At 63.7% G+C, this 115343-nt stretch carries 92 protein-coding genes and 1 pseudogene (1 of these 93 running past the window's edge); 48 read left to right on the plus strand and 45 right to left on the minus strand.

All coding sequences use genetic code 11. The features are described 5' to 3' along the window. Positions 1-98: 98 nt before the first annotated feature. Together YP76_RS13460 and YP76_RS13465 are read left to right on the plus strand one after the other, a co-directional pair. The gene (locus YP76_RS13460; RefSeq protein WP_046764150.1) at positions 99-464 is read left to right on the plus strand and encodes an ArsR/SmtB family transcription factor; all 366 of its coding nucleotides are present in this window, start codon (positions 99-101) and stop codon (positions 462-464) included. Next, positions 442-969 carry an SRPBCC family protein gene (locus YP76_RS13465; protein ID WP_046764151.1) on the plus strand — a complete coding sequence of 176 codons (528 nt, stop codon included), beginning with the start codon at positions 442-444 and terminating at the stop codon, positions 967-969. The genes YP76_RS13460 and YP76_RS13465 overlap by 23 nt, the downstream gene beginning before the upstream one ends. Before the next feature lie 19 nt (positions 970-988). Here the strand turns inward: YP76_RS13465 and YP76_RS28685 are convergent, their stop codons facing one another. Then, positions 989-1330, minus strand: a complete 342-nt coding sequence (locus YP76_RS28685; RefSeq protein WP_232307543.1) for a hypothetical protein — start codon at positions 1328-1330, stop codon at positions 989-991. 600 nt (positions 1331-1930) lie between these two features. Between YP76_RS28685 and YP76_RS28265 the strand changes: the two genes are divergently transcribed. After that, on the plus strand, positions 1931-2458 hold the full coding sequence (locus tag YP76_RS28265) for a hypothetical protein (protein ID WP_198147491.1): 528 nt from the start codon (positions 1931-1933) through the stop codon (positions 2456-2458). Positions 2459-2480: 22 nt separating this feature from the next. Here the strand turns inward: YP76_RS28265 and YP76_RS13480 are convergent, their stop codons facing one another. Together YP76_RS13480 and YP76_RS13485 are read right to left on the minus strand one after the other, a co-directional pair. Next, complete coding sequence (locus YP76_RS13480; protein WP_046764154.1) at positions 2481-5444, minus strand: TonB-dependent receptor domain-containing protein; 2964 nt, start codon at positions 5442-5444, stop codon at positions 2481-2483. Between the two features lie 115 nt (positions 5445-5559). Then, positions 5560-6405, minus strand: a complete 846-nt coding sequence (locus YP76_RS13485) for a cupin domain-containing protein (protein ID WP_232307544.1) — start codon at positions 6403-6405, stop codon at positions 5560-5562. 208 nt (positions 6406-6613) lie between these two features. On the opposite strand from YP76_RS13485, the gene YP76_RS13490 reads away from it, so the two are divergent. Next, a complete protein-coding gene (locus tag YP76_RS13490; RefSeq protein ID WP_046764156.1) occupies positions 6614-7075 on the plus strand; it encodes a hypothetical protein in 462 nt (153 codons plus the stop codon). Here the strand turns inward: YP76_RS13490 and YP76_RS13495 are convergent. Continuing rightward, positions 7053-8372 carry an MFS transporter gene (locus YP76_RS13495; RefSeq protein WP_046764157.1) on the minus strand — a complete coding sequence of 440 codons (1320 nt, stop codon included), beginning with the start codon at positions 8370-8372 and terminating at the stop codon, positions 7053-7055. The genes YP76_RS13490 and YP76_RS13495 overlap by 23 nt on opposite strands. Positions 8373-8478: 106 nt before the next feature. On the opposite strand from YP76_RS13495, the gene YP76_RS13500 reads away from it, so the two are divergent. Genes YP76_RS13500 through YP76_RS13510 form a run of 3 tightly spaced genes read left to right on the plus strand, consistent with a single transcriptional unit; the run spans position 8479 to position 10950 of the window. Beyond that, a complete protein-coding gene (locus tag YP76_RS13500; RefSeq protein WP_046764158.1) occupies positions 8479-9399 on the plus strand; it encodes a cupin domain-containing protein in 921 nt (306 codons plus the stop codon). 57 nt (positions 9400-9456) lie between these two features. Continuing rightward, complete coding sequence (locus tag YP76_RS13505) at positions 9457-9885, plus strand: 3'-5' exonuclease family protein (RefSeq protein WP_046764159.1); 429 nt, start codon at positions 9457-9459, stop codon at positions 9883-9885. A gap of 54 nt (positions 9886-9939) precedes the next feature. Continuing rightward, positions 9940-10950 (plus strand): SMP-30/gluconolactonase/LRE family protein, encoded by a 1011-nt coding sequence (locus YP76_RS13510; RefSeq protein ID WP_046764160.1) that lies wholly within the window; start codon positions 9940-9942, stop codon positions 10948-10950. A gap of 67 nt (positions 10951-11017) precedes the next feature. Here the strand turns inward: YP76_RS13510 and YP76_RS13515 are convergent, their stop codons facing one another. Together YP76_RS13515 and YP76_RS13520 are read right to left on the minus strand one after the other, a co-directional pair. Further along, entirely contained in the window at positions 11018-11347 is a 330-nt protein-coding gene (locus YP76_RS13515) for a hypothetical protein (protein WP_046764161.1), read from the minus strand. 9 nt (positions 11348-11356) lie between these two features. Next, the gene (locus tag YP76_RS13520; RefSeq protein WP_232307545.1) at positions 11357-13246 is read right to left on the minus strand and encodes a pyrroloquinoline quinone-dependent dehydrogenase; all 1890 of its coding nucleotides are present in this window, start codon (positions 13244-13246) and stop codon (positions 11357-11359) included. Between the two features lie 181 nt (positions 13247-13427). On the opposite strand from YP76_RS13520, the gene YP76_RS13525 reads away from it, so the two are divergent. Beyond that, on the plus strand, positions 13428-14615 hold the full coding sequence (locus YP76_RS13525; RefSeq protein WP_046764163.1) for a CaiB/BaiF CoA transferase family protein: 1188 nt from the start codon (positions 13428-13430) through the stop codon (positions 14613-14615). Continuing rightward, the gene (locus tag YP76_RS13530; protein ID WP_046764164.1) at positions 14612-15394 is read left to right on the plus strand and encodes an enoyl-CoA hydratase; all 783 of its coding nucleotides are present in this window, start codon (positions 14612-14614) and stop codon (positions 15392-15394) included. The genes YP76_RS13525 and YP76_RS13530 overlap by 4 nt, the downstream gene beginning before the upstream one ends. 25 nt (positions 15395-15419) lie before the next feature. On the opposite strand, the gene YP76_RS13535 is transcribed toward YP76_RS13530, so the two are convergent. From YP76_RS13535 to YP76_RS13575, 9 genes are all read right to left on the minus strand, one after another. Beyond that, positions 15420-15896, minus strand: a complete 477-nt coding sequence (locus YP76_RS13535) for a c-type cytochrome (protein ID WP_046764165.1) — start codon at positions 15894-15896, stop codon at positions 15420-15422. Then, positions 15896-17965 (minus strand): outer membrane protein assembly factor BamB family protein, encoded by a 2070-nt coding sequence (locus tag YP76_RS13540; RefSeq protein WP_046764166.1) that lies wholly within the window; start codon positions 17963-17965, stop codon positions 15896-15898. Before YP76_RS13540 ends, YP76_RS13535 begins: the two co-directional genes overlap by 1 nt. 53 nt (positions 17966-18018) lie before the next feature. Then, positions 18019-19503 carry an NAD-dependent succinate-semialdehyde dehydrogenase gene (locus YP76_RS13545; RefSeq protein WP_046764167.1) on the minus strand — a complete coding sequence of 495 codons (1485 nt, stop codon included), beginning with the start codon at positions 19501-19503 and terminating at the stop codon, positions 18019-18021. A gap of 20 nt (positions 19504-19523) precedes the next feature. Beyond that, complete coding sequence (locus tag YP76_RS13550; RefSeq protein ID WP_046764168.1) at positions 19524-20759, minus strand: iron-containing alcohol dehydrogenase; 1236 nt, start codon at positions 20757-20759, stop codon at positions 19524-19526. Then, on the minus strand, positions 20756-21154 hold the full coding sequence (locus tag YP76_RS13555) for a c-type cytochrome (protein ID WP_052757428.1): 399 nt from the start codon (positions 21152-21154) through the stop codon (positions 20756-20758). Before YP76_RS13555 ends, YP76_RS13550 begins: the two co-directional genes overlap by 4 nt. Positions 21155-21239: 85 nt before the next feature. Next, positions 21240-22556 carry an MFS transporter gene (locus tag YP76_RS13560; RefSeq protein ID WP_046764170.1) on the minus strand — a complete coding sequence of 439 codons (1317 nt, stop codon included), beginning with the start codon at positions 22554-22556 and terminating at the stop codon, positions 21240-21242. After that, positions 22553-23920, minus strand: coding sequence for an amidohydrolase family protein (locus YP76_RS13565; protein WP_046764376.1), 1368 nt, complete (start codon positions 23918-23920; stop codon positions 22553-22555). The genes YP76_RS13560 and YP76_RS13565 overlap by 4 nt, the downstream gene beginning before the upstream one ends. Before the next feature lie 158 nt (positions 23921-24078). Beyond that, positions 24079-24786, minus strand: a complete 708-nt coding sequence (locus YP76_RS13570) for a GntR family transcriptional regulator (protein ID WP_046764377.1) — start codon at positions 24784-24786, stop codon at positions 24079-24081. Between the two features lie 186 nt (positions 24787-24972). After that, complete coding sequence (locus YP76_RS13575; protein WP_046764171.1) at positions 24973-26322, minus strand: cation:proton antiporter; 1350 nt, start codon at positions 26320-26322, stop codon at positions 24973-24975. 241 nt (positions 26323-26563) lie between these two features. On the opposite strand from YP76_RS13575, the gene YP76_RS13580 reads away from it, so the two are divergent. From YP76_RS13580 to YP76_RS13595, 4 genes are read left to right on the plus strand one after another with little or no spacing between them, the layout of a single operon-like run. Continuing rightward, the gene (locus YP76_RS13580; RefSeq protein ID WP_046764172.1) at positions 26564-28243 is read left to right on the plus strand and encodes a glycoside hydrolase family 43 protein; all 1680 of its coding nucleotides are present in this window, start codon (positions 26564-26566) and stop codon (positions 28241-28243) included. A gap of 16 nt (positions 28244-28259) precedes the next feature. Continuing rightward, a complete protein-coding gene (locus YP76_RS13585) occupies positions 28260-29834 on the plus strand; it encodes a glycoside hydrolase family 43 protein (protein WP_046764173.1) in 1575 nt (524 codons plus the stop codon). Beyond that, positions 29831-32176, plus strand: a complete 2346-nt coding sequence (locus tag YP76_RS13590) for a glycoside hydrolase family 95 protein (RefSeq protein WP_046764174.1) — start codon at positions 29831-29833, stop codon at positions 32174-32176. Before YP76_RS13585 ends, YP76_RS13590 begins: the two co-directional genes overlap by 4 nt. Then, positions 32173-34071 carry an NPCBM/NEW2 domain-containing protein gene (locus tag YP76_RS13595; RefSeq protein WP_046764175.1) on the plus strand — a complete coding sequence of 633 codons (1899 nt, stop codon included), beginning with the start codon at positions 32173-32175 and terminating at the stop codon, positions 34069-34071. The genes YP76_RS13590 and YP76_RS13595 overlap by 4 nt, the downstream gene beginning before the upstream one ends. On the opposite strand, the gene YP76_RS13600 is transcribed toward YP76_RS13595, so the two are convergent. The 3 genes from YP76_RS13600 to YP76_RS13610 form a co-directional block, all read right to left on the minus strand. Continuing rightward, entirely contained in the window at positions 33954-36050 is a 2097-nt protein-coding gene (locus tag YP76_RS13600) for a sialate O-acetylesterase (protein ID WP_332307420.1), read from the minus strand. The genes YP76_RS13595 and YP76_RS13600 overlap by 118 nt on opposite strands. Before the next feature lie 190 nt (positions 36051-36240). After that, positions 36241-37257, minus strand: a complete 1017-nt coding sequence (locus tag YP76_RS13605) for a cupin-like domain-containing protein (protein ID WP_046764176.1) — start codon at positions 37255-37257, stop codon at positions 36241-36243. A 3-nt stretch (positions 37258-37260) separates the two neighbouring features. Next, positions 37261-37944: a SapC family protein gene (locus YP76_RS13610; RefSeq protein ID WP_046764177.1), complete on the minus strand. Its 684-nt coding sequence runs from the start codon at positions 37942-37944 to the stop codon at positions 37261-37263. A 288-nt stretch (positions 37945-38232) separates the two neighbouring features. On the opposite strand from YP76_RS13610, the gene YP76_RS13615 reads away from it, so the two are divergent. The 7 genes from YP76_RS13615 (at position 38233) to YP76_RS13645 (ending at position 52722) form a co-directional block, all read left to right on the plus strand. Further along, on the plus strand, positions 38233-41121 hold the full coding sequence (locus tag YP76_RS13615; RefSeq protein ID WP_198147492.1) for a TonB-dependent receptor: 2889 nt from the start codon (positions 38233-38235) through the stop codon (positions 41119-41121). 61 nt (positions 41122-41182) lie between these two features. Next, positions 41183-42727, plus strand: coding sequence for a tryptophan halogenase family protein (locus YP76_RS13620; RefSeq protein ID WP_046764378.1), 1545 nt, complete (start codon positions 41183-41185; stop codon positions 42725-42727). Between the two features lie 101 nt (positions 42728-42828). Continuing rightward, complete coding sequence (locus YP76_RS13625; RefSeq protein WP_046764179.1) at positions 42829-43959, plus strand: glycoside hydrolase family 43 protein; 1131 nt, start codon at positions 42829-42831, stop codon at positions 43957-43959. Positions 43960-44058: 99 nt separating this feature from the next. Beyond that, the gene (locus tag YP76_RS13630) at positions 44059-46683 is read left to right on the plus strand and encodes a glycoside hydrolase family 3 C-terminal domain-containing protein (RefSeq protein WP_046764180.1); all 2625 of its coding nucleotides are present in this window, start codon (positions 44059-44061) and stop codon (positions 46681-46683) included. Positions 46684-46723: 40 nt separating this feature from the next. Continuing rightward, complete coding sequence (locus YP76_RS13635; protein WP_046764181.1) at positions 46724-48292, plus strand: alpha-N-arabinofuranosidase; 1569 nt, start codon at positions 46724-46726, stop codon at positions 48290-48292. A 25-nt stretch (positions 48293-48317) separates the two neighbouring features. Then, positions 48318-49286 carry an alpha/beta hydrolase gene (locus tag YP76_RS13640; RefSeq protein WP_084733164.1) on the plus strand — a complete coding sequence of 323 codons (969 nt, stop codon included), beginning with the start codon at positions 48318-48320 and terminating at the stop codon, positions 49284-49286. A gap of 106 nt (positions 49287-49392) precedes the next feature. Further along, the gene (locus YP76_RS13645) at positions 49393-52722 is read left to right on the plus strand and encodes a PAS-domain containing protein (protein WP_046764182.1); all 3330 of its coding nucleotides are present in this window, start codon (positions 49393-49395) and stop codon (positions 52720-52722) included. On the opposite strand, the gene YP76_RS13650 is transcribed toward YP76_RS13645, so the two are convergent. Then, positions 52712-53332, minus strand: a complete 621-nt coding sequence (locus tag YP76_RS13650; protein ID WP_046764183.1) for a LuxR C-terminal-related transcriptional regulator — start codon at positions 53330-53332, stop codon at positions 52712-52714. The genes YP76_RS13645 and YP76_RS13650 overlap by 11 nt on opposite strands. Next, positions 53329-55280: pseudogene (acs, locus tag YP76_RS13655) on the minus strand (acetate--CoA ligase). The gene YP76_RS13650 and the pseudogene acs overlap by 4 nt, the downstream one beginning before the upstream one ends. 179 nt (positions 55281-55459) lie before the next feature. On the opposite strand from acs, the gene YP76_RS13660 reads away from it, so the two are divergent. Together YP76_RS13660 and YP76_RS13665 are read left to right on the plus strand one after the other, a co-directional pair. Next, positions 55460-56902, plus strand: a complete 1443-nt coding sequence (locus YP76_RS13660; RefSeq protein WP_052757430.1) for a DcaP family trimeric outer membrane transporter — start codon at positions 55460-55462, stop codon at positions 56900-56902. Positions 56903-56916: 14 nt separating this feature from the next. Continuing rightward, on the plus strand, positions 56917-58665 hold the full coding sequence (locus YP76_RS13665) for an MFS transporter (protein WP_046764184.1): 1749 nt from the start codon (positions 56917-56919) through the stop codon (positions 58663-58665). Between the two features lie 62 nt (positions 58666-58727). Here YP76_RS13665 and YP76_RS13670 read toward each other — a convergent pair whose 3' ends face one another. After that, positions 58728-59669, minus strand: a complete 942-nt coding sequence (locus YP76_RS13670) for a LysR family transcriptional regulator (RefSeq protein WP_046764185.1) — start codon at positions 59667-59669, stop codon at positions 58728-58730. Between the two features lie 118 nt (positions 59670-59787). Here YP76_RS13670 and bdcA point away from each other — a divergent pair, with 118 nt between their 5' ends. Beyond that, positions 59788-60501, plus strand: a complete 714-nt coding sequence (gene bdcA / locus YP76_RS13675; RefSeq protein ID WP_046764186.1) for an SDR family oxidoreductase — start codon at positions 59788-59790, stop codon at positions 60499-60501. Positions 60502-60642: 141 nt separating this feature from the next. On the opposite strand, the gene YP76_RS13680 is transcribed toward bdcA, so the two are convergent. The 4 genes from YP76_RS13680 to YP76_RS13695 form a co-directional block, all read right to left on the minus strand. Further along, a complete protein-coding gene (locus YP76_RS13680; protein ID WP_046764187.1) occupies positions 60643-61056 on the minus strand; it encodes a RidA family protein in 414 nt (137 codons plus the stop codon). Between the two features lie 49 nt (positions 61057-61105). Beyond that, positions 61106-61513 carry a c-type cytochrome gene (locus YP76_RS13685; protein ID WP_046764188.1) on the minus strand — a complete coding sequence of 136 codons (408 nt, stop codon included), beginning with the start codon at positions 61511-61513 and terminating at the stop codon, positions 61106-61108. After that, positions 61510-63096: a flavin monoamine oxidase family protein gene (locus YP76_RS13690; RefSeq protein ID WP_046764189.1), complete on the minus strand. Its 1587-nt coding sequence runs from the start codon at positions 63094-63096 to the stop codon at positions 61510-61512. Before YP76_RS13690 ends, YP76_RS13685 begins: the two co-directional genes overlap by 4 nt. Positions 63097-63170: 74 nt before the next feature. Then, entirely contained in the window at positions 63171-63635 is a 465-nt protein-coding gene (locus tag YP76_RS13695; RefSeq protein WP_157035784.1) for a RidA family protein, read from the minus strand. Between the two features lie 285 nt (positions 63636-63920). Between YP76_RS13695 and YP76_RS13700 the strand changes: the two genes are divergently transcribed. From YP76_RS13700 to YP76_RS13710, 3 genes are read left to right on the plus strand one after another with little or no spacing between them, the layout of a single operon-like run. Then, positions 63921-65834 (plus strand): TonB-dependent receptor plug domain-containing protein, encoded by a 1914-nt coding sequence (locus YP76_RS13700; RefSeq protein ID WP_046764191.1) that lies wholly within the window; start codon positions 63921-63923, stop codon positions 65832-65834. Then, the gene (locus YP76_RS13705; protein ID WP_052757431.1) at positions 65822-66388 is read left to right on the plus strand and encodes a YfiR family protein; all 567 of its coding nucleotides are present in this window, start codon (positions 65822-65824) and stop codon (positions 66386-66388) included. Before YP76_RS13700 ends, YP76_RS13705 begins: the two co-directional genes overlap by 13 nt. Continuing rightward, positions 66385-68124: an ATP-binding protein gene (locus YP76_RS13710; protein WP_046764192.1), complete on the plus strand. Its 1740-nt coding sequence runs from the start codon at positions 66385-66387 to the stop codon at positions 68122-68124. The genes YP76_RS13705 and YP76_RS13710 overlap by 4 nt, the downstream gene beginning before the upstream one ends. Before the next feature lie 136 nt (positions 68125-68260). On the opposite strand, the gene YP76_RS13715 is transcribed toward YP76_RS13710, so the two are convergent. Next, complete coding sequence (locus tag YP76_RS13715) at positions 68261-68878, minus strand: TetR/AcrR family transcriptional regulator (RefSeq protein ID WP_046764193.1); 618 nt, start codon at positions 68876-68878, stop codon at positions 68261-68263. Between the two features lie 204 nt (positions 68879-69082). Here YP76_RS13715 and YP76_RS13720 point away from each other — a divergent pair, with 204 nt between their 5' ends. From YP76_RS13720 to YP76_RS13740, 5 genes are all read left to right on the plus strand, one after another. Then, positions 69083-71359, plus strand: coding sequence for a TonB-dependent receptor (locus YP76_RS13720; RefSeq protein ID WP_046764194.1), 2277 nt, complete (start codon positions 69083-69085; stop codon positions 71357-71359). 24 nt (positions 71360-71383) lie between these two features. Further along, positions 71384-72643 carry a spinster family MFS transporter gene (locus YP76_RS13725; RefSeq protein ID WP_046764195.1) on the plus strand — a complete coding sequence of 420 codons (1260 nt, stop codon included), beginning with the start codon at positions 71384-71386 and terminating at the stop codon, positions 72641-72643. A gap of 79 nt (positions 72644-72722) precedes the next feature. Then, complete coding sequence (locus YP76_RS13730) at positions 72723-73679, plus strand: chromate resistance protein ChrB domain-containing protein (RefSeq protein WP_084733165.1); 957 nt, start codon at positions 72723-72725, stop codon at positions 73677-73679. After that, positions 73676-75079 carry a chromate efflux transporter gene (gene chrA, locus YP76_RS13735; RefSeq protein ID WP_046764196.1) on the plus strand — a complete coding sequence of 468 codons (1404 nt, stop codon included), beginning with the start codon at positions 73676-73678 and terminating at the stop codon, positions 75077-75079. Before YP76_RS13730 ends, chrA begins: the two co-directional genes overlap by 4 nt. Positions 75080-75227: 148 nt before the next feature. Then, positions 75228-75647, plus strand: a complete 420-nt coding sequence (locus YP76_RS13740; protein ID WP_046764197.1) for a hypothetical protein — start codon at positions 75228-75230, stop codon at positions 75645-75647. A 29-nt stretch (positions 75648-75676) separates the two neighbouring features. Here the strand turns inward: YP76_RS13740 and YP76_RS13745 are convergent, their stop codons facing one another. The 6 genes from YP76_RS13745 to YP76_RS13770 all read right to left on the minus strand — a co-directional run bounded on the left by YP76_RS13745 (position 75677) and on the right by YP76_RS13770 (position 80700). Continuing rightward, on the minus strand, positions 75677-76555 hold the full coding sequence (locus YP76_RS13745; RefSeq protein WP_046764198.1) for an oxygenase MpaB family protein: 879 nt from the start codon (positions 76553-76555) through the stop codon (positions 75677-75679). A 2-nt stretch (positions 76556-76557) separates the two neighbouring features. Further along, on the minus strand, positions 76558-78063 hold the full coding sequence (locus YP76_RS13750) for a TIGR01777 family oxidoreductase (RefSeq protein ID WP_046764199.1): 1506 nt from the start codon (positions 78061-78063) through the stop codon (positions 76558-76560). Beyond that, positions 78060-78752: a DUF4166 domain-containing protein gene (locus YP76_RS13755; protein ID WP_232307546.1), complete on the minus strand. Its 693-nt coding sequence runs from the start codon at positions 78750-78752 to the stop codon at positions 78060-78062. Before YP76_RS13755 ends, YP76_RS13750 begins: the two co-directional genes overlap by 4 nt. A 63-nt stretch (positions 78753-78815) precedes the next feature. After that, the gene (locus YP76_RS13760; RefSeq protein ID WP_046764200.1) at positions 78816-79394 is read right to left on the minus strand and encodes a GbsR/MarR family transcriptional regulator; all 579 of its coding nucleotides are present in this window, start codon (positions 79392-79394) and stop codon (positions 78816-78818) included. A 61-nt stretch (positions 79395-79455) separates the two neighbouring features. Next, entirely contained in the window at positions 79456-79809 is a 354-nt protein-coding gene (locus YP76_RS13765; RefSeq protein WP_046764384.1) for a response regulator transcription factor, read from the minus strand. Positions 79810-79812: 3 nt separating this feature from the next. Continuing rightward, positions 79813-80700, minus strand: coding sequence for an iron-containing redox enzyme family protein (locus tag YP76_RS13770; protein WP_046764201.1), 888 nt, complete (start codon positions 80698-80700; stop codon positions 79813-79815). A gap of 179 nt (positions 80701-80879) precedes the next feature. Here YP76_RS13770 and YP76_RS13775 point away from each other — a divergent pair, with 179 nt between their 5' ends. The 4 genes from YP76_RS13775 (at position 80880) to YP76_RS13790 (ending at position 85251) form a co-directional block, all read left to right on the plus strand. Continuing rightward, complete coding sequence (locus tag YP76_RS13775; RefSeq protein WP_046764202.1) at positions 80880-81983, plus strand: endonuclease/exonuclease/phosphatase family protein; 1104 nt, start codon at positions 80880-80882, stop codon at positions 81981-81983. Between the two features lie 200 nt (positions 81984-82183). After that, positions 82184-83146, plus strand: coding sequence for a porin family protein (locus YP76_RS13780; protein ID WP_232307547.1), 963 nt, complete (start codon positions 82184-82186; stop codon positions 83144-83146). Positions 83147-83177: 31 nt separating this feature from the next. Further along, the gene (locus YP76_RS13785; RefSeq protein WP_046764204.1) at positions 83178-83978 is read left to right on the plus strand and encodes a YncE family protein; all 801 of its coding nucleotides are present in this window, start codon (positions 83178-83180) and stop codon (positions 83976-83978) included. A 295-nt stretch (positions 83979-84273) separates the two neighbouring features. Then, positions 84274-85251, plus strand: a complete 978-nt coding sequence (locus tag YP76_RS13790; RefSeq protein WP_232307548.1) for a transporter — start codon at positions 84274-84276, stop codon at positions 85249-85251. Between the two features lie 102 nt (positions 85252-85353). Here the strand turns inward: YP76_RS13790 and YP76_RS13795 are convergent, their stop codons facing one another. The 9 genes from YP76_RS13795 to hmgA all read right to left on the minus strand — a co-directional run bounded on the left by YP76_RS13795 (position 85354) and on the right by hmgA (position 95064). Continuing rightward, positions 85354-85827 carry a CYTH domain-containing protein gene (locus YP76_RS13795; protein WP_046764205.1) on the minus strand — a complete coding sequence of 158 codons (474 nt, stop codon included), beginning with the start codon at positions 85825-85827 and terminating at the stop codon, positions 85354-85356. A gap of 211 nt (positions 85828-86038) precedes the next feature. After that, positions 86039-86779, minus strand: coding sequence for a formate dehydrogenase accessory sulfurtransferase FdhD (fdhD, locus tag YP76_RS13800; protein ID WP_408640439.1), 741 nt, complete (start codon positions 86777-86779; stop codon positions 86039-86041). 53 nt (positions 86780-86832) lie between these two features. Next, a complete protein-coding gene (locus tag YP76_RS13805) occupies positions 86833-87069 on the minus strand; it encodes a formate dehydrogenase subunit delta (RefSeq protein ID WP_046764207.1) in 237 nt (78 codons plus the stop codon). 10 nt (positions 87070-87079) lie between these two features. After that, a complete protein-coding gene (gene fdhF, locus YP76_RS13810) occupies positions 87080-89941 on the minus strand; it encodes a formate dehydrogenase subunit alpha (RefSeq protein ID WP_046764208.1) in 2862 nt (953 codons plus the stop codon). Beyond that, positions 89938-91515: a formate dehydrogenase beta subunit gene (locus tag YP76_RS13815; RefSeq protein WP_046764209.1), complete on the minus strand. Its 1578-nt coding sequence runs from the start codon at positions 91513-91515 to the stop codon at positions 89938-89940. The genes fdhF and YP76_RS13815 overlap by 4 nt, the downstream gene beginning before the upstream one ends. Beyond that, positions 91512-91964 carry a formate dehydrogenase subunit gamma gene (locus YP76_RS13820; RefSeq protein ID WP_408640444.1) on the minus strand — a complete coding sequence of 151 codons (453 nt, stop codon included), beginning with the start codon at positions 91962-91964 and terminating at the stop codon, positions 91512-91514. The genes YP76_RS13815 and YP76_RS13820 overlap by 4 nt, the downstream gene beginning before the upstream one ends. A gap of 147 nt (positions 91965-92111) precedes the next feature. After that, on the minus strand, positions 92112-92480 hold the full coding sequence (locus YP76_RS13825; protein ID WP_046764386.1) for a Rieske (2Fe-2S) protein: 369 nt from the start codon (positions 92478-92480) through the stop codon (positions 92112-92114). Next, positions 92477-93778: a fumarylacetoacetase gene (fahA, locus tag YP76_RS13830; RefSeq protein WP_046764211.1), complete on the minus strand. Its 1302-nt coding sequence runs from the start codon at positions 93776-93778 to the stop codon at positions 92477-92479. The genes YP76_RS13825 and fahA overlap by 4 nt, the downstream gene beginning before the upstream one ends. Beyond that, positions 93775-95064, minus strand: coding sequence for a homogentisate 1,2-dioxygenase (hmgA, locus tag YP76_RS13835; RefSeq protein ID WP_046764387.1), 1290 nt, complete (start codon positions 95062-95064; stop codon positions 93775-93777). Before hmgA ends, fahA begins: the two co-directional genes overlap by 4 nt. 102 nt (positions 95065-95166) lie before the next feature. Here hmgA and YP76_RS13840 point away from each other — a divergent pair, with 102 nt between their 5' ends. Further along, positions 95167-95622 (plus strand): MarR family winged helix-turn-helix transcriptional regulator, encoded by a 456-nt coding sequence (locus tag YP76_RS13840; protein WP_046764212.1) that lies wholly within the window; start codon positions 95167-95169, stop codon positions 95620-95622. A 3-nt stretch (positions 95623-95625) separates the two neighbouring features. Here the strand turns inward: YP76_RS13840 and YP76_RS13845 are convergent, their stop codons facing one another. After that, on the minus strand, positions 95626-96519 hold the full coding sequence (locus YP76_RS13845) for a LysR family transcriptional regulator (RefSeq protein WP_046764388.1): 894 nt from the start codon (positions 96517-96519) through the stop codon (positions 95626-95628). 100 nt (positions 96520-96619) lie between these two features. On the opposite strand from YP76_RS13845, the gene YP76_RS13850 reads away from it, so the two are divergent. The 12 genes from YP76_RS13850 (at position 96620) to YP76_RS13905 (ending at position 113777) form a co-directional block, all read left to right on the plus strand. Beyond that, positions 96620-97228: a TetR/AcrR family transcriptional regulator gene (locus YP76_RS13850; protein ID WP_046764389.1), complete on the plus strand. Its 609-nt coding sequence runs from the start codon at positions 96620-96622 to the stop codon at positions 97226-97228. A gap of 365 nt (positions 97229-97593) precedes the next feature. Continuing rightward, a complete protein-coding gene (locus tag YP76_RS13855; RefSeq protein WP_046764213.1) occupies positions 97594-97956 on the plus strand; it encodes a hypothetical protein in 363 nt (120 codons plus the stop codon). Between the two features lie 83 nt (positions 97957-98039). Further along, the gene (locus YP76_RS13860) at positions 98040-99290 is read left to right on the plus strand and encodes an efflux RND transporter periplasmic adaptor subunit (protein ID WP_046764214.1); all 1251 of its coding nucleotides are present in this window, start codon (positions 98040-98042) and stop codon (positions 99288-99290) included. A gap of 206 nt (positions 99291-99496) precedes the next feature. Then, entirely contained in the window at positions 99497-102694 is a 3198-nt protein-coding gene (locus tag YP76_RS13865) for an efflux RND transporter permease subunit (protein ID WP_046764215.1), read from the plus strand. Between the two features lie 8 nt (positions 102695-102702). Further along, positions 102703-104112, plus strand: coding sequence for an efflux transporter outer membrane subunit (locus YP76_RS13870; RefSeq protein WP_408640440.1), 1410 nt, complete (start codon positions 102703-102705; stop codon positions 104110-104112). 74 nt (positions 104113-104186) lie between these two features. Beyond that, positions 104187-104576 (plus strand): nuclear transport factor 2 family protein, encoded by a 390-nt coding sequence (locus tag YP76_RS13875; RefSeq protein WP_046764216.1) that lies wholly within the window; start codon positions 104187-104189, stop codon positions 104574-104576. A gap of 155 nt (positions 104577-104731) precedes the next feature. Next, positions 104732-106765, plus strand: coding sequence for a M3 family metallopeptidase (locus YP76_RS13880; RefSeq protein WP_046764217.1), 2034 nt, complete (start codon positions 104732-104734; stop codon positions 106763-106765). A 237-nt stretch (positions 106766-107002) separates the two neighbouring features. After that, on the plus strand, positions 107003-107713 hold the full coding sequence (locus YP76_RS13885) for a Crp/Fnr family transcriptional regulator (protein WP_046764218.1): 711 nt from the start codon (positions 107003-107005) through the stop codon (positions 107711-107713). Positions 107714-107770: 57 nt separating this feature from the next. Further along, a complete protein-coding gene (locus YP76_RS13890; RefSeq protein ID WP_046764219.1) occupies positions 107771-107959 on the plus strand; it encodes a hypothetical protein in 189 nt (62 codons plus the stop codon). A gap of 138 nt (positions 107960-108097) precedes the next feature. Next, the gene (locus tag YP76_RS13895; RefSeq protein WP_046764220.1) at positions 108098-109585 is read left to right on the plus strand and encodes an ATPase domain-containing protein; all 1488 of its coding nucleotides are present in this window, start codon (positions 108098-108100) and stop codon (positions 109583-109585) included. Next, positions 109582-111594: a hybrid sensor histidine kinase/response regulator gene (locus tag YP76_RS13900; RefSeq protein WP_046764221.1), complete on the plus strand. Its 2013-nt coding sequence runs from the start codon at positions 109582-109584 to the stop codon at positions 111592-111594. The genes YP76_RS13895 and YP76_RS13900 overlap by 4 nt, the downstream gene beginning before the upstream one ends. A gap of 152 nt (positions 111595-111746) precedes the next feature. Beyond that, a complete protein-coding gene (locus YP76_RS13905; RefSeq protein WP_046764222.1) occupies positions 111747-113777 on the plus strand; it encodes an elongation factor G in 2031 nt (676 codons plus the stop codon). 9 nt (positions 113778-113786) lie between these two features. Here YP76_RS13905 and maiA read toward each other — a convergent pair whose 3' ends face one another. The 3 genes in view from maiA to YP76_RS13920 are tightly spaced (at most 42 nt apart) and all read right to left on the minus strand, a layout consistent with a single transcriptional unit that may run on beyond the window. Then, positions 113787-114422 carry a maleylacetoacetate isomerase gene (gene maiA / locus YP76_RS13910; protein ID WP_046764223.1) on the minus strand — a complete coding sequence of 212 codons (636 nt, stop codon included), beginning with the start codon at positions 114420-114422 and terminating at the stop codon, positions 113787-113789. A gap of 42 nt (positions 114423-114464) precedes the next feature. Then, a complete protein-coding gene (ccoS, locus tag YP76_RS13915) occupies positions 114465-114605 on the minus strand; it encodes a cbb3-type cytochrome oxidase assembly protein CcoS (RefSeq protein WP_046764224.1) in 141 nt (46 codons plus the stop codon). After that, positions 114602-115343: the final stretch of a cation-translocating P-type ATPase gene (locus tag YP76_RS13920; RefSeq protein WP_046764225.1), read on the minus strand. It continues 1391 nt past the right edge of the window; only the last 742 of its 2133 coding nucleotides appear in the window; the start codon falls outside the window, past its right edge; it ends in the stop codon at positions 114602-114604. Before YP76_RS13920 ends, ccoS begins: the two co-directional genes overlap by 4 nt.

A 115343-nucleotide genomic window follows, 5' to 3' on the forward strand; every position in this document is an offset into this window, starting at 1 on the left:
GATATTCACCCTGCCGTTGAGATGATGGCATTAGGAGACGACCACTTCCACGGCTTTCCCCTTGCACATCGTCGATCCGCGGGGTAATACTGAACCATATGGTTCATCTTCCTTCGGCTCGGCTGGACGCCTCTTTCGCAGCCCTGTCGGATGCCACCCGACGCGGCGTTCTGGAACAGCTTGGGTATGCGGACTCTTCGATCACGGACCTGGCCACGAAGTTCCACATGACACTCACGGGCATGCAGAAGCATGTCGGCATCCTGGAGCAAACCGGATTCGTGGTCACGGAGAAGATTGGGCGAGTGAGGACGTGCAAGCTCGGCCCGCGGGGGCTGGCCGAAGAGATGGCCTGGATCGAAGAATATCGCCAGCGGTGGGCTTCACGCTTCGACGAGTTGGACAAGCTTGTCGAGGAACTGAAACAGAAGGAGAAGGTCGATGGACGCCAACGGACAGGGTGATCCCATCTCTGAGAGGAACCCTATAACGGTAGAACGAAAGTCCGAGCGCGAACTGATCGTCAGACGGACCTTCAACGCCCCACCCAACATCCTGTTCGAGGCCTGGACCAAACCTGAATTGCTCAAACGCTGGTGGGCACCAAAGTCGTTTGGCGTGTCCTTCATTTCCTGCGAGGCCGATGTCCGCACCGGGGGCGCATATCGCTTCATATTTGGGCACGCGGCATCGGAAGAACCGATGGAATTCTTCGGAAGATATATCGAAGTCTTCCCATATTCCCGTCTCGTCTGGACCAATGATGAAGGCGGCGAAAACGGGGCCGTTACCACGGTGACCTTTGAAGAAAGGGATGGCCGGACACTGGTCGTCATGCACGATCTCTATCCGTCGAAGGAGGCCTGCGATGAGGCCATAGCTTCCGGCAGCACGAGTGGGTTCGGCGAGACGTTCGCGCAATTGGACGAGCTTCTCGCGATCGGCGATATGGGCGAATCGCAGGCATGATGACTGCGGCGACCGGATTCTACCGGCCTTCGCGCGACAATATCCGCCTTGCCTCTTCTGTGATCGTATATACCGCCTCCCGTTGAGCACCGCGATTGGGATGGTCGACCCGATAGCCCTGATAGTGCCTTCTGAGCAGGCCGGCCTTGACAAGATCGGACACCGCCCGGCTTACGCTCGTCCGCCCCGATCGGGTGATCCGGGCTTGCAACTGCGCGTCGATTTCCCGTTCCAGATCATGAGGATCGGCTGCCTCGCCCGCTTTCGACGTCACTTCGGACCTGACCGCCTCTATAAGTGCCAGACGGCGGCAATCGCGCTTCGCCAGAGGAGAGAGCGCAGAACATAGCCAATCGCGCACAGCCACCCTCCCCTGGTCGGTTGGGACATGCGGTCCAACTCTTCCATCCGTGCCTGCCTGCCGTGCTATCAAATCCAGCACCAGAAGCGCGTATCGTGGTCGCCTGCTGATAGCGGAAATCCGATCCACCAACTCCGCCAAGCTGGTCAGTGGCGCCGTGATCCGTGTCGGCCGCGCGGGTGAACGTGGTTGTGAATGCGCCTGGCAACGCGATTGTTCGAAGAGATCGGCCTGATAGAACATATCAGGAATCTAGCATATACTGAGTCGGTGTGAATCCCTTTCCTTTCCTGCGCAACAGATAAAACCCAAGTGTCACTTTACCAGTGGGCCGCAATCTCAGGCCTAGGCAGATACCCAAATCATGTCGGAAACCTTCAGGTTGCTGCGACACCTCTCTTCGTTCAACCTCCCGTGTCACTTTACCGTCGTTTCACGGTAAAGTGACACGGGAGGCACTTAATCGTCTTCATGGTCAATCTTCAGCGACGGCCGAACATGCCAGGTCGATCATATCGCAGCGGTCGGGCGTCACGCCGCCAGCGGTTCGAACTTCTCAAATTGTTGAGTGCTCGGACAATCGGCGCAGTCCCCGGCCGGATGAGCACGTTGATGCATCCTCAATTGCCGTGGCAAGGCGTCCAGATCTCCCGGATCGTGAAGATCATCGATCGAAATGTCGAAATGGTCCGGAATGAAACTGCATGGCGCGATGCGCCCAGCCTCATCGATGAACAAGAAGGTTTCCGCCACCCGGCAATCGGCGATGGGGAGCGATCGCCCAGCCACCATATCCGCGATCCGTTCGAAATAACTCGTCCCTCCGACGAGGACCGTGCCGACGCGGTGAAGTTCCGTACGCAGCGGCGGCACCAGCCTGGTCAGCAGAGCGACATCGTCGGGACGGAGGCGATGGCCAGGGTAGAATTCGGGCCGGTCCCGCCCACCCAATTGATTGAAGAAGCTGTCCGACAATCCGGAAAAGGCGACCGGGACCACGGAAGAAATCGCACGCTATATGCGCATTTTCGGGAATGCGGACAGAAATGCCGAGCCGGTCAAGGTCTGAGGGCAATCGGCCATCAAGGGCACGAAAAACTGTCGCTGATGCGCGGGCCTGCTCAGTAAGGGAGCAGGCCCGTCGATCAGGTCACATACGGACGCGCAGGCCCACCGACACCATGCGGCCGATCGGGTTCGACACAAAGCCGTTATAGCCCCATGCGCCGCCCAAAATGCCGTTGGTGTTGCCGTTGTAGAAGGGCGGATTCTTGTCGAAGATGTTCTGGGCGTCGATGTAGACCTGCCACCCCCTGGCGAAGCTGTCGCCCTGGAATTCATATTGCAGATGCAGGTCGAACAGGTCGTTGGCCTTCACCTTGTCGCCGCCGCCGACCGGATTGCCGATGGAACTGACCGTGATCGGTATGACCGACGTGCTGATCCAGTTGTGGTAGGACCCGGTATGATTCCAGAACAGATCGGCTGACAATCCACCCTTTGTCCAACCGAACTGCGCGCGGTTCTTGAACTGGACCGACGGGAAGGTGGTGTTGTAACCGGATGTATTGAGGATGCTGAAGTCCGTACCGCCACCGAAATTCTGCCGGAACTTCGTGAAATAGGTGAATCCGGTGCCGATGACGAAGCTGCCCAGTTCACCGATGTCGGAACGGTAACTGAACTGGCCGTCAATACCTTCGACCGTCAGGTTGAGTGCGTTGCGGCTGCTCTGGTCGATCAGGAAATAGACCTGCGGTGGGATCGCGCCGGAGACTGTCGCGCCATTGGCGATGTTGGCGAATTCATCGATCTGTGCCTGCGAACAGGTTTGCGGACAAATGGTCAGCAGATTGCGCAGCCCCGCCGAGTTCACGATCGCGCTCGGGCTGGGCGAGGAGACGCCCCCGATGAACTTGTTGTGGAAATAGGTGAAGGCGGCGGTGAAACCAGGCAGGAAGCGCGGTGCAAGATCGATGCCCGCGGACCAGCTCCGTCCCTTTTGCGGGGTCATGTTGGAAAAGCCGCCGCCAAGCTGCCGGCGCATCCCCTGGATCGCGGGCGTGCCGATGGTGCAGGTCGTGCTATTGCACTGGACGCCGGGAATATTCACCACGTCGGGATAATTGGCGATCGGCACGGCGATCTGCGTACCGTTCACGCCCACGCTGCCCGATGCATAGAGATAACCCTGGGTCGGATCGCCGATGACCGCTGTCGGCGGCGCCACGAAGGCACGGGAATAGTTGCCGCGCAACTTGACGCCTTCCACCGGCTCCCAGTTCGCTGCGAACTTCGGATTGGTGGTCGAGCCGACATCGCTGTAGCTGTCGTAGCGGCCCGAGATGCTGAGATCGAAGCTATGGACCAGCGGTACGCCCATATCCGGAGAGATGACCGGAATATAAAGTTCGGCATAGAGCGACTTCACATCGCGCTTGTAATTATAGACGCGGAAGTTGGAGCCTGTGGTGGTCGGTCCGGTATTGTTGGAGCCTGTGATCTTCTGCGTCTGTTCATACCAGAGATATTCGCCGCCGACCGCGATCTTGAGCTTGCCTGCGGGAAGATTGAACAGCGATCCGTTGAGGTCAAGCTTCATCTGGTTGAACGTGTTGTAGTTCGTATTCTCGCTGTTGTTCCGGTAAAGCGAGCGGATGACGGCTTCCGAACTGCGGTTGGTGCCGTCGAACGCTCTCCAGACGTCGAGCGCATTGGCCGCTGTCAGAGGCAGGTTGAGGGCGATGACATTCTGGCCTGGAATGTCCGTCGCCGTGGTGCTGCCGCTGAGCTGCGCGGTGCCGTTCAGCGCCAGCAGGGCGCAGGCCGAGCAGAAGCCGTTGACGGTATTGAGCGCCGAACGGTTCCAGCCGAAGGCATCGCTGAACGTCAGCGTCCAGTCGTCATTGACATGATATTCGGCAACCGCCGTCGAGTAGATCGAATCCGATTGCGATTCCTGTTCGCCATAATTGCCGTCGGGCAGCAGGGCAAGCCAGGTGACCGTCTGCTGGGTAGCGCCGGGCGCTCCGGCGGGAGCCTGATAGAAGGGATTGATCTGTCCACCACGGCCCGATCCGGGACCGAAGACGGTCGCATTGGTCAGGCCGCCTGGGCCTGAGGCATTATGCGTTTCCTGGCGGTTATAATTCAGCATCGCCGTGACGGTGAACTTGTCCGAAAAATCGTTCGTGACCTTGATCATCGCATTTGCGCGGAACTGCGACGGCAGCAGATTGGCGTAGACCGAATTATTGCACGGCGCATTGGCCTGCGTATTGGCGACGGTCGTGGTCGCACTGGGCGACAGGAACACACCGCTCACACCTGGCGCGATGATGGTCGCGGGGCTGCACTGATAGCTGTTCGTGTTGGTGCCGCCGACCGGACGGTAATCGCCCAGGCTGGAAAAACCGCGGTCCTTGTTCTTCAGTTCCGACTGGTCGGAATAGGAACCGGCGACATAGACGCCGCCCGTGTCCCACTTCTTGCCCCAGATGAAGTTGAAATTCTTATTGTGATAGCTGTCGGCAAAGCCCGCCTGCACATTCGCCTCGAAACCGTCGAAGGTCCGCCGGGTGATGAAGTTGACCACACCAGCGACCGCGTCGGAACCGTACACGGACGATGCGCCGTCGGCGAGAACCTCGACCCGCTGGATCGCGCTTACCGGGATGATATTGGGGTCGGTCTGGGCGAATTGCGTGCCGCCGCCGGGCAGGCGCAGACCATCGAGGATCACCAGCGTGGTATTGGACGAAGAGCCCGCGAGGCTGTGGATCTGGGGCGAATAATAGGAATAGGCATTCTCACCCTGCGCTACCGAACCGGCGGTGGAAATGGACGGTACAGTGTTCACGAGCTGCGACACGTTGACCGGGGCGGTCTTCTCGATCGTGTCCTGGCCGACGGAAATCAGGTTCGACCCGACCGGCGCGACGCCGCGAATGGCGGAACCGGTGACGACGATGTCGGTATCGGTAACGGGTTGCGCGCTGCGCGGCGACGCGATCGTGGGGTTGTCCTGAGCGAGTACCGGCTGGCCGGCCACCATCACGGCGGCGATGGCAATAAGCGAACTGTTCAACCTTGCGGGCAGAATATCTCCCAACATCGTTCCTCTCCCTTTATGTAGTGATTATATACTATATGATTTTTCATTCAATTTATGGCATCCCGGAGGCTGAATCTCGCTCCGGGGGTCGGTATGCATTCCGCGGAATGCTGGATCAGTGCGGTTGGAAGCTGTGCAGTCCGCGCGGATAGGGATTGATGGCGACCCGCGTGGCCATCTGGCCCGGCTGTCCGCCGAAGCTGGCCCTGTGCCAACGGCCTTGCGCAGCGGTCACCACATCGCCGGGCGACGCCGTGAAGAAGGGGATACCCTCTATCTGATAATCAATCTTGCCTTCCATGACGAACCAGAATTCGTCATAGCCGAAATGGAAATGGCCTAGATCGCTCGCGGGCGGCGTCTTCGTCGCAGGCCCCCGGATATTGTTCACGAACATATGATCGCCGGCGATGAACGCACCGGCCCGCTCCCCGCCGTTCACCACATCCTTGTAATAGTCGAGATAAGGGCGATCGGCCGGGCCATAACGGCCGTCCCCGCCCATCAGGGCAGCCTTCACATAGGTGAAGCCCGGTACATCCCTGGGTTTGTCCGGCGTCGTCGCGGTGAGATAGAGCGGCACGTCGCCAGCGCCATGTACCTCCAGCCACAGCGCCGGTTCATCCCCCACACTCTCCAGCGTGAAGGGTAACCGATAGGGGATATGGACCTCCCCCCCCTTGACCGCGACGAACGGCTCCTGCCCCTTGATGCTCACGCGAAGCTGCCCGCCCCATATGATCAGTGCCGTGGCATTGTCGGCGTACATCAACGGTTCGGTTCGTTGGCCGGCCGCCATCTGGTGCCAGTCGGCCTCCAGATTATGGTTGCGGACAATCGGATGTATCCAGCTTTTCTGGCCTTTGTGCGCCGCAAGAATGTCGGCGAGTTTCCACCAGGAACGGTTCGGCGCCTCGTAAGCACGCGGCGGCGTCCGCTTGGGCGACCAGGCGCTTTCCATGGGAAGACGGGCCGGCGGCCCGGGGAGCGACGCCGTCTGCGCAGCGGCGCCCCATATGAGCAAAGCAGGCGAACACAGACAGAATGCGGCCTTGATGAGCACCATCAATCCTCCCCTCGAGCAGACTTTTGTGTCTTGTAATTTATCATATAGGATATGATATGAGAGCATTAGTCAAACAAATTATGACGAGAAAAAGGAGAAGGGCGTGAAAAGCATATGGAAACTGGCCGTGACCGGCACGATCGCGTTGTTTCCACATCATGTCGCTCATGCCCAGGATGACCGGTGCGCACGCATAGACGAACCCTCCGCGCGCCTCGCCTGTTATGACAGGCAGTCGGGGCGCACCGCACCGGACAGTCGACCGATTCCCCTTCCCGCCCCTGCGAGTGCCGCGTCGGCGGTTACGATCGATGGCTATCAGGATCACCACGACGCTCTCAAAAGCCGCACCGATTTCGACAGCCGGTTGAAGACGGCGATCCTTCTGCGTCACGGCTATTACCGGTTGGAGCTGGAGGATGGCACCGCCTACAACACGACAACGGTGGGGCCGCCGCCATCGGTGGGCGCTGAGATTCACGTCCGCCGCACCCCTTTCGGCACCACCTTCTTCGACCTTGAGGGGCGCAAGCCCCTGACCGTCAGGCTGTCGCGCCGCCAATAGGCGTCATGCCGCCCTCGTCCACCGACTGTTCAAGCAGCCGGTTCGGATCGACCACCATCCAGGCGAGCACCCCCGTCAACACCACCGCCGCACCAGCGATGAAAGCGGCGGTCCAGCCGAATTGCGCGGCGATCATCGGCGTCAACGTGGAGGTCAGCGCCCCGCCGATCTGGCAGCCCATGTTCATGAAGCCGGACACGACGCCGCTATGCGGGCCGGCAATGTCAGCCGTTACCGACCAGAAGGAGCTTTGCGAGAGGTAGATCGCGCCCGCGCCCCCAGCCAGGATCAGCACGGCGAGCGGCGCATTGTCGACCATCGATCCGCTGGCCAGAAACAGGCCGGTGAGGATGAAGGACAGGATGCCAAGGCCGGAACGGCCCCAGTAGAGGCCGTAACGCGCGGACACCCGGTCGTTGATGACGCCGCCGAGGAGACAGCCGAAGGTCATGCACAGAAAAGGCAGCATGGAGAAGACGGCGCTCGATTTGACATCAAGCTGCCGCGCTTCGGCAAGATAGATGAAGAACCAGCTGAAGAAGATCCAGATCACATAGCCGAACGCGAAATAGCTGATGAACAGACCCCAGACGTTGCGGCTGGAAAATATGGTGCTCCATGGGATAGGCCCGGCGGAAACCGCCTTGGCCGACGGCAGGCCCGCCTCGATATGCGCCAGTTCTGCGGCGTTTACGGAGGGATGCTCCTGCGGCCGGTCCCGAGCCAGCAAGTACCAGATGGCGGCGGCGGCAAGGCCCACGGCTGCGCAGACATAGAAGGATGCGCGCCAGCCGCCCCACAGGATGATGGCGGTGATCAGCGGCGGCGTGATGCCGGAACCCGCACCCACGCCCGCGAATATCCATCCATTCGCCTTCCCCCTTTCCTGGGCGGGAATCCAGCGCGACAGGAATTGGTTGCCGCATGGATAGACGACCGATTCGCCAATGCCGAGCGCGAAGCGGGTCAGTGCCAGCAGCAGCAGCGCGCTGCGGCCCTCCGGATGGATGATCGCCGTCGCCGCGGTGAACAGGCCCCACCAGAGCAACGCACCGGTCAGGACGATGCGAGGACCATAGCGCGCCGCAAGCCAGCCCGCCGGCACCTGGAACAAGGCATAGCCGATCAGGAAGGCGCTGAAGACCCAGCCCAGCTCGATCTGGTCGATGCCGTATTCCTTCCGCATCTCGACACCCGCGACCGAAATGTTCGTGCGATCGAGAAAGGCGATGGCGCTGATGATGAACAACAGAAAGATCAGGCCCAGCCTGACCCTGGAACGTGCGGTCCCCTTCATGACATCCCTCCGCTTTGGTGATCCACCAACAATATAGTATATGATTCTTGATGGGATGGATGTATGTGCGCATAAACAGACAAGAGCAAGCGTCGGAGAGGATGGGATGAGCAGGGGTTCGCCGCGTGCCGGACTGGCCGCAGCACTGATGGCCTTTTTAATGGCCGCCGCCGCGCAGGCCGCGCCGTCGCTGGCGGATCGCATCGGCCGCAGCGACCCCGACCACATGCGGGTGGCGACCGGCGTGCATGGCGGCGCAGGCACGATGCAATTCGGCCCGCTGCTTGGCGCAAACGCGCTCAGCACCAACCTCATCTTCCTGCACCGGGGCACCATCGCGCCGAAAAGCGGCATCGGCCAGCATTTCCACAATGATTGCGAGGAGATGTTCGTCATCCTCGACGGCGAGGCGGAATTCACGATCGACGGCCGGACTTCGCCTCTGGCCGGACCCGTCGGCGTGCCTGACCGCATGGGTCATGCCCATGGCATCTACAATCCGACCGACAAGCCACTGCAATGGCTGAACATCAACGTCGGCATGACGAAGAGCTACGATAATTTCGATCTGGGCGACCCGCGCACCGGCGTGACGCTCGATCCCGTGCCGCAATTCATCACGATGCGACTGGACCGCTCTCTTCTGAGGCCGGCGGCAAACATTCTGCCCGATGCTGCGGGTGCCGTCCTCTATCGCCGTGCCCTCGGCCCGACCGTCTTTTCCACGCCCTGGTCCTATGTGGACCATATCCTGTTGCCCGCAGGATCAAGCCTGGGTCGCCGGACGCAGGCCGATATGAGCGAGGTCTATTATATCATGTCCGGTTCCGGCGAAGTGTCGTTGGGCGAGGAGACGGTTCCGATCAAGGCGGGCGATGCCGTGCCCGTCGATCTGGGAGAGGCGCGAGCGATCCGCCAGACGGGCCGGCAGCCCCTTGAACTGATGGTCATCGGTGTCGCCCGCGATCTGGCGGCAAAGGCCCGTTACCGTGCGGAGACCGACGCGCGCATCCAGCAACGCCGATAAGCTCGGGCCACGCACTTCCCCGCCAGTGGCGAGGCATCACAACGAGGAGAAAAAGCCATGAACAGGCGTCATTTGCTGAAAGGTCTCGCCCTGCTGGGCATCGGCACGAGCGTGGGGACGATCCGTGCCGGTGCGCAGGCCGCAACGCCCCCCGCACGCAAGCCCATCGTCCTTTATTGCGACCTCTCCGTCGATCCGGCGCGCGAACGGGAAATGCTGGATGCGTTCCACAATCACTTCAAGCCCGCCGCCGAAAGCTTCCGCGGACGCGGCTATATCGACCTCAAGATGCTGAAACTGCGGTCCGTGATTCAAGGTGGCCCCGCCCCCGCCTCCAGCATCAACTACCGCTTCCAGCTCACTTATGAGAGTGAGGAGCAGCGGCAGGTCTGGATCAGGTCCGATGTGCATGAAAAGAACTGGCCGCTGATCGAGAATACCGTGCTCAACAAGGATTATCTCGTCCTGCTGACCGACAGCGTCTGACGCATCCCAAGCGCCCATCCTCTATCTGCAACCCATTCATCAAAGGACCAGCCCATGTCGTCCCGTCTTCGCGCCACCCTGCTTGCGGCAGCGCTCTGTCATCTGAGTTGCGCCCCGCTGCTGGCGCAAAGCCCTGTTCCAGCCGCTTCGATCGAACGGCTCGACCCCGCACTCGACACCATCATCGCGCCGGGCACGTCGATCGAGCGCGTGGCGACAGGCTTCGGTTTCACCGAGGGGCCGCTATGGCATGAGGGGCGCCTCTGGTTTTCCGATGTGACCGGGGACAAGATGCGGGCCGTGGCCCCGGACGGAAAGGTCGAGGAACTGATCGCCAATTCGGGCGGCCTTCCCAATCCGCCCGCCGGGGCCAGCATCGGCTCCAACGGCATGGCCCCCGCACCCGATGGCACGGTGCTGATGACCCAAATGGGTGCCCGCCGTATCGTGAAGGTCGGCAGGGACGGACGCCTGCACCCCTTTCTGTCGGAATATGACGGCAAGAGGCTGAACAGCCCCAACGACCTCGTCTATGATAAAAGCGGCGCATTGTGGTTCACCGACCCGCCCTTCGGCCTGTTCAACGGCATGGACAAGGACCCGGCCAAGGAACTGCCGTTCAACGGCGTGTTCCGCTATGCGGACGGCAAGCTGACGCCCGTCATCACGGATATGAGCCTGCCCAACGGCATCGGCTTCTCGCCCGATTTCAAGACCCTCTATGTCGGCAATTACGGGCCGGAGATGGTCGTCCGCGCCTATGATGTGGGTCCGGACGGCGCCTTGTCCGCGCCGCGCGAATTGATCCGTTTTACCAGCGGTCGTGGCGGCCCGGACGGGCTGAAGGTCGATACGGCCGGCAATATCTGGATGACGGGGCCTGGGGGCATCCGCATCGTCACGCCGAAGGGCAAGATACTGGGGCAGATCAAGCTGCCGGAAACGGCCGCCAACCTCGCCTTCGCGGATGACGGCCACAGCGTTTACATCACCGGCAGCACCAGCATCTACCGCCTGCGCAGCATGGTGAAGGGCATGCTGCCGCTCTACGCCGATGGGAAGTGAAGGCGCGGGAAACCCGGTATCGAAGGGTTGAGCGCGACCTCAGCCCTTGGATGTGCCATGTGCCCTTTCAACGGCCGCCTGCACTCGGCCCTGCGCCGGGTGCCGTGGCATAATATTTCGTCAGATAGGCGGTGATCGTCTTGATCTCTTCGGGTGACACCTCGGCCCCGCGATCCGCCATGCCCTGCACGGTCGTCGCCCACTCCGCGTCGCTCCGCCGCTTCTGGAAGACTTGCCCGATCGTGTGGCAGAAACCGCAGCGTTCGTTGATGAGGTCCAGCCCAAGGCCAGGCGGCGGCGTGGCCGTAGCGACTGGCGCAGGTGCCTGCTGGGCCAGCGCGCCGGCCCCGATCAGGGGCAGGGCGAACGCCATGATCGTCAGTCCGATTTTGTGCATGTCATGTCCTCAAGGAAGCGCATAAGCCACAACCTCGTCGCTGGTGGCGGCTGAAAAGGCGAAGCCCCCTGTCGCCACGACGGCGACCATCTGCCGTTTACCCGCAGCATAGGTCATGGGTGTCCCGTAGCTCGAACCGGGCAGTTCGGTGGTCCAGAGCAGCCTGCCGGTCTTCGTTTCGAACGCGCGCAGGCGCTGATCCTTGGTCGCGCCGATGAAGGTCAGGCCGCCGGATGTCGTGAACGGCCCGCCTGCGCTGGTGATGCCCGCATCCTTGAGCGCCGGGTGGCCGGTATCGCCCAGCGGACGGCGCCACGCCACCGTGCCCTTCACCACATCCACCGCCACCAGTTCGCCCCATGGCGGCTTGTGGCAGGGAAATCCGCTCTCCATGTCCGCGAAATAAGCATAGCCGCCCTTCATGCCCCAGCTTCCGTCGGGCTGCTGTTCCAATTGCTGGGGGCTGGCGAGTTCGTTGAGGTTGATGATGTAGAGTCCCAGGCTGGGGTCGAACGCGCCCCCGCCCCAGTCGACGCCACCCAGGCTGCCGGGAAAGAAGTTGATCGCGCTGTCCGCGCGCAGCGGCTGGAACGGCTTGCTGGGGGTGATGTTCAGTCTCTTCACCAGCGCCTCGCACCGGGCCTTCAGTTCCGGCGTGACATCCAGAATGTCCTCGGCGTTGTAGGACAGGCGAGTCAGCGGCGGCGGCGCGACCGGCATCGGCTGGGTCGGCCAGGGCTGCTCGCCCGGAACGTCGGTCTCGGTCGGAACCGGCATTTCGTGCACATCGAATAGCGGCTTGCCCGTCACGCGGTCGAGGATGAACATGATCGCGGTCTTGTTCATCGCCACCAATGCCGGGACCACCCGGCCGCCGCGCCTGATGTCGATCAGCGTCAGCGTCGGCAGGTCGAGGTCCCAAATGTCGTGATGGACCGTCTGGAAATGCCAGAGATATTTACCGGTCGCGGCTTCCACCGCGACCACCGAATTGGAATAGAGGTTGGTGCCCCTGCGGTCGGCACCCCAGCGGTCGAAGGTCGGTGCGCCGACAGGCAGATAGGCGATACCGCGTTTTTCATCGACCTGGACGAAGGTCCAGACATTGGTGCCCGACCGCGCTTTCGCGCTGTCCCCTTCCCATGTCTCTGCGCCCTTCTCTCCCGTCTGGGGGATGGTGTGGAAGGTCCAGACCAGCTTGCCTGTACGCGCGTCCCAGGCGCGCACATCGCCCGCAGCGCCCTTGACCGGCATTTCCTGAACCCGCGACCCGGTGATGACCAGATCCTTGTAGATGGCGGGCGGACTGCTCATACCGAGCGGCGCGGCCTTCAGGCCGTTCATCACCTCGGGCGTCTTCATGTTGACGATCCCGGCCTCGCCGAAATCGGCGGCAGGCTGGCCGGTGGCGGCATCCAGCGCGATCAGCTTGCCCGATCGGGTGCCGAAGAAGATGCGCGCCCCCTTCCCCTTGCTGCCCGGCCAATAGGCGACGCCGCGCGTGGAGGGCTGGTCCCTGTTCGCCAGCGTATAGACCCAGCGCTCCTTACCCGTTGCCGCATCGAGCGCGACGACACGATTATAGGGAGTGGCAAGATACATGATGCCGCCGATCACCAGCGGCGTCGCCTCCGACGCGGAAAATCCCGTGGCGAATTTGGCGCGCATGCCGTCGGGCATCGGCCCTGTATCGACAGTCACCCCGGGCGGCCGCATATGATATACCCATGCCTGCTGTAATGTGCCCACATTCGCCGTCGTGATCTGCCTGAGCGGCGAGTGACGCGCACCGCCGGGATCGCGGCCATAGGCGGCCCAGTCGGCCTCGGTGGACGGCGCGGCCGTGGCTCCGCCGCCAAGCGTGCCTGCGGCGATAGAGATCATGGATGCCAGTGCCATGGACCGGCGGAACGAGGATGGAATTTTCAACGACATGCCTCTCCTGAAGGCGGGTCCGACCTTTCATCGACAAGCCCGGTTGTTCTTTTGTGACGAGGATGCTAGCAGAGGGTTAAATCATATACAATATGATCTGAGAGCGAAAATTGGCGCCGCCTGAGGCGCATGAGGGAGAAGGAATATGGCGACGCTGCCGTTGGCCGGCATAAGGGTACTCGACATTTCGCAGGTCATGGCGGGCCCGTTCTGCTGCATGCTGCTGGGCGACATGGGCGCCGACGTCATCAAGATCGAGCCGCCGCAAACCGGCGATTCGACCCGCCATTCGATGGGTTTTCGCCTCAAGGGGGAAGATAGTCCCGGTTTCCTGGCGCTCAATCGCAACAAACGGAGCATTGCCCTGAACCTGAAGGACGAGGCCGACCGCGACGTGCTCTACGCGCTGGTGAAAAGCGCCGACGTGCTGGTGGAAAACGCCCGCCCCGGCGTCGCGGCGCGGCTCGGCATCGACTATGACAGGCTGGCGAAGATCAATCCGCGCCTCGTCTATGCCAGCATCTCCGGCTTCGGCCAGACCGGCCCGTGGGCGCAACGCCCCGGCTTCGACCTGATCGCGCAGGCGATGTCGGGCATTTTGAGCTCCAACGGCTTTCCCGGCATGGAGCCGGCCAAGAACAGCATCGCGGTTGCGGATCTGGGGGCGGGTCTTTTCTCGGCCTATGCCATCCTTTCGGCCATCATCGGCCGGGAGAAAAGCGGGCAGGGCCAGTATATCGACGCCTCGCTGCTCGAAGCCGCGCTCGGCCTTTCGATCTGGGAGACGACGGAACTCTGGGGCACGGGCAAGCCCCCCGCCCCGATCGGTTCGGCCAACCGCATGTCCGCCCCCTATCAGGCGATGCAGGCTTCGGACGGCTGGTTCGTCATCGGCGCCGCCAATCAGGGGCTGTGGCTCACCTTCCTCAATGTCATCGGCCGGCCGGAGCTTCAGGACGATCCGCGCTATTCGACCAACGCCGCGCGCGTCGTCAACCGGGTCGCGCTGATCGAAGATCTGGTGCCGACCTTCCTCACCCGCACCCGGCAGCAATGGATCGACGCCCTGCTCTCGGCAGGCGTTCCCGCCGCACCGATCCTCGATTATGGCGAGGCGGTGACCAGCGAGCAGGCGGTCGCCCGCGACATGGTGATGCAGGTGCCACATCCGGTGGAGGGCGAATTCAAGGCGCTCGGTTTCCCGGTGAAGATGCGCGGCACGCCGCAGGAAGTTCGCCTGCCCCCTCCTCTGCTCAACGAGCATAGCGACCTGATCCGGCGGGAACTGGTGGAGAGGGGTCTGCTCGCCCCGCAAAAGGAAGCCGCGAAATGACCGAGGCGCGTCTGATCTACGAGAAGCGGGGAAACCAGGCCCATGTCCGCTTCGACAACCCCGCCGCGCATAATGCGCTGACCGGCGCGATGTGGCACGGCCTGCGCGACGCCGCGCGGGACATTGCGTCCGACCCCGCCATTCGCGTCGCCATATTCCGCGGCGTCGGCGGCAAGGCGTTCATATCCGGCACTGATATTTCCAAGTTCGCGGACTATGAGACCGGGCAACAGGGCGTCGATTATGAGCGCGACATCGATGAATGCATGGGCGCCATCGACGCCATCCCCTGCACCACCATCGCGGTGGTGGAGGGATGGGCCGTGGGCGGCGGCATCAACATCTCTTCCGCCTGCGATTTCCGCATCGCGACGCGCGATGCGCGCTTCGGATCGCCGATCGGACGGACGATCGGCAATTGCCTGTCTGCCGCCAGCCTGACCAGGATCGGCGCCGCCGTCGGCCTACAGCGGGCGAAACGGATGATATTGCTGGGCGAGATGCTGACGGCGGAGGAATTGCTTGCCAGCGGCTTCCTGTTGCGGATCGTGGAACGTGAGACGCTCGATGCGGAGGCCGGCGCGCTGACGCAGCGGGCCGCCGAAAACGCGCCGCTCACCACCCGCGCGACCAAGGAAATGATCCGCCGCATGACCTTCGGCACGCTGCCCGATGTGGAGGATCTGATCGCAGAGGTTTATGGCAGCGCCGATTTCCGGCAGGGCGTGGCCGATTTCCTGGTACGGACGAAGAAGGTGCCGGACTGGACCGGCGCCTGAGTCGGGGCGGTCTCGCCGCCCTGCTTCATTCACCACATTTGCATGCTGGACCCGCCACGGATGGTTCGGGTTTTTGCGCCACGATCCTGACATTGGGCATCAGCGCCGCGTTCGGCGGCAGTGCCAGATCGCCGGCCGGAAAGCCGTTGGCTTCGAACATATAGGCTTCGATGTCCGCGACCTTTCGCCCGCCCAAACTTCCCGGCGCATTGAGCGGCATGGTCGTCTGGATGCGCGCGAACAGGTCGCCCGCGGACGTGTTGTTCCAATTGTTGAGGAAGGTCGGCCCGACCAGCGCCGGCGCGACATCGATCCCGGCGAGCGTGTCGCCATGGCAGGCCGCGCAATTTTCCGCATAGGCGATCTTGCCGCGTTCCGCCTGCTCCTGGCTATAGACGCCGGTCCAGACATGGCGCTCGGGCGCCTGCGCACGCGTCATGACCGCGCCGCCCAGAAGCAGCATCGCACCCGCCAGCCCATATCCCCGCTTCACCTTGCCCATCAAGCCACTCCCGGAAGTCGGAACGCCACCAGTTCGGCGCTGTAATTGCCGCCGCCGATGGCGACGACGATATATTGGCGGTTGTTCAGCATATAGGTCATCGGCGATCCGCTCTGCGGCGCGGGCATGTAGACCGCCCCTTTCTCCTCGCCGGTCGCCTTGTCATAGGCACGCAGCATCGCGCCCCTGATGCCATATTCATTGGTGTAGAAACCCGCCTCGCCACAGATCACCAAGCTCTTGGTGCAGAGCGGTCCCAGATTGCCCGCCCGGCCGGTGCGCGGAATCTTCAGTCCCTTCAACGCGGGATGGTTGCGGACATTGTCCGGCGTCTCGCCATGTGCGACCTGCCATTTGAGATCGCCCTTGCTGAGGTCGATCGCGGTGATGCGGCCATAGGGGGGCTTCAGCAGCGGCAGGCCCTGCACGAACAGGAATCCCGGGGGTGGGCCCGAACCCGGCTTCGCCGCGGGGGGCCGCATGAAAGGCGTGGGTGCGGTCGCGCCCATCGCCACCTGCGGGCGCACTTCGGAGCCTGCAATACCGTGCACCTGCGGAAATTCGGAGACGCTGGTGTCTTCGTTCGGGATGATCCCGATAACGGAAGGCTGGGTCTTCGAATAGACGAAGACGGTATGGCTTTCAGGATCGTAGCAGCCGCCGGGCCAGTTGGTCCCACCCTGGATCCCCGGGACGGAGATGGTGCCCCAACGCCCCGGCTTGCTGACCACAGGCGGCGTGTAGAGCGGTCCGATCTTATACTGTTTCACCAGCTCCACCGCCTGCTTGCGCAGTTCCGGCGTGAAGTCGATGAGGTCGTCGATGCCGACGCCCTGTACGTCATAGGCGGGCGGCTTGGTCGGGAAGGGCTGGGTCCTGGCATACCATTCGCCCGGCACGTCGCCCGCCTCCACAGGGCGCTCGACGATAGGCCAGATCGGCTGTCCATTGGTGCGGTCGAGCACATAAAGGAAGCTTTGCTTGGTCGGCTGGGCCAGCGCCTTCACCGTCTTCCCGTTCACCGGAATATCGCACAGGATCGGCGCGCAGGGGATGTCGCGGTCCCACAGGCCATGGTGGACGAGTTGATAATGCCAGCGCCGTACGCCCGTCTCCAGGTCGAGGGCGACGAGCGACTCCCCGAACAGGGCGTTGCCGCGACGGAACATGCCCATCTCATCCCCGGTTGGCAGTTCCACCGGCACATAGACCAGTCCCAGTTCCTCGTCGGCCGACATTTCCGCCCAGACGCCGCCATTGCCCGCTTCGTCGGCATCGCCGTTCAGCCAGCTATCATAGCCATATTCGCCCTTTTTCGGGATGGTATGGAAGATCCACTTGCGCTTCCCCGTGCGGACATCGAAACCGCGCACATAGCCCTTCACATTCTTGCGCACCGCCGGCACGTCACCCGCCGTATGCGCCGCGCCGACCACGACGACATCACGGGCGATGAGGGGCGTCGCATGCAGGCCGACATCGGCGGTTTCGGGATCGATCTCCTGATCGAAATCCTTCTTGAGATCGACCACCCCGTCCACGCCGAAAGCGGGATCGGGAAGCCCGGTCGCCGCATCGAGCGAAACCAGCTGATAGCCGATGGTCACGAACAGGATGCGCTCCTGCTTACCGTCGGTCCAGTAGGAGCAGCCATGGCCCGAAAGCTGGCGCGGGGAGTTGAGTGCGCGTTGCCCCTCGTCCTTGCGGTACATCCAGAGCAGTTCGCCAGTCGCAGCGTCGATCGCCACGCAATCGCGGCGCGACCCGGCAGTCAGGAAGAGCCGTCCCTTGATCAGCAGCGGCGTCGGTTCGAACTGATATTCCTTGCGCGCGCCCAATATATCGGTCTTGAAGCTCCACGCGACCTGGAGGTCGCCGAAATTCTCGGCATTGATCTGATCGAGCGGCGAATAGCGCGTATTGGCCTGGTCGGCCGCATAATGGCGCCATTCGGTATCCGGCCCACCGGGCAGTTCCTGCGCCATCGCGCGCCGAACCGGGGCTGTCCCGATGGTCGCGGCGACCGCGACGGTCCCGCCCAACAGCCTGCGTCGGGTGATCTTGAACATCGCGCTTTCGGCCCCTTCCCTTTATCTTTTCCGCGCTGTCGAATGGCCGCGGCTTACCAGCTCACCGCGATATATTTGGCCTCGCAATATTCGAGCAGGCCATGATGTCCGCCTTCCCGACCAAGACCGCTTTGCTTGACCCCGCCGAAGGGGGCGGCCGCGTCGGACACGAGACCGCGATTGATCGCTACCATACCCGCCTCGATACGCTCGGCCATTTGCAGGCCGCGTTTGAGATCGTCGGTGTAGACATAGGCGGCAAGGCCATATTCGGTCGCATTGGCGAGCGCCACCGCCTCCCCCGGGTCATCGAACGGGATCACCGCGGCGACCGGGCCGAACACTTCGGTCGTCAGTATCTCCGAACCGGGCTGGACATTCGCGATGACGGACGGCGGATAGAAGAAACCCACGCCAGCCGGTGCCTTTCCGCCCAGCTTCACCTGGGCTCCACGTCGAACCGCATCCGCCACCAGATGCTCGATCTTCTCGATCGCCCGCCTGTTGATCATCGCACCGCACTGGGTCGCGCCCTCGATCCCGGGGCCTATCTTCATTGCGCCCATGCGTTCCACCAGCTTCGCGACGAACGCGTCATGGATGCCGCGCTGGACATAGAAGCGGTTGGCCGCCGTACAGGCTTCCCCGGCATTGCGCATCTTGGCGATCATCGCGCCTTCGATCGCTTCGTCGATGTTCGCATCGTCCAGCACCAGGAAGGGCGCGTTGCCGCCCAGTTCCATGGACGAGCTGATGACCTGATCCGCCGCCTGGCGCAGCAGGATGCGCCCGACCTCGGTGGAGCCGGTGAAGGACAATTTGCGCACGCGCGGGTCATGCAGGATGTCGTTGCAGAGCGGCCCCGGATCGCTGGCGTTGACGACGTTGACGACGCCCGCCGGCACCCCGGCCCGGCGCATGATCTCCGCGACGGCCAGCGCCGTCAGCGGGGTTTCCTCGGCGGGCTTCAGAATGCAGGTGCAGCCTGCCGCCAGCGCCGGGGCGATCTTGCGCGTCGCCATGGCGGCCGGGAAGTTCCAGGGGGTGATCAGCAAGGCGATGCCGATCGGCTGATATTGCACCATGATCCGATTGGCCCCCGATGGGGAGACGGCCAGCTCACCATTGATGCGCACCGCCTCCTCCGCATACCAGCGGAAGAATTCGGCGGCATAGGCCACCTCGCCCCGGGCGTCGGACAGCGCCTTGCCGTTTTCCAGCGCGATGAGCTGCGCCAGCCATTCCTGCTCCGCCATCATGGCATGAAAGCAGGCGAGCAGGATGTCGGCGCGCTTGCGTGGCGCGGTCGCCGCCCATGCCGCTGACGCTGCAGCCGCGGCGTCCACGGCGGCCCTGCCCTCGGCGGAGCTTGCGTCCGCCACCGAAGTCAGCACCGTTTCGGTCGCCGGGTTGAGAATATCGATGCGCTTTCCGCTGGTGGCGGGCACCCATACCTCACCGATCAGCAGGTCGGTCGGAATGGCGAAAGGACCGGCATGGCCGTCCGTCGTCGTGCAGGTGAAGCTTTCGGTTGTCATGATGAGCCTTGTTCGAAAAGTCAGACTGATTTGAGCGCAGCCCGCTCGCCCGCGAAGGCGGCGCGCGTGATGCTCTGCATCGCCGGGAGATCGAGGGGACGAGGGTTGTTTTTGACCAGACGGGCGGCATTCAGCGCATTTTCCGCGACGAAATCCTGTTGGTCGGCCTTCAGGCCCAGCGCAGCAAGCGAGCGGGGAATGCCAACGCGACCGAGCAGGCCGGCGACCGCGTCGATGAAGGCCTGCGACATCTCTGCTTCCGGCGCGTCGGACAATTTGACGGCCCGCGCCAGTTCGGCAAAGGCCGGAATGCAGAAAGGCTGATTGAACTGCATGACATAGGGCAGCAGCGTCGCCACCCCATCGCCATGGGCAGTATGTGTCAGGTTGCCGACAGGATATTGCAAGGCGTGCGCTGCCGCGGTGCCTGCGGTACCAAAGGCGCAGCCCGCCGCCAGCGCGGCCAGCATCAGCCCTTCGCGCGCCTCGACATCACCGCCGTCACGATAGGCCCGTTCCAGGAACAGGAAGATATTGGCGACGGCAAGCCGGGCAAAATGGTCGGACAGCAGATTCTTGCCGACGAACACATGATCCTGCGTCAGCATGGGGTCGGCGGCGCGCGCCAGGGTGGTATAGGCCTCCACCGCGTGCGTCAGTGCGTCGGCGCCCGAACAGGCGGTCAGGGCGGGCGGACAGGTGATGGTCAGTTCCGGGTCGCAAATTGCGATCAGGGGGATGAGATGAGGGCTGGCGATACCGACCTTGGCGCCGCGTTCCTCGTCGGACACCACGGCGACGGGCGTCACTTCCGATCCTGTACCGGCGGTCGTCGGCATGGCGATCAGCGGCATGACCGGCCCGGGCACCGCGAATTCGCCATAATAGGACCGGATATCCCCACCGTGGGTCATCAGGACCGCAACCACCTTCGCCATGTCCATGGAACTGCCGCCGCCTATGCCGACCAAAAGATCGGGCGCGAAGCCGCGTACTTCCTCGACGCAGGCCTCGATCGATCCAAGCGGCAGGTCCGGGATCGTCCGGTCGAAGACATGGACATCCATGCCGTGGGCGTGCAGATCGGCCACCATGGCGTGGAATTCGGGCTGCGCCGCCTGCCGCTCGTCGGTGCAAAGCAGGGCGCGCTTGCCCAATGGGCTGGCAGCAGCGCCCAGCGCGTGGCGCTGTCCGCGCCCGAACAGGACGGAACGAGGGAGGCGAAGAGCGCCGAAAGCGGGAGGGGCGTCGCTCACTTCCTGCTACCATCCGCGCCATATTGTTTCAGATAGGCTATGATGTCAGCGCGATCCTGAGGCGCAGCCATGCCGGGGAAGACCATCTTCGTGCCGGGCACCAGCTTCGAGGGGCCCTGCAACAATTTGTCGATGCTGGCTTCGTCCCATTTGATACCGGATGCCTTGATCGCCGGAGAATAGCGATACCCCGCCTCCCCTCCTGCCATGCGGCCGACAACGCCGTTGAGCGCGGGACCAATCGAACCTGTCGGGTTCGGACCGACCTTGTGACAAACCGCACAACGCGCAAAAAGCTGCTGCCCGTGCGCCGGATTCCCCTTCGGCGCTGGGGCGGCGATCGCCGTGCCGGCAATGGCGGCACCGACGCCCATAGTGAATATCCAAGTCTTCACCTAAACAATCTCCTATCGAGCCCTGGAGCCGCAATGTTCCGCAAAAATCATGAGTATGTTCGTCCTTGGAAACTGCCGCGCGACATCACGCCTGCATTCCCTTCCCGTCGCGAAGCTTTCGCGAAGCATCGATCCGCAGGAACAATGCCGCCGCGATCAGGCACAGGACGGACAACACCGCAAAGGCCGCGAACCATCCGCTCATGCTGACGATATAACCGGTCACCGCGGCGGCCACCGCTGCGCCCATATTACCGAGCGTGTTCATGACCGCCGACACCGATCCCGCATATTCGCCGCCGATATCGAGCGTCACGGCCCAGGACACGCCGACGGTCAATTCCAGTCCGAACAAGGCTATGCAGAAGCACAATATGCTCGGCACCGGCTGGTCGATCGCCGCCGCCAGCGGGATCATCGCCGCCGCCATCAGGAAACCGACCACCGCCACGCCCCTGCGCGCCATCTTCAACCCGGCGCCGCGCTTCACCAGCAGGTCGGACACCCATCCACCCATCAGGTCGCCGACCACGCCCGCCATCAGCGGCAGGCTGGCGAACAGGCCCATCACGGCGATGTCGAACCCGCGCGCATCGTGCAGATATTTGGGAAACCAGGTCAGGAAGATGTTGATGCAATAGGCGTAGCAGAAATACATGGCCGACAGCACCCAGAGTTGCGAATTGGCGAGCAGGTGGCGCCACGGCACATTGACCCGCGCCCGCCCTTGACCAAGCGCGCCCTCGATCATGGCGAGCTCCGCCCCGTTTACCGAGGGATGCTCGCGCGGCGTGTCGCGATAGTAGCAGAACCACAAAGCCGCCCAGGCGATGCCGATCAGCGCGAACGCCAGAAACGGCATGCGCCAGCCGAACTGGACGATCAGCAGTGCGACGAAAACCGGCGTCACCGCCCCACCCAGCCGCGCACCCGCATGGGTGACGCCCTGCGCCCAGCCGCGTTCCGACGGCAGCATCCAGCGCGACAGCGACCGCGTCGCGATCGGAAACGCACCCGCCTCTCCCATGCCGAAGAGGAAGCGGCAGACCATCATCGATCCGGCCGACCAGGTCAGCGCCGTGGCGGCCGTGAAGGTCGACCACCACAAGACCACGCCGGTCAAGGCGCGACGCGGCCCGAACCTGTCGCCCAGCCAGCCGCCCGGAATCTGGAACAGCGCATAGGCGATCGAGAAGGACGCGAAAATCCAGCCCATCGTCACCGGCGAGAAGCCATATTCCTTCTCGATCACCGGCGCCGCCGTGGCGATCACGACACGGTCCATATAGGTGATGAGATAGGCCAGCACCGTCAGCCAAAGGACGGCATGGCGAGCACGCGTGGGACGCGCCACCCCGGCGGCCGTGTCGCGCCGTTCCATGAGGCTTGCCTCGCCGGTCACGGACGGCCTCCACAGGCATCATCCGCGCGGCCGATACAGGTCTGCCAGATCGTCGACACCTTGTTGCCCGCTATATAGACGGCATCGATGGCACGGCTATTGCGGATATCCGCAGTCGGATCACGACCCAGCACCAGCAGGTCGGCCCATTTGCCCGGCGCGACCGTGCCGATATCGTTGGCGCCCATGAACTCCGCATTGGCGCTGGTGGCGGCGGTGAGCGCCTGCATCGGCGTCAGGCCCGCCTTGACCATCAGTTCCAGCTCCCAATGCGCGAAATAGCCGGGAAAACGGGCCGTGGGACCACTGTCCGTACCCATGCCGTAGCGGATGCCAGCCTTCACCTCGCGCGCGAAATTGTCCATCGCATGTTGCAGGGTCGGCGCATATTTGGGGAAGTTCGGCGCCGCCGCCAGCTTCGCCGCCCGCTCCGGACTGGCCAGTTCCTTCAACACCGCGGGAGTCACCCCGCGCGCGAAAAACGGATCGTCCAGGAAAGGCAGCGTCTTGTAGGTGAAGGACGCTTCGCGGCTCAAGGTGGCGGCCATCTGCCACACGCCCTTCGCCTTCATCTGGCTGAGCAGCGCGTCGTCCACGGCACGGTCGCGCACCGAATGGGCAAAGGCATCCACCCCTTCCCGCGCCAGTTCGGCTGCATTGTCATAATAGAAGATATGGGCGACGGTCTTCTTACCCTTCCTATGCGCCTCATCGATCACCGCGCTGCTGATCTGCGGCGGCATGCGCTCTTCCAGCATGCCGAACTCGTCGTCGACCCACAGCTTGATAAGGTCGGCGCCATGGGAGGCTTCCTTGTCGACCATCGCCCGCGCTTCGCCGGGTGTCGCAACCGACTGGTCGAGGCCGGGGACACCGCCGTAGCTGCCCTTGAACACCACGCCCTGCCCCACGGTATAGACCCGCGACATCGCCGTACGGCCCTTGCGCATCTGCTGGATCGGGAAGATCAGGTCCTTCTCGGTGCCCAGCGTCTGGACGGCGGTGACACCATAGGCGGCATAGATGCCGAGCTGCTTCTCGATATTCTCGGGCGTCTGATATTGGAGATTCTGGGTTATGCCGTCGACCAGCCCCAGATGGACATGGCTATCGATCAGGCCGGGCATCAGATATTTGCCCTTCAGCCTTTCGACCTTCGCGCCCGCCGGCACCTTGAGCTTCGCGGATGGCCCGACCCAGCTAATCCGCCCATCCGTCATGACGAGCGCCTGGTTTGTCGCCGGCGCCTTCCCCGTCCCATCGATCAGCGTGAAATCACGCAGCACCGTCGTTTCCGCGACCGCCGCCGGAAGTCCGGCAAGCATGGCGACGGTCAAACTGACGATTGAGAATCCGGCTTTCATGGCAGACCGCATATCCATCCTCTCCCAGATCTATTTCATATCCTATATGATCTGGTAAAATGGTGGTAAGTGGTCGACGCGGGTACGTCAAGTGACTTTCCCGCCTTCCCGAAACTCCGCAGACACTTGACTCGCGCGCCCCGTGCCAGGCCGCGCGTTCAGCCGCGAGACGTGCCGTTCGCCCTGTCCATCCGCTGTTGCGAACATGTCAGATGATCGCGCACCGACTGTTCGGCCGCGGCGGGATCATGCGCCAGCAAAGCGGCGATGATGCGCTGGTGTTCCCGCGCCGCCACCTCGGGCGCATTGGGCTGCGCACTGTTCTGATAGAGCGAGCGGAAAATCTGGAGATGCGCGTGCAGCCGCTCAATCGTCTCCTCGATCAGGCGGTTTCCGCTACCCTTCGCGATCAGCCGATGGAGTTGAGCATCCGCCTCCGCGAAACGGGCATAGGCCTGCTCGTCGCGCTCGACGACCGCGTCCATGTCGGCCTGGATCGCCTGGAGGATGGACAGCGCCTCATCATCCATATGCTCGGCCGCGCACGCGGCGGCATAGGGCTCGATCAGCAAGCGCAGCGTATAGAGGTCGTGCACCTCCTCCGGCGTCATCTGCGGACTGGCGCGGTAGCCGACATTGGTCGTCTTGTAGACGAGCTTCTCCGCTTCGAGCTGACTGAGCGCTTCGCGAATCGGCGTCTGCGAAATACCCAGTTGCCGGGCGACAGTGTCGATCGGAATGCGCTCTCCCGGCGCGATCTTCACGGTCATCAACAAGGAGAGAAGATGGTCATAGGCGCGCTCCACCAGCGTAGGTCCTGAAGTGGAACGAGCCGGGAGAGCGTTGGCGCCCAGGGGCTGGGACATGTTTTGCAGATCGGACATCGTCTCGGCTTATAATGGAGAATGCAAAACATATAGGATATTTTCGTCCCCATTGCGACGACGCTGTTGCATAGGCGAGCATGACCGTTTCCGAGGCGCCGACCGTCGCCTGGAGGGTATGCATGCGGGAATGCCGCGGAACATGGTTCAGCGGCCTGTCCGGCAAGATCAGGTCGCGGTGCTGAGGCGCCCCAATTCTCCTTCCGCCCTCGCCTGCCGGCCATAGACTATTTCGAACAGTGGCCCCGCCATCATGGTGGTGACGATGGCCATCAGGACCAGCATCGAAAACAAGGCCGGTTCGATGATCCCCTTCTGTATTCCGATATTGATGATGATCAATTCCATCAGGCCGCGCGAGTTCATCAATGCGCCGATGCCCAGCGCCGTGCGATTGTCTTCGCCGGACATACGGGCGGCCGCATAGCAGGCCCCGAACTTGGCGAGGATGGAGGCGACCAATATGCCCAGCGCGATAAGCAGGAACGGCATGGAGTTGACCATGTCGAGGCGCGTGTTCAGGCCCGAATAAGTGAAGAACATGGGCAGCAATATGACCACCGCGATCGGCTCTACCTTCTTCTTCAACTCTTCGACGAACAGGCCTCGCGGCATGAACACACCCAGGATGAAGCCACCGAATATGCCGTGAATGCCGATCGCGTCCATGACGAAGGCCGACAGGCAGAAGAGCGCCAGGGTGATGGCCAGGATCGTCGTGCTCATCTCGCCCCGCGCCTCGACCGCGTGTCCCAGCGGAGCGAGCAGGCGCCGCCCGAACAGGATCAGGAAGGCGGCGTAGAGAAAAGCCCCGACGATCGCCACCACAGCGACCCCGCTGCCACCCCCGAACAGGGCGAGAACCACCGCCAGCACGCACCAGGAGGCAGCATCGTCGAACGCGCCGGCCGTCAGCGACAGCGTGCCCAGCGGACTGTCGGCAAGCCCCCGTTCGTTGATGATCCGCGCCAGCATCGGAAAAGCGGTCAGGGCGATGCAGGCGCCCATGAAAAGCGTCGCGCTGCCCTGGCCCAGGCCGTCCGCGAAGAGGCCCGGTATCTTCACCAGCCAGGGTGTGATCAGTATCGCTATGAGGAAGGGCGCAAGCAGCCCTGCCCCCGACACCATGGCCGCGTTCCGGACCTTCGACTGGAAATGATCGAGCCTCAATGTCAGCCCTACCAGGAACATGTAGAGCGCCACGCCGAATTGCGCGCCGGCATAGAGCAGATTGCCGGTTTCCTTCGGAAAGATCGCCCCCTGGAGACCGGGGGCGATCAGCCCGAAGAGGGACGGCCCCAGGATCACGCCGGCGATCATCTCCCCCACCACCTGTGGTTGCGCGAGGAATTTCCGGCACAGCCAACCCACCCCCCTGCACGCCACGAGAATGAGCGCGAGTTGCAGGAAGAAATGGACGCTGAAATCGCCCGGAGAATAGCTGGACAGTTTCGCGCCGACCGGCGGCCCATGGGGCGCCAATATGTTCGTCAGCGAAGAAATAATGTCTCCAGCCATCCAGCCCTCCCATATTTATGATGGGAGCGCTACCACATTTGGATGGGATAGAGAAGCCTGTCGTCCATCCGATCGCATATTGGCCCGGACATGGGCGGGGTATTTCGACTTTGGCGCTCCTGTTCCACACGCTGTCCCAGGGGAAATTTATTTGTGGGAGTTATTGACGGCCATGAGAGATCATATACGATCGTTGCGCCAACCAAATGCCATGGCGCACAACAGAATGAGGGGATTGAGAATGACCGGCACGGCGACGCATCGGGCATCGCGTTTGCGGCCGATCGCCCTGATTCTGCTGCCCCTGTGCGGCGCGGTACAGGCCCATGCGGCGCCCGCGCGATTCGAGCAGTTCACTTATCAGGGGAAGGCCGCAGAACAGGCTCCGGTGCAGGCGGGTCAATATCGCAATCCGATCTTGTCGGGCTATTATCCCGACCCCTCGCTGACCCGCGTGGGTGACGACTATTATCTGGTCAATTCCTCCTTCGCTCACTTCCCCGGCCTGCCGGTCTTCAAATCGAAAGACCTGGTCCATTGGACCCAGATCGCCAACGCCATCAACCGCCCCGAACAACTCGACTTCACCGGCCGAAGGATATCGCAAGCGGTATTCGCGCCTGATATCAGCTGGCATGACGGCGTCTTCTACATCGTCAATACATGCGTCGAATGCGGAGGTAATTTCGTCATCACCGCGAAGGACCCCGCAGGACCATGGTCCAATCCGATCTGGCTGCCCTTCGAAGGTATCGACCCCTCCCTTTATTGGGAAGGCGACAAGGCCTATATCGTAAACAACCGCGCGCCAGAGGAAACACCCCGTTATGACGGACGCCGCGCCATCTGGATTCAGGAATATGACTGGCGTGCCGGCAAGATGGTCGGGCCGAGCACGCAGATCGTCAATGGCGGCGTCGACATCGGGAAAAAGCCGGTCTGGATCGAGGGGCCGCATATCTTCCGCAAGGACGGCTATTATTATCTGACCGCGGCCGAAGGCGGGACAAGCGTCAATCATTCACAGGTCGTGTTCCGCGCGAAGGAATTGCGCGGCCCCTATCAGCCGTTCGAGGGCAATCCGATCCTTACCCAACGCGATCTGGACCCCGCCCGGCCCGATCCGATCGGCTCGGCGGGACATGCGAAACTCGTTCAGACCCGCAATGGCGACTGGTGGGCGAGCTTCCTGGCAGTGCGCCCCTATGCCGGGGATTTCTACAATATCGGACGGGAAACCTTCCTGCTGCCGGTCAAGTGGAAGGATGGCTGGCCAGTCATCCTGCCCAAAGGGGAGGCGATCCCGCATGTCGCCGAGGCGCCACGCCTGCCCGCCGGGCCGCTGCCGGCGCTGCCCACCAGCGGCGACTTTTCCTATACCGACGAATTTGACGGCAAGACCCTCTCCATGCAGTGGATCGGCATCCGCACGCCGCACCACCCCTTTTATCGCCTGAGCGGCGGTGCGCTGGAACTGGAAAGCGGCGCGCCCATCGGCGACCTCAACGGCGTCCCGGCCTTCATCGGACGTCGGCAGCAACATGCCAATGCCACCATCTCCACCACCCTGCGCTACACGCCCGCCGGCAATGGCGACCGTGCCGGCCTCGCCGCCGTGCAAAGCGATCGCAACAACCTTTTCTTCGGGCTCACCCGGATCGAAGGGAGGCCGGTCGTCGCCCTTTACACGCGCGATCAGTCCGACACCGACAGCCTCATCGCATCCGCCCCTGTCGCCACGAGCCGACCTGTGACCCTGACCATCCGCATCACGGGCGGCACCATGGCCTTCGACTATGCCGTCGACGGGAAGGCCCGGACGCTCAAGACCGACCTCGACGCAACCCTGCTCAGCACGGAAAAGGCGGGCGGGTTCGTCGGCACCGTCATCGGCCCTTATCATTACACGCCCGCCTCCTGATCCGGAGAGACCATCCATGTCCGGCTCTTTAGTGCTCCGCACCGGCCTTGCCATCGCGGCCCTGGCAGTCGCTTCCGCCCTGCCCGCCCAGGTCTGGCGATCGGATCAGGGCGACGGCACCTATCGCAATCCGGTCCTGTTCGCCGACTATCCCGACCCGGATATCATCCGCGTGGGCGAGGATTTCTACTTCGTCACGACCACCTTCGCCAATGCACCCGGCATCACCATCCTGCATTCGAAGGACCTGGTGAACTGGCGGATCGCCAGCCATGTGATCAAACGGCTGGACGGCGATCCCCGCTATGATCTCAAGGAGGGCGGCGCCTATCGCCACGGCTTCTACGCGGCGAGCCTGCGCCACCATGACGGCCTCTTCGCCATCGCGGTGACGCCGGTGGGGCACAAGACGCGCATCTACCGTTCGGCGCGGATCGAAGGACCCTGGACCTACAAGGAACTGGACATCGAGGCCTTCGACCCCGCGCTGTTCTTCGACGATGACGGGACGGCCTATCTGGGCACCTCGGTCGGCACTGACGGGACGCTGACCCTGCTCACCCTCAACAAGGATCTGAGCGCCATCGCCGCCACGCGGCAGGCCTATTACAACAAGGGCGCTGAAGGATCGAAGATCATCCGGCACAATGGCTGGTATTATCTCTTCAATGCGATCCCGTCCAAGCTGGCGATGACCGTGTCCCGCTCCCGCAGCCTCTGGGGGCCGTGGGAAACCCGCCCCTCGATCGACGACAAGACCGGCGGACACCAGGGCGCGATCGTCGATCTGCCCGACGGGAGCTGGTACGGCTTCGTCATGGTCGATGCGGGCGCGATCGGCCGGATGACCAACATCAGCCCGATTTTCTGGAAGGACGAATGGCCGGTCTGGGGCACGCCGGACGCACCAGACCAGGTACCCGACCGATCGCCCAAGCCGATCCAGGGGCTCCCCTTCGCCGAACCGGATTCGTCCGACGACTTTTCCGGCCCGAGGCTCGGCCTGCAATGGCAATGGAACCATAATCCCGACGACAGCCGTTGGTCGCTGACGCAGCATCCCGGTTTCCTACGCCTGCACGCGACGCAGGCCGACGGCATCTGGACCGCGCGCAACACGCTGACGCAGAAGGCGCAGGGGCCACGCGCCCGAGCTGTGGTGAAGCTCGACACCAGCGGTATCAGACCGGGTGATGTCTGCGGCTTCGGAAGCTTCGGCAAATATAGTGCGCAGCTTTCGGTCGTCGGCGGCCCGAAGGGCACCCGGGGCTTGCAGATGCAATTGACCGAATCCACCAGCGACGCCCCCCGCACGCAGCTTCGCGTACCAGCCCGGCCGATCGAGGGACGCACGCTCTGGCTGCGCACCGACATGGATTTCGGAGCCCGGGAAGGACGGGTTGCGTACAGTCTCGATAACCGCCGCTGGAGCGAATTGGGCGGGGCCTTCCCGCTCGCCTTCGACTGGCGCACCGGCACCTTCCAGGGGCAGCAACTCGCCTTATCCTGCTATAATCCGGAGCCGGGAGGCGGCTATCTGGATGTAGACAGCTTCACCCTCTCCGCCCTCCCCACAGGAGAAGGATCTTGAGCATCAGCCGTCGCGAAGCCGCCGCGGCCCTTGCCACCGGCACACTCGCGCTCGCCGCCCCGCCCGGGCGCGGCAACGCCAGGAGCACGGCGTCCGCGTACCCCCTCACCCTCTGGTATCGCCAACCCGCCGGGCAATGGACCGAGGCACTGCCCATCGGCAACGGTCGCCTGGGCGCGATGCTGTTCGGCGGACCGGCGCAGGAGCGATTGCAACTCAACGAGAGCAGCCTCTGGGCCGGCCAGCCCTATGATCCCGTCAACCCGCAGGCTGCGGCGATGCTGCCCAAGGTCCGCGCGCTCATCTTCGAGGGAAAAATCGCGGAGGCCGAAGCCTTGGCCAACGAAACGCTGATGGCCCGGCCGCTTGCGCAGATGCCCTATCAGACGCTGGGCGACCTGATGCTCGACTTTCCAGGCATCGGCGCCATCAGCGGTTACCGGCGCGACCTCGACCTCGACAAGGCCATGGCCACCGTCCGGTTCGCGGCGGGCAAGGTCCGGCATATGCGGCAGGTCGTGGCGTCCGCCGACGATCAGCTTATCGCCGTGCATCTGAGTGCGTCCGGGTCCGGCAGGCTCGATGTCGATATCGGCCTTCATTCTCCGCAGCGGGATGTGAATGTGGTGGCGGACGGGCCTTCCGGCCTGCTGATGACCGGGCGCAACGGCGCATCGAGCGGCATCGAGGGCGGTCTCCATTTTGCCGCACGCCTCTCCGCACGGTGGGAAGGCGGACGAGCCAGCCACTTGCCGGATGGAAGGCTGGGCCTGCGGGGAGCGAGCGCGGTGACGCTGCTGATCGCCATGGCCACCAGCTACCGGCGGTTCGATGACATTGGCGGCGATCCCATCGCCGCCACAGCCGCCACCATCTCCAGGGCGCACGGCCATGACTTCGCGCGCATCGCCGCCGACACCGCGGCAACGCATCAAAGGCTGTTTCGCCGCGTCGCCATCAACCTCGGCACATCGGCCGCCGCCGCCCGTCCCACGGACGAGCGCATTGCCGCATCACAGACGAACGACGATCCGGCGCTCGCCGCGCTCTATTTCCAATATGCCCGTTACCTGCTGATTTCATCTTCGCGACCGGGCGGTCAACCCGCCAATCTCCAGGGATTGTGGAATGACAGTCTGAACCCGCCCTGGGGTTCCAAATATACCATCAACATCAACAGCGAGATGAATTATTGGCCCGCTGAACCGACAGGACTTGCCGAATGCGTGACGCCGCTGATCGAAATGGTGCGGGAACTGGCCGTCACAGGTGCCAGGACTGCCCGGACCATGTATGGCGCGCGCGGCTGGGTCGTACATCACAATAGCGACCTCTGGCGCGCGACCGCACCGATCGACGGCGCGCAGTTCGGCCTGTGGCCCACGGGCGGCGCATGGTTGTGTACCCATTTATGGGACCATTATGATTATGGCCGGGACCGCGCTTATCTCGCCAGCATCTATCCGCTGATGGCGGGCGCGGCGCAATTTTTCCTCGACACGCTGCAACGCGACCCGGCAACCGGATGTCTCGTTACCAACCCGTCCATGAGCCCTGAAAATCCGCACGGCCATGGCGGCACCATCTGCGCCGGCCCGACGATGGACATGGCCATATTGCGCGACCTGTTCGGCCAGACGATCGAAGCCGCCACGATCCTTGGCATTGACGCAGCGCTGATCGGCGAAATGCGTGCGGCGCGCGAACGGCTGGCCCCCTACAGGATCGGCCGGCAGGGGCAGCTTCAGGAATGGCAGCGGGATTGGGATGCCGATGCACCGGAACAGAACCACCGGCACGTTTCGCACCTCTACGGCCTCCACCCTTCCCATCAGATCACGCCGGACGACACGCCCGAACTGGCAGCGGCGGCGCGTAGGACGCTGGAAATCCGCGGCGACCGGGCGACCGGCTGGGCCACCGCCTGGCGCATCAACCTCTGGGCGCGGCTGCGGGAGGGGGATCATGCCCATGCCATATTGCGCTTCCTGCTGGGACAGGAACGCACCTATCCCAATATGTTCGACGCCCATCCGCCCTTCCAGATCGACGGCAATTTCGGCGGCGCGGCGGGGATCGTCGAAATGTTGATGACCAGCCGTGGCGACCGTATCGACCTGCTGCCCGCCCTGCCGAGGGCCTGGCCCGACGGGCATATCCTCGGCCTGCGCGCACGAGGACGCTGCGGCGTCGACCTGCACTGGCTGGGCGGCCGACTGGACCGCGCAACGTTGCGCCCGGACCTGGATGGGGAAAGGACCATCCACCTCGGCGAACGCCACCGCACCTTCCAACTCAGGGCCGGAACCCCGCTCACCGTGACCGCGAAGGATCTTGCATGACGCCGCGCCGCCTTTTCCTTACCCTTGCCATGCTCTGCGCCGGCACCACCTTGTCCGCGCAGACCGTCGATCCGCTCGCGCCCACCGGCCGGTGGAGCGCCTATCAGGGCGGACGTGCCGAATTGCCACCCATGGGCTGGAACAGCTGGAACGCCTTCTTCACCGAGATCGACGAAGAAAAGCTGATGGGTTCGGCGCAGCGCATCCTCGACAGCGGCCTCGCCCGAAAGGGATATCGCTACATCAATATCGATGACGGCTGGTGGCTCAGGCGCCGGACCAGCGACGGCAGGCTGATGATCCGGTCGGAAAAATTCCCCTCCTCGCTGACGGCGCGTGGCGATCCCTCCTTCCGCCCCCTGACAGACCGGCTCCATGCCATGGGCTTCAAGGCGGGCATCTATTCCGACCTCGGCCGCAACATATGCTCGCAGGCCTATTCGAACGGGGAGGCTCAACTGCCCGAAGGCACGATGGCGGAACGGGAGGTCGGGCTTTACGGCCACAGCGATCAGGATATCCGTCTCTTTTTCGCCGATTGGGGCTTCGACGCGATCAAGGTCGACGGCTGCGGCATCCGCGCTTTCGCTGCCGATGCCGAGCGGGTCCGTAATGGGCAATATCGCGCCTTGTCGCCATTGATCGACCAGGCATCCACCACCCGGTCCGATATTCCGGCCGTCAAGGCGCTGTTCGCGGACATCAACCGGTCGCTTGCCCGTCACAATCCGGACGGCGACTATCTGCTTTCGCTCTGCATCTGGGGCAGCGCCGATGTCCGCGCCTGGGGCAAGGATGTCGGCAACATCTCGCGCACCAGCGACGACATCTCGCCCGACTGGAGCCGGATGCTCACCAATTATGACAGCGCCGTGCGACGGGCACTCTATGCCCATCCCGGCTCGTGGAACGACCCCGACATGTTGTTCATCGGTGCCGGAGACTTTGACGAACGGCATCTCACCGAAGCGCGATCGCATTTCACGCTCTGGGCGATGATGAACGCACCCCTGCTGATCGGCGCCGACCTGCGCAAGACGCCGCAACCGCTGCTCGATATCTTCGGCAATACCGGTCTTATCGCGATCAATCAGGACCCCGCGGGCAATCAGGCGGTCATCGCCTTCGACAGTGACAGCCTCCAGATACTCGTCAAGACATTGGCCAATGGGGACAAGGCGGTTGCTCTGTTCAACCGGGGAATCGCATCGGTGGATGCCGTGCTGACGGCCGATCATCTCAAATTGCGTCCGGACCGCCCAATCGCGCTCCTGGACCTTTGGACCGGGGCCACAAGCGGCTTCACGAAGGAAGTGAAGCTTCGCGTCGAGCCGCGTCAGACACAGGTTTTCCGTGCCTCGGGCGACCATGCGCTGGCTGATGGCCTCTATCTGTCGGAGCAGCCGGGCAGCGTCAATCCGGCGATCGATGGCGTCGTCCAGCCTCAGGCCGATCCCACCATCTATCGCTCCATCCCCGGCTGGCGCAGCACGCGCGGCATCGGGGAGCGGCCCATCTATGCGGGCTGGGGCGGCGCCATGGCGGACGCGACGCCCTATAACCAGCCGCTCATGATCGCAGGCCGGTCCTTCACCGCGGGCATCGGCATTCTCGCCAATTCGCGGCTGGAGGTGCGGAACACGGGTTTTGCGCGCTTCACTGCCCAGGTCGGGGTGGACGACAGCGCGGGGGACGGCGGTCAGTCCGTCCGCTTCTTCCTCTACGGCGACGGTCGGCCGCTGGCGAGCACGCCGCCCCTGCGCCGCGGTTCGGCCGCCTATGCCATGTCGGCCCCGGTGAAGGGAGTGGCGATCCTGGAACTGGTCGCCCGCGCAGAGGGCGTCACGGGCAATGCGGTGCCCGTGACCTGGGGGGAGGCTGCGCTGCGCCGCTGACCCTCGCCTCTTCCGTCAGTGTGCCGGTATGACCGGCAGTTCGAAGGAGCCGACCGGCAGGGGCGCCTCGTCATAAAGGTTGATGACCGGCGACTCCGCCCAGGCATGGCGTACCCGTACCGCCGGACGGCCGTCGCCAGCCAGCAGCACGCGATTTCCTTCCGCCCGGCCGGGAACGAAACGGCAGCTTCCCGCCGCGTCGCCGCACAATTCAAAGGCAATAGCCTGATCCGCACCGCGCGTGTGCAGACCGCCGGTGAGGCCGTAAACTCGATCGCGATACCGCCATCCTTCATCGCGACCGCGCGCGCCGCCTGCGGCCCGGTGCGCGACACCGAATCGCCATAGGCAACCGCGCGCATGGCCCTCGCCAGACGGCGCCCCACCTCCTGCTTCTCGCCCGGATGGATGTCGAACGGATCGCCCAGATCGATGGCCGTGGCGAGACCGCCATGCGCGTCCCGCGCCATCGCCTGATATTGCACATGGCGCATCGCCGCCCAGCCACTTTCCCCCGGCGCCGTCACAGGGGGCCCGTAAGCTGCAAGTTGCACCGCGACGAAGGGAAGATCAGGCGAGCCGAACTGGCGCCGCCAATCCGTCATCATCGCCTTCATGCGATCCGCATAGCCGGGCAGGTCGACGTCGGACTCGCCCTGATACCAGGCGACCCCCTTCAACCCGATCGCCCCCAATGGCGCGATCATGCCGTTATAGAGCGTGCCGGAACCCGTCGTGTCACCCCACGGCACACGCGGCGCACCCGCAGGCGACCTGGCCGCCACCGCATAGCGCCACCCGCCGCCCAGCGGCAGCTCCCCGCTTTGCCCCAACGCCAATTTCATGACATCGGCCGGGCCGGACAGTCCGCCATTGGCATAATTGTCCTGCACAGTGACGATCAGCACGTTGCGCCCCGGCTTCAGCACGCCGGGCGGCACGTCGAACATGCTCGGCTGCCAGCTTCGCGCGCTCATCGCCACGGGCTTGCCGTTGATCCACACCCGCCCGACATCGTCCAGCAACCCGAGCGAGAGCGTAGCCGCCTGCTTCGCCTGTGCCGCCGTCAGGTCGATTTCGCGGCGGAACCAGACCATCCCGTTATAGTCTGCCAGCGCGGGCAAACCCCATTCTTCCCACGGGCCGATGCGGGGGACATCCTGCCAAGCGATGTCGCTATCGGGTTGCCACGGTTCCTTGCCGAAGGCGTCGCCCGTCTCCCTGCGCCACCATTTTTCCCATTCGGCGTTGGCCGCGCGCTCCGCCGCGAAAGGATCGCGTCCGTGGAGCGAGACCAGAGCCGATTGCGCCGATTGCCCGACGGCGGCCTGCGCCCGTGCGCCCATCCACGGGCTGATCCGCGAACCGCCCCAACTGCTGGCGATGGCGCCGATCGGGACGCCCGCCGTCTTGCGCAATTCACGCGCCATATAATAGCAGGTGGCGGAGAAATCCGGTACGCTGTCCGGCCCCGCTCGCCGCCAGGAGGGGGCCTGTTTGAAGTCACGCAACGGATCGTCCGCGACCGCGCGCGGCACCAGCATCAGGCGCAACTGATCGTCGGCAGACGCTCTGATCTGTCCCACGGCATCCTGCGCATTCCGTACCTCCAGCTCCATATTGGACTGGCCCGAGCAGAGGAACACGTCGCCCACCGCAACATCCTGCGCGACGATGTTACCCGATGGCGCCTGCGCCTCCAGCAGCACCGGCCCCGCTGTGGCGAGCGGTTCGAACCGCGCTTCGAACCTCCCCTCCTTGTCTGCTCGGACCTGACGAACCTGACCGGCCAATGTCACCGTGACCGTTTCCCCCGAATCCGCTCGTCCCGTCACCGTCACCGGATGATCGCGCTGGATCACCGCATGATCCCCGAACATCGGGTCCAGACGCGGCGCTGCCAAGGCGGGCGGCGCGCTCAAAGCCAGGAGGCTTGCTGTCAGGCCAAGCTGGCAGGCTATCCGATGATGCGAAAACATGGGCCGTTCGTTCCTCCCTGTTGATGAGCAATCCTGTCCCGGACCGTTGGAAGCAGGGATAATCACTTTTGCGCATGCGACAACCGATTTTTGGTATCGCTACCATCGTCGGCGCAGAATGAATCTGCGCGCCGCCTCGCAATCGAGACCATCCTGAAATCGCGATGGAGCCCGGCTGGCGCGTTCACGCTCAGCCACCACGCAGGAGCCGCATCACCAATGTTCGGATCCGACCATAATTGCCTTGCGCCAGCGGCCCCAGGACGCCGCGCTGCTCCGCCGGCAGATGCGCGAGCGGATGCCCGTTCGGACGGAACACATAATGATCGAAATAAGCGCGCCAGGCGGCCCGTTCAGGCTCCGGGCGCTCGGCCACGGCGATCATCGCCAGCAGCATGGCGGTATAGGGAGAATCGGGCCCTGCCGCGAATCCGTCCCACCAATAGTTGACGAGGATGTTGACGGGATCGAGTGCCTCCACCTGATGCCACCAGAGCTTGGGCAGGTATAGCGCGTCACCCGGTTCGAGATCGACGACGATCGCGCTCTCCCGTGCCGCCGCGAAACGGGGATAGGCCCGCTCGTCGGGCGCTCCGGCCGCCATCGAAACGGGCTGGCCGGAAAGCGTATGGTCGATCGGCCCCACATAAAGATCGCCGATAGCGGCAGGCGGATAAAGGGTGAAGCGCCGCCGCCCCGCGACCACGCAGGCCAGATTGTCATAGCTGTCATAATGGCAGGCAACCGTCGATCGGTTGCCGACCCATAGGCGCGGACGGACGTCGGCGCCTAGCAGAGCGCAGGGGTTTGCCTCCGCAAAGCCAGGAAAATAGGCATCTGTGGGCAATGATCCCAGATAGGCGGTTTCATCCCCGCTTCGCGCATTGCGCGTGATGCGGTTCAACGCATCGCCTATACTCGCCGTTTCCCGCGCGAAATTGAAGCCGCCCGGTCCTGTGCCATAATGATAGCGGCCGCCCAGTTCCGGCCCGCCGGAAAAATATTCGGCGCTCAAGCCAGCATCGAACCGGGCGATATAGGCAAGGGCCTCAGTTCCGCCCTGACCGCTTGCCGTCACCGCCGGCCATGAGCCGACACATTCCCGGATAACAGCCGGCCTGCACGATTCCGCGAACAGGCGCAGATCGTCGGCGACCGCCATATCCCGCGCGGTAAATTCCTCGACCCGTCTTTCGATGGCCGACATGGTTCAAACCGGCAATGCCAGCCGCTCATTCCGGCGGCGCGCCATCAGTGCAATATGCTGGAGCGATCCGACCATCGCATAGGCGCATCGCATATGCCCTGCGCGAAACAGGTCAAGCGCGGTCGCATCGTCCAGATCGCCCAGGGCATCGAGGCTGATCGTGTAAAGCCCGTCGAGTCGCAGCCGCTCCCCATCGTCGAAGTTGAGCGTGATGTCGATCGGCTCGATCAGGCGGTGGGCCAGCATGGCCGCGATGAACTGGTCCGTAGCCTCCGCGCCGACCATCAAGCGGCCAAGCGCGTTCTGCACGGCCTTCAAAGACGCCGTCGGTGCGCCTTGCGCATCGAACAGCGATTCGCCCTCGCGGCCTGCAAAGCGGTCATGGGCGGAGTCGAAGGCGAGGTTCTCGCCCATGGCGAAAAAGCCCTCGCGATCCACCTCCAGCGGTCGGAATGCGGGACGGCCATCGGGCGAATCGATCAGGCATTCGCCCGTCTTGAAACCCATCAGGGCGCCCGCATAGAAGGCGCCTGTTTCCGAATGTTTGGAAAACAGCATCGGGCAGGCGACGGCGGCCGCCGCGAATTCGCTGGTCACGATCCGGACGAAAGGCCCGATCTCCCGGTTGGAGCGCCGCATCCGCAATGCTGCGTGAATCTCCCCGTTCAGCAGTTCAACCCTTTCCATTTCCTCTCCTCTTCCGTCTTTTTCCTCCGGCCGCATCGCCCGCGTAACGGCTCGGCTTTTCTCCTGCAGGCGCCCCATCCTGACGGATATGGATTACACCTACAATTCCGCTTGATCATGCGTTTAGATAGCGCTACCATTTTCACCAGAAAAAAAGAAGAGCTGGGTGAGGATGATGAAATCCGCAGAAAAAATGCGGAGCAGATCACCCTGATCAAGAAAACATGATCGCCGCGGCAATGGTGCCGGGGCGTTCGGGCGAGATATTGTCTGAACAAGGGGAGGATCATGACGTATAGAGTGACCAAAGCCGACCGGGCGCGTGGCCGTGCCACGCTTGCCGCGACGGCAAGCCTGCTTGTCCTGGCGATTGCCGTTCCGGCTAGCGCCCAGGACGCCTCACAAGGCAGTCCCGCATCGCGGACCAGTGAAGCCGACATCATCGTCACGGGCATTCGCGGATCCTTGCAACGCAACCTCGACATCAAGCGCGAGTCCTCAGGCGTCGTCGACGTCATTTCTTCGGAAGATATCGGCAAGTTTCCGGACTCCAACGTTGCCGCATCGCTCCAGCGCCTGCCTGGCGTATCGATCCAGCGTTCGGGTTCGCGCGGTGAACCGCAGGGTATTTCCGTTCGTGGTTTCGCCGGGGACTTCAACGAGACTCTGATCGACGGCCGCCGCATCTCGACGGCTTCGGGTGGTCGTTCGGTCGACTTCACCACGGTCGGCGCCGACTTTGTCGGCCAGCTCGCCGTATTCAAGACGCCCGACGTTTCGCTGTCCAGCAGTTCGATCGGCGCGACGCTGAACATTTCCTATCCCAAGCCCTTCGACAAGCCGGGCACCCGAATCGCGATGAGCGCCTCGGGTTCGGTACAGGATGAATCGGGCAAGATCGTCCCGACGATCGGGGGCCTGTTCAGCACGACCTTCGCCGACGACACGATGGGAATCTTGGTCGACGCCATCTACACGCGCCGCGACACGCAGACCAACCGTGTCTATGTGTCGGGCTGGCAGGGCGGCAAGTTCGCGCCATGTCAGTTGGCCGGCACGACAGCGACGATTTGCAATCCGGCCGATTCCGGCACCGATCCCACGCAGGTCAAGAGCGTGAACGGCTGGTATCAGCAGCAATATGGCGCCGACCAGCGCTATACCAAGGATGAGCGCATCGACGGCCGTATTGCCTTCCAGTGGCAGCCGTCCGACGACGTCCTGCTGACGATCGACGACAATTATTCCCGTCAGAAGGTCGTGACCGACATTGCGGGCTTCGGCATCTGGTTCAACCAGGGCGACCTGCGCAATGTCGAACTGGACTCGAACGGCACGACCGTCAACTTCCTCCAGGCGGGGTCCCCCACCGACTTCACGGCGGGCACAGACAAGAACATCCTCGAAACCAACCAGGTCGGCGCGAACATCAAATGGGACGCGACCGAAAATCTGACGATCGACGCCGACGCCAGCTACTCCAAGAGCCGGCTCAATCCCAACGGCCAGGTCAGCAGCGAAAATGCCGACATCGGCTATGGCGGCCTGCTCGGCACATCCCTGGGCGTGCGGGTGACGGGCAACAGCAGCAACGCGTTCCCCGAATTGACTACCTATGGCCCCAATGGCGTCCAGTCGCGCTGGACCGATCAGGCCATTCTCGGCTCCCACGTCACCGTCCGGCAAGCGCAGAAGAACAGCGACGAAATCAAGCAGTTCCGCCTGGGCGCGACCTGGAAGCAGGACGACCTGACGGTCAAGATCGGCGCGCGCTATATGGAGGATGAGTTCTCGCTGGAGAACCGGAACACCTTCGCCAACAATTTCTGGCAGGCCTATGCCGGTTACGGCGCGCCTTCAGGCAGGATCAGCGGTGTGCCCATTCCGGCCAGCCTGATCCAGGGCACGATCGGCACCGGAAGCTGGATTCCCGGCTTCAAGGGCAACCTGCCGCCCGTGTTGCTCAACTATGATGCACGCGCCTATCAGCAATATCTGGAAGGGCTGTGGCAAGGGCCCGGAACGCCGGGATATAATAATGGTTGCTGCACCGGCTTCAACGGGACGATCGATCTCGCGCTCGATCCGGGTTCAGTTCAGAATATTCTGGAAAAGACCTGGTCCGCCTGGGTCAGCGTGAACTTCAAGACCGAAATCGCGGGCATGCCCTTCCACTTCAATGCCGGTGGCCGCGAAGAAATCACGAAGGTCATTTCAACCGGCATCGGCCGCCTGCCGACATCGATCGTAGGCAGCACGGCCGACCCGACGCTGTTGACGGTCGCCTTTACTGACGCGCAGCCCGTATCGACCAGCAGCAGCTATTCCTACTTCCTGCCTGCGCTGGACATGAAGCTGGAACTGACGCCCAATCTCCACCTGCGCTTCGACGCCTCGCGCACGTTGACCCGTCCGGCGCTCAACACGCTGACCCCGGTCCTCAACGTGGGCAGCGGCCAGCGCGTGGGCGCCCTGACCGCCACCGGCGGCAACCCGGCGCTCAAGCCTTATCTGGCGGACAATTTCGACCTCGCGGCCGAATGGTATTATCAGCGCAACTCCTATGCCGCGGTGAACTTCTTCATCAAGGACGTGTCGAACTTCATCGTCGCGGGTACGCAGCGCCAGACGATCAACAATGTGATCGATCCGTCGACGGGACAGCCGGCCGTGTTCACCGTGTCGCAGCGGGTCAATGGCCCCGAAGCGACGGTCAAGGGGGTCGAACTGGCATGGCAGCATGTGTTCGGCGACAGCGGTTTCGGCTTCAACGCCAACGCCACCTTCGTCGAAACCAACAAGCCCTATGACCGCAGCGACCTGTCGACCAGCGGCTTCGCCGTGACCGGCCTTGCGAATTCGGCGAACCTCGTGGCCTTCTATGACAAGAACGGCTTCGAGTTCCGGACGGCGGTCAACTGGCGCGACAAATATCTGCTTCAGTTCGGCCAGGCGCAGAACAACTCGGCCTTTGGAGCGGAGCCGACCTTCGTCAACTCCAGTCTTCAGATCGACCTCAGCACCAATATCAGGCTGACCGATCAGTTCAGCGTGTTCGGCGAAGCGCTCAACATCACCAACGAGACGTTGAGTACCCATGGCCGCTTCAGCAACCAGTTGCTGGACGTCTATGGATATGGCCGCCGCTTTACCGCCGGTGTTCGTTACCGCTTCTAGACTTCTCGCCCTGGAAGGGATGTCGGTTGACATCCCTTCCCTTTTCATGGGTAGTTTCTTCATGGTTCATCCCGTCCGTAACATCGTGATCGTCGGCGGCGGGACCGCCGGATGGCTGACCGCGGGGGTGATTGCCGCCCGTCATGGCAGCCGCCTCGGCAACGACTTCACCGTAACGCTGGTCGAGTCCCCCAACACGCCGATCATCGGGGTGGGCGAAGGGACTTGGCCGACGCTGCGGACCACCCTGTCGCGCATGGGGATTTCCGAAACCGACCTTTTCCGCGAATGCGACGCCGCCTTCAAGCAAGGGGCCCGCTTCGCCCGCTGGACGACGGGGGAGCGGGACGACGGCTATTATCACCCCCTCATGCTGCCCCAGAATTTCGGGCAGGTGAACCTTGCCCCCCATTGGTTGGCGGGCGCAGGGGACGAAAGTTTCTGCGACAGCGTCTGTTCGCAGGGGCGCATCTGCGACGACGGCCTGGCCCCCAAGACCATCGCCACCGCCGAATATGATGCGCTCGCCAACTATGCCTATCATCTGGACGCGGGCAAGTTCGCGCCCTTCCTCCAACGCCATTGCTGCGAAAAGCTGGGCGTGCGCCATGTCCTGGCCGATGTCGAACAGGTGCTGATGAAGGAGGATGGCGACATCCGTGCCATCCGCACCACCCAGGCCGGAGAGATCGAGGGCGATCTGTTCGTTGATTGCACCGGATTCAAGGCGCTGCTGATCGAAGGCGCGATGAAGGTGCCCTTCAAGGATCGCAACGACATACTGTTTTGCGACACCGCGCTCGCGATGCAGGTGCCCTATGAGCGGCCCAACAGCCCGATGGCATCACACACCATCTCCACGGCGCAGAGCGCGGGCTGGATCTGGGACATCGGCCTGCCGACCCGGCGCGGCATCGGCCATGTCTATTCCAGCAACCATATTTCGGACGAAGAAGCGGAGCGCGAATTGCGCGCCTATATCGGTCCGCTGGCCGAGGGGCTCAGCGCACGGAAGATCGCGATCCGGTCCGGCCATCGCGAAACATTCTGGAAGGGCAATTGCGTTGCGGTGGGCCTGGCCGCCGGATTCCTGGAACCGCTCGAAGCCTCCGCCATCGTCCTCATCGAACTGTCGGCCAAGATCATCGCGGAGCAGATGCCCGCCTGCCGCGAGGTGATGGACATCATCGCCTCCCGCTTCAACGCGACGACTCATTATCGCTGGGGCCGCATCATCGATTTCCTGAAGCTCCATTATGCACTGACGAAGCGCACCGACAGCGATTTCTGGCGCGACAATGTGCGCGACGAGACCATGCCGGACCGGTTGAAGGAATTGAGGCTGCTCTGGCGCTACCAGTCGCCCTGGTTCCTCGACGAGTTCGACCGGGTGGAGGAAGTGTTCCCCGCGGCAAGCTACCAATATGTGCTGTACGGCATGGGCTTCCGCACGGAGGTCGACCGCTCTGCCCTGGCGCGCGACACGCATCTGGCCGATCGCGCCCGGCGGGAGAACAGGAATATGACCGCGAAGCTTCGCGCGGGCCTGCCGCGCCATCGCGACCTGATCGACAAGATCGTGACCCACGGATTGCAGCCGGTCTGACTGCCGCGATTTCATCTGCCTTCAGGCCAAGCCATTGGTCGCACGCGATTGCGCATTATATGGTAGCGCTATCTAAACGTGAATAACCAGAGAGGATCAGCATGCCCATGAAGTTGCGCGCATTGGAAACCCTGCCGCTTGCCATCGCATTGCTCACCGCGGGATGCCAGCAGTCGCAGCCGGCAAACGAGGCCCGACCGGCGAAGGAAACGAAACGCGACGCGTCCGAATATCTTTCGCAGCCGCTGGTGAAGGACATCTACACCGCCGACCCGTCCGCCCATGTTTGGAACGGGAAGATCTACGTTTATCCCAGCCATGACATTGACGGCCCGACGCCGGAGGACGATCTGGGCAGCCATTTCGAGATGCACGACTATCGCACCCTGGCGATGGACAGGATCGGCGGCCCCGTGACCATCGGCCCGGTGGCGCTCGACGTCAAGGACGTGCCTTGGGCGGACAAGCAGATGTGGGCGCCCGACGCCGCCTACAGGAACGGCACCTATTATCTCTATTTCCCGGCCAAGGACAAGGCGGGCGCCTTCCGCATCGGCGTCGCCACGTCGAAGGACCCGATGGGCCCGTTCAAGGCGCAGCCGCAGCCGATCAAGGGCAGCTATTCGATCGACCCCGCCGTCTTCACCGATGACGACGGGTCGAGCTATATGTATTTCGGCGGCATCTGGGGCGGCCAGCTTCAGCGCAATATCGACGGCAAATATGATCCCGATGGATCGAAGACCGACCTGGGCCAGGACGACAAGCCCGCGCTGGCGCCGCGCGTGGCGAAGCTGACCGGCGACATGCTGGAATTCACCGAAACGCCGCGGGCGGTCCAGATCCTCGATGAAAAGGGCAAGCCTTTGCTGGGCGGCGATCACGACCGCCGCTTCTTCGAGGCATCGTGGATGCACAAATATAAGGGCAAATATTATTTCAGCTATTCGACCGGCGACACCCATTATCTCGCCTATGCCGTCGGTGATTCTCCCTATGGGCCCTTCACCTATAAAGGCCGCATCCTGGAGCCGGTGGAAGGCTGGACCACGCATCATTCGATCGTCGAGTGGAACGGGAAATGGTGGCTCTTCTATGCCGACAGCCAATTGTCGGGCCAGACCCGCCTGCGCAACGTCAAGGTGACCGAGCTTCATTATAATCCAGACGGCACGATCCGCACCATCAATCCCTTCGTCGCCAAGGGCGCGAAGGACGGCGCCGCCCATTGAGCGCGCCGGGCGCGGGGGAAGTGCCATCCCCCGCGCCCTACCAACCCAGCATAAGAGAATAGGCGACGCCGAAACCGGCGTGCCGTTGGGGAGACAGACATGAAAACCGCTTCCGCCCTGCGCATGGCCGGCGCGATATTGTGCCTCACGACATCCGCGATCGCCCATGCGCAGGCCATGGATGTGTGGACGGAGGCGAACGGCAAGGCACGCGCCATCGTCGACAGGCTGACGCTGGACGAAAAGGTCGCGCAACTTTTGAACGTCGCGCCCGCCATTCCGCGCCTCGACATCCCGGCCTATAATTGGTGGACAGAATCCCTGCACGGCGCGATCGGCGCGGTCCCCACCACCAATTTCCCCGAACCCATCGGCCTTGCCGCCACCTTCGACGCGCCGCTGATCGAACGGGTCGCCGCCACCATCAGCACCGAAGTCCGCGCATTGCACAGCCTGGGGCGGCAGACCGGACATATCGGCCGGATCGGCACCGGCCTCGACACCTGGTCGCCCAATATCAACATCTTCCGCGATCCGCGCTGGGGCCGAGGACAGGAAACCTATGGCGAAGACCCTTATCTGACCGCACGGATCGGCGTCGCCTTCATCCGGGGCATGCAGGGGGACAATCCCGACCTGCCCCACGTGGTCGCCACGCCGAAGCATTTCGCGGTCCATAGCGGTCCGGAACCCAGCCGCCATACGGACAATATCTTCGCCACCCCGCACGATCTGGAGGATAGCTATCTCCCCGCCTTCCGCGCCGCCATAGTGGAGGGCAAGGCCGGATCGATCATGTGCGCCTATAACCGGGTCGACGGACAACCGGCGTGCGGCAGTCATATGCTGCTCCAGGATTATCTGCGCGGCGCCTGGGGCTTCAAGGGCTATGTCGTGTCCGATTGCGATGCCGTCGTCGATATTTACGACCATCATAAATATGCGCCCGACGCCGCGACCGGGGTCGCGGTGGCATTGCGCTATGGCGTCGACAACGAATGCAACAATGCGACGCTGGGTGGTCGTACCGATCTTGGCGACAGGTACAAGGATTCGCTGGCGCGCGGTCATATCAGCATGAATGACATCGACACGGCGCTCGTCCGGCTCTTTTCCGCGCGATACCGCAATGGCGACCTGGCAGGCCTGTCCTCCCGCAAACCCAATGCGACGCCGCCCGACGCGATCGGTACGCCCGATCATCAGGCCCTGGCTCTGACTACGGCGGAAAAGAGCCTTGTCCTGCTCAAGAATGACGGCATCCTGCCGCTGAAGCCAGGCACGAAGATCGCCCTCGCCGGTCCGTTGGCGGATGCGACCCGCGTGCTGCGCGGCAATTATTCCTCCGCCAAGAGCGCGCCGCCCATTTCGGTCGCTGACGGCCTGAAGCAGGTGATGGGCGGGGGCGCCGTGACCGTCATCCCCTTCACCCCGTCGATCACCGACGGCGATCTCGTCCCCGGCACCGCGCTGCTGACGCCGGACGGGAAGCCCGGCATCAAGGCCGAATATTTCAACGTAGCGGGCAAGGACCGCTTCGCCACCAGGCCGGTGCTGACCCGCACTGAAACCAGCATCGTCTCACGCGCGGCCGAATTCAGACAGGTATCGGATCGCCATCAGGTCCGCTGGAGCGGCTATCTGGTCGCACCGGAAACCGGCCTCTATCGCCTGGCCCTGACCGGGGTGACGGGCGATGTCTCGATCAACGGCAGACCGATCGTCTCCGCCAGTGAATATTCGCGCTGGGCCGAACCGCTCAAGCTGGTCGACGTCCGCATGACGAAGGGCGAACGCTTCGCCATCCGCCTCCAGGGCGAAAGCGGCGTCGCCGCTAGCCCGGCGATCTTCTGGAAACGTGTCACCGACGATCTGGACCGCGATCTGGCGGCGGGGACGAAGGACGCCGATGTCGTCGTGGCGGTAGTCGGCCTGACCTCCGACCTGGAGGGCGAGGAAATGCCCGTCAAGGTCGAGGGCTTCGATGGCGGCGACAAGACCACGCTGGACCTGCCCGCTGACCAGCGCGCCTTTCTGGAAAAGGCCAGGGCGCTCGGCAAGCCGCTGGTCGTCGTCGCCATAAACGGCAGCGCCATCGACCTGTCCTGGGCGAAGGACAATGCCGCCGCCATCGTCGAGGCCTGGTATCCCGGCCAGTCCGGCGGGCTTGCCGTCGGCAACGTCCTGTCGGGCAAGGCCGATCCGGGCGGGCGCCTGCCCGTCACCTTCTACCGGAGCGTGAACGACCTGCCGCCCTTCACCGACTATGGGATGGAAGGGCGCACCTATCGCTATTTCAAGGGCAAGCCGGTCTATCCCTTCGGCCATGGCCTCAGCTACACCAGCTTCCGCTATGCGCCGCTGGCGGTCGAGCCGGTGAACGGCTCGGTCGAAAACGGACTGCGGGTTCGCACCGCCGTCACGAACACGGGCGCGCGGGCGGGCGATGACATCGCGCAACTCTACATCACGCCACCGCGCTTCGAGAGCGCGCCGCGTATCGCCCTGCGCGGCTTCCAGCGGATAACGCTGAAGCCCGGAGAGACGAGGAATGTCGAGTTCACACTCAGTCCGCGCGACCTCAGCTTCGTCACCATGGCGGGTGAGCGGGGACTGATACCGGGCGACTATAGCCTGAGCGTCGGCAGCGGCCAGCCGGACGATGCCGTGCAGAGCCAGCAGGCCCGCTACAGCGTCGTCCGGATGGTCTCCCTCCCCAAATAAATTTCGCCCATTCTCCCGCCATTTTCCGAAGAGGACGGACATGATCAAGACCCTGCGCCGCACGACCGCCGCGCTGCTTCTATGCGCCAGCGCATGGGCGGCGACCACGGCCAACGCCGATACCGATGGCCGGCCGACCGCCGTCACCATCCATGCCGACAGGCCCGGCCCGGTCTATGACCGCCGTATCTTCACGCAATTTGCCGAGCATCTGGGCCATGGCATCTATGGCGGCCTGTGGGTCGGCAATGACCGGTCGATCCCCAACACCAACGGCTTCCGCAATGACGTCGTGGCGGCGCTGCGCAATCTGTCCGTGCCGGTCATCCGCTGGCCCGGCGGATGTTTCGCCGACGAATATCATTGGCGCGAGGGGATCGGGCCAAAGGCCCGGCGCCCCGTCAAGGTCAACACCAACTGGGGCGGCGTGACCGAGCCCAATAGCGTGGGCACCCACGAATATTTCGAACTGCTGCGGCAGGTGGGTGCCGAAGCCTATATCTCCGGCAATGTCGGTAACGGCACACCGCAGGAAATGGCGGAGTGGGTGGAATATATCACCGCGCCCGCGGGCAGCCTGGCCGATGAGCGCGCGAAGAACGGGCACAAGCAACCCTGGGCGCTCCCAGCCTTCGGCATCGGCAACGAGTTGTGGGGATGCGGCGGCAATATGCGGCCCGAATATGCCGCCGACGTCACCAAGCGTTACGCCACCTTCATCAAGGTCCCCGCCGGCACCAAGACGGTGAAGATCGCGTCGGGCGCGAACGGAGACGATTATAACTGGACCGAGGTGATGATGCGCGAAGCGGGCAAGCATCTCGATGCGCTGTCGCTCCATTATTACACCCTGCCCCAGGGCGGATGGCCTCCCAAGGCCGATCCGGTCGATTTCGACGAGACCGGCTGGGCGGACACGCTGGCGGCGACGTGGCGGATGGACGATCTGATTGCCGGTCACAGCAAGGTGATGGACAAATATGATCCGGCCAAGCGCGTGTTCCTCGCCGTCGACGAATGGGGCACCTGGTACGCGCCCGACCCCGGCACCAATCCCGGCTTCCTGCGTCAGCAGAATACGCTGCGCGATGCGATGGTGGCTTCGGTCAATCTCGACATTTTCGCCAAACATGCCGACCGCGTCCGCATGACCGCCATCGCGCAGATGGTGAACGTGCTCCAGGCGATGATCCTGACCGAAGGCAGGAAGATGGTGCTGACCCCCACCTACCATGTCTTCGAGATGTACAAGCCCTGGCAGGACGCGACGGTGCTGCCGATCGACATCGACACGCCCTGGTACAACAAGGACAGATTCGTGATGCCCGCCGTCAGCGGATCGGCGGTCCGGGCGAAGGACGGCAAGGTCCATGTCGGCCTGTCGAACCTAGACCCGAACCAGAGCAACATGGTCACGGTGAAGCTGGATGGGTTGAACGCGGCGAACGTGTCGGGCCGCATCCTGACGGCCTCGGCGATCAATGCGCACAACTCATTCGACGCGCCGCAAGTGGTGAAACCCGCCGCCTTCACCGGCGCGCAGATTGCAAACGGCGTGTTGACCGTCGCCCTGCCGCCCAAATCGGTGGTGGTGCTCGAACTGCGATAACGACCGACAATAACCGGAGGATGACATGAAGGATCTGTCTGCACGCAAGAGAGTATGGCGTTTCCCGGCCGCGCATATGATCGCGCTCGGTCTCGCCACCTGCACCCTCTCCCTGTCCGCACAGGGATGGGCACAGGACGACAGGATGACTCCCATCGCCGTTCCGGCCCAGCCCGACGCGATCGAACTGGGCACCGGCGCACTCCCCGGCGCCACAGCGAAGGAATCCTGGCACACCCAATATGGCAGCCGGTTCGCACGGAACGTGACGGTTGCGACGCTGACGCCTTTCCTGCCCGATCCGGCCAAGGCGTCGGGCGCGGCGGTCGTCGTGGCGCCGGGCGGCGGTTTCCGCACCCTTTCCATGGACAATGAGGGCTATGACGTCGCACGGGCGCTGGCCGCGCGGGGTGTCGCCGCCTTCGTACTCAAATATCGGTTGCGCCAGACACCCGCCGACATGGCGGGCTTCGAGCGGTCCATGAAGGAAATGTTCTCCGGCGCCGCACGCGCGCCCCTGCCCGCACCCGGTGCGGCGGCGAACGACCTTGCCCCGCAACTCGCCGATTCCACTGCCGCCTTCCGCCTGATCCGCACCCGTGCGGCGCAATGGCATGTCGACCCCGACCGGATCGGCATGATCGGCTTTTCCGCAGGCGCCATGTTGACCATGGCGACGACCCTGTCGACCAAGGAGGCGAAACCCGCCTTCATCGGAAATATCTATGGACCGCTGGGCAGCATGACGGTGCCGCAGGACGCGCCACCGATGTTCGCCGCGATCGCCGCCGACGATCCGCTGTTCGGCAATCGCGACTTCAAGCTGATCGACGACTGGCGCACGGCGCATCGGCCCGTGGAGTTCCACCTCTATGAGCAGGGTGGCCATGGTTTCGGCATGTATCCAAAGTCCACCACCAGCACCGGCTGGTTCGACGCCTTCGTGCGTTGGATCGACATGCACGGCATGCTTGGCCGCAAGCATCAACCGTGATGGGGGACAGGCCCTAACCCACAGCGGATAACATTCCTCCGTTGCTCGCCGGAACATCCTCCAACCATCCATTGTTCCGGCGGGTGGGAGCCAGTAGAGATGGGCCATGAGTTTGCTCTCGGCAGCCCTTCTCGCGCTCGCGATCGTCCTGCTGCTGTTCGGAATCGCGACCGTCGTGGAAAGACGCGGTGGCCTGCCGCTCGGCCGCTATGATCTGCGCCACGGCGCCTATGCGCTCGCGCTGGGAGTCTATTGTTCGAGCTGGACCTTCTACGGCGCGGTCGGAAGCGCGGTACGCGACGGATGGCACTATCTGCCCATCTATCTCGCGCCCATCTGCCTGCTGATCGTCGCCCCCCGCTTCCTGCGCCGGCTTGCCGAGGCGGTCGCGCAAGAGCAGGCAACGACCGTATCCGACTTCATCGCCGCGCGCTTCGGTCATGATGTGGTCGTGGCGCGCCTCGTCACGGTCATCGCCTTGCTGGGAACGGTCCCCTATGTCGCGTTGCAATTCCGATCCATCGGGGCAGCGATCTCGATCGTGACGGGCCGTCCCGTCGCGACCCTGGCCATGCTGACCGCCGCCTGGCTATTGTCCCTGTTCGCCATGCTGTTCGGCGCCCGGCGGTTCGAACTGGCCGGGCGCAGCGAAGGCTTGGTCTATGCGATCGGCATCGAATCGCTGCTCAAGATCATTGCCCTGACGACGGTCGCGGTCTTCGCCCTCGTCCTGCTGGGTCAGGCAGACGCCACAGGCCTCACGCGGGGCATCGCCATTCTCTCGGCCAATTTTCGGCCGGAACGGCTCTCGATCGAGGTCGGCATCATCTTTCTCATCTCGCTCATGGCGGTGGTTGTCCTGCCGAGACAATTCTACATGGGCCTGGTCGAGGCCCGCGAGCCGGGCGATCTCGTCGGTGCCCGCTGGGGACTGGCCGCCTATCTGGGCGCGATGGCGGTCATGGTGCTGCCGGTCGCGCTGGCGGGCGCAAGCCTGCTGCACAACGCACAGCCCGATCTCTACATGCTCCAACTGCCCGAAATGAAGGGACAGGGCATCATCCTTGCGCTCGCATTGCTGGGCGGGATCGCCGCGGCGGCATCGATGGTCGTCGTCGATTCGACCGCGCTTGCGACCATGGTTTCGAACGACCTCCTCTTTCCCACGTTGCTGGCGCGAGAGAATGGCGCGGAGGCCGGCGCAGGAACGCTCGGCCGCCGGATGCTTCTGGTGCGCCGCTTCTCGATCGTCGCCATCATCGCGGCGGCGCTCGCCTGGGCGCTGCTCGTTTCGGCCGAACAGTCGCTCGCCTCGATCGGGCTCGTCGCCTTCGCGGCCATGGCGCAGTTCACGCCGCACCTGGTCCTCGCCACTTATGCGCCTGGGCGCGATGCCCTCGCGGCGCGGGCCAGCCTTGCCGTAGGGCTCATCATCTGGTTCTACACCCTCGCCCTGCCGCCCATCCTGCCTTCCGCCGGGCTGGCCGCGCTCGCGGGAAGCGCGCTCGACCCCCTGCGCCTGTTCGGCATCGGAGCCGCCTCTCCACTGGTCCATGGCGTGGCATGGAGCCTCGGCGCCAACCTTCTCGTCTTCGCGCTTGTCGCGGCACGCAAGGTGAAGGCGCCTGTCCTTCCGCGCCTCGGCAGCCAGCGTCCGATCACCGACCTTGCCGAACTCGCGCAGCTTGCCGCCAGCTTCATCGGTGAAGAGGAGGCGGCCCGGGAATTTCCGGCAGCGGCGCGCGGCACGCCGATCGACAGGCGTTCGGCGCAACGTGCACGCACGCTGATCGCCCGCGTAGTCGGCGCCTCATCGGCGCGCGCGCTCGTGACCTCGGCATTGGCGGGCGGGCAGATCAGCCTGTCCGACGTCACCCGGCTGCTCGGGGAACGCGGGCAATCGCTTCGCTTTTCGCGCGAGTTGCTGGCCGCGACCTTCGAGCATATCGATGCCGGCATCAGCGTCGTCGATGCCGACATGAACCTGATCGCCTGGAACAGCCAATATCTCGACCTGTTCGACTTTCCACCGGGCTTTCTTCGGGTGGGCGTGCCGATCGCGGAACTGATCCGCTATAATGGGAGACTGGGCGATTTCGGGACCGAGGATATCGAATTCCACGTCAGGAAGCGCTTGCGCCATATGCGCCGGGGGCTGCCGCACAGTTTCGAACGGCGGCGCAAGGACGGCCGCGTCATCAAGACGATTGGCGGCCCGATGCCGGGCGGCGGCTATGTGACCAGCTTCATCGACATTACCGAGGACGCGCGCATTCGCGATGAACTGGGCCGGACGCTGGCGGAACTGGAAACGCGCGTCGCGGACCGCACGCGGGAGCTTAGCGACACCAATTCGCGGCTCGCCGAAGCGACGCGGGACAAGACCCGTTTCCTTGCCGCCGCTAGCCACGATCTGCTCCAGCCGCTTCACGCCGCACGCCTGTTCACGGCCGCCCTGCAACGCGAGGTTGACGGAACGCCGCATATGCTGGCCAATCGCATCGAGGGTGCGATCATCGCGGCGGAGGCCCTGCTTCGCGCGCTTCTCGACATCAGCAAACTGGACGCTGGCGGGGTCGAACCCAAGCCTGAGCCGATCGATCTTCGCCCTTTTCTCACCAGCCTCGCGGACGGGTTCGCTCCCATGGCGAAGGAAAAGGGACTACGCCTGCGGACCGGCCCGTTGAGCGGTCATCTCGATACGGATCCCGGCCTGCTGCGATCGGTATTGCAGAATTTCGTGTCCAACGCCCTGCGCTACACGCAGCATGGCGGGGTCTTGATCGGCGTCAGACGCAAAGGCGGCATGGTCAGGATCGACATCGTCGACACCGGCATCGGCATAGCCGCCGACCAGATCGAAGCGATCTTCGGCGAGTTCACCCGCCTCGGCGCGCTGGATGTCGATGGATTGGGCCTTGGCCTGGCCCTCTCCCGCCGGATCGTCCGACTGATCGGCGGCAGCATCGAAGTGCATTCCGTTCCCGGAAAGGGCAGCCGGTTCAGCCTGCTCATGCCGGCCGGCACGGGGCAGGCCGCGCCGGAATCCGCGCCCATCCTGGAGGTCCCCATACCGAAGGAAAGAAATCTGGCCGTGCTTGTGGTCGATGACGATCCGATGATCGTGGCGGCGACGCAGGCGCTGCTTTCCAGTCTCGGCCACCGGACCATGACTGCCGGAGATGGCGAGACCGCCCGACATTTGGCGCACGAAGCAGACGCCGCTTTGGTGGACTTCCAGCTTGGCGCGGACGAAGATGGCCTTGCCCTCATCGCGGCGTTACGCCGCGAACATCCGGGATTGCCCGCGGCGCTTGTCACGGCGGAGGATGAGGCGAACCTTGCCCCGCGGGCCGCCATGCTCGACATCGCCTTCATCGCCAAGCCCGCCGCGCCCGAAGCCATTTCGGCCTTCCTCGCCCGCGTCAGTGGTTGAGATCGAGCCCCAGCGAACGTGCCACCAACGCGGCCTGGGTGCGGTTCTGCACATTCAGCTTGCGCATAATCGTCGTCATATGCGCCTTGACCGTCGCCTCGCTGATCATGAGATTATGCGCGATCTCCTTGTTCAGCTTGCCGTTCAGCACTTCCAGAAGGACCTTTAACTGGGTCGGCGTCAGTGACGCGACCTCCTTCTGAACGGCATCTTCCGGCCGTTCAGGCGGAGCCGGAAGCCGGTGGCCGCCCATGGCGCGCGTGATCGCCGTCTCGATCGCAGGCAGGTCGCTATCCTTGGAGAGAAAGCCGACCGCGCCCAGCGCCCGCGCTTCCTCCGCCGCCTTCGCGCCGTCGGCGCTCGAAACGACGAGGATCGGCACATCGGGCTGCTCGGCATGCAGGAGTGCAATGCCCGAATAACCCACCGCGCCCGGCATCTTGAGGTCGAGCAGGATGAGGCGCAGGCCCGCCGCGCCGCCCGCCGCTCCCACGGCGGCGGCGAGCGTGCCCGCTTCGATGATGCTGGCTTGCGGAGCGACCTTCATCACCGCCACCGCCAGAGCCTGGCGGAAAAGCGGGTGGTCGTCCGCGATGAGAATCGTCTCTATTGCGCCTCTTCCATCCGTGGTCTGTTTGCCAGCAGATTATCGACCACGGCGGGATCGGCAAGCGTAGACGTGTCGCCGAGGTTGGAGACGTCGTTTTCCGCGATCTTCCGCAGGATGCGTCGCATGATCTTGCCAGACCGCGTCTTGGGCAGACCGGGTGCGAACTGCACCACGTCCGGCGAGGCGATCGGGCCGATTTCGCTGCGTACCCAGCGGATCAGTTCGCCACGCAGAGCATCGTCCGGCTCGACATCGGCATTGGTCGTGACATAGGCATAGATGCCCTGCCCCTTGACGTCGTGCGGCATGCCGACGACGGCGGCTTCGGCCACCTTGGGATGCGCGACCAAGGCGCTCTCGATTTCCGCCGTGCCCATGCGATGGCCGGACACGTTGATGACGTCGTCGATGCGGCCGGTGATCCAATAATAGCCATCCTCGTCCCGCCGGCATCCGTCGCCGGTGAAATAGCGTCCCGGAAAGGTCGTGAAATAGGTCTGGAAGAAGCGGTCATGGTCGCCCCAGACGGTGCGCATCTGTCCCGGCCAGCTATCCGCGAGCACAAGACAGCCTTCCCCCGCCCCTCGATCAGCCGCCCGTCGCCATCGACCAGTTCGGGCTTCACGCCGAACATGGGCAGCGTCGCGGAGCCGGGCTTCAATGCCGTGGCCCCCGGCAGCGGGCTGATCATCGCGCCGCCCGTCTCAGTCTGCCACCAGGTATCGACGATGGGGCAGCGGCCCTCGCCCACGACATGATGATACCATTCCCATGCCTCAGGGTTTATCGGTTCGCCGACGCTGCCGAGCAGCCGCAACGTCTTGCGGCTGGTCTTGCGCACCCATTCGTCCCCCTCCCGCATCAACGCGCGCAGGGCCGTGGGGGCGCCGTAGAAAATCTCCACGCCGAACTTGTCGACCACCTGCCAGAAGCGGGAGGCATCGGGGAAATTGGGCACGCCCTCGAACATCACGCTGGTCGCGCCGTTCATCAGCGGCCCATAGACGACATAGCTGTGACCCGTGACCCATCCGATATCGGCGGCGCACCAGTAGATCTGGCCGGGCCGGTAATCGAACACATATTCATGCGTCATCGCCGCCCACACGGCATAGCCGCCGGTCGTATGCAGCACGCCCTTGGGTTTGCCGGTCGAACCCGATGTGTACAGGATGAAAAGCGGGTCCTCGGCGCCCATTTCCTCCGGCTCGCACGTCGAAGGCTGGTCCTCGACCGCCGTGGCCCAGTCGATGTCGCGGCCTTCGACCATCGCCACCTCGGCCCCTGTACGCCGCAGCATGATGACCGTCTCGACATCGGGGCAATGGGCGAGTGCGGCATCGACATTGGCCTTGAGGGGAACCTTCTTGCCACCGCGCAACCCCTCATCGGCGGTCACGACGATGCGGCTCGAACAATCCTCGATACGCCCGGCGAGCGCTTCGGGAGAGAAACCGGCGAAGACGATCGAGTGGATGGCGCCGATGCGCGCGCAAGCCAGCATCGCCACCGCCGCTTCGGGCACCATGGGGAGGTAGAGGGTGACGCGATCCCCCCGCTTCACGCCCCGCGCCTTGAGCAGATTGGCGAAACGGCATACCGCTTCATGCAATTCGCGATAGCTGATGCGCCGTTCCGGTTCCGCCGGATCGTCGGGTTCCCAGAGGATCGCGATGGCATCGCCACGCTCAGCCAGATGACGATCCAGGCAATTGGCGGACAGATTGAGCGTACCGTCCGCGAACCAGCTTATACCGAAATCCTCCTCCGAAAAGCTCGTCGCCTTGACCTGGCTGAACGGCTGCATCCAGTCGAGACGCTGCGCCTCCTCCGCCCAAAAACGCTCCGGATCGGTGATCGAATGCGCATACATCTGCTGGTATCGCGCGGCGTCGACCAGCGCGTCGTTCGCCCACGGGTTGGGAACGGGATAAATGCCCTGGTCCATAATATAGCACTCCTCTCCTTGATCGCCACCGATCCGTGGGCGGCATTCTAGACGCCGCGCGATCGCATCGGACCCCCGACCAAAGTCGAATATCCCCGACCATGGTTCGGCTGTCGCATCGCCGCGGCATGCGCGATCCTCTCCCCAGCCGGAAAACAAACCGGTCCATGGAGAGGACAATGCCAAAGCCAAACGGACCATTTTTTCGCGTCCTGCTGGGAGCGACGGCACTCGCCGCACCCCAACTGGCCGGCGCGCAAGCCACGAAGGAGACGGAACTGGCGGCGCGTCTTGAGCGGCTGGAGAGCGAAGTCACCCAGCTTCGGACCGAACTCGCCGCCGCGCGCAACCAGCAGGACGAAACCGCGGCCACCGCCGCAAACGCCGTCCGCAAGAGCGACGAGACGTCCGCCCAAGTGACCAGGCTGGCGGATAGCACGCCCAAGCTCGGCTTCCGCTCGGGCAATACCAATGTCGTCCTGTCCGGCTATGTGAAGCTGCTCGCCAGCAGCGCGCGATACAGCGGCGGCGACGACCCGAGCAACACGCTCGGCCGCGACCTCTATCTGCCCCAGTCGGTCCCGGTCTTCAATCCCGCATTCCCGACGTCGCCTACCCGCGTCACCGACTTTTCCGCAAAGCAGACCCGCTTCTGGGTGGACGCCACCACAAAGCTCGGCAAGCATGCGCTCAAGGCCTATATCGAATTCGACTTCCAGGCCGCCCCCGGCACCCCGCAGGCGCTGGGCCAGGGGACGCAGCGCACGACCAACGCCTATGACCTCGCCATGCGGCGCGCCCTCATCCAGTTCGACCGCTGGACGTTCGGCCAGGATTTCACCAATTTCTCCAACCCGGCGGTTTTCCCCGAGAGCACGGATTATGTCGGCGGCGTCGACGGCCTGATCTTCGTGCGTCAGCCGATGGTGCGCTACAGCCTGCCGCTGAGCCACGGCCTGACCCTCCACCTGGCCGCCGAAAACCCGGAAACCGCTTCAGCGACGGTCGGAGCGCCCGCACTCATCGAAAATGGCCAGGACCATGCACCTGACATGACCGGCCGCCTCGAATATGCTGGTGCATTCGGCTTCCTCGACCTCGCTGTGCTGGGCCGCCAGTTGCGCGTCGACAATGCGAAGGCGGGCGCCGCCCACATCGTCGATTCCCGCGTCGGATGGGGCATCAGCACCTCCGGCAAGATTTTCCTGGATGACAAGCATGGCAGCGACATTCGCTTCCAGGCGACCTATGGTGAAGGGATCGGGCGCTATCTCGGCCTGAACTTCGGGCCCGATGCGGTCCTCCAGACCAACGGGCAGCTTGCGGGCGTCCGCAACCTCGCGCTGTTCGGCGCGGGCCGCTATGCGCTGAACGATCAGTGGCGCGTCAATCTGATCGCCAGCTATCAGCGCATCTTCTACGCCGACACGCTCGACCCGGCGACGACTGCGGGTATCGCCATGTTCAATCGTCAGGCATGGAGTGTCGCGGGCAACCTCTTCTATTCCCCGGTGAAGAATGTGGACCTCGGCATCGAGTACCGCCACGGCGAGCGCCGGCTCGTCAACGATCTCAACGGCCACGTCGATCGCTTCGACGTCGCGGCGAAATATAATTTCTGACAGGAGGGACTGTTATGGCTTCGACATATGACGGACTGCCAAAACATCACGAGGCGACACGAAGCGAGAAGCTGATCATCACCGCCAGCTCGCTCGGCACCGTGTTCGAATGGTATGATTTCTATCTCTACGGCCTGCTGACCGCGATCATCGCGGCGCAGTTCCTGACGGGTCTCAACCCGACGACCTCCTTCATCATGGCGCTGCTGATCTTCGCGTCGGGGTTCATCGTCCGCCCCTTCGGCGCGATCGTCTTCGGCCGCATCGGGGACCTGTTCGGGCGGCGATACACGTTCATCATCACGCTGCTCGTCATGGGCCTCTCCACCTTCCTGGTGGGTTGCCTTCCCACCTACAAGTCGGTCGGCGTCGCCGCGCCGATCATGCTGGTGGTGCTGCGCATGTTCCAGGGCCTGGCGCTGGGCGGCGAATATGGCGGCGCGGCGACCTATGTCGCGGAGCATGCGCCCCACAACAGACGCGGCTTCTACACGAGCTGGATTCAGATCACCGCGACCGCCGGCCTCGCCATGGCGCTGCTGATCGTCATCGGCGTCCGTTCGCCCATCACCGGCGTAGGCGAGGAAGCGTTCAAGGACTGGGGCTGGCGCATTCCCTATCTGGTCTCCGGCCTGTTCCTGATCGTCGGCCTGTGGCTGCGGCTGAAGCTGCATGAATCGCCCGTCTTCCAGAAGATGAAGGCGGAGGGCACCGGCTCCAAATCCCCGATCAAGGAAGCGTTCGGCCAGTGGAAGAACCTGAAGATCGTGTTCATCGCCTTTTTCGGCGCGATCGCGGGTCAGGCGGTGGTCTGGTATTGCGGCCAGCTCTATGCGCTGTTCTTCCTTGAAAAGATGCTGAAGATCGACGGCCTGACCGCCAACACGCTCATCATCGTCGCGCTGCTGATGGCCGCCCCCTTCTTCCTCTTCTTCGGCTGGCTGTCCGACCGGATCGGCCGCAAGCCCATTATCCTTTCGGGCTGCGCACTGGCCGCGCTGACGTTGTTCCCGGTCTTCCACATGCTCACCGACGCCGCCAATCCTGCGCTCGCCCGGGCACAGGCGGCCGCGCCTGTGACCGTGACCGCCAATCCGACGGAATGTTCCTCGCAGTTCGATCCGGTCGGCGCGAACAAGTTCGACAAGACAAGCTGCGACATCGTCAAGAACGCCCTGGCCAAGGCGGGCGTGAACTACACCAATGTCGCCGCCGCGCCCGGTACCGTCGCGACGGTCGCCGTCGGTGATAAAAACTTCACCGCCCCCGATCCGTCCCGGCTTTCGGGCGAGGAGAAGAAAGCGGCCATCGCGGCCTTCACCGCCCAACTGATCGGCGCGCCCGCCACCCCGGCAAAGGCGGCCGAGGGCGACAAGCCCGCCGTCGCCGCCCAGCCGGCGGTCGAGGGGGAACTCGCCAGGGTCGGCTATCCCGGCAAGGCAAACCCGGCCGAGATCAACAAGCCGCTCGTCGTCGCCCTGCTCTTCTACCTCGTACTGCTGGTGACGATGGTTTACGGTCCGATCGCCGCGATGCTCGTGGAATTGTTCCCCAGCCGCATCCGCTACTCCTCCATGTCGCTGCCCTATCATATCGGCAACGGGTGGCTGGGCGGGCTGCTGCCGGCCATCGGCTTCGCGATGGTCGCGGCCACCGGCGACATCTATTACGGCCTCTGGTACCCGGTCATCGTGGCGGCAGGGACCGTCGTCCTGGGGCTGATCTTCCTGCCTGAAACCTTCCGGCGGAATATCGACGCCTGAAGCAAGCCCGGCCGGCGCGTCTCATCCCCCGCAGACACGGGATGGGACACGCCGGCGACAGGTCATGATGCTCCAGCGCGAACCACTTCGAGCAGATCAGCGCGCGGCGGCCTTTCCCAATAGGGAGGGTCGCCAAAGCTTGTGCGCAGACTTTCGGCCAGAGCGCGGATCTTGGCCGTGGCTCCATGATCGCGCGGATAGGTAAGAAACAGTTCGGCGCCCTCGGCTTGCACGCCACAATCAATCTCGACCAGCGATCCGTTCGCGATCGCGTCATGCACGAAGAATGTCGGCAGCAGCGCTATGCCAAGCCCGGCGGCGGCGGCATCGCGCATGACCAGACCATTATTGACCCTCAGACTCGCTCGCGGGCGAACCACGGTCCAACCGGAAGGACCGCCAAAACGCCAATCACCGGCCCTGTTCGCGTATAATATACCCGCATGATATTCCAGTTCCGCCAGCGAGGCCGGACGCCCCGCCCGCTCAAGATATTCAGGAGCGGCCACGAGCAGGCGGCGGCTCGTCGCGAGGCGACGGGCAATGAGGCGGCCATCCCCGATCGCACCATGCCGCAACACAGCATCGAACCCCCCGGTGGCGGCGTCGACGAAGCTGTCATCCAGTTCCAGCGAAACCTCTATCTCGGGATGACCGCGAAGGAAGCTGGTCAAGGCGGGCGTGAGATGCAGGATACCGAAACCGACGGGAGCGGAAAGTCTGAGCGGTCCCGCCAATTTTCCGCTGGATGCCGCCAGTTCGGCCGAAGCCTCCTCCGCCTCGCGCAGGAGGCGCTGCGCCCGCGGCAGGAAGGTCTGGCCACTATTCGTCAGGGTCAGCTTGCGCGTCGAGCGCTGGATCAAGGTCGCGCCCAGCGTTCGTTCGAGTTCTGCCAGCCGTTCGCTCACCACTGATTTTGCGAGGCCCAACCGCCGCGATGCCGCACTGATGGACCCCGCCTCAACGGTGGCGAAGAATGCAGCAACGCCGTCCAGCTTCATCATCGTTCGGGTTTTCCGTCTTCTACTTCCAGGATTTGCCGTCTAGTCCGAACGATGCGCTCACGTCATCTACAAGTCCAGAGAGCAACCGACTCTATCATCCTGATCGAAGGAGGCATGTATGAATGACTTCACCGGAAAGAATATCCTGATCCTCGGCGGTAGCCGGGGGATCGGCGCCGCCATCGTCCACCGCTTCGCCGCTGGCGGCGGCGGTGTGGCCTTCACCTATGCCGGTTCCCGCGATGCTGCCGAAGCACTCGCCGCGGAAACGGGGGCTGAAGCGATCCGGACGGACAGTGCCGATCGCGACGCGCTGATCGCCACCATCGCCGGTCGCGGCGCGCTGGATGTCATCGTCATCAACGCCGGGACGCTTGTGCTTGGCGATCCGCTGACGCTCGACCCGGACGATATCGACCGTATGATCGACATCAATGTGCGGGCCCCCTATCACGCGGCGGTTGAAGCCGCCCGGCACATGAACGCCAATGGCCGCATCATCGTCATCGGTTCGGTGAACGGCGACCGGATGCCCTTTGCGGGCGGGGCCGCCTACGCCCTCACCAAAGCGGCGATGCAGGGCATGGTCCGCGGATTGGCACGGGATTTCGGTGATCGCGGCATTACCGTGAACAGCATCCAGCCGGGGCCGACCGACAGCGAGATGAACCCCGCGGAAGGGCCGATGGCCGCCACCATGCACGGTTTCATGGCGATCAAGCGCCATGCACGGCCGCAAGAGATCGCGGAACTTGCCGCCTATATCGCCGGGCCGAACGGCGCCATGATCACCGGTTCCATGCAGACGATCGACGGTGGTTTCGGCGCGTGACACGATAGCTGTCGCTTCGTCGGGCAAAGCAGGCAGAGAGCCGCAGGGGCATATCGAACAGGCCGTTGCGGCTCTCTGAAACAACAGTTCTCGGAGAATGGCGTCGTAATGGAGTAGGATGAAAGTCCGTCGACCGCTCAGTCACTCGAAAGTCGCGATGCACTCCACTTCCAATGGCGCGCCCAGCGCCAGACCATCCGCCCCGAAGGCGCTGCGCGCCGGCAGGCGCTTGCCCTCGAAATAGGGGACGTACACGGCATTGAAGCGCGGCCAGTCTGCCATGTCATCCAGCATGACCGTGCACTTGACCACCTTGCCGAAATCGAGGCCATTATCCGCCAATATCTTGCCGATGGAATCCATCGCGTTTCTCACCGCCGCGTCGAAGCCTTCCTTGTGCGGGTCCATCCCGGCCGGAACCTGGCCGATCTGGCCGGACATGTAGAGCGTGTTGCCGACGCGCACCGACGGCGAAAAGGGCAGTTTGGCGGGAAGTGTCTGGGCAATGGCCGGCCCGGCGACGAGGAGGGCCAAAAGCGTGGCGATTTTCATCATGGCGTGTCTCCAATGGCGGGTCGTTCGAAAAGAAAGGCATCGTCTCGTATCATTCCGCGCTGCCCCCCGCTTTGGCGACGCGCTTGACGTCCGCTTCCGTAACCGGCTGGGCATAGCTGTTACCGAAATGAGTCCGGACATAGGTGATGACTGCCGCCATCTGCGCTGAGGAAAGCATGTCGCCCATCGGTGGCATCGCACCCTTGCCTTTCGTCACCACCGCGATCGGATAGGCGGGGTCGGCCAGCTTCTTGTCCTTCGCCAGGGCGGGAATGGCGCCGCCCCCACTGCCCATGGCATCTGGCATATGACAGGCGGCACAAATCTGCTTGTAGACCTTCTCGCCATCGGCCGCCTTGTTCTTTGCCTGCACGCCACCCGGCGTATCGGCATGCCCCGGCGCGGCGAGGAGGGCCAATAGCGGCGGGATGAGGATCAAGGCGCGGCGCAGGCTCATGCCGCCTGCGTCCGCTGGTGGATGCGCGTGATCGCGTCGAGGCCGGAGAGCAGCGATCCTTCCATCCAGCCGCCATAATAGCTGGCATGTTCGCCCGCCAGAACCACGCGGCCGTCAATGGCGACCAGATTCTGGTAATGCGCTGCCCGGTTCTCCTCGCTCCAGCGCGAAGTGCATCCCAATATCCAGGGCACGCGGCTCCAGGGGACGGAAACGCCGTTCAGAAACTCCTTGCGATATTGCGGATGGAAGATTTCACCCTGGGCCAGCGCCGCCTCGATCCGCTCCTGCGGGGTCATGCCGGTCAGTTCGAACGCCCCGGCATCGCGCGCGAAGGCACCCAGCAATACCGCCGGCCCGCTGGAGAAGAAGCGGTCATTGGGATAGGATAGCTGTGCGATCGGCTGGTCGGTGAAGCTGTGACCGCCATAGATATTATCGTCCTCCTCCCAGAATCGGCGCTTGAACTCCAGCCCCATCTTGAGCTGTCCCGCATAGGGCACCGCCTTCATCGCCGCCGCCAGTTTCGGCCCCACCTGCATCTCGACCTGGCTGATGATCGAGAGCGGAATGGTGCACACGCACCAATCGGCACTGACGCTGTTCATCTTGCCGCTGGGCACGTCCTTGTAGCTGACGGTCACGCCCTTTCCGTTCTGAGCGACCTTCGTGACTTTCGCATTATAGGTGATGAGCTTGCCGACCTGGGCAGCGAAGGCCTTGCCGATCATGTCCATGCCGCCCACAGGCTGGAACATCGTCGTCTGCATCACATAGTTGAAATAGAAGCTCATGGCCGTCCACACCTGCGGGTCGAGCACGTCGCCGAGCTTCGCAATCTGCGACGGCACGGGGGCGCCATCCACGCCACCGCCCGGCGGGCGATCATATCCGCGCTGGGCGGAGACGGCGACGCTGCTGGTATAGGCCATATTGTCGTCGAGCACACCCCAATGCCGCAAAGCCTCCAGCAGCTTTTCCTTGTCCTCCGCGCTCACGCTGCCGTCCAGCACCTTGGCATTCGCCGCCTTCGCCAGCAGTTCGGAGGTATGTCCGCGGAAGTCGGTCGCCACCGCCTTGTAACGCTGCGGCTTGCCTCCGAAGGCCTCGCTCGAATGGATGAAGCCGTTATGATTGAGCTGAATGAACGGTTCGAGCGCGACGCCGAACTGCCTGCAATAATGCAGCAAGCAATTGTGATGGTGCGGAATGCGCCAGGGACCGGGGTTGATGTAATTGCCAGGTCCGAACTGTACCTTTTGAACGGCGCCGCTGCTTTCGGTGAAAGTGTCTCCGCCGCGCAATGTATAGTTGCGACCGCCCGGACGATCCTGAAACTCCAATATCTTGACCTGATACCCGGCCTTCTCCAGTTCATAGGCTGCGACCATGCCGGCCAAGCCCGCGCCCAGCACGACGACCGAGGCGCCGGGTCTTGCACCGGACAGGACAGGCGGGCCGCTAAATTGCGTTTCGGCGGCATGGCCCAGCGTGGTCATCGCCTGATACATGGCCGCGGCGCCGCCCATCTTTCCGATCAGGGTCAATAGCTGGCGGCGGCTAGGCTGCGTGACATCCTTCATGAAAACCCCCTGTAGACGGGAAGGAAATCGGACTGCGGTCGTTTCACCCATGGACCGCCATCCCGTGAACAGGCTCAGGGAGCCTTGGCGGCAATCGCCTCGATCTCGATCAGTTGCTGCGGCCGTGCGAGACCCGCGATCTGGAAGGCCGATCGCGTGGGAAGATTGGGTTGTTCGGCTGTGCCGAAGAACTTCTTATAGGCCCGCGTCATGCCGTCCCGGTCCATCTTCCCGCCGAGCACCGGATCGCCCACTAGGAAGACGGTCAGCTTAACGACATCGCCCATGCCCAGCCCCATCTCCGCAAGCTGCGCTTTCATCTTGGTGAAGATGGACATCGCCTGCGCTTCAGTGTCGCCGAAAGCGCCGGGGCTTTCCACGTCCTTCGGATCGATCGGCGCACCGGTTGCACCCGACAGAAAATAGATGCTGCTGCCGGGCGGGACGACGGCAGCGCTGGCAATCATGGCACCAGGAGCCTGCTTGTGTTCGACCGTCGCCGCATGGGCAGCAAGAGGGAAAGACGTCAAAGCCGCCATCGCAATCCCGAAATGAGAAAATCTCAAAACCGACAAAGTCGTCATGACGTCCCCCTATTTCCCAAAGTGCCAATATTTGTACAAGGGAACGAGGAAGAGAGGGAAATCCGCCATTGCCGGGCAGGACAGGGGAGTTGGATGGAACCGATATTCCATCGGCCCAGGCCGAGGGCGAAACCCCAGCCTTCCATTGCCCCAATTCCATCGCCTGGAAGGAACTTTCCCGATCCTAAAGCGTAACGCCCCCGTCGCATGCGGAAAAATCCGTGCGAAGGGGGGCTATCAATGATGTCACGGACTTGGGTTTCCGGGAGAGCGGCTTGTGTCGCCATCATCCTGCTGCCTCTGTCCGTGGGTCCAGCACTGGCCCAAAGCATCGAAGAACTGCGGGACATGCCGATCACCGCCCTGTCGAAGCTGGACGTCACCTCCGTCACGCGCTCGACGGCTTCGTTGGCGGACGCCCCTGCCTCCATCTATGTCATCACCCATGACGACATCGTCCGGTCGGGCACATTGACGCTGCCGGGCATATTGCGGCTGGCCCCCAATCTTCAGGTCATGCGCGGCGGCCCCAACGATACGGTCGTCACCGCGCGGGGTCTCAGCGGCAATGACGCGGCGCAAAACTTCTCCAACAAACTGCTCGTCCTGATCGACGGCCGCAGCGTCTACTCCCCCCTCTATTCGGGGGTTTACTGGGACATGCCGGACATCCTGCCGGAGGATGTCGAGCGGATCGAGGTGATCTCCGGTCCCGGCGCGACTTTGTGGGGATCGAACGCGGTCAATGGCGTCATCAACATCATCACCCGCGATGCCGGCGCGTCGCAGGGCCTGTATGGAACGGGCGTCATCGGAAACCGCACCTATGATCTGGGCCTGCGCTATGGCGGTCATGCGAGCGGGACCGCCAGCTACCGCCTGTTCGTCAAGCGCCATGAAAATTTCGAAAGCGCATCGGGGCGGGATGACGGCAACCGCCGGACACAAGGCGGCTTCCGGTTCGACTGGAATTCGACGCCCGCCGATGCGCTGATGGTTCAGGGCGACGGCTATTTCGGATCCCGGTCGCAGGGTGCCGCCCCCGACGAGCATTTACATGGCTATGACCTTCTGACCCGCTGGCGCCACAACATGTCCTCCGGCGGCTCGCTGCAACTCCAGGCCTATTATGACCATAGCGCCCGCCGGATCGAGAAGGACGGAGGCCGTTTCGCCCTCGACACCTTCGATGTCGAGGGCCAGCACAGCTTCACGCTCGGTCAGTCCCATGCGATAGTCTGGGGCGGCGGCGCACGCCTGAACCGATATGTGATCAAGGATATTCCCGGTCTGGCGTTCGTTCCCGACCGGCGCACCCTGTTCGTCGGCAATCTGTTTGCGCAGGACAGCATCGCCATCACCCCATCGCTGACGGGCACGATCGGTGCCAAGCTGGAACAGCGAACCTATGTGGACCTGACTTTCCTTCCGAGCGTGCGCCTGTCCTGGAAACCGGATGCGACAACATTGATCTGGGGCGCCGTATCCCGTGCCGTGCGTTCGCCCACGCCCTTTGACGAAGATGCGGTGGAATCCATCGGCCAAACCGTTATCCTGACCGCCCTTTCCAGCTTCCGATCGGAAAAACTGACCGCCTATGAGCTGGGCACGCGCCTGATCGTTTCACCGGGCGCTTCGCTGTCGGTGTCGGGATTCTACAATGTCTATGACGATCTGAGGACGGTCGAGCCAGCGCCCGGCGGCTTCCTGCCGCTGCGTTGGGGCAATGGGATCAAGGGCGATAGCTATGGCCTGGACGCGTGGGCCGATATCCGACTGGCGAACTGGTGGCGATTGAAGCCCGGTTACAGCCTGCTCGTCCAGAAGTTTCGTTTCAAGGACGGCGCCGTACCCCTGTTGGGACTCTCCCAGGTCGGAAATGATCCGAAACATCGCGCGACTTTGCGGTCCTCCATGGATATCCGGCCGCAGGTGAAGGTCGATTTCGACCTGCGATATGTCAGCGCCCTGCCCGATCCGCACGTTCCGGCCTATGTCGAACTGGGTGCAAGGCTCGGCTGGCAGTTCGATGACCGGGCGGAACTGTCCGTTTCGGGTTTCAACCTGCTGCATCGCCAGCATCGGGAGCTTCCGGCTTCGCAGGCCATGCCGCTCGGCCGCAGCGTATTCGTGGCGCTTAAATGCACGATTTGAACCCTTTCACGTCCCAGCGGCGAAGGTTCGCTTCATGGTGCCTTCCGCTGTTCGCCTGGGTGATTTGCGGGGCAGGACCCGTCAGTTCGCCCACGTCGCTCGAACGTGCGATCCAGGCGAATTTCCTCTTCAAATTCGCGCCATTTGTGGAATGGCCGCCGGACGCATTTCCCGCCGCGGACAGGAAATTCATCATCTGCCTGGTGGGGGAAGATCCTTTCGGCTCGTTGCTCGAAGATGTCGTCCGGGACCAAAGAATGATGGGCCGTCCGGTCGTCATCCGTAAGGTCGGCGGCGAAGGCGGCCCGGCGGGATGCCACATCCTCTTTGCGGGATCCTCGACGGAGACCAATTACGCCCCTTTCACGGCAACCGAAGGACAGCCGGTCCTTACCGTGGCGGACAAGGCCGCCGGCCCTGGCGGCGCGATGATAGAATTTGTCAGGCAGAATGGCCGCGTGCGCTTCCAGATCAATGATGGCGCGGCCCGCGCCCATGGCCTCCGGATCAGTTCCAAATTGCTCGGCCTTGCAATCATGGTGGACAGGAAATGACGCAAGCTCCGGAAAACCGGCTCAGCATGGGCAACATCATCGCGCAGATGGCGACCCCTCTGTCTGCCGTTCTGATCGCCCTGTTCCTCCTGGCAGCTGGCCTTGCCGCGACCTTCCAGCTCGAACAGCTCGGCCGCCTGGAAAAGCTGCGTCAGGTCACCGTGCAGGCCCAAATTCTTGCCAGCGGGATCGCCGCCCCGCTGGCGTTCGAAGATGATGTCGCCTTGCGGGAATATCTGAATGCCCTCAAGACCGATCCGCAGATCGTCGCGGTCGCCGCCTATGATGGCCATGGTGATTTCGCCGCGGGATTCGCCCGCCCGCCCGCCAGGTTGCCGCCCCATTTCCCCAAGGGTGGCGAGAGCGCCAAACAGGAATCCTCCGCCAACTCCCTGATCGTGACCATCCCCGTCATGCAGGGCAGCACAAGGCTAGGTTCGGTCTATCTGCTTTCGACCGTCGACAGCCTGTCGCGCCGCCTGACACGCTATCTTGGCATTGCGGTTATCGTGGTGGCGGCTTCCGTGCTGATCGTGATGTTGACGGCTTCCTATTCATCCCTGCGCCATGCGCATCAGAAGCTGCAAGCGGAGATTGCGAGCCGGCAGCAGGCGGAAGAAGCCTTGCGTCAGTCACAGAAAATGGAAGCCATGGGACAGTTGACCGGCGGGGTCGCCCATGATTTCAACAACCTGCTGATGATCGCGTCCGGCGGCCTTGATTTGATGGAGCGTACCCACGACCAGGCCAGGCAGGAGAAATTGAAAGCCGGGATACGCCAGGCGCTCGATCGGGGTGCAAAGCTGACGCGCCAACTGCTCGCCTTTGCACGGCGCACGCCGCTCCACCCGGAAGTGATCGATCTGCGGGAGCGCATCAGGGGGATGGACGCGCTGCTGGAGCGTTCGCTGGGCGAAAGCATAGAGGTCGCGATGCACTTGCCCGCCGACCTGTGGCCTGTCGAACTGGATGCGTCGGAACTGGAAGTGGCGATCCTCAATATCGCGCTCAATGCGCGCGACGCGATGCCCCGGGGCGGCACGATCATCATCGAAGGCACGAATTTGCCCGGCGGCGACGATGCTCCCGACCAGGTACGAATCGCGGTGACGGACAGCGGGGTGGGTATTCCGGCCGATCTGGTCAACACGATCTTCGAACCCTTCTACACCACCAAGCCGGTGGGCCAGGGTACGGGCCTGGGCCTCAGTCAGGTCTATGGCTTCGTGCGGGCTTCGGGTGGCGAGGTCCTGGTGGACAGCATCGTGGGCAAGGGAACCGCCATCACCCTGCTGCTGCCTCGCTCCCTGCTCACGCCGAGCAAAACCGGCTTGCCGGCCGATCCGGTGGCTGCTTTGGGTAGACAACGCATTCTCCTGGTCGAGGATGACGACACGGTGGCGGACACGGTCAGCGGCATGCTGACCATTTTGGGCTATGAGGCCGAACGGGTCGGCAATGGGGACGATGCACTCCATCGGCTGGAGCGGGGAACCGACTTTTCGCTGGTCCTTTCGGACATGATCATGCCCGGCGATGTCAGCGGAATGGAACTGGCGCTATCGATCAGGAAACGGTGGCCACGCGTGGCGACGATGCTGATGACCGGCTATAGCGCAGCGGCCGCCTCCGCAGCGAAAGAAGGCGTGCCGTTGCTGGCAAAGCCGTTCACGATCCAGGATCTCTCAGTCCGACTGGCCATTGCACTGGATCAGACAGCGACCGGAAAGCCGTAATCCATGCCATCGGCTACAGACAGATCAGCCTGTGAACAGCGCAGACATTCCATTCCGCAGTCCTGACGATTTCCCGCAGGATGAATTTCCGAACACACTGCCCCCCCCTATGCGGCATCACTTTCCGGCCAAGAGATCAGTCCCGGCCGCTCGCCCCGATCCCCCGCTCGATCAGCCCATTGACGATGCCGGCAACCTCTTCGGCCGGACGGCTGTCGTCCCACACGCCAAAGCGCAAGCCCAGGAACACATTCATGCCCATGATCGCCCAGGCATGGACTTCATCCGGTTCGGCACCGACTTCCCCGCGCGCCGCCGCCTCCTGCAAACGGACCAATATGCGGGCAGCCGTGCTTTCATAATGATTGCGATAGGCCGCCTGGTCGACGAATTCCGCCTCGTCGATGATGCGGTATATTTCCTTGTGCCCGCGCGCGAATTCCAGAAAGCTGAGCAATCCCAGCCGCTCCGCGTCGATGCCGTCCCGGGCCTGCGCGATGCGCGGCGCGACATAGTCGCGGACCTGCCCGGACATATCCGCTACCAGGGCGCGGAAAATATCATCCTTGGTGTCGAAATAGGTATAGAAGCTGCCCAGCGCACAACCGGCCCGCCTGGTAATGCCGCTGATCGATCCTTCGTGAAACCCCTTCTCCCCAAACTCCTCGGCCGCCGCGGCCAACAGCGCCCGGCGGGTTCGCTCCCCTCGCGCGGTGCGTGGCGCCTTGTCCCTTTCGTCCCCTGATTGGGCCATCCTCCACCTCACATCTGTGTTCTTTTTGCCGCAGCCGGCGTGCTCGTGTCACGCGTCTTTAATTGAAGTTGAAAGTCGGTTCAACTTTCATTATCGAATCGGAATAACAGCTTCGCGACCCGTTTCACCGGGCGCCGTTTCAGGAGAGGAACCGTCCATGAAGGCTCATCATTCCCTGCGTATCGCCGCACTCGCCTCCGCCGCATGGGCGGCGCCATCGCGCTTCCGGCCTTAGCGCAAAATGAAACGCCCGCCTTCGACAGTGGCAGCGAGATCATCGTCACCGCACGGCGGCGGGAGGAGAATATCCTCGACGTGCCGGTGTCCGTCACCGCCATTTCAGCCGAAAGCATCGCCAAGCTCCAGGCGAACGACATGGCGGGCATCCAGGGGGCCGTGCCGAACGTCAATCTGGTTCAGGGACGCGGTTCCAGCTCCAATTCCAACTTCTTCATCCGCGGCATCGGCCAGCCCGACGCGCTCCAGACCTTCGATCCGGCGGTCGGCACCTATGTCGACGGCGTCTATTTCAGCCGCATCCAGGGCGCGCTGGTGAACCTGTTCGACGTGGAACGGGTGGAAGTGCTGCGCGGTCCTCAGGGCACGCTCTACGGGAAGAACACAATAGGTGGCGCAGTCAACATCGTCAGCCGCAAGCCCAGCACCACTGATTTCAAGGCGATGGGCAGCCTGACCTATGGCAGCTACGACACCTGGTTGGCGAACGGCTATGTGTCCGCGCCGCTGGTGCAGGACAAGCTCGCCCTCAGCATCGCGGGCGTCTATGACAAGCGCGACGGCACCGTCACCGATCCGCTGACCGATCGCAAATATAACGACCGCGACACCAAGGCAGGCCGCGCGATCCTGCGCGCCACCCCCAGCGAGCGCGTGGAACTGATCCTGTCGGGCGACTATACCCGTCAGCGGACGGCGCCGACGCTGGGCTATGGCACCGCGCCGCTCACCAACGTGCTTTACAACTCCGCCTTCCAGGTGATCGGGGTGCCGGTGGTGAAGCCCGCCTATCCCTATGGCAAATATGATTACAAGGCGTCGACCAGCCTGGCGCCGGGCCAGGGCCAGCGGCTCGACCATTGGGGCCTGTCCTTCACCGCCAATGTCGAGTTGAACGACGCGGTGACGCTGACCTCCATCACCGGCTACCGCAAGCTGCGCCCGGATTATTATATCGATTTCGACGCCACCGAACTGGAAGTGGCGGACGCTTTCGTCGGCGTGCACCAGAAACAGTTCAGCCAGGAATTGCAGCTCAAATATGACAGCGGGCCATTGTCGGGCGTGTTCGGCCTTTATTATCTCAATGAGACGATCCGCTCCCATCAGGAGGCCTATGACGACAATTATCTCCAGGTGCAGCTCGCGCCCGGCGTCATCGTGCCGCTGCCCTTCACCCGCTATATCGACGACCATCAGAATGTAAAAAGCTACGCCGCCTTCGGGCAGATGAGCTATCAATTCACCGACAAGCTCTCGATCACGGCGGGCCTTCGCTATACCAAGGAACGCAAGCGCTATACCCGTTCGACCACCACGACGCTGGCGCCCACCCCCTTCCTCTTCCCCGCCAGCCTGCCCGCGCCCTATAACAGCCTCGACCATGTCGATTTCGACGCGTGGACGCCGATGGCGACGCTGTCCTACAAGCCGACCCGCGACACGCTGCTCTATGCGACCGTGTCGAAGGGTTTCAAGTCGGGCGGCTTCAATGGCCGCGTCAACAGCCTGGGCGACGTGACCCAGGTCGTGGACGGCGTCACCACCATCGTTCCCTTTTTCAAGCCGGAAACGGTGTGGAGCTACGAAGCGGGCGCCAAGGGCAGCTTCCTGGGCGGCCGGGTCAACCTGTCCGCCGCCGCCTTCTATTCCGATTACAAGGATTTCCAGGCACGCGTCGGCGGCGGCGCGACCGGCATTGCGGGCGGCTCCTTCCCGGTCGTGAACGCCGGCAAGCTGCGCATCTGGGGCGTCGAGTTCGAGGCGTCGGTCAAGCCCGTGCGCAACCTGAACCTCGCCGCATCGGTCGGCTATCTCAATGCCGATTACAAGGAGTTCAACGACGGCCGCCGCGCGCCCACCTTCTCCTGCAACCCGACCGGCAATACCATCACCTGCAAGCCGCCCTTCGCGCCGCCGATGACGATGCGGCTGGCGGCGGACTATACCATCCCGCTGGGCAGCGCGTCGCTGACCCTTGGCGGCGACATGCGCTTCGTCGACAAGCAATGGCTGTCGGTCGACAATCGTCCTGGCCTCTATGAGGACGGCTACACCATCGCCAACGCCTATGTTCAGGCCGATTTCGCGCAGGGCCGATATTATCTGCGCGGTGCGGTGAAGAACGCCTTCAAGGAACTGTACAAGACCGACGGCCAGGAATTTTCCAGCGTGGGCAATATCCAGACGGTCTATTATGGCGATCCGCGGACCTGGACGATCACTGCGGGCTTCCGCTTCTAAACGCGAAAAGGCATTGGCAGCGGCATGACGGAACAAGCGCAAGAAACAGCAAGCAAAGGCTATCGTGCGCTCGTCCTCGCCATGCTGCTGCTGGTCTATACCTTCAATTTCCTCGACCGGCAGATCCTCGGCATCCTTGCCGGGCCGATCAAGGCGGAACTGGGCCTCAGCGACACTCAGCTTGGCGCTCTGGGGGGCATCGCCTTCGCTTTGCTCTATTCGACGCTGGCCATTCCGCTCGCCCTGCTGGCCGACCGCACCAGTCGCACCTGGGTCATCACCGCGAGCCTCGCGGTCTGGAGCGGCTTCACCGCCCTGTGCGGCATGGCGGGCAGCTTTGCCCAGATGTTCCTGTTCCGCATCGGTGTCGGCGTCGGGGAAGCAGGCGGGGTCGCACCCTCCTATGCCGTCATCTCCGACTATTTCCCACAGCAGCAGCGCGCCCGTGCCCTTTCCATCTATTCGCTCGGCATTCCGCTGGGATCGGCCGGCGGCGTTCTTCTGGGTGGCTATATCGCGCAAACGGTGGAATGGCGGACGGCCTTCATCCTCGTCGGCCTGGCTGGCCTGCTGATCGCTCCCGTCTTCCGCCTCACCGTCCGGGAACCCGTGCGTCCGGCGGCGAAGAACGATGCCATCCCGGTCTCGGCGGTCTTCGGCATGTTGGCGGCCAAGCGTAGCTTCTGGCTGCTCGCATTGGGTGCGGCCTGTTCCTCGCTCTGCGGCTATGGCGTGGCTTTCTGGCTTCCCAGCCTGTTGATGCGCAGCTTCGGGCTGGACCTCATGGACGCGGGCCAGTTCCTGGGCGCACTGCTGTTGATCGGCGGGGTGGCGGGCGTACTGCTGGGCGGCTGGCTGGGGGATCGTCTGGGTGGGCGAGACAAGGCCGCCTATGCCTGGGTTCCCGCCGTCAGTTATATCGTCGGCATGCCGCTGTTCGTCATCGGCGTGCTGTCGGACAGTGTCACCTTGGCCTTCTGCTTGTTCCTGATCCCGCAAGCGCTGGTCTATGTCTGGCTGGGTCCCGTGCTGACCGCCGTCCAGCATCTCGTTCCCGCCCAGATGCGCGCCACGGCATCCGCAACCTTCCTGCTGATCAACAATCTGGTCGGCCTGGGCCTGGGGAGTTGGAGCGTCGGCGCCCTGTCCGACGCTTTGACGCCGCAGTTCGGCGGCGAAGCGCTGCGCTATGCGATCGTCGCGGCTCTCGTCTTCTACCTGTTGGCGGGCCTGTTCATGGCGCTTGCCGGAAAGGCGCTCCGCAAGGACTGGGTCACCGCCTGACGAGCGCCGCGCAACGAAAAAGCGAAACCATTTTGATATAGCTATTTCCGATAAACATAATTTATGATACATATGTATCATGATTTCGTCCGATACCAGCGTCTGGCTGGCCCTGCTGCATCAGCTACCGGCCAAACCACCCTATCTGCGCGTAAAGATCTGGCGCCGATTGCAAGCCATCGGCGCCGTGCCACTCAAAAATGCGGTGCACCTCTTGCCCCATTCGGCGGAGTCCGAAGCAGCTTTCCGGGACCTGTTGGAGGAGATCAACGGGAGCGGCGGAGAAGCGATAGTGATCGAGGCAAAATTGCTGGCCGGTCAGTCCGACAGCGATGTTCGCCTCCTCTTCGATACCGCGCGCGACGCCGATTATGACGAGATCGCTCAAGCGGCCCGGCGCCTGCTGGAGACGGGACCGGCGAGTGGGGCCGACATCGCAAAACTCCAAAAGCGGCTCGAAGAGGTGGGCAGGCTCGATTTTTTCGGCGCCCATGGCCGCCAGGAGGCCGAAGCCGCCCTCGCCGATCTGGACCGCCAGCGCTATCAGCATCCCGACATCGGCCGCAACGAACCGTCGCATATATCCGAACCGCTTGATTTGACCGGACGTACCTGGGTCACGCGCCGCGGCGTCCATGTCGACCGCATCGCCTGCGCCTGGCTGATCCGCCGCTTCATCGATCCCGACGCCCGCTTCAAATTCGTCGATGGCCGCCACTATGATCCGATCGGAGGCGAGTTCCGGTTCGACATGGTCGATGCCGAGTTCACCCATGAGGGCGACAGGTGCAGCTTCGAGATGCTGCTGCTCCGCGCCGACCTCACCGACGATCACGCACTGGTCGCCATTGGCGAGATCATCCATGAACTCGACATTGGCGACGGCAAATTCGTCCGTCCGGAGACCGCGGGCGTCGGTGCCATGCTCTCGGGCGTCTGCGCCTCGACCGACGACGATCTCCAGCGCATTGCCATGGCGAGCGAGGCGCTGAACCAGTTTCACGCCTTTTTCAGTAACAGGAAGTCAGACCGATGACGGCCAACGCCCCTTCCCTTGTCCCTTCAGATGCATCACCCAATGGCGATCATGGCATTTCCCTGGGGGAAGCGACCCGCGTCTGGGCACGGATAGCGGCGCTCAGCTTCGGCGGCCCTGCGGGGCAGATCGCGGTCATGCACCGTATCCTGGTCGAAGAGAAAAGATGGATCGGGGAAGAGCGCTTCCTGCACGCCTTGAATTATTGCATGTTGCTGCCCGGACCGGAGGCGCAGCAGCTCGCCGTCTATATCGGTTGGTTGCTGCACAAGACCAAGGGCGGGCTGATTGCCGGCGCGCTGTTCGTGCTGCCGGGGTTCCTCGCCATATTGGGCCTGAGTTACATCTATGTCCTCTTCGGCCATGTCTCACTGATCGAGGGGCTGTTCTTCGGCCTCAAGGCCGCCGTGCTGGCGGTGGTGGTGCAGGCTGTCGTGCGCGTGGGTTCGCGGGCGCTCAAGAATAATGTCATGCGCGGCATTGCGGCGGCCGCTTTCGTCTCGATCTTTTTTCTCGACGCACCTTTTCCGCTGATCGTGCTGGCTGCGGGGCTGATCGGCTATCTCGGCGGGCGCAGCGGCGTCCCCCAGTTCAGAGGTGGCGGCGGCCATGGCGCGGCGGGAGGCAATATCGTCCACGATCGCGAAACGGCGCTGGGCGAAGCCTTGCCGGATCATGCCAAACCCAATCTCGGCTGGTCGCTGCGGATATGCTCCATCCTGCTGCTGCTCTGGCTGGGGCCGGTTCTGGCGCTGTTCCTGGTCCTGGGACCGGACGACGTTTTTTCACGCATCGCCACCTTCTTCAGCCAGATGGCGGTGGTGACATTCGGCGGGGCCTATGCGGTGTTGGCCTATGTGGCGCAGGAAGCGGTCGGCACCTTCGGCTGGCTGCGTCCCGGGGAGATGCTCGACGGCCTCGGCATGGCGGAAACCACGCCGGGACCGCTGATCATGGTGACGCAATTCGTCGGCTTCCTCGCGGCGTTTCGCGATGCCGGGCCGCTCCCCCCTCTGCTGGCCGCAACCCTGGGCGCGATCCTCACAACCTGGGTGACGTTCGTCCCCTGCTTCCTCTGGATCTTCGCGGGCGCCCCCTTCATCGAGCGGCTGCGTGGCAACAGGGCGCTGTCCTCCGCTCTGACCGCCATCACCGCGGCGGTGGTGGGCGTGATCCTCAATCTTGCCATCTGGTTCGCCATCCACACCCTGTTCGGGCAGATCAGGCCGATCGAGACGCCCACCGGATCGCTTGACATGCCGGTGCTGGCTTCGATCAACATTCCGGCGGCGTTGCTGTCGGCCGGTGCCATGATCGCGGTGTTCCGCTTCAAACTCGGCGTCCTCCCCGTATTGGCCGCGTCCGCCACGATCGGCGCCGTCTATATCCTCCTGATCTGAACAGACTGTGCGTCTTCAACATGGCAAGAAAGAAGGACCATCCCCGATGCATTGAAAAGCGCAGCGATCGGTTTCCGGCACCTTTCGCATCTATTTGGTCCAATTTGATAGATATCATAGGATTGAAGCTTGTTCTTTCGATCCAGAATTGCATCTCGTCAGCCTTTTTAAGGGGGCGGGCGTGCGGATTCCACTTGAAGCTGCCATCGGTGCGGGAACCATCATCACGACGGCGAGCTATGCTTTGTTCAGTGCCGTCCGCCATCCGGCGGCGCTTGCCATGACAATAGGCAACGATGTGCCTCTCCGGTGGGTCGTTGCGACGCTGTTCCTGATCTTCACCCCGTCATTGTTCCTGCTGGGCGGATCGAGGGCCGCGCGCATCTGGGTATCCGTGATCATCATCATCGACACTGCATTGATGGTCACAATCGTGCGACATATCGGTCTGGAGGCCGCTTTGAAGACGATTCCCGCCAAACTCGCCGTCATGCATCTGTGCGGCATCGTCGCCCTGTGGATGCCGCGCAGTAATGCATGGTTCAACGATCGGCCGGCGGATGCATGAAGACGGGCTGCGGCAGGGCGCAGCCGGTCTCAGATGGTGCTGCGGAACTGGCGGTTCTGCCGGAAGGCCCAGCGCAGCATATGGGCGATAGTGAAAGCACCGCCCCGGATCAGGGGGGAGGCCAGCGGACGGATCTGGAAGCCATGCAATCGCTTCGCCCAGAACGGCAATATATCGACGGCCGCCTGCATCAACAGGGCCTGCGCAGGTTTCATGGCGGTGGATGGCGCGGGTTGCGACAGGATCATGCGGGCAACATCGCGGGTGCGTGCATCGACCCTCAACTCCGGCAGGAATGATGTGATCAGTGCCTCTGCCTCGACGCGGCTTTCGGGCACCGTGTCGGCGCCGAGCGCGCGCGCGACCTGCGCCGCCTGGGCAAAATAGCTGTCCTGATCCGCGCCGCTCATTCCCGGCTCGGCGAAGGCGATCCAAGCGTCCAGGAAAGCCATGGCCTCACACACATGCACCCAGGCCAGCAGGCGCGGATCGTTGGCCGCGTAGCGCGTGCCATCGGGCAGGGCGCCCTTCACATGCCCATGCACGCGACGTACCCGATCGATGGCCGCATCCGCATCCGCGCGATCGCCGAAGGTGGTGACTGCGATAAAGCGTGCCGTACGCCGCAATCGCCCCACCATGTCACGGCGAAAACCGCTATGGTCCCACACGCCGGCCAGCGCCGCGGGATGGAGCATCTGAAGCAACAGCGCGGTGACGCCGCCGATCATCATCGTCGTCACATCGCCATGGACGCGCCAGATCACCGATTGGGGCGGGTAGAGGGCGTTATCCGATCGGACGATTGGCTTTTCGCCGCGATCCCGATCGTTGAAGACGTCCTGAACTTGCCGCACCAGCATATGCCGCAGATGGCTGCTCGGCGGTAGAAGAAGCCCGTTGGCCATGATCAGAAGCCTTTCTCGGTAACGAACGGATGGAGAGGCGCATCGGTCGGTATCCGCTTGTCGGCGCCGGTGATGGCCGCCAGCGCCGCATCCAGGTCGGGATAGCGGAAGAGGAAGCCGGTTCGGGCCGCGGCGGCCGGCAAAACCCGCTGCCCGCTCAGCAGCAATTCGTCCGCGAAACCGCCCAGCAACCGGCGTAGCGGCCAGGCGGGTACGGGCAGCATGGCAGGGCGATGCAAGGCCCGCCCCAAGGCTGCGGTGAAGATGCGATTGGTGACCGGCACCGGCGCAGTGCCGTTGACCGGACCGCCGATATCCGACCGGGCGATGCAATGGACGATCAGGCGGACAAGATCGTCGCGGTGGATCCAGCTCATCCAATGCCGCCCGTCGCCGAAGCGGCCGCCCAGCCCATATTCGAACGGCGCCAACATTCGCGCCAGCATCCCGCCGCTGGCGTCCAGCACGAGGCCGGTGCGCAGATAGACCGTACGCACACCCAATCCCTCGGCGCGGCGGGCGGCACGCTCCCAGTTCAGGCAGACATGGCGCGAGAAGCACGGCCTACCCTCACTGTCTTCGCTCAGGCTCTCGTCGCCGCGAAGTCCATAGATGCCGATCGCCGATCCGCTGACCAGCACGACCGGCCGATGACGGAGCCGCTGCATCAGGCGAACGACATGCTGGGTCATGGCCATGCGTGAGCGGACGATGCGCTGGCGCTTGGCGCGGGTCCAGGGGCCGTTGGAGATCGGCTCGCCCGCCAGATTGACGATGGCATCGATAGGAGTATCGGATGCGATGGCGTCGAGACTGGTGACGATATGCACAGGGTTCGCGCCAAGCAGACGCAGAGCCTTGGCCCGGTCACGGGTCAGCACGGTGACATCATGGCCCGCACTGGCCAGCGCCTCGACCAGGCGGCTGCCGACGAAACCGGTGCCGCCAGTCACCAGAACGGCTTTGCGCGGACCGAGCGCAGCGGCGAGCGGCGCGGGATCGGCCGGGACGAGGCGTGGACATCGACGCGCCGCCGCCAGATCGCGCAGGCCCGATACGAACACACCGAAGGCGGCAATGGCGCAGAACCAGCTCATGATGCCGTAATGAACGGGCAAGATCGCGCTTGGCTCCCCTGCCCAGCCGGCCAGCACGGGGATCAGCATGGCGAGGATGACACCATAGTTGAGCGTCAACAGCGTGTGAACGACCCGCTCGGTCGCGGGCAGATGGCGGGTACGGTCTTCCTCGACGAAATCCCAGAGGGTGATGAACAATTCACCCGCCAGCAAAAGGATCAGCGCAATCGCCCAACCGCCCTGCGGCATGGTCCATCCGAGGCAGGCGAAGGCGAGCATATAGGCAAGGTTGCGCACGCCATGGAGGCGCAGCTCCATATCCTGACCCGGCCGCCAGGCGAGCCGTTCGGTTCCCTCATGATGATAGAAGGTGTCGAACGCGCCCATCATCATCTGAAGGGCGATGAATAGCCAGAGGGTGGTCGTCATGGCTGGTCCTCCTGTTGCCGGACGGGCTGGTCGTGGAAATGGCCGACTTGACGGATGATCTCGCCAAGCAGGCAGTGACGCAGGGACAGAGTGAAGGCGAACGCCCCTTCCCCCATGTCCTCATGATCGATGCTGAGAACGCCCGGGGCGATCCAGCGCGGCAGGCGCAATCGCAGCCGGCCGACGCAGAAGAAATAATGATGGCTGCAAAAACGGATACCGGTTTCGCTTGCCGCGACGGTCAGCGCGATACCGAATCCGGCGCCCAGATATTCCTCCAGACCGGTGGGGCCGGCGAACCGCTTGGCGCTGTGGATCACCTGGGGAAAGCCGCGCGGCCGGGCGTACATACGGGTCCAGACCTGCCCACCGCTGGCCCCATCCTCCGTCACCGTGACGACCGCCGCCATGCCGCCATCCCGGCCGAGCGGCAGCGGCGATCCGATCAGCCGACACGCCTGCGCCAGCAACCAGCCGAGAGGCCGCATCCGGCATGTCATCACCTGCCCCGCATAGCTCACCGATCCCCCGGGCAACAGACGCTTGGCGAACCGCGCCCGCACCGCCTGCGGCAGACTGTTCCATGCCTCCGCGCCAAGCAGCGCGCGGAAGCGCATATCTGGTATCTGATCGGCGCGCGGTCGGGGAAGGCCGTCGTCACCTATGCTCCGGATCGCTGCGCGCGCCATCTTCCCTTCCTCCAATATATTCGGTTATTTCTGTATAAAGAGAAATTGTGGAATGAAGAAAAGCTATTCAGCTCCCTTCTTGCTCCCCTTACCGCTGACGAACTTGAGTAGGCCCACGACCTTCGATCCCATGCGGATCAGTGTCATGATCTGGGCCGGCGGGACGTTCAGCATCTGCTGATACCAGCTTTCGACAATATTCATGAAGTCGTGCATCGAATGGAGGCGCTGGCGAACGGCGGAGCTGATCCGGGGATCGTCGGCATGCGCCATGGCGGCGCGGATCGCAGCCACCATGGGATCGATCTCTCGCTCCTTGCGGCCCTGCGCGACCTTGGTCGCCATCTGCCATAAATCGGTTTCCGCCTCATAATGATCGCGCCGATCCCCCAGCACCGGCACCCTCCAGGCCAACTTCCACGCGAGCAACTCGCGCAGACTGTTCGACACGTTGGAGCGTGCCATGCCGAGCTTGTCGGCGATATCCTCCGCCGTGAGCGGCCGATCTGACAGGAAAAGCAAGGCATGGATCTGCGCCACCGAACGGTTGACACCCCATTGCCCGCCCATGTCGCCCCAACGCAGAACGAATTGCTCCACAGCGGGAGGAAGGCTTTGCGATTCGTTAGATATTTCTGTCATGACAGAAATATCTAACGGGCATGGAGTAATGTCAATCGGAGATCACAATGGCTGAGCGGCGCTAATGCACGATCTTTTCGAGCGTGGGGATCAAGGCCCGGACCATTTCCATTCTCGGAACGACAGGCGCTTGGGGGTGTGCATTGACGACCGATCCACCGCAGGCACCTGAGCAGAACAGGAATGGAATATCATATTGCTCCAAGTCATCCGCCAACAGAGCGACATCCCCGTCGTGTAGATGGATGTCGAGTATGGCGGCCCAGGGAAAATGCATGGCAACCGCCGCGACGGCATCGCTAAGGCTGCTATATGGTCCATCCACCGCATAATGCGCATCTTCGAGCATGTCGGTGATGAGCGCGCCCAGGGCGGCGTCATCTTCAACCAGCAATATGGTGGGTTGCCCTGGCATCACTCAGGCCAGCCCGAAATGGGCGCGGTAGCGGGCGAAGCAACGCTCGCCGCATCGCAGACGGATCAAGGCGCCTTCCGCAATGGCTTTCGCACGGCGTGAATCCTCGGCCACCAATGGTTTGATGGCTTCGTCGTTCCAGTCGCGGCTATGCTTGATGTCGAGGACGGCATGCAAATCGAAATAGCGCCGTTGACTCGCCGTCAGCCCGATACGGCGCAGCGCACATGCTGTATGGGCGGACCGGGCCGGCGCCGTCAATTCGATAACGCCAAGTGCGCCGACGCTATGCCAGGCAAAGAAGCGTGAGCTAGCCATGGCCGTCATTGCGTTGGCGAGCGCGAGGCTTTCCCACACCGTCCGTTCGATACGAATGTCAAGGCCAAGAATATCGACGAGTTGGCCGAGCATGGGGCCGTGCATGCCCCGGACATTGCCCCGCCCCATCTCGTCCCAATAATTGCGGGCCAATTCCAATTTCGCTTTATCGGGCAACTTCACCTGGGTCATCGCCACCAGATCATCGAACCCAGCCTCGCCGGCGGCTTCCTGTCCCAAAAACCAGCGAATATCATTGATCGAGGCTTGGTCGGCCAGCCAGGGGAACAAACGATCCTGTTGGCCGGGGCCACTGTTTCTCAGTTCTTCGAACCATTCGATAAAGCCGTCGGGGTCCGTAGGAGCCTCAGTCGCCTCATCCGCGACCTCTCGGCGCAACTCTTCTATGAAGCCATGTTCCAGACGCTGCATACGCCGGTCGGCTTCGAACCTGGCCGCCGTCAATTCATCCGGGAAGTTCGGCGCCAACCGCTTCCGGTTCCATCTGCTCAGCTCTTCCTGAAAGTCCTGTTGAAGAAACTGCGATTGGAGCGAATTCCATAGAGTGGCCAAGACGGGTTCCTTTATATGCGTGGCTAAGAAATCCCCGTGAACCGAAAGTCGTTCCGCAAAAACATATTGATCGTGATCAAGTCTCGGACGTCGGCTCGCTGTTCATAATAGTGCCACACGATCGAAATCACGATGACCCAATATTGCGGTAGCCGCCCTTCAAATCCGGGGGGAGCACCATGTTCAAGACATTCTTCGCATTGCTGTTCGCGCTTTTGGCGGCACTCGCGCCTATCGGTACTGGCCGGATGGGACTGAAGGACCAGGCGGGCGCGGCAGAAACCGCGACGGGCGTACCGGGAGACAATGTGCTGTCGGTCATGACATATAATATCAAGGGTCTGCCCTGGCCGGTCGCGCTCGACCGGGCCGGCGCGCTGGATCGGATCGGCCAGCGGTTGGCGGCGATGCGTCGCGCCGCGCAGCAGCCGCACATCGTCCTGATGCAGGAGGTTTTCTCCTCCCAGGCCGCAGAGGTGGCCGCAATGGCCGGTTACCGGCATGTCATCATGGGTCCCGATACAGCCCTGCGCACAGCCACGACCATGGACGATGCGGACCGGCACTATATCGAGGATGGCCGCTGGGACCGGGGCGAAAATATGGGCAAGCCGTTGAACAGCGGTCTCATGATCCTGTCGGATTATCCGGTCCTTGGGATTGATCGGATGGCCTTCCCCGACTTTGCCTGCGCCGGTTTTGATTGCCTAGCCAACAAAGGCGTGTTGATCGCCCATCTGGACGTCCCTGGTATCGGACGGGTCAGCATCATCAATGCTCATCTGAACGCGCGCTCGGCGGCCATGGTGCCTGTCGCGCGATCGCAACAAGCCTTTGTACGGCAGGTCGATCTGATGGCACGCTTCGTTGTCCGGCACGTGCCGCGGGGACAAGCCATGATCCTGGGCGGCGATATGAATATCGGTGGCGACCTACAACGCCGGACCAGCTTCTTTACCGGCTTCAAGCGATCCGGTTTCTCCTTCGTCACCCCGGCTCTGGATGGTGCAAGCCAGGCGCTTGCACAAAGCTTGGCGGGCAAGGGTGATATGCAGAGGGACCTGCTTCACGCCGCTCGGCACGGCAAGGATTGGCTGTTCGCCCGCGACACAAGCGGCGCTGCCATGTCCGTTGCGAGCGCACTGGTGCCCTTCGGCAACGAAGTGGGCGGCGAACCGCTGTCCGATCATTTTGGTTATGTGATCGATTATGCCCCGCAGGGAAGGCATGAAAGGATCCACCTTGCCGAGCGCGGCGGGACTCGTCAGCCGGGAGCCCTTTGATGCGCGGCCGGTATTGCGGGCTCGCCGCGCCGCTCCTGTTGCTTGGCGGAACCGCCGAGGCACAGAGCGGCGATATGAACGCTACCTTTTCCCTTAAGCCAGGTCCACTACGCCCCATTTCGCGCACCCTGAACGACAGGAACATGCGTTCGCGATTTTACCGACTGGAAAAGGTCCTCGTCGACGATCGATCCCATGAAATGACGATGGTTTTCCGGCGTAAAAAGCAGCGGTTCAGTGGAGACCGGCTGGGCGGAAGGGATGAACCGGTTTCCACCGATGTCGTACCCCAAAGCCGAATGGTCCTGATGACCTTTGAAGATCGGATCCCGCTGACGGCGCAGCTGACCGCAAGGGCGGGGTTTCAGGGCATGAAGCTTAGTAATCGCGTCGCCAATGCCACTTCGCTGGACAATGATGAGCGCCTTCGCATGCGCGACTGGTTCATGCCACGCGCGACCGTCATCTGGAGCCCTAAGGCGAACGTCGACCTGATGATCGACTATAGGGAAAGCTTGACCGGCTATGGCGAGACCGGCCGGACCGGGCCGATGGCGATGACGAGGGAGGAATTTCGGGCATGGTCGCGCAATTTCCGGCCCGAACGGCACAGCCGCCTTCGTTTCGATGCCGAATGGCGACCGTCCACGGACCTCGACCTGGCCGTGACGGCTTTTCAGGGGCGCATCGATAATCGGATGCTGTTTATCGACCGTGGATATCTGCCGGTCAACGGCGGCTCGGCCAATCTTCAAGGCGCCACCATCAGCATCCGCCATCGCCTGTCGTCACGGTGGCACTGGTCGATGCGCTATGGTGCGACACAGCTTAACCGGACGGAAGGCGGCCGCGCCACCGAACAGGGTATGACGGTCCAGGCCGGTTGGAGCAGTGGGCCCTGGAGCGCATCGCTGAGCGGCACCAGAAGCAGCCAAGCTGCGCTGCTACACGAGGCCGCGGGATCGAGGGGGCCGATGCATATCGAAGGCGCGCTGCGGTACGAGATTGCCGGATTTGATCGCATGCCGCTCAACGTCTCGCTGCGCTTGACGGATTTAAGTCAACTCGCCGGCGATAAATTGTTGCGCCACGACCTTTCCGGAATTGCCCCTGCGACCGATCATGCGCGCGGGCTGATGCTGAATGTCGGCTGCAGCTGGTAGAAGCAGCCGGCATTTCGATGGAGGACGATATATGAAATGGCTTCTGCTCGCCGGTCTGAGCCTATCCGCGCCCACCCTCGCGCAGGAAGCGGGTTCTCTACCAGTCGCTCCTGTGAGCTTGCGCCTGCCCGCGCCCGAAGCCAATCAGGGCGCCGCGTCGGATGGCACCTTCGCCTATGCCATCGACAATGACAGGATCGGCAAATATCGCATCGATACCGGCAAGCGCGTAGCGCAGTGGAAGGGCGAGCGACGGCTGTTCCCCCACATGAACAGTTGTACCGTAGCCGGGCGGGAACTGGTATGCGCCGCGTCCAACTATCCCGCCGTGCCGCAGACCAGCGCGATCGAGTTTTTCGACACGACGACATTGCGTCATCTGCGAACGGTCAGCCTGGGCTTCGGCCCCGGATCACTGACGGTGCTTGATCGGCATGACGGCAAATGGTGGGCGGTATTCGCCAATTATGCCGGCAAGGGTGGAGAGCCGGGGCGCGACACACGCTACACATTGCTGGTTCGCATGGACGACGCCTTCCGCCAGGAAGCGGCCTGGACCTTTCCGGCAGACGTCTTGGCCCGTTTCGCGCCTTATAGCTGTTCGGGCGCAAGCTGGAGCAAGGATGGCAGGCTGTATGTGACCGGGCATGACCGTCCGGAAATGTATGAGCTGGCTTTGCCCGAAGCGGGATCGGTCCTGGAACTGCGCCGCACCGTCGGAATTGCGACGCCAGGCCAGGCGATCGATTGGGACCCCGTGCGTGGCGGGCGCCTCTGGTCGATCGACCGCGCGAAAAGCGAAATGATCGCAAGCGAAATCCCGCGCGATTAGAGTGATTGGCGGCGGGAAAGGATCATCGACGGCAGCCAAGCAACCGGGTCCACCCGACAAGATGGATCGCGCCGGGTTCTTCTCCGCCAGTTCGACGACGCAACCAGGCTGTCATGGACCGGGATTACCAATGCCCTTTCGCCCGGCGGAAAGGACGACTCGCATGAATACATGTCCTCGCGATCGACGTGACGGACTTTCCGTCGTGCCTGGATCGCCCTTTCCGACCGTCTTGCAGATCTTCGGCTGAGGGAGGTTTACGACGGAAGCACAAGATCCGCTGTTCCGGATTCCGGTGCCCACCCAGGGCATTGGACCTGGCCTCATCTGGGGTCTGGACTTTTCGTCTGATGGCGCAACCAGCCCGGTCGGCGGCTGCGATGCGGAAATGACGGGTCACTTCCGTTGGCTCCACCTCAATCTGGCGGATCATGGCACAAGGCTGTGGATCGCCGAACATCCGGCCCTTTCGGCCCAGATTCGCGAATTGCTGCTCGCTTCGGAGACGCATCAGCGTGCGCTGGTGGACGGGGACGGCATCGGTTGCGTGTTGCACGATTTCGAACGCGATTTCGATGTCGCGGACACGCAGAGGATCGGCGCACTGCGGATCGCGCTGGCGCCTACGCTGATGCTGACGACACGGCTGCACCCGCTGCGGTCCGCCGACATCGCCCGCCATCGGCTGGAACGGGTCAATGTCGCGACCGGCCCGGCGCAGGCACTGGACCTGCTGGTAAGCGCGATCACCAGCAACATCTCCGACATTGCCCGATCCCTGAGCAATGATGTCCGACAGGCGGAGGACGCCTTTCTGGATGGGCACCATCCGCCAGCCGCCCGCGATCTCGTTCTGATCCGTCGCCGGCTGGCACAGATACACGGCCTGCTGTCCGGCATGCGCGGCGTGTTCCAGCGGCTGGAGGAGGATGAGGAATTGCCCGCCCATCTGCGGCCGATCGTGGAGAAGCTGGTGCAGCGACTGCAATCGCTGGATGCCGACATATTGGAAGTACAGGGCCAGTTGCGGCTGCTGCGCGACGAGGTCGACATTCAGGCCGCGCAAAGGACCAACCAGAATCTCTATATCCTCTCGATCATCACCGCGCTGATGCTTCCCGCTACGCTGGTGACCGGTATATTCGGCATGAACACCGGCGGCATGCCGCTTGCCCAGGGCGCGCATGGGACGTTGGTGGCCAGCATGATCGCGACGGGTGCTGCCGGGATCACCTATTGGGTGCTGCGCTGGATGGGCTTCATGCGGCAATAGCGCGATTCGACGCCTTTTCCGAGACGGATCGGGACGATCACTTCCGCATTCCGACCGGTCCGACCAGATAAGGTTCCGAGTAGGAGGCGCCGATCGCCGGCTTCAGGCCTCCGCCATGACCATGGCCATTTGAGCAATGGCAGAATTGCGGAAACGGGGATCGTCGGTCACTTCGGCCCCCACCCAGTCGGGCAGATCGAACCGCTGGTCGACCGAACGCATTTCAACCTCCGCCAATATCAGTCCTTCCACCGGTCCATCGAACACGTCCACTTCCCAGGTCATTCCATCGTGGACGACGCGATAACGGACCTTCTCGATCACCTCGCTGACGCACAGCCGGTCGAGCATGTCCCTGGCATCGGCGAGCGGTATTTCATATTCGAATTCATCCCTAGCCAGCCCCGCACGCGCGCTCTTGACGGCGAGCCAGCCCCTGTCGCCGCAAATCCGGACGCGAACGCTCCCATGGCCGTCATGCGCGACATATCCCTGGCGCAAACGACGACCGGCATCGGCGCTGGCGCGCCATGCATCGTCGACGACGAGAAACTTCCGCTCGATTTCAACTGACATGGGCGTTCCATCGGGGGATCGCCGTCAGGTGGCGAACTGATCCACGTTAATTTATTCCCGCAATCAATGCGAGTCCATCCGTCGCACCCGGACGAGCATTCATCCCTCAAAGCCGGTCATGATGGCTTGACGCCCAACATGAGCGCTTTCCATGCGATCGAAATCATCCGACGGTCACGAAATCGCGGTAAAAGAAAGAGAGCGATCCGGTTCAAGATCCGTCTGCACAAACCCAGGCATTGCTCGCCAAAACCGCATCGGGCCGCGCCAATACCACCAGCGGCAAGCCTGCCGAAGCCGCCCGCTCCGCTGCCAACCGCGTCGGTGCGGAAATCGTCACCAGCAACGGACAGTCGGCCAATACCGCCTTCTCGACCAGCTCATAGGAACAGCGCGAAGACAGCAATGCAAAGCCGCCCTGCCAATCGAGCCCTCGACGCCACATCGCCCCGATCAGCTTGTCGAAGGCATTATGCCTTCCGACATCCTCTCGGGCCAGCAGGATCGTCCCTTCGGCCGTCGCCAATGCTGCCGCATGGGCTGCGCCGGTTCGCGCGTTGAGCGGCTGGAAATCCTTGAGATGCTCCAGCGCCCGGAATATCGCAGCTCCGTCAGCGCGCGATCGCGTCGTCACGGACGGCAGGGGCCGGATCGCCTGCTCCAGATTCTCGACCCCGCAAATCCCGCAGGAGGACTCCGATGCCCGATGGCGTACCCGGCTCAGCAATGCTTCCGTTCGCCCTTCCGGCAAGGTCGCACGCGCAACGATGCCGTGCTCCATAGGATAGGCGTCGACATCGAACGGCGCATCCTCCCGACCTATCAACCGCTCCGCAAGCGCAAAACCCAGCACCAATTCTTCGACATCCGTGGGGGTCGCCATCAATACGGCATAACCGATGCCGTTGAATTCGATCGCGACCGGCACCTCCTCCGCCAGTTCGCGGGTCACGGGCCCGCCCCCGCCGTTCGGCTTCAACTGCGTGAATGGAAAGGCCGGTTGCGTCAAGGGACCGAGATCCGGCCGACGGCAGCCGCCGCAATCGCCGAAAATTGTTCCGGCCGGGTCCGCGTCAATGCCAGAATATGCTGTTTCATGGCCGGATCCCAGAAATCCCGGATATGGTCAGCGGTCGTCGTCACCGCCTCCTCCTCGCCTAGTGCCGCGACATTGCGCGCGATCTGGTTGACCATGTAGATCAGTCGATCCTCGGTCGACATGACATGATTTTCATCGCTCATGCGCCCGATCCTATTCGGCTGCTTCCAACGGCGCAATCCGCCTGCTGTGCCGCGCCTGTTCGGCATAGTCGCGCTGCCAGTCGCTCGGTCCGTTGGAGGGCATGACCTGCACGGCCGTCACCTTATATTCGGGGCAGTTTGTGGCCCAATCCGAATAGTCCGTGGTGATGACATTGGCCTGCGTATCGGGATGGTGGAAGGTCGTATAGACAACGCCCGGCGCCACCCGCTCCGTGATCAGCGCGCGCAGGCTCGTTTCGCCTGCCCGGCTCCTGAGCGACACCCAGTCGCCATCCTTGATCCCCCGATTTTCCGCATCGGTAGGGTGGATTTCCAGCCGGTCCTCCGGATGCCAGGCTTCGTTCGCCGTCCGTCGTGTCTGTGCGCCGACATTATATTGGCTGAGGATACGCCCGGTGGTCAGCAGCAGCGGGAAGCGCGGCCCCGTCTTCTCGTCGGTCGGCACATAGTCGGTGACGACGAACTTGCCCTTGCCGCGCACGAAACCGTCGATATGCATGGTCGGCGTCCCGTCCGGCGCAGCCTCATTGGCCGGCCATTGCAATGATCCTTCCACGTCTAGCCGGTCATAATGCACGCCCGCGAAGGTCGGGGTCAGCGCAGCGATCTCGTCCATGATCTGGGAGGGGTGGTCGTAGGTCCAGCCAAGGCCCATGGCGTTGGCCACCGACTGCACGATCTCCCAGTCCGCATAACCGTTTATCGGCGCCATCACCTTGCGCACGCGCTGGATACGCCGTTCGGCATTGGTGAAGGTCCCATCCTTCTCCAGAAAGGTCGAGCCCGGCAGGAAGACATGGGCATAGTTGGCGGTTTCGTTCAGAAACAAATCCTGCACGACCACGCATTCCATCGCCGCAAGACCCGCCGCGACATGATGGGTGTTGGGGTCGGATTGAAGAATATCCTCGCCCTGGATGAAGATGCCTTTGAACGTCCCGTCGGTTGCGGCATCCAGCATATTGGGGATGCGCAAACCCGGTTCGGCATCGAGCGGCACGCCCCAGGCCTTTTCGAACATCGACCGAGTCGTATCGTCGGACACATGGCGATAGCCCGAAAATTCATGCGGGAAGCTGCCCATGTCGCAGGCGCCCTGCACATTATTCTGCCCGCGCAGGGGGTTCACGCCAACACCCTCGCGTCCGATATTGCCGGTCGCCATGGCAAGGTTCGCGATCGCCATCACGGTCGAACTGCCCTGGCTGTGCTCGGTGACGCCCAGACCATAATAGATCGCGCCATTACCGCCAGTCGCATAGAGTCGGGCTGCCGCGCGCACTTCCTCCGCCTTCACGCCGGTCAGCGGCTCGATCGCTTCGGGCGAACGGCTGGGCTCTGCCACAAAGGCTGCCCAGTCCATGAATTCATCCCAGTCGCAACGTTCCCGGATAAAGGCTTCATCGAAGAGATTTTCCGTGACGATCACATGCGCCATCGCCGTCAGCATGGCGACGTTGGTGCCGGGCCGCAGCGGCAGATGATGATCGGCCTCCACATGGGGTGATTTCACCAGATCGATCCGGCGCGGATCGATGACGATGAGCTTCGCGCCCGGTTTTCCATCTTTGGGCCGCAGCCGCTTCTTCATCCGGCTGGCGAAGACGGGATGCCCGTCCGTCGGGTTCGCGCCGATCACCAGGATGACATCGGCCTGCATCACGCTGTCGAAATCCTGCGTTCCCGCCGAAGTGCCGAAGGTCGTCTTCAACCCATAGCCCGTCGGAGAGTGGCAGACGCGCGCGCAGGTATCGACATTGTTGTTGCCGAACCCCTGGCGGATCAGCTTCTGGACGAGGAACGTCTCCTCATTGGTGCAACGGCTCGACGTGATCCCGCCGATGCTCCGCGTCCCGTATTTCGACTGGATGCGTTTGAACTCGCTGGCGGTATGGGCAATCGCCTCCTCCCACGACACCTCGCGCCAGGGTTCCTCCACCGACGCGCGGATCATCGGGTTCAGGATGCGGTCGCGATGCTGGGCATAGCCCCAGGCGAAGCGGCCCTTGACGCAGCTATGCCCGCGATTGGCCTTGCCGTCCTTCCACGGCACCATGCGAACCAGTTCCTCGCCCCGCATCTCTGCGCGGAAGGTGCAGCCGACACCGCAATAGGCGCAGGTGGTGACGACCGCCCGATCCGGCGTCCCGACCTCCACCACCTTCTTCTCGGTCAGCGTCGCGGTCGGGCAAGCCCGGACGCAGGCGCCGCAGGACACGCATTCGGACGACAGGAAATCCTGCCCCTGGCTTGGCGAGACCTTGGAATCGAAGCCGCGCCCCTCGATGGTCAGCGCGAACGTCCCCTGCACCTCGTCGCAGGCCCGCACGCAGCGCGAGCAGACGATGCACTTGCTCGGATCGAAATCGAAATAGGGGTTCGACTGGTCCTTCGCCTGTCCCATATTGGTGGCGCCGTCATAGCCGTAGCGGACATCACGCAACCCCACCGCCCCGGCCTGATCCTGCAACTCGCAATCGCCATTGGCTGGGCAGGTCAGGCAGTCGAGCGGATGGTCGGAGATATACAGCTCCATCACCCCGCGCCGGAGCTGCTTCAGCCGTTCGCTCTGCGTGCGGACCACCATGCCCTCGGCAATCGGCGTGGTGCAGGAAGCGGGGTAGCCGTTGCGGCCTTCCACCTCGACCAGGCAGAGACGGCAGGAACCGAAACTCTCCACATTGTCGGTCGCGCACAGCTTGGGGATCGAGCAGCCGGTCAGCGATGCTGCGCGCATGATCGACGTGCCCTCCGGCATCGTTACCGTGTCGCCATCGATGGTCAGGGTCACGCTCTTGCCCGTGGCAATGGCGGGTGGCGTCCCATGATCGGTTTCGCGCGTATAGGTCATTCCGCAGCTTCCTTCACTGGAGCCGGAGCCCCAAAATCCTCGGGGAAATGGTCGAGTGCGCTCAACACCGGATAAGGTGTGAAGCCGCCCAGAGCGCAGAGCGATCCGTATTTCATCGTGTCGCACAGGTCGCGGAGCAGAGCGGTTTGCGCTTCCGGTCCGGTGTTGATCCGCGAAGGTGATCGCGAATTGAGCGCCTTTTTCAGAAAGGGTCCGACGGGAGGATCGGCCGGTGGCGGAGTGGTGTTGCGGGCGGCGATGATCCGGTCCATGACCTCGACCCCGCGCGTCGATCCTATTCGGCAAGGGGTGCATTTGCCGCAGCTTTCGACCGCGCAGAATTCCATGGCGAAGCGCGCCATATGGGCCATGTCGACCGTGTCGTCGAAGACGGTGATCCCGGCATGGCCGATCAATCCGCCCGCCTGGGCAAAGGCCTCATAGTCGAAGGGCAGGTCGAACATCGAGGGCGGGAAATAGGCGCCCAAAGGTCCGCCCACCTGCACCGCGCGGACCGGACGCCCGCTGGCGGTGCCGCCGCCGATGCCATTCACCAGTTCGCCGAGCGTGATGCCGAAGCCGATCTCATAGAGGCCGCCATGCTTCACATTGCCCGCAAGCTGTACCGGCATGGTTCCGCGCGACCGGCCGAAGCCGACCGCCGCATAGGCCTGCGCCCCTTCAGACAAGATGAAAGGAACGGCCGCCAAGCTCAGGACATTGTTGATGACGGTCGGCTGACCGAACAGGCCCGCCAGCGCCGGCAGGGGCGGCTTGGCACGCACCTGTCCGCGCTTGCCCTCGATGCTGTCGAGCAGCGCCGTTTCCTCGCCGCAGACATAGGCGCCCGCCCCGACCCGCACTTCCAGGGTGAAGGGCGCGATGCGCAGGGCGGACAGTTCGATCGCCTCCTGCATGGTGGCGATCGCAAAGGGATATTCGCTGCGGATATAGATATAGCCATGATATGCCCCCACGGCATGCCCGGCGATCGCCATCCCCTCGATCAGGCAGAGGGGATCGCCCTCCATCAGCATCCGGTCGGCGAAGGTTCCACTGTCGCCTTCATCGGCATTGCAGACGATGAACTTCGCATCCGACGCCGCATCCAGCACGGTCTGCCATTTGATCCCGGTCGGAAAGCCGGCCCCGCCACGCCCGCGCAGGCCCGAAGCCTTGACCGCATCCACCACCGCCTGGGGCGCCATCGCCCGCGCCGCGTCCAGCCCGCGCCAGCCGCCATGCGCGGCATAATCCGCCATGTCCAGCGGATCGATCACGCCGCAGCGGGCGAAGGTGAAACGCTGCTGCCCCGCGAAAAAGGGCAAGGCCGCCACATCGCCCAGCCGCGCCGCATGGCTGCCGTCCAGCACCGCCGCGACATCGCCCGGCCCGACCGGTCCATAGCCGATCCGCGTCCCGTCCTGCTCCACCTCCACCAGTGGTTCGATGGAAAACAGGCCCCGGCTGCCGGTGCGCACGACCTCGCACCCGGCCGCTTCGAACGCGCGCGCCACGTCATCCGCGCCCAGGGCGACCGAAGCCATGTCCCGGCTGACATAAATACGCGTCATGCCGCAATCTCCCGTGCGATCCGGTCCAGCGCGGCGGCATCGACCCGCGCCACGGGCCGCCCGTCGACCAGCGCATTCGGCCCGACCGCGCAAAGCCCCAGGCAATAGACCGGCTCCAGCGTCACCTGCCCGTCACGCCGGGTTTCACCCATCGCGACGCCCAGCCGATCGGCCGCCGCCGCCTCCATCGCCGCGCCACCCCGCGCCTGGCAGCTTTCCGCCCGGCACAGTTTCACCACATGCCGCCCGGCAGGCGCCCGCCGGAAATCATGGTAGAAGGTGACGACCCCATGCACGTCGGCACGGCTCAGGTTCAGCGCAGCGGCGATCGCGGGCACGGCCATGTCATCGACATAGCCTATCTCTTCCTGCAACCAGTGGAGCAGCGGCAACAGCCTGTCGCGCGTGCGCCCATGCGCGCTCGCCCAATCCTCCACCAACCGCGCCATATCCTCGGCGCCGATACCCTGCTGCATCCGTTTCATTCTTTCCGAGCATTGTCTTTTCGCGCGTCATGCTGCGCCCGGCCACGCCCCGCGTCAAATCGAAGGCCGCCATGTTTGATAGAAATCATCTATCAAACATGGCGCGCCGGATCAGCGCTCGCTCGTGACGATCATGCCATCTTCGACCTTCACCGGCCAAGGCGTCAGCCCCGCCCCCGCGCAAGGCCCGCCGACGCAGGCGCCGTCGCCAATCCCGAACCGCGCGCCGTGCCAGCTACAGGCGATCAGATCGCCATCGGGCGTCAGATAGTCGTCGAGCCGCTGGGCCAGCGGCAGCCCCATATGCGGGCAGCGATCGACATAACCGTGCACCGCCCCTCCCCTGCGCACGACAAAGCCATGGAAGCGCCCTGCCCGCATCCGGATCACGAAATTGCGCGCGCTGCCGTCCGCGATGCTGTCGAGCGCCGCCAGGCGCACTCCCGCAGGCGTGGCGCTCAGCCGCGCCTCCTCGCTCATCGCGCCGGCTCGATCACCGCGCGGCATTCGCCAAAGCCGATCGAGACATAGCCGTCCGCTTTCGCCACGGCCTTCAGCGCCAGTTCGTCGCCATCCTCCAGGAAGGCGCGTTCCTCGCCGGTCGGCAGGCTGATCCGGACCTTGCCGCCTTCGGTGAGTTCCATCAGGCTGCCATAGCCGTCCCGCGTCGCCGCCGACAGGGTCCCCGTCCCCAGCAGGTCGCCGGGATTGAGGTTGCATCCGTTGGAGGCATGGTGGGTCACGATCTGCTGCGCGGTCCAGTACATGCTGGACGCCGGGCCGTGCGACAGGCGCAGTGGGGCCAGACCCCTCTCCCGCATCGCCGCGCTGGACAAGGTGACTTCCAGATCGACGGACAGCGCGCCGCGTGCCTGATCGTCCTCATCCCAGAGATAGGGCAAGGGTTGCGGATCGCCCTCCGGCCGGGCGGGCTGGGCGATGCGGAAGGGCGCCATCGCCTCCGCCGTCACCACCCAGGGGGAGATGGTCGAGTGGAAATTCTTGGCGAGGAACGGCCCCAGGGGCACATATTCCCACGCCTGGAAATCGCGCGCCGACCAGTCGTTGAGCAGACAGAAGCCCGCAATATGGTCCACAGCCTCGCCGATCGGCACGGTGTCGCCCAGCGCATTGCCCGCGCCGATCCAGATGCCCAGTTCCAGCTCATAGTCCAGCCGCTGGCTTGGCCCGACCGTCGGCGCGTCGGCGTCCGGCGCCTTGCGCTGACCGCTCGGCCGCACCACCGGCACGCCCGAAGGCCGGATCGACGACGCCCGCCCATGATAGCCGATCGGCACATATTTATAATTGGGCAGCAGCGGATTGTCAGGCCGGAACAGCTTGCCGATATTGGTGGCGTGATGGATGCCGACATAGAAATCGGTATAGTCGCCGATCGCGGCGGGCAGGTGCATTTCGCAGTCCGCCGCGCGATGCAGCAGCGGTTCGATGACGGCCCGCTGCGTCGCATCGCTCAGCAGATCGCTCAACCGCCGGCGCAGCGCCGCCCGGTCCTGCGCGGGCAGCGCCATCAGGGCATTGAGCGTGCTCCCGCCCAGGGCCGCCGCCGCCTTTTCCGGCAGAAGCCCGGCCTTAGCCGCGCCCTTCAGGTCCCATATCCAGTCGCCGATCGCCACCCCGGCCCGTACCTCGCCTCCAAACGGCGCGAAAATCCCATAGGGCAGGTTCTGCACCGGGAAGTCGGGATGCCCATCAGCCCCCCCGACCCAGCTCGACCGCGCCGGATCATGGGTTTCGTCCATCTGCGGAAAAGTCATGCCTCGTCCCCCTTCGGCAATTGCGCCTTCTGAAAGCCCGACCAGCAATCATCGTAATCGAGCTGGCCAAGCGGCGTTTCCATCGCGAACCGCGTCGGATGGAAGACGAAGCGGCTTTCGAACATGAAGGCCATGGTATCGGCGATCCTGTGCGGTTTCAGCTCCGCCCCGACGGCGCCCTCATAACTTGCCTTGTCCGGCCCATGTCCCGACATGCAATTGTGGAGGGAAGCCCCGCCCGGCGCGAAGCCGCCCGCCTTGGCATCATAGACGCCGTGGATCAGGCCCATGAACTCGCTCATCACATTGCGGTGAAACCATGGCGGGCGAAATGTATCCTCCGCCACCATCCAGCGCGGCGGAAAGATCACGAAATCGCAATTGGCCGTCCCCGCCCGTCCGCTGGGGGACGTGAGCACGGTGAAGATCGAGGGATCGGGATGGTCGTAGCTGACCGTATTGATCGTGTTGAACAGCCGCAGATCATAGCGGCAAGGCGCCAGATTGCCGTGCCAGGCCACGACGTCGAAGGGCGAATGGTCCTGGGTCGTCACCCATAGCCGCCCGGCGAATTTCTGGACGATCTCATGGGGGCTGTCATCATCCTCGAACCAGGCGGCCGGACTTTCGAAATCGCGCGGGTTGGCGAGCCCGTTGGAGCCGATCGGTCCCAGGTCGGGCAGGCGGAACAGGGCGCCGTAATTTTCGCAGACATAGCCCCGCGCGCTTCCATCGGGCAGTTCCACCTTGAACCGCACGCCGCGCGGGATGAGGGCGATCTGTTCCGGCGTAACCGTCATCACTCCCATTTCCGTGACGATCCGCAAGGCCCCCTGCTGCGGTACGATCAGCAACTCGCCATCGGCATTATAGAAGGCGCGGCGCTCCATGGACTGGTTCACGGCATAGAGATGCACCGCCAGCCCCTCGCCACCGCCGGGATCGCCTGCGCCGCAATAGCTGACCAATCCGTCGACGAAATCGGTCGCCTGCCGCGGCATCGGCAGCGGGTCCCAGCGCAGCCGGTTGGGCGTCGGCGGCACTTCGTCGAAAGGCCCGCTGCGCAGCAGAGTGTCGCTTTCATAAGGGCGGTAGGCCGGATGATTGGCCGCCGGGCGCAGCCGGTAGAGCCAGCTCCGCCGGTTGTCCGCGCGCGGCGCGGTGAAGGCGGCGCCGGAAAGCTGTTCGGCATAGAGGCCGAAGGGCACATGCTGCGGCGAGTTGCGCCCTTGCGGCAGCGCGCCCGCCACCGCTTCCGTCACGAAATGATTGCCGAAGCCGGCCATCATCGGATCGATCGTCTTGTCCACGTCCGGCTGCTCCCATTTGGTATCAATTGTTACCACTATAGCGCCTTGCGGAAGAAGTATCAAATGTTACTATTGGCCATGGTCACCAAAGCCCTGCGCCTTGACAGCTTCCTGCCCTATCGGCTGTCCTTCACCACCGCGCTGTTGAGCGACAGCATCGCGCAAAGCTATGAAACGCTGTTCGGCATCACCATCCCCGAATGGCGGATCATCGCCTGGGTCGCGGAAAAGGGCAGCATCACCCAGCAGCAGATCTGCGCCCAGACCCGGATGGACAAGGTGACGGTCAGCCGCGCCGCCATTGCGCTGACCGAACGAGGCCTGCTGGAGCGCCTGCCCCATGCGGAGGACCGACGTTCCCATCTGCTGGCGCTTACCGCGGAGGGCAAGGCGCTCCATGCCGCGATCGCGCCCAAGGCGCTGGAGATGGAAAGCCGCGTCTTTTCCCATTTCAGCAAGGCGGAGGTCGACGCTTTCCTGTCCATGCTCCGCAGGATCGACGCGATCGTGCTGGGCGAGGAAGGCGGCGAGTAATCGTCAATCGCGCTTCCGGCCGCTGATGTCCCGCGCGACGGCGAGCACGGCTTGCGCCAGCGGGCCGAGCGGCGCGCGGTCGGACACGATCACGCCGATCCGGGCGCCTTCATCCGCTTCGGGCAGGGCAAAGGTCCGCACCCAGTCCAGCCCGTCCAGCAGCACGGCATGGCTGTCCGGCACGATCGAGCAAAGCCGTCCCTGTCGCACCAGGGCGAACAGCGCGACATAGCTGTCCGCCGTCACGACCGGACGCAGCGCCAGTTCGCGTTCCCCGAGCCGCGCGTCCAATATCCGCCGGTTCTGCATCCCCTGGTGCAGCAGGCAGAGCGGCAGGCGCGCCACATCCTCCCAGCCCGGCGCCCGCTTTTCATCCAGCACGCCGCGCGCCGCCACGAGCATGTAGCGCTCGACATAGAGCGGCACCGCCAGCGCATGGGAGGGCGGCTCGAAATCCAGGTAGGTGAGCCCTGCATCCAGTTCGAACGCCGCCAGTTCCCGCTCGATCTGGCGCGAAGTCAACGCCCGGACGGAGATGTTCAGCGCCGGATGCCGCTCCAGCAGCGCCTCCACCAGAAAACCGATGGCCGGCATGGCCGCGGGGATCGCCCCCAGCCGCAATTCCCCTTGCAACGGCCCCGTGGCGACCGCCGCCGCCTGCAACAGATTGTCCGTCGCCGCCACCAGTTGCCGCGCCCAGGGAAGGATCGCCCGTCCCTCCTCGGTCAGCCCGGCATAGCGCCGGTTGCGCAGGATCAGCCGCTTGCCCAATTGCGCTTCCAGCGCGGAAATGCCCGCCGACAGCGTAGGTTGCGACACATGACATGCCGCCGCCGCCCGCGCGAAATGCCCTTCCCTTTCCAGGGCGAGGAAATATTGGAGAAAACGGGTCTGCATCTTGTGCGCTGATAGGATAAAGCGGTGGCCCATGAAAGCCGCCTCCGTCATGAACGCGGCTCTGGACGTCGGGGCATCGCTTCACTATATACCGCTCGGTATGGAATCGCAGACACAGGTAGCGCGGGGCCGCCCGCGGGAGTTCGATCCCGAAGAAGCGTTGAGCGCCGCGCTCACCGTCTTCTGGCGTCGCGGCTATGAAGGCGCTTCCATGGCGGAACTGACCGAAGCCATGGGTATCACCAAGCCCAGCCTGTACGCCTGTTTCGGCAACAAGGAATCGCTGTTCCGCAAGGCGCTCGACCTCTATGAGCGCGATAAGCTCTGCTATATGACGACCGCGCTGGAAGCGCCGACGGCCAAGGGGGTTGCCGAGCGGCTGCTGCGCGGGTCGCTGGCGATCCAGACGGGTACGACCGATCCCCATGGCTGCCTGGGCGTCATCAGCACGGTCGCCTGTGCGGTGCAGGCGGAATCGATCCGGGACGAGGTCATCGCGCGCCGGGCTTCGTCGGACGCCGCGCTTCTGGCCCGGCTGGAACGCGCGCGCGACGAGGGGGATTTTCCCGAGACGATAGCGCCGCAGGCGCTGGCCACCTATCTGTCGACCGTGATGCAGGGCATGGCGGTGCAGGCAAGCGCGGGAATGTCGCGCGGGCAGTTGGAGCAGTTCGTCGAAACGACGCTGGCTGTCTGGCCAGGCAAGTGACGGAAATCAGGTTTTTTTCGGAATAGATACCGAAAAAATACCAATCGGTATAAAAATATCTTGACCGCCTTCCGCCACCCCATTATATACCAGTCAGTAGTGAATGGACCTGTTCTACCGAAGGGGTCATCCGATGCGGACATTTTTAAAACGCTGTCGTCATTGACGACCTGAGGCGGCCAGCTCAACAGGGCGTGTCGCTTGCCTGATCATTATCCTATCGCTTGACGCGCAGCCGATCGGTCGCGCGGCGGAGAGGTTTTTTTCACGTTCGGCCGGGATGGCTCACAGCGGACGGCACCATGTCGGCCCGATCCCCCGGTCTTGCCTCAATCACATCTTGCCTCAATCACAGGGGAACAGCCATGGCATTTCTGCAACTTGCCACGCTTGCCGAAGATGGCGGGGCGATTGGCATCGCAAGGACGGCAACCGCGGGTTTCGCGCCGGTCGAATGGCAGATCATCCGGCTCGCGCGCCACGACGGACTGTCGTCGCTGCGGCCACCGGATCGCTGGGATCGGCTGAAGAGCTGGATCTTCGGGGAGCGCGCCAATCCCCGTCTCGCCAACAAGCGGCTGGAAAGCCTGCGCCGACTGGCAGTCGACGCCTGGCATCGTGGTTATGCCGTCCGCCCCTCTTTTCTGAAGGCCTTTCTCAGGGCCGGATTCAGCGAAGGCCAGCTTGAAACCCTGCTGGCCGCCATCAGCGCGGGCCGCCGCGCCTAGATCTTCATTCATTCATTCGGTTTCACGCGCCAGCGACCAAGGCCGCACGCTTCGAAATCGCCGAGCTTCGCGGAGCTGACATCATGAACATGCATACCCCCATCGACGTCGACACCAAGTCGGCAACGCCCCTTGCCCGCTGGCGAAAGCGCCATGTTTCCCTGGCGGCTATCGCGCTCGCCATCGCCGGCGGCGTCACCTGGAAGCTGGTCGACAAGCCCGAGGCGCAGGCCGCCGCCACGCCGCTGGTCACGGTGGGCGTCGCCGCCCCCCTGTCCCGCGCGGTGACGCAATGGGACGATTATGTCGGCCGGTTCGCCCCCAGCCAGACCGTCGAAATCCGTCCGCGCGTGTCCGGTTCGGTTACCGCCATCCACTTCCGGGACGGCGACTATGTGAAGGCGGGACAATTGCTCTTCACGATCGACCAGCGCCCCTTCCTGGCCGCCCTGGCCGAAGCTCGCGCCAACACCGCCAGCGCCCGCAGCGCGCTCCTTCTCGCGCAGAACGACTATAGCCGCGTCCAGCGCCTGACCGGTGACGAAGCCGTTTCGGCGAGCGAGGTCGACTCCCTGCGGTCCCGCCTGCAAGCCGCGCAGGCCGCACTGGCGGGCGCGCAGGCGCGGGAACGACAGCGGGCGCTCGACATGGAGTTCACGCAGGTCCGCGCGCCGATTTCAGGGCGCGTTTCGGACCGGCGGGTCGATGTCGGCAATCTCGTCTCCGCGGGCGAAGGGGCGGGCGCGACATTGCTGACCACGGTCAACAAGCTCGATCCCATCTATTTCAACTTCGACGCGTCCGAGGCGCTGTATTTGAAATCGCAGCGCGACAAGGGTGCTGGCGGGGCGGTTGAGGTGCGGTTGCAGGATGAAGCGGATTATCTGCACAAGGGCCGTCTGGACTTCACCGACAACGGGCTGGACCCGCGTTCGGGCACGATCCGGGTGCGCGCCCTGTTCGACAATCCGGAGATGTTCCTGACGCCGGGGCTGTTCGGCAATATGCGGCTGGCCAGTGGCGGCAAGGTCAACGCCCTGCTGGTTCCGGATGAGGCGATCCAGTCCGATCAGGCGCGCAAGACCGTGCTGGTGGTCGGGCGGGACGACAGCGTCGCGGCGAAGCCGGTGGAGCTGGGTCCGGTGGTCGACGGGCTGCGCATCATACGCGCAGGGCTAGCGCCCGGTGATCGGGTGATCGTGTCGAACATTCAGGCGGCTATGCCCGGCGCCAAGGTCGCGACAAGACCGGCGGCGATCAAGGCGGCTCCGGCGCCGGTTGCGCCCGCTGATGCGGCGGCGCCGATCGCGGCGCAGGCAACCTTCGCGCACTGACTTCTAGCTCATCCCCTTCAGGTTCATCAGAGGCACAAACTCTGATGAAGGGTTGGGGTGGGGGCATGGCCCATAGGTCGTGCCATCCGGCGAGCCCCCACCCCCAGCCCCTCCCCTGAAGGGGAGGGGAGAAAATAGCTGATCCGTGGTCTGGCGCCCCCTGCCTGATTGCGAACCCCTTTTCACGCCATCGAGGAATTCGTCCGATGCGCCTTTCCCGTTTCTTCATCGACCGGCCGATCTTTGCCGCCGTGATCGCGGTGGTCATCACCGTGATCGGCGCCATCGCCTTCGTCGGTCTGCCCGTATCGCAATATCCCGACATCGTGCCGCCCACGGTCACGGTCTCCGCCCAATATCCTGGCGCCTCCGCCGAGACTGTCGCGTCCACCGTCGCCGCGCCGATCGAGCAGGAGATCAACGGCGTCGACGACATGCTCTACCAGAGCAGTCAGTCGACCGGCGACGGCAAGGTCACGATCACCGTCACCTTCAAGGTCGGCACCGACCTCGACGCCGCGCAGGTGCTGGTCCAGAACCGTGTCGCCGTCGCCGTCCCGCGCCTGCCCGAAGAAGTGCAGCGGCTGGGCGTCGTCACGCGCAAGACGACCCCGGAATTCCTGATGGTCGTCAATCTCCAGTCGCCCGACGGCACGTTCGACCGCAACTATATCTCCAACTATGCGCTGACGCAGGTCCGCGACCGGCTCGCCAGGCTCGACGGCGTGGGCGACGTGCAGCTTTTCGGCTCACGCGACTATGCGATGCGCATCTGGATCGACCCCGACCGCGCCGCGGCGCTCAACCTGACGGCGGGCGAGATCGTGCAGGCTCTGCGCGCCCAGAATGTGCAGGTGTCCGCCGGTTCCATCGGCCAGCCGCCTTATGACGCCGGTTCGCATGGGGGCGAAGCCTTCCAGCTCGGCGTCGAGATGCAGGGCCGCCTGACCGAGCCGCAGCAGTTCTCCGACATCGTCATCCGCACCGACGCCGATGGCCGCCAGGTCCGCGTGGGCGACGTCGCCCGGGTCGAGCTGGGCGCGCAGGATTATGGCGTCAACACCTATCTGTCGAACAAGCCCACCGTCGTCATCGCGACGATGCAGCGCCCCGGCTCCAACGCGCTCGACGCGGCGGAGAAGGTGAAGGCGGAGATGGAGCAACTGTCCAAGCGCTTCCCCAAGGGGCTGGAATATAGCGTCATCTACAACCCGACCGAATTCATCAGCCAGTCCATCGACGCCGTCTATCACACGCTGTTCGAAGCGGTGATCCTGGTCGTCCTGGTCATCCTGGTCTTCCTCCAGAACTGGCGCGCGGCGGTCATCCCGATCATCGCCATCCCGGTTTCGCTGATCGGCACGGCGGCGATCCTCGCAGGGCTCGGCTATTCGCTCAACAACCTGTCGCTCTTCGGCATGGTCCTTGCCATCGGCATCGTCGTCGACGACGCCATCGTCGTTGTCGAGAATGTCGAGCGCAATATCGAACATGGCATGTCGCCGCTGGAGGCAGCCAGAACCTCCATGGATGAAGTTTCCACGGCGCTGATCGCCATCGTCCTCGTCCTGTGCGCAGTGTTCGTGCCGACCCTGTTCATCACCGGCATTTCCGGCGCCTTCTACCAGCAGTTCGCCGTCACCATCTCGACCGCGACGATCATTTCGCTGATCCTCTCGCTCACTCTGTCCCCGGCTGCGGCGGCGCTGTTGCTCAAGTCCAAACATGGTGCGCATGATCTGGACAACGCGCCACGCTGGCGCCGGATGGCGACGCAGGCGGCCGACCGTTTCAATCGCGGTTTCGACCGGCTGAGCGCTGGCTATGCCCGCCTCACCCGCTTCCTCGTCGCTCGGCCGAAGAAGATGCTGCTGACCTATTCGGGCCTGATCGCCGCCACCATCGCCCTGTTCTGGGTGACGCCGGGCGGCTTCATTCCCGCGCAGGACCAGGGCTATTTCCTCGCGGTCGTCCAGCTTCCCTCCGGCGCGTCGCTGGAGCGCACCGACAAGGTGACGCGGGAGGTCGCGGCGAGGATATTGCCGATCAAGGGGCTGCGCGGCGCGGTGATGTTCGCGGGCTTCCATGGTCCCTCGCAGACGCAGGCGCCCAACAGTGCCGCCATCTACTTCCCGTTCAAGACCTTCGCCGAACGTCGGCAAGAAGGCGCCACCTATGCCGGCATCATGGAGCAGGCGAACAAGGCCGTCGCCGGTTACGACAAGGCGCGCATCCTGCTGATACCACCGCCGCTCATCCAGGGCATCGGGTCGGCGGGCGGCTATCGCCTGATGGTGCAGGATCGTGAGGATCATGGCTATGCCGAACTGAACAAGGTCGCGCAGGACTTCATCGCCAAGGCGAACCAGACGCCTGGTCTCAACATGGTCTACACCCTGTTCGACGTCGGCACGCCCCGTATCTATGCCGATGTGGACCGGCGCAAGGCCGACCTGCTGGGCGTGCCGCCGGAACGCGTGTTCGAAGCCATGCAGGTGTATCTCGGTTCCGCCTTCGTCAACGACTTCAACCTGCTGGGGCGCACCTATCGCGTCACCGCTCAGGCTGACGCGAACCATCGCGGCACGGTGGCGGACATCGCCAACTTGAAGACCCGGTCGAACAGCGGGCAGATGGTGCCGATCGGTTCCGTCTCGACCTTCAAGGACAAGACCGGGCCCTATCGCGTGGTGCGCTACAATCTGCTCCCGGCGGTGGAGATCGACGGTGATACGGCTCCGGGCTACAGCTCCGGCCAGTCGCTGGCGACCATGGAAAAGCTGGCCGATACCACCCTTCCCGCCGGTTATGGCAAGGAATGGACGGGGGTGGCGTATCAGCAGGTGATCGCGGGCAATACGGCGGGCATCGTCTTCGCCATGGCGGTCTTCTTCGTCTTCCTGGTGCTGGCGGCGCAATATGAAAGCCTGACGCTGCCGCTGTCGATCATCCTGATCGTGCCGATGTGCCTGTTCGCGGCCATGCTGGGCGTGAATTTGCGGGGCATGGACAATAATATCCTGACGCAGATCGGGCTGGTCGTGCTGATCGCGCTTGCGGCGAAGAACGCCATACTCGTGGTCGAATTCGCCAAGCAGGCCGAGGAAGAACAGGGCTTGTCGCCGGTCGACGCCGCCGTGCAGGCCGCGCAGACCCGGTTGCGTCCGATCCTGATGACCAGCTTCGCCTTCATCCTGGGCGCGGTGCCTCTGGTGATCGCGAGCGGAGCTGGCGCGGAATTGCGGCAGGCTTTGGGTACGGCTGTCTTCTTCGGCATGGCCGGTGTGACCGCCTTCGGCCTGCTTTTCACCCCCACTTTCTATGTCGTGTGCCGCGCATTGGGCGACCGCTTTTCCCGCAAGGGGAAGGGGCAATCTCCCGCCGCGCTGCAACCCGCCGAATAAGGAACGGCATGATGATCAAGACACTCCTCCCCCTCCTGCTCGGCGCGTCGGCCTTGACCGCTTGCGCCGCGGGGCCGGATTATAAGGCTCCGGCCACTCCGGCCACTGCTGCCGGGGCCTTTATCGGCGCGGCCAGTCCGGCGGTCAGCACGGCGCAGGTCGACGACCATTGGTGGCGGCTCTACAGCGATCCCGTGCTGGACGGGCTGGTGCAGGATGCGCTGAAGGCCAATAGCGACATTCGCGTGGCCGTCGCCCGGCTGGAAAAGGCCCGCGCCCAGTTGCGCGGCGCCCGTTCCGACAAGCTGCCGCAGACGACATTGAGCGGTTCGCCCAGCTATGGCCGGGCCTCCGCCGCCCAGTCGCTGCCGGGTGCCGATCGCGAGAACTGGACCGTCGATGCGGGGCTGAACGTCGCCTATGAGGTCGACCTGTTCGGCCGCGTCAAGCGCAGCATCGAAGCGGCGAAGGGCGACGCCAACGCCGCGTCGGCCGATGCCGACGCCGTGCGCGTGGCGGTGGTCGCGGACACGGTGCGCGCCTATGTCGACGCCACCAGTTCGGCAGAACGCATCGCCGTGGCGCGGCAGACGGTGGCGCTGCTCGACAAAAGCATCCGCATCACCAATGCCCGGTTCGAGGTCGGCCGGTCCGACCGGCTGGACGTGATCCGGGTGACGGCGCTGCGCGATCAGCAGGCCGCGCAAATCCCCAGCCTGACCGCGGACCGGGACAGCGCGCTCTTCCGGCTGGCGACGCTGACCGGCCGCGCGCCGCAGGACCTGCCCGCGACCATCCGTGAACAGGAGCGGACGCCCGATCTCAACCAACCTATCCCGGTGGGCGATGGTCGCGCGCTGCTGGCTCGCCGTCCGGACGTACGCGCAGCCGAGCAGCGTCTGGCGGCCGATACGGCACGGATCGGCGTGGCGACGGCGGACCTTTATCCGCGCATCACCCTGGGCGGATCGATCGGCACGACGGCGGTCGGCGGCGGCGATATTTTCGGTGGGGGCCCTTTCCGCTGGCTGCTGGGGCCGCTCATCAATTGGGCCTTTCCCAACCAGGAGGCCAACCGCGCCCGCATAGCCGCTGCCAGGGCCGACGCCGACGGTTCGCTCGCAAGCTTCGACGGAACGGTCCTGCGCGCCCTGGAAGAAACCGAAACGGCGCTGTCGGTCTATGCCCATGCGCTGGAGCGCCGCGATACGCTGAAGGCCGCGCGCGAGGCCGCCGACCGGGCGGCACGCATCAGCCTTGCCCGGCAGCGCGAGGGACAGATCGACTTCCTGACGGTGCTGGATGCGCAACGCACCCTGGCCGCGGCGGAGAGCGACCTGGCGACAGCCAATCGCGCCGTGGCCTTCGCACAGGTGGATCTGTTCAAGGCGCTGGGCGGGGGCTGGACGAACAGCTAGCTCTCTACCGATGGTGGCGATGTTCGCCGGGCTGCGCTAGGGCGGGTGTCCCGATTCAGCCTGAAAGCCGATCCATGACCTCCTCCGCCGACCTTGCCGTTCGACTGCGCCGCGCGGATTTCAACCGCGCCCTGGCGGAAGCGGACCTGCGCGCGATCGGGCCGATCCTGGCGCCCGACGCCATTATGGTCACCGGCACGGACAGTGCGGTGATCGCCGGGCAAAAGGCGCAACTGGCGGTCTGGAAACGGGAATTCGCAGCGGCGGACCGGACCATCTATACCCGCACGCCGGAAACCATATTGGCCTCGCCCGTCGAACCCATCGCACTGGAACATGGCCGCTGGGAAGGGGTTGCCGCCGATTCCGGCGCTTTCCTCGCCTCCGGCAGCTACACCGCCAAATGGCGCCGGACAGGATCGAACTGGGTGATAGAGGCGGAGATCTACCTCACCCTCGCTTGAGGGCGATCGGCCTTCAGCCCCCAAAGCCTGCAAAGAGCACTGGCTGGCGCCTTCCGATGCCCACCTGTGCGCAAGGCGGCGGCATCTCCTCATCAAAGCTTGAAGAGGCGGGCCGGATGACCCAATTAGAGGGTAGATCCAGACCATGAGTGACCATGACCAGCAATCCCCTTCTTGCCGATCGCGACCTGCCCGATTTCGCGGCCATCCAGCCGTCCCATGTCGTCCCCGCCATGGAGGAGGCGATCGCCGCCCACCGGGCAGCCGTCGCTCAGATCACGGCCGGCGGCACGGATGATTTCGACACGGTGATCCTGACCGCCGAGCGCGCCGATTTCCTGCTGTCGCGTACATGGTCGCCGGTGGGGCATCTCGCCTCCGTCGCCGATACACCGGAATTGCGCGAGGCCCATGCGGCCGCCCAGGCGCTGATGACCGCCTATCTCATGGAAGCGGGCCAGAACCGCGCCCATCATGATGCCGTCGCCCGCGTCGCCGCCCGGCCGGATTTCGTCAATCTGCCTGTCGCCCGAAAGCGCGCGGTCGATCTCGCCCTGCGCGGTTTCCGCCTGGCAGGCGTCGCGCTGGAGGGGGAGGCGCGGCAGCGTTTCCTCGACATCGGTGTGGCCTTGAGCGACCTCAGCACCAGGTTCGGCAATGCCGTGCTCGACGCGACCGAGGCGTGGAGCGAGCATGTCACCGATGAAACAGCGCTCGCCGGGGTGCCCGACAGCGACAAGGCGATCCTGGCCGCTTATGCAGGGGAAAAGGGATTGACCGGATGGCTCATCACCCTGCGCCAACCGAGCGTGCTGGCGATCCTGCTGCATGCGAAGGACCGCAAGCTGCGGGAGCGCGTATATCGCGCCTATAACACGCGCGCGTCCGATCAGGCGGACGACAGGAGCCATGACAATAGCGATCGGATCGACGCGATCCTGGCGCTGCGGCATGAGGCCGCGCGAATATTGGGCTTTGCCGACTCCGCTGCGCATTCGCTGGAAACCAAGATGGCGGCCGATGCCGACGAGGCGCTGGCCTTCCTTGCCGACCTGGCCCGTCGCGCCAGGCCGGTGGGCGAACGCGAGCTGGAGGAAGCGCGAACCTTCGCCACCGAACATCTGGACCTGGCCGACCTCCAGCCCTGGGACCTCTCCTATGTGGCCGAAGCCATGCGCCGTACCCTGCATGGCGTCGATCAGGAAGCGTTCAAGGCCTATTTCCCCCTGCCGCGTGTGCTGGCGGGAACGGAGGCGCTGATCGAACGGCTGTTCGGCGTTCGGCTGGCAAAGCGCGAGGGGGTTTCGACATGGCACCCGGACGTGCTGTTCTACGATGTGCGGGATGCCGGCGGGGAGGTGGTCGCCGGCGTCTATCTCGACCTCTACGCCCGGGCGGGCAAGCGTGGCGGCGCCTGGATGGACGTATGCCGTTCCCGCTTCCGCGATGCCGACCGTTTCCACCGGCCCATCGCCTATCTCACCACCAACTTCGCGCCGCCTGCGGGCGACCATCCCTCGCTGGTCACGCATAATGACGTGGTGACGCTGTTCCACGAATTCGGCCATGTGCTGCATCATCTGCTGACCGAGGTGGACCTGCCCTCCATTGGCGGCATCAGCGGCGTCGAATGGGATGCAGTGGAACTGCCCAGCCAGTTCATGGAGAATTTCGCCTGGGACAAGGACACGCTGATCGGCCTGTCGGGCCGTGTCGACACGGGCGAGCCGCTACCGGAAGCGATGTTCGACAGGTTGCTCGCCGCGCGCCAGTTTCAGGCGGGGCTTGCGATCCTGCGCCAGATCGAATTCGCGACCTTCGACCTGCTGCTCCACCGCGACTATGATCCGGCGAAGGGCGCGCAGGTCAATGCCATGCTGGACCAGGTCCGCGCCGCGGTCGCCGTGGTGCATCCGCCGGCATGGAACCGCTTTGCGCATGCCTTCAGCCATATTTTCGCAGGCGGCTATGCAGCGGGCTATTATTCCTATCTCTGGGCCGAACTGCTTTCTGCCGACGCGTTCGAGATTTTCGCCCATGGCGATATTCCCGGTGGTGGCGCGACGGCTTTCCGTCGCGAAATCCTTGCTGCGGGCGCCAGTCGTCCCGCTTCGGAAAATTTCCAGGCCTTTGCCGGGCGCGCGCCGGAGGTCGACGCGCTGCTGCGGATGCGAGGGTTGGCGGCTTAAGACGATAGGAGATGCGGTGGCACCGACCGCATCCGAAGGGTTGGCTGCCGGAGTCCGATACAACCCTCTCCCTATTGCGGTCGACAGAGGGCGGAAACGGCGGACATCGGGATGCTGGTGTCAGGGAACCTCCCCGCCATGTCCCTGATTTCCCATCGGTCGTGACCTCGCATAACGCGCTGGTCGTGGTATAACCCGGCTGATAAACCGGATGTCCCGCACCCGGAGCAGCAGTCGATGATCTTTGCCGATTTCCTTCGCAATCGTCGCCGCGAACAATTGTCCGCGTCGGATCTTGCCGCGCTCGAAGACAGCGTCTGGGATGTGCAAAAGACGCGCGCCCGCCAGCTCATCGCCCATGCCCGCCAACCGATCAGGATGAGCACCTATCTCATGGAGGGCTTCATCTGCCGTTATATGGACGATCGGAACGGCCTTCGTCAGCTCGTCGCCGTGCATGTCCCGGGGGACTTCGTCGATCTCCACGGCTATCCCCTGGGCCGGCTGGACCATGATGTGGCGACGCTGGGCGCATGCAAGATCGCGCTGGTTCCCCATGAAAGGCTGGATCGGTTGCTGGTCGAACGGCCCAACCTGACCAAGCTGCTCTGGTTCAGCACTTTGCTGGACGCCGCCATGCACCGGGAATGGATTTTCCGTCTCGGTCGCCTGGACGCGGTCGCCCGGGTGGCGCATTTTTTCTGCGAGATCGAAGCGAAGCTGCGGGCCGTCGGACTGAGCGACGGGCAGCATTTCGCCTTCCCCCTCACCCAGGCGGATCTGGGGGAGGCCTGCGGCATGACATCGGTACATATCAACCGGATGCTGCGGGAATTGCGCGAGAGAAATCTGATGCAGGTCCAGCGGAACCGCGTCACCATCTCCGACCTTTCCGCGCTGCGCCGCCTCAGCGACTATGATCCCTCCTACCTGTTCATCGAAGGGTGAGGGAACCGTGCGCACCGGTTGCGCGTCCTTTGCAGCTGGAGGAACAAAGGAGAATCCATGCCCCGGGACGGCGTATTCGATCAGGCAGGTGAAGCCTATGCCGAAGAAGGACAAGTGATGCTGGACGGCCCGGACGGCGTCGCGGTGAGCCTGACGCCGGGAGCCGCTGAACAAACGGCAAGAGCATTGCTGCGCGCCGCATCGGATGCCCGGCGGCAGCTCGATGGAAGGGAACTGGAAAGTTAGCGATCGTGACGCATCAGTTTTCACTTTCGGGTTCGCCGCATGACCCCTGATAAGTTAATCGAAATCAATCCAGCCTTTATTGGGCCCTGCCCAACCCCATGCTATTCGCCGATGCGCCTGCTCTGAAAGGAGAATGACGTGCCGACCTATTCGACCGACCAAGCGCTTGCGGGGGTAGATGGCCTTGACGACATTCTTTCCGGAGGGTTCACGCGGGGCCGCGTTTTTCTGCTGGAAGGCAGTCCGGGCACCGGCAAGACGACCATCGCGACGCAGTTTCTGATCGAGGGCGCCGCACAGGGCGAGCGGTGCCTTTACATCACCCTGTCGGAGACCGAGGACGAAATGCGCGAGAGCGCGCAATCGCATGGCTGGACATTGGCGGGGATCGATCTGTACGAACTGGTGCCGCCCGAAAGCCTGCTGGACGAACAGCAACAGCAGAGCCTGCTTTATTCATCCGATCTCGAATTGGGCGAAACCACGCGCCGGATCTTCGATGCGTTCGACCGGGTGAAACCGGACCGGGTGGTGTTGGACAGCCTGTCGGAAATCCGCCTCCTCGCGCAAAGCTCGCTGCGTTATCGTCGCCAGATCCTGGCGCTCAAGCATTTCTTCGCCACGCAGAAGGCAACGGTGCTGATGCTGGACGACCTGACCGCGGATGTCGCGGACAAGACCGTGCACAGCGTCGCCCATGGCGTGATCCGGCTGGAGGAGCTGTCGCCCGGCTACGGACCGGAACGGCGACGGTTGCGCGTCATCAAATATCGCGGACGCAGCGTCCGTGGGGGCTTTCACGATTTCGTGATCGGACGCGGCGGCGTGCGCGTGTTCCCCCGGCTGGTGTCCGCCGAACATAAGTCCAGTTTCGTCCGCGACATCCTGAAAAGTGACTCCGACGAACTCGACGCCCTGCTGGGCGGCGGCATCGACAGGGGCTCCAGCGTCCTCGTGCTGGGACCGGCCGGCACCGGCAAATCCCTGCTCACCCTGATCTTCGCGTCGGCAGCGGTCGCGCGCGGCGAGAAAGCGGCCATGTTCGTGTTCGATGAGGAGATCGGCCTGCTCTTCAATCGGGCAAAGGGCCTGGGCATCGACATGCAAGCCATGACGGACGGCGGGAGCCTGACCGTAGAACAGGTGGATGCCGCCGAATTGTCGCCTGGGGAATTCTCCCAACGGGTGCGCCATTGCGTGGAACGCCATGGGGTGCGAACCGTCATCATCGATAGCCTGAACGGCTATCAGTCGGCCATGCCGGAGGAAAATGCCCTGGTCCTCCACATGCATGAATTGCTTCAATATCTGAATCGCCAGGGTGCCACGACCTTCCTGACGGTCGCGCAACATGGCCTGGTGGGCGACATGAAGTCTCCGGTCGACGTGACCTATCTTGCCGACACGGTCATCCTGTTGCGCTATTTCGAGGCGCTGGGCCGGGTACGGCGCGCCATGTCCGTCATCAAGAAGCGCACCGGGTCGCATGAAGACACTATTCGCGAATTCCGCATCGGCGAATATGGCATCCGTCTGGGCGAGCCTCTGGTCGGTTTCCAGGGCGTGCTGCGCGGCGTGCCGAACTTCATGGGAAGCGCGCCCGCGCTGCTCGAAGACGAGGCGTGATACCGCATCTCTCTGAAAGGGCGCTCATTCTTGCACCTGTCGGCCGCGACGCCGAAATTGCAGCGTCGATGCTGGCCGAGGCAGGGTTGCGATCGCAGATTTGCGATAGCCTGCATAGGCTGCTGGAGGGTATCGATCATGGCGCCGGTTTTGCGCTCGTCACCGAAGAGGCGTTGCAGAATCGCGACCTGCACCCGCTCTCCCACTGGTTGCAGAACCAGCCGGAATGGTCGGATTTCCCCTTCATCCTGCTCACGCATCGGGGCGGCGGGCTGGAGCGCAACCCTGCGGCCAGCCGCTATCTGGACATGCTGGGCAACGTCAATTTCCTGGAGCGCCCCTTTCATCCCACCACGTTGATCAGCCTGGCCCGATCGGCACTGCGCGGCAGGCGCCGCCAATATGAGGCGCGGGCGCGTCTGGAGGAACTGCATCGCGGTGCCGAGAAATATCGGTCGCTGTTCAATTCGATCGATGCCGGCTTCTGCATCATCGAGATGATCTTCGACGCGGCAGGAAAGCCGATCGATTATCGTTTCATCGAAACCAACCCGGCCTTTTCGCGCCAGACGGGACTGACCGACGCCGTGGGCAAGACCATGCGGTCGCTGGTGCCGGAGCATGAACAGCATTGGTTCGACATGTACGGCCAGGTCGCGCGGACGGGCGAAAGCGTCCGCTTCGAGGACGGAGCCGAGGCGCTGGGCGGATATTGGTACGACGTCTATGCCTTTCGCGTGGGCAACACCCCCGAGCCTCTGGTGGCGGTCCTGTTCAACGACATGACGGAAAGGCGGCGTATGGAGGCGGCGCTGCGTCAGAGCGAGGAAGGGCTCAGGACACTCAACGAGACCCTGGAAGAACGGGTGCAGCAACGGTCGAAAGAACTGGAAATGGCGCAAGAAGCCTTGCGTCAGTCGCAGAAGCTGGAGTCGATGGGCCAGTTGACGGGCGGCGTAGCCCATGATTTCAACAATCTGCTGACGCCGATAGTCGGCAGCCTCGATCTTCTCCACCGCCGCGGCCTGGGCACCGACCGGGAGCGGCGCCTGATCGAGGGCGCCCTGCAATCCGCCGACAGGGCCAAGATGCTGGTGCAAAGGCTGCTCGCCTTTGCGCGGCGGCAGCCGTTGCAACCCACCGCCATCAACATCGGCAATCTGGTGCGGGACATCAAGGACCTGATCGTCAGCACATCCGGCCCGCGCGTTCAGGTCGAACTGTCGATCGCGGACGATCTGCCTGCCGCCAGGGCCGACGCCAACCAGATCGAAATGGCCCTGTTGAACCTGGCGGTCAATGCGCGCGACGCCATGCCGGACGGAGGAACACTGAGGATCGCCGTCAGTCGCGAGATCGTCGGGGCGGACGATGACCTGCGTTTACGCCCCGGTCCTTATATCAAGCTGTCCGTCAAGGACAGCGGCATCGGCATGGATGAGGATATTGTCAAAAAGGCCATCGAACCCTTTTTCACGACCAAAGGCGTCGGTCAGGGAACCGGTCTCGGCTTGTCGATGGTCCATGGGCTCGTGGCCCAGCTTGGCGGCGGGCTGACGATCGAAAGCGCCGTTGGAGCGGGCACGACGATCAGCCTGCTGTTGCCGACCAGCGAGGCCGAGGTGGAAAAGGATTCCCCCGCGCCCGAACCGATCGCCGTCAAGCTGGACCATGGCACGGTGCTGGTGGTCGATGACGAGGATCTGGTGCGCGCCAGTACCGTCCATATGCTGCGGGAATTGGGCTATGATGTGCTGGAAGCCAATTCGGCCGAACGGGCTTTGTCGATCATGCAGGATGATCCGGGCGTCGACGTGCTTGTCACCGACCATCTGATGCCCGGCACGACCGGAATCGACCTGATCCAGCAGGCCAGACGGTTGAAGCCGGAAATCCGCGCCTTGCTGATTTCGGGCTACGCGGAAAACGCCGGCATTTCAGCGGAACAGCCGCGGTTGACCAAACCCTTCAAGCAGATCGATCTGGCCAAGAGCCTGGCCGAACTTTGACGTTCGGGCGGACGGCCTCCTTCATTCGCTCGCCTCATCCGGACCTCAGGGGCGGTCCATCTTCGCCCCCTTGCTTTGCCGCGCGCTTGGGACGATCCTCGCGACTCCGGCACACGACCTCCCGCGTGACCCAAGAGAGCAAGGAGAGGGACATGAAGGACAGCGGCAGCGGCTCGAAACTCATTGCGCTTGTCGGACCGGCAGGCGCAGGCAAGACAAGTCTGGCGGAAGCCATCCTCTTCGCGGCGGGCGCCATCCCCCGATTGGGCGCAGTCAGGCAGGGTAACAGCATCGGCGATGCCACCCCCGAAGCGCGGGCGCGCGGCGGTTCCACCGAATTGAACCTGATGCGGTTCCACTGGATGGACGACAATTACGTCCTGCTCGACATTCCCGGATCGCCCGGCTTTGCCGCCGACGGCAGGCTGGCACTGGCCACGGCCGATCTTGCGCTGGTCGTGATCGATCCCGACCCGGCGCGGGCACCGCAGGTCGAACCGGTGCTGCGTCAACTCGAGGCGCTGGGCGTGCCCCATGCGGTGTTCGTCAACAAGATCGATCAGGCACGCGGCACCATCGAGGAACTGCTGGAAGCCCTGCAACCGATGGGCGATGCGGCCTTCGTCGCCCGGCAGATTCCGATCCGGTCGGGCGAGCAGATTGACGGCTTCGTCGATCTGGCGCTGGAGCGGGCCTATCATTATCGCCCCGGCCAGCCGTCGGAACGCATCGCCATGCCCGCCAGCATCCAGGCGATCGAAGCGTCGGCGCGCTTCCACATGCTGGAACAGCTCGCGGATCACGACGACATCCTGCTGGAACAGTTGTTGAGCGACGAAATCCCCGATCTCGACCTCGTCTTCGGCGATCTTACCAGGGAGATGGCGGCGGGGCAGGCAGTCCCCCTCCTCTTCGGTTCCGCGCTCAACGGCTTTGGCGTGCGGCGGCTGCTCAAGATGTTGCGCCACGATACACCCGCCATGGAGGAGACCGCCAAAAGGCTGGGCATCGACGAAGGAACCGCGCAGGTCTTCAAGATCATGAACGGCAGCACGGTCGGCCGCCTGGCCCTGCTGCGCCTGTTCGGCGGGCCTGCCGCCGAGGCCGCAGAGCTGACGGACGGCGAAGGCCGGTTGTTGCGCGCGGGCGCCCTCTTCGCCTTGCAGGGCCTTTCGGCCACCAAGCTCAAGGCGATCGAACGAGGCGATGTGGTCGGCGTCGCCAAGCTGGATGGCGTGCGTGCGGGGGATCGGCTGAGCATCACGGGCAAGCGGACCGCCGCCGCTCGACCCTGGGAAAAGGCCACGCTCAATTGTGCGCTCACCTTGTCGGTCCGGGACCACAAGGACGAGGTCCTGCTGTCCTCGGCCGTCGGCAAGCTGGTCGAGGAGGATGCGGGGCTCGACTGGTCGCCCGACGAATGGAGCCAGGACATGCTGATCCGCGGCGTGACCGACGAGCATCTGGCCATGGCGCTCGACCGGCTGAAGCGGCGCTATGGCGTCGACATCTCCACCCGCCCGCCCGCCACCGCCTATCGGGAGACGATCCGCAAGGCCGTTACCCAGCGCGGGCGGCACAAGAAGCAGTCCGGCGGCCATGGACAATTTGGCGATGTCGTGCTGGAGGTTCGCCCGCTGGATCGCGACCAGGGCTTCCAGTTCGGCGAACGGATCACCGGCGGCGCCATTCCCAAGCAGTGGATACCCGCCGTCGAGCTAGGCGTTCGCGATGCGATGATGAAGGGGCCGCTGGGTTTTCCCGTCGTCGACGTGGCGGTCACGTTGGTCGACGGATCCTTCCACAGTGTCGACAGTTCCGAACTGGCGTTCCGGCTGGCCGGGCGCCTCGCCATGGCGGAGGCACTCGCCGGCGGCACGCCCTATCTGCTGGAGCCCTTTGCACAGGTCTCCATCATGGCACCGGGCAGCGCTACGTCGCGGATCACCTCATCGCTGGCGGCCAAGCGAGGCCAGTTGCTGGGCATTGCACCGCGGGACGGCTGGTCGCGTTGGGACGTGATCGAGATGCTGCTGCCCGGCGCGGAACTCCATGGGCTGGAGGCGGAACTGCGGTCGCTGAGCCAGGGCATGGCGCATTTCGAGGCCGCATTCGATCATTTCGCGGAGGTCAATCCCAAGGCCGCGTCCGGCATCATCCAGAAACGGCTGGAACCCGCCTGACACGACACATCATTCCGCGTCCGGCTGGTTCTGCGGCGCGGCGCGGCTGAACGCATCGAGCGCCAGGCACGCCTGTTCCACCGCCAGCAGGCGCGGCCAGCGCAATTCGACCCCGAAGCGCCGCGCATTCCCCAGTTGCGGCACCAGAAAGATGTCGGCCAGCGTCACCTGATCGCCGAAGCAATAAGGCCCCTCCTCCCCCGCGATCAGCCGGTCGAAAGCCTCCAGCCCCTCGTCGATCACCTGCCTTGCCCAGTCCGTCACCTGTTCTTTGTTCAGGCCAAGGCCACGCAGCCGTTGGAGCACCTTCAGATTCTGGATCGGGTGGATGTCGCAGGCGATGAGCAGCGCAGCCGCCCGCACCCCGGCCCGGCGCAACGGATCGTCGGGCAACAGCTTGTGCCCGGCAATCGTCTCATCCAGATATTCGCAAATGGCGAGGCTCTGCGTCAGGACCGTCCCATCCACTTCCAGCGTGGGCACAAAGCCTTGCGGATTGAGCATCAGATAGTCCGGTGCCCGCTGCTCGCCCTTGAGCAGATGATGGAAGGCATCGGCATAGGCGACGCCCTTCAGGTTCAAGGCGATCCGCACCCGATAGGATGCGGTGGAACGGAAATAGCCATGGAGCACGGGTTCGGTCATGGCCGGAAACTAGGACGAAACAGGCACGCGAGCAAAGACGATTCACTCGTCCTCGATCAGGATGCGCGCCGCCGCGCCTTCGCTATCGTCGAACTGCCCGTCGCGCAGCGCCCAGAAAAAGGCGGCGAGCCCCAACAGCCCGAGGCCGAGCGCGATCGGGATCAACAGGCTGAGACCGGTCATTTCGCGGCTCCCTTCAAACGCAGCGCATTGGCGATGACGATCAGCGAACTGGTCGACATGGCGACCGCCGCCACCAACGGCGTCACCTTGCCCGCTATGGCCAGCGGCACCGCCAGCACATTATAGCCGATCGCCAGCGCGAAATTCTGCTTCACCACCGCGACCGTCCGCCGCGCCACATGGACCGTGACGGCCACGGGCGCCAGCCGGTCGCCCAGGAACACCGCATCCGCCGTCAACTGGCTCGCGTCGCTGGCGGAGGCGGGCGCCATGCTGGCATGACCGGCCGCCAGCGCCGGGCCGTCATTCAGCCCGTCGCCGACCATCAGCACCTTTTCGCCCTTGCCCTTCAACCGTCCGATCAGCGCCAGCTTGTCCGCCGGGCGCAAATGGCCGATGGCGGTGGTCCCGGTCATCCGGGCGATCTCCTCCAACGCATCGGGCCGGTCGCCGCTCGCGATCAGCGTCTTGATGCCCATGCCGCGCAGCACGTCGATGGTCTCGACCGCATCGGGCCGCAGGGCATCGGTGAAGGCGAGCAAGGTCGCCTGTTCGCCGCGCCGATATTCGCTCGCCAGACCGAACAGGTTGATCAGGCTGCGCGGGCGGGCAAGCGATACGGCCTCGCCCTGATAGTCGGCGAACACCCCCTCGCCCGGCACTTCGCGAAGGGCGTCGAGCGGCGCGGGCGTCACGCCCCTCGCTTCCAGCGCCTGGCGCAACGCGACGCTCAGCGGA

Source organism: Sphingobium chungbukense (assembly GCF_001005725.1).
In the GTDB taxonomy this organism is placed as follows: Bacteria; Pseudomonadota; Alphaproteobacteria; order Sphingomonadales; family Sphingomonadaceae; genus Sphingobium; species Sphingobium chungbukense.

Coding starts and splice junctions, on each gene's coding strand:
- YP76_RS13585 (WP_046764173.1), top strand. CDS start 28,260: ATGTCCGGCTCTTTAGTGCTCCGCACCGGCCTTGCCATCGCGGCCCTG.
- YP76_RS13465 (WP_046764151.1), top strand. CDS start 442: ATGGACGCCAACGGACAGGGTGATCCCATCTCTGAGAGGAACCCTATA.
- YP76_RS13480 (WP_046764154.1), bottom strand. CDS start 5,444: ATGTTGGGAGATATTCTGCCCGCAAGGTTGAACAGTTCGCTTATTGCC.
- YP76_RS13710 (WP_046764192.1), top strand. CDS start 66,385: ATGACGCAAGCTCCGGAAAACCGGCTCAGCATGGGCAACATCATCGCG.
- maiA (WP_046764223.1), bottom strand. CDS start 114,422: ATGACCGAACCCGTGCTCCATGGCTATTTCCGTTCCACCGCATCCTAT.
- YP76_RS13870 (WP_408640440.1), top strand. CDS start 102,703: ATGATGATCAAGACACTCCTCCCCCTCCTGCTCGGCGCGTCGGCCTTG.
- YP76_RS13665 (WP_046764184.1), top strand. CDS start 56,917: ATGGCTTCGACATATGACGGACTGCCAAAACATCACGAGGCGACACGA.
- YP76_RS13730 (WP_084733165.1), top strand. CDS start 72,723: ATGATTTCGTCCGATACCAGCGTCTGGCTGGCCCTGCTGCATCAGCTA.
- YP76_RS13765 (WP_046764384.1), bottom strand. CDS start 79,809: ATGCCAGGGCAACCCACCATATTGCTGGTTGAAGATGACGCCGCCCTG.
- YP76_RS13635 (WP_046764181.1), top strand. CDS start 46,724: ATGATCAAGACCCTGCGCCGCACGACCGCCGCGCTGCTTCTATGCGCC.
- YP76_RS13715 (WP_046764193.1), bottom strand. CDS start 68,878: ATGGCCCAATCAGGGGACGAAAGGGACAAGGCGCCACGCACCGCGCGA.
- YP76_RS13685 (WP_046764188.1), bottom strand. CDS start 61,513: ATGAGCCTGCGCCGCGCCTTGATCCTCATCCCGCCGCTATTGGCCCTC.
- YP76_RS13845 (WP_046764388.1), bottom strand. CDS start 96,519: ATGCAGACCCGTTTTCTCCAATATTTCCTCGCCCTGGAAAGGGAAGGG.
- YP76_RS13750 (WP_046764199.1), bottom strand. CDS start 78,063: ATGACGACCACCCTCTGGCTATTCATCGCCCTTCAGATGATGATGGGC.
- YP76_RS13820 (WP_408640444.1), bottom strand. CDS start 91,964: ATGGCGCGGTTGGTGGAGGATTGGGCGAGCGCGCATGGGCGCACGCGC.
- YP76_RS13580 (WP_046764172.1), top strand. CDS start 26,564: ATGACCGGCACGGCGACGCATCGGGCATCGCGTTTGCGGCCGATCGCC.
- chrA (WP_046764196.1), top strand. CDS start 73,676: ATGACGGCCAACGCCCCTTCCCTTGTCCCTTCAGATGCATCACCCAAT.
- YP76_RS13620 (WP_046764378.1), top strand. CDS start 41,183: ATGGTTCATCCCGTCCGTAACATCGTGATCGTCGGCGGCGGGACCGCC.
- YP76_RS13510 (WP_046764160.1), top strand. CDS start 9,940: ATGTCGTCCCGTCTTCGCGCCACCCTGCTTGCGGCAGCGCTCTGTCAT.
- YP76_RS13500 (WP_046764158.1), top strand. CDS start 8,479: ATGAGCAGGGGTTCGCCGCGTGCCGGACTGGCCGCAGCACTGATGGCC.
- YP76_RS13825 (WP_046764386.1), bottom strand. CDS start 92,480: ATGAGCGAGGAGGCGCGGCTGAGCGCCACGCCTGCGGGAGTGCGCCTG.
- bdcA (WP_046764186.1), top strand. CDS start 59,788: ATGAATGACTTCACCGGAAAGAATATCCTGATCCTCGGCGGTAGCCGG.
- YP76_RS13515 (WP_046764161.1), bottom strand. CDS start 11,347: ATGCACAAAATCGGACTGACGATCATGGCGTTCGCCCTGCCCCTGATC.
- YP76_RS13525 (WP_046764163.1), top strand. CDS start 13,428: ATGGCGACGCTGCCGTTGGCCGGCATAAGGGTACTCGACATTTCGCAG.
- hmgA (WP_046764387.1), bottom strand. CDS start 95,064: ATGGCCGGCTTCGGCAATCATTTCGTGACGGAAGCGGTGGCGGGCGCG.
- YP76_RS13865 (WP_046764215.1), top strand. CDS start 99,497: ATGCGCCTTTCCCGTTTCTTCATCGACCGGCCGATCTTTGCCGCCGTG.
- YP76_RS13680 (WP_046764187.1), bottom strand. CDS start 61,056: ATGATGAAAATCGCCACGCTTTTGGCCCTCCTCGTCGCCGGGCCGGCC.
- YP76_RS13780 (WP_232307547.1), top strand. CDS start 82,184: ATGACGATGGTTTTCCGGCGTAAAAAGCAGCGGTTCAGTGGAGACCGG.
- YP76_RS13815 (WP_046764209.1), bottom strand. CDS start 91,515: ATGACGCGTATTTATGTCAGCCGGGACATGGCTTCGGTCGCCCTGGGC.
- YP76_RS13785 (WP_046764204.1), top strand. CDS start 83,178: ATGAAATGGCTTCTGCTCGCCGGTCTGAGCCTATCCGCGCCCACCCTC.
- fdhF (WP_046764208.1), bottom strand. CDS start 89,941: ATGACCTATACGCGCGAAACCGATCATGGGACGCCACCCGCCATTGCC.
- YP76_RS13540 (WP_046764166.1), bottom strand. CDS start 17,965: ATGTTCAAGATCACCCGACGCAGGCTGTTGGGCGGGACCGTCGCGGTC.
- YP76_RS13860 (WP_046764214.1), top strand. CDS start 98,040: ATGAACATGCATACCCCCATCGACGTCGACACCAAGTCGGCAACGCCC.
- YP76_RS13610 (WP_046764177.1), bottom strand. CDS start 37,944: ATGGAAAGGGTTGAACTGCTGAACGGGGAGATTCACGCAGCATTGCGG.
- YP76_RS13605 (WP_046764176.1), bottom strand. CDS start 37,257: ATGTCGGCCATCGAAAGACGGGTCGAGGAATTTACCGCGCGGGATATG.
- YP76_RS13530 (WP_046764164.1), top strand. CDS start 14,612: ATGACCGAGGCGCGTCTGATCTACGAGAAGCGGGGAAACCAGGCCCAT.
- YP76_RS13660 (WP_052757430.1), top strand. CDS start 55,460: ATGCCAAAGCCAAACGGACCATTTTTTCGCGTCCTGCTGGGAGCGACG.
- YP76_RS13850 (WP_046764389.1), top strand. CDS start 96,620: ATGGAATCGCAGACACAGGTAGCGCGGGGCCGCCCGCGGGAGTTCGAT.
- YP76_RS13495 (WP_046764157.1), bottom strand. CDS start 8,372: ATGAAGGGGACCGCACGTTCCAGGGTCAGGCTGGGCCTGATCTTTCTG.
- YP76_RS13535 (WP_046764165.1), bottom strand. CDS start 15,896: ATGGGCAAGGTGAAGCGGGGATATGGGCTGGCGGGTGCGATGCTGCTT.
- fahA (WP_046764211.1), bottom strand. CDS start 93,778: ATGACTTTTCCGCAGATGGACGAAACCCATGATCCGGCGCGGTCGAGC.
- YP76_RS13875 (WP_046764216.1), top strand. CDS start 104,187: ATGACCTCCTCCGCCGACCTTGCCGTTCGACTGCGCCGCGCGGATTTC.
- YP76_RS13905 (WP_046764222.1), top strand. CDS start 111,747: ATGAAGGACAGCGGCAGCGGCTCGAAACTCATTGCGCTTGTCGGACCG.
- YP76_RS13575 (WP_046764171.1), bottom strand. CDS start 26,322: ATGGCTGGAGACATTATTTCTTCGCTGACGAACATATTGGCGCCCCAT.
- YP76_RS13625 (WP_046764179.1), top strand. CDS start 42,829: ATGCCCATGAAGTTGCGCGCATTGGAAACCCTGCCGCTTGCCATCGCA.
- YP76_RS13880 (WP_046764217.1), top strand. CDS start 104,732: ATGACCAGCAATCCCCTTCTTGCCGATCGCGACCTGCCCGATTTCGCG.
- YP76_RS13640 (WP_084733164.1), top strand. CDS start 48,318: ATGAAGGATCTGTCTGCACGCAAGAGAGTATGGCGTTTCCCGGCCGCG.
- YP76_RS13805 (WP_046764207.1), bottom strand. CDS start 87,069: ATGAGCGATGAAAATCATGTCATGTCGACCGAGGATCGACTGATCTAC.
- YP76_RS28265 (WP_198147491.1), top strand. CDS start 1,931: ATGAGCACGTTGATGCATCCTCAATTGCCGTGGCAAGGCGTCCAGATC.
- ccoS (WP_046764224.1), bottom strand. CDS start 114,605: ATGACCGGTCTCAGCCTGTTGATCCCGATCGCGCTCGGCCTCGGGCTG.
- YP76_RS13695 (WP_157035784.1), bottom strand. CDS start 63,635: ATGGCGGCTTTGACGTCTTTCCCTCTTGCTGCCCATGCGGCGACGGTC.
- YP76_RS13890 (WP_046764219.1), top strand. CDS start 107,771: ATGCCCCGGGACGGCGTATTCGATCAGGCAGGTGAAGCCTATGCCGAA.
- YP76_RS13565 (WP_046764376.1), bottom strand. CDS start 23,920: ATGAAAGCCGGATTCTCAATCGTCAGTTTGACCGTCGCCATGCTTGCC.
- YP76_RS13615 (WP_198147492.1), top strand. CDS start 38,233: ATGACGTATAGAGTGACCAAAGCCGACCGGGCGCGTGGCCGTGCCACG.
- YP76_RS13755 (WP_232307546.1), bottom strand. CDS start 78,752: ATGGCGCGCGCAGCGATCCGGAGCATAGGTGACGACGGCCTTCCCCGA.
- YP76_RS13505 (WP_046764159.1), top strand. CDS start 9,457: ATGAACAGGCGTCATTTGCTGAAAGGTCTCGCCCTGCTGGGCATCGGC.
- YP76_RS13700 (WP_046764191.1), top strand. CDS start 63,921: ATGATGTCACGGACTTGGGTTTCCGGGAGAGCGGCTTGTGTCGCCATC.
- YP76_RS13670 (WP_046764185.1), bottom strand. CDS start 59,669: ATGATGAAGCTGGACGGCGTTGCTGCATTCTTCGCCACCGTTGAGGCG.
- YP76_RS13840 (WP_046764212.1), top strand. CDS start 95,167: ATGGTCACCAAAGCCCTGCGCCTTGACAGCTTCCTGCCCTATCGGCTG.
- YP76_RS13545 (WP_046764167.1), bottom strand. CDS start 19,503: ATGACAACCGAAAGCTTCACCTGCACGACGACGGACGGCCATGCCGGT.
- YP76_RS13725 (WP_046764195.1), top strand. CDS start 71,384: ATGACGGAACAAGCGCAAGAAACAGCAAGCAAAGGCTATCGTGCGCTC.
- YP76_RS13595 (WP_046764175.1), top strand. CDS start 32,173: ATGACGCCGCGCCGCCTTTTCCTTACCCTTGCCATGCTCTGCGCCGGC.
- YP76_RS13745 (WP_046764198.1), bottom strand. CDS start 76,555: ATGGCCAACGGGCTTCTTCTACCGCCGAGCAGCCATCTGCGGCATATG.
- YP76_RS13485 (WP_232307544.1), bottom strand. CDS start 6,405: ATGGAAAGCGCCTGGTCGCCCAAGCGGACGCCGCCGCGTGCTTACGAG.
- YP76_RS13570 (WP_046764377.1), bottom strand. CDS start 24,786: ATGTCCCAGCCCCTGGGCGCCAACGCTCTCCCGGCTCGTTCCACTTCA.
- YP76_RS13460 (WP_046764150.1), top strand. CDS start 99: ATGGTTCATCTTCCTTCGGCTCGGCTGGACGCCTCTTTCGCAGCCCTG.
- YP76_RS13690 (WP_046764189.1), bottom strand. CDS start 63,096: ATGAAGGATGTCACGCAGCCTAGCCGCCGCCAGCTATTGACCCTGATC.
- YP76_RS13775 (WP_046764202.1), top strand. CDS start 80,880: ATGTTCAAGACATTCTTCGCATTGCTGTTCGCGCTTTTGGCGGCACTC.
- YP76_RS13600 (WP_332307420.1), bottom strand. CDS start 36,050: ATGTTTTCGCATCATCGGATAGCCTGCCAGCTTGGCCTGACAGCAAGC.
- YP76_RS13520 (WP_232307545.1), bottom strand. CDS start 13,246: ATGGCACTGGCATCCATGATCTCTATCGCCGCAGGCACGCTTGGCGGC.
- YP76_RS13760 (WP_046764200.1), bottom strand. CDS start 79,394: ATGACAGAAATATCTAACGAATCGCAAAGCCTTCCTCCCGCTGTGGAG.
- YP76_RS13795 (WP_046764205.1), bottom strand. CDS start 85,827: ATGTCAGTTGAAATCGAGCGGAAGTTTCTCGTCGTCGACGATGCATGG.
- YP76_RS13720 (WP_046764194.1), top strand. CDS start 69,083: ATGGGCGGCGCCATCGCGCTTCCGGCCTTAGCGCAAAATGAAACGCCC.
- YP76_RS13855 (WP_046764213.1), top strand. CDS start 97,594: ATGGCATTTCTGCAACTTGCCACGCTTGCCGAAGATGGCGGGGCGATT.
- YP76_RS13705 (WP_052757431.1), top strand. CDS start 65,822: ATGCACGATTTGAACCCTTTCACGTCCCAGCGGCGAAGGTTCGCTTCA.
- YP76_RS13630 (WP_046764180.1), top strand. CDS start 44,059: ATGAAAACCGCTTCCGCCCTGCGCATGGCCGGCGCGATATTGTGCCTC.
- YP76_RS13885 (WP_046764218.1), top strand. CDS start 107,003: ATGATCTTTGCCGATTTCCTTCGCAATCGTCGCCGCGAACAATTGTCC.
- YP76_RS13645 (WP_046764182.1), top strand. CDS start 49,393: ATGAGTTTGCTCTCGGCAGCCCTTCTCGCGCTCGCGATCGTCCTGCTG.